Consider the following 115,343-nt stretch of genomic DNA (forward strand, 5'->3'; position numbering starts at 1 on the left):
GTCATATTTTCTTCACATTTAAAGAGTATACTTAATTTATCTTAAAATAACGAACAATTATTTTCTCAGTAATTTCATTTTTCATTATTCTCCCCCAAAGTATAATGAATCTACTTTCCACCTGTACCCCTACAGGTGGTTTTTTATGTTTTTAAATTAAATGATCTGCAAAAAAATTCGCTACTTGATCCATTACTTCGCCTCTAATTAAATGGCGTTCATTTTCAGCAGTAATAAATTGAGTGTTTTCAGCATAAGGTTCTGCTTTGATTCGTTGGTAAAAATCTGCTACTTCTTGATAAGGAATTTTTTCATCTTCTGTGCCGTGCCAAAATAAAACGGGTCGATTGTTTAGTTTTTCAGGATTTTTTGATAAGTCGTAATAATGAATCCAACTTAACAAGAACGGTAAATCTGCTGGAACAAAGATACTTCGTTCTTTAGCTACCTTTGAAACTAATGCAAGATAATCCATTGGAGCAGGCGTTCCCATCATAGAAGCCGCCACTTTAATTTCTGGATGCTGGGTCAGTAGCCCGCAAGTCGTAATGCCTCCCATCGAAACACCTCCAACGCCAATCTCTTCATTCATAATCAAGCCTTGTTTGCGGAAAAAATGAGTCAATTGAGAAAATTCGACTAAATTATATTGAATACTTGACCAAAAAGTAATAGATGGAATTGGAGAAATTGGACCCGTTTTACGTTCTCCATGATTCATAGCATCTGGTAAAATCACACGAATTCCTTTCATTGCTAATTTTCTTGCTTGTGTTAAGGTTAGCTCCTTTGAGGATTGCCATCCATGATAATAGATAACTAACGGTAACGGAAGTCGTTTAGATTCTTCTGGAACTACTTCTAAAACAGGAATTTTTTTTATAAAACGATGTCGAACACTAATTTTCATTGATTGGATTCCTTTCTGCTATCTTGCATTCTATTTGTTAGTAGTTTAACAAACTTATCAAACTATTTCATAGATAACGCCTAGCTCTCAGTTTTTTAAGAGAATCTGTTGATTTATCCAATTCCCTCTTTAGTTGCATCAAGACAATGCTTGATTTTCTTTAATTCTATATTGAACAATTTGACGAATTAATTCTAGTGGAAGTGGCTGACTATTTGGAAGTTGAATCGTTCCTTTTGAAGTTTTAAATTTTTGTAATTGATCTGAAAAAGCTCTTATACCGCTTGGTGTGGGGTAGAATCCAATATGTTTTTGATAAGCTGCAAAATGAACTAACGGTTTTTTTAATACAAATGTTGGAATTCCATAGCTCATTTTTTCTACTGCTTCGGGAGCTTCTTGATGAATCAGCTCTCTAATTTTTTCTAATCGTTCTTGAATTTCAATTGGATAATGTTGAATATAATCTGTTACTTCTTGACTTTTTTCTACCATTTTCAACCTCACTCCTTTTTCCTATTTTAATAGTTCTATTATCTCATTATTTTGTTATCAAGCGTTAATAAAAAGAAAAGTAGGTTAAAAATTTCCGAGTGTCTATCGAAAATCTTTAACCTACTTATTTTTTTAGTTGCTATTTAATTTCGCTCAACCATCCGATACCCAATTCCAATTTCAGTAATAATATAAATTGGATCTGCAGGATTTTTTTCTAGCTTTCTGCGAATATTCGACATATTTACTCTTAGCGTTTGATTGTCCATATGATAAGGTCCCCAGATACTTTTAGAAATTGTATCATGGGTCAACACTTTTCCTAAATGCCTAGCCAATAATTGAATAATTTTATATTCATTAGGTGTTAAATGAACTTCTTTTCCTTCCACTTTAACAAGTCGTTTTTCAAAATCAATAGCTAATTCTCCGTTTTCAAAGGTGCTTGCTTTAGACTCTGTGTGTATTCCATGACGTAATGCCGTCCGAATCCGAGCTAAAAGTTCTGATGTTCCAAAAGGCTTAGTAATATAATCATCTGCCCCTTCATCCAATGCCGCTACCTTTTCTTGTTCATGTCCTCTAGCAGAAACGATCATAATAGGCGTCTTAGACCAACTGCGAATCGTTTTTAATACTTCCAAACCATCCATATCTGGTAAGCCTAAATCGAGCATAATCAAATCAGGGTTCCATGTAGCTGCTAAACTAATGCCTTGTGAACCTTCCGTAGCAGAAATAATTTTATAGTCTTCTCCTTTTAAAATCGCCGACATAAAATTTAAAATACCTGGATCGTCTTCAATAATTAATATGGTTCGTGGACTCATCCATTTTCCTCCTCGTTTGGTTCTATTGGTAATGTAAAGCGAAAAACAGCACCATCCGTTTCATTATTCTCACCAGAAATCGTTCCGTTATGAGCAGCAATAATCGTCTTGCAAATTGATAACCCAATTCCTAATCCTCGTTTAGCGTCAATTGGGGCATTTCCTTGACTGACTTTTGAACCGTCAAACGGATTGAACAAATTATTTAAACGCTCTTTTTTTATCCCTATTCCTTGATCCCGTACCTCAAATACCACATCTTTATCTTTTCTTAGTACATTGACCATAATTGGTGTGATTTTTCCTGAATGTCGAATTGCATTTTCCATTAAATTAATCAATACTTGTTCAATCAACTTACCATCCATAGGAACTAAAAGCAATTCTTCTGGTACTGTTATTTGAATTTCCTGTTGAGGAAATCGTTTTCGAATTCGTCGAACCGCAGTTGCTGCAATTTCTTCTACTGCTTCAGGTACTTTGTTAACCTTCATAGTTCCCTCGTCGATTCGAGTCACTGAAAGTAAGTTTTCTACCATCCGAATCAACCACTCTGAATCTTCCTTAATATCTGTTAAAAGTTGTAATTTCAGTGGTTCTGTAAACTTATCTTTATTTTCAATTATTGCTGAACTAGCTCCTAAAATACCTGTTAAGGGCGTTCGTAAATCATGAGAAATCGCTCGCAACAAATTACCTCGCATCTTCTCTTTTTCACTTTCTAACAGAATTTCTTGTTGTTCATTAGCTAAATGCTGCCGTTCCAAAGCTAATGAAATTTGAGTACTAATTAATTTTAAAAAATTTAAATTTTCATGCGTCAGTGGGCGTTCGTTTAAACAATAAACACCAATTACCGCCACCGTATCTCCCTGTGAGAGAAGTGGAAAATAATAGGTACTCGCTCCCATCAAGGTATTGCTTCCAAAGCCTGCTTCTTTACGGTTATTAAATACCCAGTTTGCTACAGCTATTTCAGAATCAGATACTAAACTGGCTTGTGCTTCTTGATTGCCGTTATAAACTTCAACTTGATATGCTTGATTTTGTTCCGGTTTTTCAGTGTAAAAAATAACACTTCTCTCTAAGGTTTGAGCCAAATAACGATTTGTGATTGCAACAATTCCATTGATACTTTTCACCCGCAATAAATCTTTATTTAAATCGTAGATTACTTCCATCCGATGTTCTTTTTCAATCGAATCCCGCGCCTGACTTTTTACTCGAATCATCATATTACTTGTAAAAAGTGCCACTGCTAACATAATTAAAAGTGTGATCGGATACCCTGGCTTATAAACCGTTAATGAATAAAGCGGTTCGACAAAAAACCAGTTAAATAAAAGAACACTTAAAATAGAAGCAAAGACGCCATAGCTGTATCCATACGTTGCTCTTGCAATAATTAAGACAAACAGCAAGTAAACTACGATTACATTTTGCTCGCCAATCCCCAGATATGTGACGACTTCTGAACAAAGCGTTGCTACGACTAATAACAAAATCGTCTTTAAAAAATTACTGGTAGAGAATAGTTTTGGTTTCCATGAGTTTTTTATCTCTCTTGGTTTAGCTGAATCTGCTTTCTCGGCAAAGGGAATCATATGAATTTCAACATTATTCAATTCTTGAACTAATTGATCTTCCAATTCTGTTTTAAAAAGCTTACGGAAATTTTGTCCTCGTCGTTTTTTACCAATGATAATATCCGTAACTCCAGTTAATTTGGCATATTGAATAATGGTTTCGACTTTATCATGAGCATTTAACGTCACGGTTTCAGCACCTAATGTTTCAGCCAATTCAAAATTTTTCATCACCTGTTCATTTGTTGATTTTCCATCAGATTCATCATTTTCAACAAATAAAACAACCCACTCTGCTCGAAACGCAACTGCTAATCTCGCTGTCCAACGAATGCATTTTTCTGCCCCTACTTTAGAGGTATCGTCAATATAGGTTAAAAGTTTGCTCTGAACGCGCTTATTATTTAACAGCTGATCTGGACGATTTTCCATGCCAATGTAATCCGCTGCTTTTCGAATGGCAATTTCTCTTAATAATTTTAAATTTTCAAGTGTAAAAAAATGATTCATCGCTTTTTTGGCATTGTGAGGCTGATAAATTTTACCTTCTTTTAAACGATGAACGAGCTCTTCTGGCTCAACATCAATCAGCTTAATAAAAGCTTCATCAAAAAAGTGATCGGGTACTGTTTCGTTGACATGAATATTGGTTATTTCCTCTACAATATCATTTAAACTTTCTAAATGCTGAACATTCATCGTTGTGTAAACATCAATTCCAGCATTTAACAGTTCATCAATATCTTGGTACCTTTTTCGATTACGCGAACCTTCAACGTTCGTGTGAGCTAACTCATCTACTAAAATCAACTCTGGCTTAGCAAGTAACGCACTGTCTAAATCAAATTCTTCTAAGGACAATCCTCGGTAGTCAATCGTTTTAGTTGGCAACGTCGTTAAATTTTCCAATAAAGCAATGGTCTCAGGACGAGCATGTGGCTCTACATATCCAACCAAGACATTTTTCCCAGCCTCGCTTTGCTCAATCGCTGCTCGTAACATGCCATAGGTTTTCCCTACTCCCGCAGCATATCCAAAGAAGACTTTAAGTTTTCCTCGTTGATTACTAGATTTTGCGCCATACTTTAGTAATAATTGATCTGGATTTGGGCGGTTTTCTTCATCCATTAGCCCTGTCACCTCATTTTACTTGGTTTTTAATTCTTTTAGATGTAAATTTACACCAAGTACGTTTACTCTTGGTTCTCCTATTTTACCAAATAGATCCCCAGTTGTATTCTTTTCAATCGCTTTTTGAACAACTTCCTCTGAAATCCCTCTTGCTTTTGCAATTCTAGGAATTTGGTAGTGTGCTCCCGCTAAAGAAATTTCTGGATCAACACCACTTCCTGATCCTGTTACTAAATCTGCAGGAATCCTAGCTGTTTGATCTGGGTTTTCTTTTTTTAATTGTTCCACTCGTTTAGAGACAGCGTCTTTTTGTTCTGAACTCACGCCAGATAAATTACTAACACCACTTGGTCGTCCCTGTAAAAATTGAGCTTCAGTAAATTCCTGACCTAGTAGTTTAGAACCGATTACTTTTTCAGCACCATTATGGGTGACTTTAACAATACTGCCATTCGCTTTTTCTGGGAAAAACAACTGCCCAATCCCAGTTAAAGCAACCGTGTAAATCCCCCCACAAATTACACTCATTATTAGTAACATTTTAAAAGCTGGCATCACATTTTTCATATTTTTTCCCCTCTTTAATTAAATTAACCCCATCACGGTCAATAACATATCTAATAACTTGATAGCGACAAAAGGTGCAATTAAACCACCTAAACCATAAACAAATAAATTATGTCGTAAAATTTTGCTTGCTGGCAATTCTTTATATTGTACTCCTTTTAATGAAAGTGGAATCAATGCAACAATGATTAAAGCATTGTACAAAATCGCTGCTAAAATCGCACTTGTTGGACTTGTTAAATGCATTAAATTCAAACGATCCAGCTGTGGATAAATTCCAAAGAACAATACTGGAATAATCGCAAAATATTTGGCTACATCATTTGCAATACTAAAGGTTGTTAAGGCACCACGAGTCATCAACAACTGTTTACCAATTCTTACGACATCAATCAGTTTCGTTGGGCTTGAATCTAAATCAATCATATTCCCAGCTTCTTTAGCTGCTTGTGTCCCTGTGTTCATCGCCACTGCCACATCCGCTTGTGCTAAAGCAGGAGCATCATTCGTTCCATCCCCAGTCATCGCAACTAAATGGCCTGCTTCTTGATACGAACGAATCAATTCTAATTTTGCTTCTGGTGTTGCTTCTGCAAGAAAATCATCTACCCCTGCTTCTGCTGAAATCGCCGCTGCTGTCATAGGGTTATCCCCAGTAATCATAATTGTTTTAATGCCCATTCTTCTTAAATCTTCAAAACGCTCTTTAACACCTGACTTCACAATATCCTTTAAATAAATGACGCCTAATACTTGATTGTTTTTAGCAACAACTAACGGTGTGCCTCCTAAATTAGCAATTCTTTCAACAATTTCATCGCATTCAACTGGATACGTACTGCCTTTTTCTTGAACGTATTTTTTAATGGCATCAGCCGCACCTTTTCTGATTTCAACTTCTTGATAATCAATCCCGCTCATTCTTGTTTTAGCTGAAAAATCAATAAAGTTTGCTTCTAATTCTTTAAAGTTACGCGCTCGAATATCAAATTTTTCTTTTGCCAAGACAACAATGCTTCGTCCTTCGGCAGTTTCATCTGCTAAAGAAGACAATTGAGCAGCGTCAGCTAAGTCCCGTTCTGAAATACCTTCTACTGGTAAAAATTCACTTGCTTTACGATTTCCTAATGTGATTGTTCCGGTTTTATCTAGCATTAAAATATCCACATCGCCAGCTGCTTCAATCGCACGTCCACTCATCGCCAATACGTTGGCTTTATTTAAACGACTCATTCCAGCAATCCCAATTGAAGAGAGCAATGCGCCAATCGTCGTTGGTGCTAAACATACTAATAAAGCAATAATGGTGGTTAAAGACAACGCCGTTCCGTTTCCTGCTAATTGACTTGAAAAACTTGAATAAGGCAATAATGTCGCTGAAACGACTAGAAAAATTAGTGTCAATGTAATCAATAAAATCTGCAATGAAATTTCATTGGGTGTTTTCTTACGAGATGAGCCTTCTACCATGGCAATCATCTTATCTAAAAAGCTTTCGCCACTTTCAGCTGTTACCTTAATGACTAGCTCATCGGAAACAATCGTCGTGCCACCTGTAACAGCACTTCTATCCCCACCTGATTCTCTAATAACGGGAGCAGATTCACCTGTAATGGCACTTTCATCTACTGATGCTGCGCCATCTACCACATCCCCATCCATTGGAATTTGATCTCCTGCAACAACGTAAACTAAATCTCCACGTTTCAAATTCACCGAACTAACTTCTTCGTAATGAGTTGTATCTTTGATGGATTTGATTTTTTTAGCAAATACTTCTTTTCTCGCACTTTTCAGACTATCTGCTTGAGCTCGTCCACGCCCTTCTGCAATCGCTTCTGCAAAATTCGCAAATAAAATCGTTACCCATAAAATAAGCGCAATCGCTAAAATAAACCAAGATGCACTATCTTGTATGCCAAAGTAAGATAAAAAATAGAGAATAGTAGTGAGTACCGCCCCTAAATACACCACAAACATCACTGGATTTTGCAATTGAATTTTAGGCGATAATTTAACAAAAGATTGTTTAAACGCATCTTTTAGAATGTCTTTTTGAGATTGTTCTTCCTTCATTTTCAGATCCCTCTTTACTTATAGTTTTATCGTGTGGTAAAAAAGTCCGCAATTGGGCCTAATGCTAAGGCTGGCAAGAAACTTAATGCACCCACTAAGAAAATAACGCCTAATAACATCCCAACAAAGGTCCCATTAGTTGTTGATAGCGTTCCATCACTGACAGCAACCATTTTTTTCTTCGCTAAGTTTCCACCTAAGAAAATAATGGCTAACATCGGGATAAACCGAACAAGCAACATAATGATTCCGCCAATCGTATTTAAGAACGTTGTGTCTGCAGTTAACCCAGCAAAGGCACTCCCATTATTGTTTGCCAATGAAGAAAAGGCATAGAGAATTTCTGAAAAGCCGTGGGCTCCTGAATTGGTTAATTGACTCATGGCCGATGGCAATAAAACAAAGCTCATCGTACCTAACAATGTCAATAATGGTGGCGTTAAAATAACAAGACAGACCATTTTCATATCAAAGGGTTCAATTTTTTTCCCTAAATATTCTGGCGTCCTTCCTACTAATAAGCCTGCAATAAAAACAGTCAAAATGACAAAGGCGACCATACCGTATAGCCCACTGCCGACGCCACCAAACACAATTTCTCCCAACTGCATCAAGAACATCGGGATCATTCCTCCAAAGGGTGTGAAGCTATCTAGCATGCTGTTAACCGACCCATTGGATGCTGCGGTAGTACTGACAGCCCAAAGTGCAGACCAGCCAACGCCAAAGCGAGTTTCTTTTCCTTCCAAATTTCCACTTGCAACAACATCGGCAAATTGAGGACTTGTATAATATTCACTCAACATCACACCAATCAACGCTAAAACTAATAAAACCATCGATACAATAAAAATGGTGCGACCTTGCTTATGTTCTTTAACGAAATAACCAAAAGCAAAAATCAACGCTACTGGTATCAATAGGATGGCGATATTTTCAACCAAGTTACTAAAAATGGTTGGGTTTTCTAACGGAAATGCAGAGTTGGCTCCAAAGTAGCCTCCGCCATTTGTTCCTAATTGTTTAATTGCGATTTGACTGGCCGCTAGACCTAATGGAATGAACCCTTTACTTCCTGTTTCTAAAGAAAAATAATCGATTCCTCCACTAAATGTTTGAACGACTCCTTGAGAAATCAATAAAATCGCAATCACAGTTGAAAGTGGCACTAAAATATACAAGGTTGCTTTCGTTAAATCTTGCCAAAAATTACCAATCGTTTTTTGAGATTTCCCCATAAACCCTCTTAAAAGAACAAATAATACCGAGATACCAACAGCAGCCGATACAAAGTTTTGGGCAGTCAAGCCCATCATTTGTGTGAAAGGTGATAATGTTGTTTCTCCAGCATATGCTTGCCAGTTTGTATTTGTCACAAAACTTAACGCTGTGTTAAAAGCCAAACTTACTGTCGTTCCAGAAAATCCCTCTGGATTCATTGGCAATAACCCTTGCATTAACATGAGTAAAAATACGGCAATAAATCCTAAAACACTAAAACTAATAACTGATAGTGCGTAAGTTTTACCATTCATTTCTTTTTGACTACTTGGTCCAATAAAGCGATACACCATTTTTTCAATTGGCTGAATCAGCCGATCCATCCAAACCTTTTGTGAGGTCATCACTTTATAACAGTATTTTCCTAACGGTATTCCTAATCCAACTAAAACTACTAAAAATAGGAATTGATATACGAACTCGATTTTCATTGTTTGTCCCCCCAGAACAGCACATAAATTAAATAACCAAACAATAGTAATGCGCCAATACCACTTAATAAAATGACAGTTTCCATGATGTTAACTCCTTCTTTAAAAGTTACCATCAGCATACCAAGTATGAAATAAAGATAGTGTTAAGAAGCAGGGATGGGGTGTTAAGAAAGTATAAAGATATAAAAATAACACAACTATGTATATCATTGAGCAAATAAAAACGTACCTGATTGGAAACGATAACCAGGTACGTTTGATAGGTCCATATTTTTCTAAGTTTGAGGTACTAGAGAAAACAGCTCAGTTCTAGTGATCGTCACTAATAAAAGACGACAATTTTTCAACATTTATTTTTAAGGGCTTTTTTTGCTCCACAATTCCCATTATTTCTAGTAATTTTAAAGCTTCCGACGTCCTTGCTTTACCTGTTGAACTATACTCAGAAATAAATTTTTGAGTAACATAACTTGGCAATTCACACAATTTTATTTGAGTCTTAGGATGAAGTGTATAGATAATCGCAAACAAGGAATTCGCTACTTTAATGAGGGGTCTTTCGTTACTTACTGCAACCATACGCGTCTTGTTAATATACTTTATACCTAAACTTTCAAAAAATTCTTGGAAATCAAGTGGATTTAAATATAAATGATTTAAAAAATATTCTCTATTTACAATGTACATTTTACTCGTTTCTACAAATTTCACTCGATATATCAAATAACTAGGTACATAAACATTTGTCATCATATTTTCTAATGAAATAATATATTTTGGCGTTACTAAATCATGACTGATCCAGTCGGAATCTCTTCCTTGCGCTTGTATCAAAGCTGCTCCTTTATCTAGAAAAACAATTTTTTCCTCTTCACCATTATCATATTGGTAAATATCTCCTGGTTGATAGATTTTTACTTGATGATATTTGTAAGTCGCATCCTGCTCTAAATATAAGGCTTTTTTTATATCCATTTTTCCCCTCGCAATCCTTTAAAATACTTAAAGACCAGCTAATAAAATAGCTGATCTTTAAGTTTATTTCACTTCTAGCTTAATTCGGTGTCTGCGTTATTTCAGATACATCTATTGACTTGTACGAATATTGATTACTTGGTACTGTCCATTTTAACTTAAATGGAGAGAGCGCTGTTGGATCTCTGTGGAAATGTCTGATTTCAATTTTTATGACATCTCCTTTTTTGAAGTATTGATGTTGATTTTCAAACTCGCCACCAATTTTAGGATCAAAATTAATAATTTGCTTATCATTAATTCCAACATAAGCGGCATCATTTGAGCTTGTGTTTACTTCAACTTTAAAACCATATCTTCCATCTTCTTTAATTTTTACGTATCCTATTTTTGTAATTCTATAATGATCTGGTCCTAAACCGCGATACGGCTCAGATGCACCAAAATCATGATCGAATCCTGTATTTTCATATCCGTTACCTTTTGGAATAAAGGCTCCATTAGACATTGGATAATCTTCATAAAGTACATGGACTCCATTTTTAACTACTTCTTTTACAGTAACCTGAACTGTCACTAGTTTTCCATTTGAAGTGGTAACTGTGATGACTGTCGACCCTTCCTTCATTGCTGTCCAATTACCATTACTATCAATTGTCATGATACTTGGGTCATTACTAACAAAGTTCAAGCTCTTGTCGGTTGCATTGCTTGGTTGGAATGTGATTGCTAATTTCCCAGTGTCCCCTACAAGTTGGTTCAATTCTTTTGGTTCTACTGTGATACTTTCTACAGGAATTCCATTTGCTTTTACGGTTACAAAGACAAGGGCTGTCTTGCCATTTGATGTCGTAACGGTAATGACTGTTGTTCCTTCTTTCACTGCTGTCCAGTTACCATTATTATCAACCGTCATGATTTCTGGATTTCTACTTACAAAACTCAAGCTCTTATCGGTTGTATTGCTTGGTTGGAACGTGATTGCTAGTTTTCCTGTATCGCCAACAATTTGATTTAATTCTTTTGGTTCTGCTGTGATACTTTCTGCTGGAACATCTTTTGCTTTTACTGTTACAAAGACAAAGGCTGTCTTGCCATTTGATGTCGTAACGGTAATAACTGTTGTTCCTTCATTCACTGCTGTCCAATTACCATTACTATCAACCGTCATGATTTCTGGATTTCTACTTACAAAACTCAAGCTCTTATCGGTTGTATTGCTTGGTTGGAACGTAATTGCTAATTTTCCTGTATCCCCTACAAATTGATTTAATTCTTTTGGTTCTACTGTAATACTTTCTGCTGGAACATTTTTTGCTTTTACTGTTACAAACACATGGGTTAACTTGCCATTTGATGTAGTAACTGTGATTACTGTTGTTCCTTCTGCTCTCGCTACCCAATTTCCTTCTGAATCAATCGTCATGATTTCTGGATGTTGGCTCACAAAATTCAAGCTCTTATCGGTTGTATTGCTTGGTTGGAACGTAATGGCTAGTTTTCCTGTATCGCCAACGATTTGATTTAATTCTTTTGGTTCTGCTGTGATACTTTCTGCTGGAATTTCTTTTGCTTTTACGGTTACTTTAACCGTTGTTTTCTTGCCATTTGATGTTGTTACTATAATTGTTGTTGTGCCTACTCCTGTTGCAATCCAATTGCCAGCTTTATCAATTGTCATTACTTTTGGATCTTCACTAACGAAGTTTAAGCTCTTATCAGCGGTATTACTTGGTTGGAACGTGATTGTTAATTTTCCTGTGTCTCCAACAACTTGATTTAACTCTTTTGGTTCCGCTGTAATGCTTTCTGCTAGAACATCTTTTGTTTTTAAGGTTGCATTTTTTTCTACTAACTTGTTACTTCCATCAACAGTATAGAAACCACTGACTCCGTCTGATCCAAATGTATCAGATTGAGCGATTTCTTGTCCGTCAGGAACGGATAATACAATATAATATTCACTTGCTGGTAAGTTTGCAAATATATACTCACCTTTTGCATTTGTTGTTACTTCTCCAAATGCTTTTTGATCAGATGTATATAAGGTTAAAATAACTCCTGCTACACCTGCTCCTGTACTTTGTCTAGTGATAACTCCAGAAATACTAGACTCTTGTTTCGCTCTTACAGTCACAGCGACTGTCGTTGTTTTTCCATTCGATGTTGTTACTGTAATCGTTGTTGTGCCTACTCCTGTTGCAATCCAATTGCCGTCTTTATCAATTGTCATTACTGTTGGATCTTCACTTACAAAGTTTAAGCTCTTATCAGCGGTATTACTTGGTTGGAACGTGATTGTTAATTTTCCTGTGTCTCCAACAACTTGATTTAACTCTTTTGGTTCCGCTGTAATGCTTTCTGCTAGAACGTCTTTTGTTTTTAAGGTTGCATTTTTTTCTACTAACTTGTTACTTCCATCAATAGTATAGAAACCACTGACTCCGTCTGATCCAAATGTATCAGATTGAGCGATTTCTTGTCCGTCAGGAATTGATAATACAATATAATATTCACTTGCTGGTAAGTTTGTAAATATATACTCACCTTTTGCATTTGTTGTTACTTCTCCATAAGGTTTTGAATCAAATGTATACAGCGTTAATGTAACTCCGCCAATACCTGCTCCTGTACTCTGTCTTGTAACGATTCCAGAAATACTTGATTCTTGTTTTGCTTTTACAGTCACAGCGACTGTCGTTGTTTTTCCATTCGATGTTGTTACTATAATCGTTGTTGTGCCTACTCCTGTTGCAATCCAATTGCCATCTTTATCAATTGTCATTACTGTTGGATCTTCACTTACAAAGTTTAAACTCTTATCGGTTGTGTTTTCTGGTTGGAATGTAATGGCTAATTTACCCGTATCTCCAACGATTTGGTTTAATTCTTTTGGCTCTACAATGATACTTTCTGCTGGAATTTCTTTTGCTGTTACGGTTACTTTAACCGTTGCTGTTTTTCCATTCGATGTTGTTACTGTAATCGTTGTTGTCCCTAATCCTGTCGCAATCCAATTGCCGTCTTTATCAATTGTCATTACTGTTGGATCTTCACTTACAAAGTTTAAGCTCTTATCGGTTGTGCTTCCTGGTTGGAATGTTACCGCTAATTTACCTGTATCTCCAACAACTTGATTTAATTCTTTTGGTTCTACTGTAATTCCAATTGCAGGAATATCTTTTGATTTTAATGTTGCGTTTCTGTCGGTTACTTTATTGCTTCCATCAATCGCATAAAATCCACTGACGCCATCTGATCCAAATGTATTTGAATAGAACATTTCTTGCCCTTCAGGAACACTTAATACAATATAGTAATCACTTTTTGATAATTCGACAAATGAGTACTGTCCATCCATATCTGTAATGACTTCACTGGCTAATTTTCCATCAAAAGTATATAGTTTCAGCGTAATTTCGGATAACCCTAAACCTGTACTGTGATTGGTAATCACTCCAGAAATACTTGATTCTTGTTTAGATTTAACCGTTACTTTAACAGTTGCTTTTTTTCCATTTGATGTTGTTACTTCAATAGTCGTTGTGCCTACTCCTGTTGCAATCCAATTGCCGTCTTTGTCAATTGTCATGATTTCAGGTTTTCCACTGACAAAGTTTAAACTCTTATCGGTTGTACTTCCTGGCTGGAACGTAATGGCTAGTTTCCCTGTATCTCCAACGAATTGATTTAATTCTTTGGGTTCTACTGTAATTCCAATTGCAGGAATATCTTTTGATTTTAATGTTGCGTTTCTGTCGGTTACTTTATTGCTTCCATCAATCGCATAAAATCCACTGACGCCATCTGATCCAAATGTATTTGAATAGAACATTTCTTGCCCTTCAGGAACACTTAATACAATATAGTAATCACTTTTTGATAATTCGACAAATGAGTACTGTCCATCCATATCTGTAATGACTTCACTGGCTAATTTTCCATCAAAAGTATATAGTTTCAGCGTAATTTCGGATAGCCCTAAACCTGTACTGTGATTGGTAATCACTCCAGAAATACTTGATTCTTGTTTAGATTTAACCGTCACTTTAACCGTTTCTGTTTTTCCATTTGACGTTGTTACTGTAATAGTTGTTGTGCCTACTCCTGTTGCAATCCAGTTGCCATCTTTATCAATTGTTATTACATTAGGATTTTTACTAGTGAAATTCACGTTTTTATCTGTTGTATTACTTGGTTGGAAGGTTACCGTTAATTTACCTGTATCTCCAATGAGTTGATTTAATTCTTTTGGTTCTACTGTAATGCTTTCTGCTTCAATAGCAATTTTCTTAAGTGTCGCGTTTCGATCTGTCAACTGATTTGTTCCATCTAAAGCTAGATATCCTGATGTACCATCAGAACCAAAAATATTAGAATGGCTTAGTTGATAATCAACTGGGAATACTAATTTTACGTAATAGTCTCCTGGCGTTAGTCCAATAAAGTTATACGAGCCATCTGTAGCTGTCACAGCCGATCCTTTTTGACTATTATCTTGTGAATATAAATTTAATTGAACACCTGGGAATCCTAAGCCTGTTTCTTGATTAGTAATGACACCTTTAATTGAAGAATTATTTTTTGGTGTAATTACTTTTAGTGACGCATCAAAACCTGTTTGTTTTGCTACTCCATCAACTGCAATATAACCTGTCAATAAATCATAGTAAAATACATTTGAGCTTGCAAATTCGTAATTTACCGGTGCTATTATTTTCAAATAATAGTTTGACTTTTCTAAATTCGAAAAACTATAAGTTCCATTTGTATTCGTTATTGCTTTTGTTACTTGGCCTGTGTCGGCATTAACCAATTGAATTTCCACACCACTAAAGCCAATTCCATTATTTGTTTGATCGTAAATTGTTCCAGATAGTGAAGACTCTTTTGGGTTAGCTAATCTAATAACTGCATCCACATCACCAATTGAATTCATTCCATCAACATGTAAATAACCTGTTGAATTACCCCAAAAATAATTTTTATTAGACGAAACAAACTCATATTCTTTTGGAAATTTAAGCTGTAAGTAATAGTGCTTCGCTTCTAAGTTATCAAAACGATACGCCCCTGTTCCATCCGTTGTCTTTTGTCCTACAAGTTTTCCATCCCATGAGTAAATCAATAATTCTACTCCATTAACTGCTTTCCCATTAGGATCTACTATCTTACCACCAATATATGAATCAGTTAAACTTCTAACTGTTACTTCAACAATATCCTGAGCTCCACTTGCTGAAATGACAGTTATCGTAGTTTTCCCTGATTTTTTAGCTGTCCATTTTCCATTTGCATCTACCGAGATAATGTCCACGTTGCTAACCTTATATGTTAGGTCTTTATTCGTTGTATTTGTTGGAAAAAATTCCACTGTTAATTGACCTGTTTCATTCACTACAGTATCAATGACTTTTGGACTTACTTTTATTGATTCCGGCAAAACAGTTTTTGGCTCTAATTGAAGATTAACCCCTGTAATATTACTTTTGTTGGATTCCTCTAATTTAAAATACCCTGATGTGCCTGCCGTATCAAAAATACCATACCCAAACTTAACTTGGTAATCTTTAGGTATCATAACTTTAATATAATAATTAACGTTATTAGTTAATCCCGTAAATGAATAACTTCCATCTATTGATGATGTTGTTTGTTGGATCAACTTACCTGATCCGGGTTCTCTTAATTCAACAGAAATTCCTGAAAATCCTGATCCAGTTTCATTTTGGATTTGACCAGAAATGGTTGGATTGTATTTTTCTTTAACCGTAACAGTTACATACGCAAATTTACTTTTATCCTCGTTACTAGTAACTTTTATTGTAGTCGTTCCCGCTTTTTTAGCAACCCAATTTCCATTTGAATCAACGGTCATAACAGTTGTATCTCCGCTGCTATACGTTACAGATTTATCCGTGGCATCGATTGGGAGAACTGTGGTAACTAATATCCCACTCTCTCCTACAAATTTTTCTAGTACTGTTGGATTAACACTGATAGATCCAACCGGTACCGCCTTGTACAATCCTAAATTTACATTTTCTAGCATTTGTTCTTCACTTAAACTAATCGGTTCACTTTTTCCTGATCCAATGAAATAAGATTTTGAAGTTACTTCATAATCAGAAGGAAATTTAATTTCCACACTGTATGGTGTATTGGGCTCTAGTTTAGAAAAATGATACTCACCTTGTCCATCTGTTGTAGTGGTTTGAACAGGTGTTGACGATCCTACTTTAAAAATAGAGGTTTCTAGCCCTGCTATTCCTACTTCATCAGAATCTTTTTGTCCATTTTTATTTTTATCCGAATACGCAATCCCCTTCATTGAGGCTGTAGTTGGATACAATGTCATATAAGCCCCTGATTCAGTCTGTCCTTCCGCTAAGTTAAAATAACGGGTCGATCCACCACCAAAACCAAGTGGACCCTGACCAAACCATCTATAACCTTGCGGTATTTCCCCTATCTTTAAGTAATACTTTCCCGCAGGTAGATTACTAAACGTATATCTTCCACTACTATCAGTTGTAGTAGTGCCCAGTTTTTTGTTTGCTGTTGCATCGAACAATGTTAATTCGATTCCCCCAACACCGGGTTCTGACGGATCCTGTTGTTCATTATTATTTAAGTCTTCAAAAAAGACGGCTGAAATCGTTCCTGTTCCAGCTTTTGCTTGCTCATTTTTCGTTATCCCTGCTGCAGAAACTGTAGTTGCCAAACTTGGCAATACTGTATTTAACAGTAGCATAACTAATAGAAAAATTTGCATTAATTTATTCTTTTTCATTAACAGTTCTCCCCCATTCAAATCCTCAATCTAAAAAACAAGATACTTTATTTTTTTACAAGTTTACTTTTAACAACTAAAACAGCTCCAACGCCAATGGCTAATACAGCAGCTCCTATCACAACCCTCATTGGATAGCCCCCCATAATTAGTCCTACCGTCGTCATTCCACCACCTGTAAAAGGCAACAAAACACTTGAACTTGGTGAACTCATCTTTATCACTCCCCTATTCTTATTTTTCAGGTTTTTAAAGGGTGAACCTAAAAACCTAAAAAAGTTTAGTTTGCTTTTTGTTTTTGAATTGGGCGAACGTTATCTTTTAATACTTTTTTCAACTCTTTTAACTGATTTTTTTCTAACGTAATGGCATTCTTCATAACGAACCACTGAACGCCTTCCGTTGTTGGTGGCGCTGTGAATGAACCTTGGTATGCAACATAGTCTCTATTTTGTGGAATCAATGCTAGTGTGCTTATTGGCTCTTTTGTTTTTACTTTTTTATTATTTTTTAATTTATTAATTTCCTTGCTAACTTGGTCTAAAGCATAATTTTTTTCGCCTTCTTCAAGCATCACTGCCATAATTAAATTCTTTTTTTCTTTGCTTTCAAATTTTAGTTGCAACTCGCCATCGTATTGCTTTCCTTGTATTTTATGCTCGCTAGGAACATGTAGATTGATTGCCGTTAACAAATAATCTTCTTCGTTGAATGTAAGAATGTTTTCTTTTCCTTCAACAGGCATTGGCGTGAGTGTTAATTGCTGGTCTTGACGTAATAATTCAAAGTATCCTGGTTGAAATTTAATCGCTTCTGGTGCGAGTGTCTCTACTTTTGCCTCTTTTGAGATATCAATTGGTGATTGTTTCTTTTTTGATTTTAGTTCGTATTTTTTATTTAACTTTTCCCAATTATCCGGTCCTTTTTCACCTTTGTAAGACCAATCTAAAACACTTTCTTCTACGTTTTCTTTTGATTTAGCGGCTTCATTGGTTTTCCCACAACCTACTAAAACTAACAATGTTACGACAATCGATGTAAATAAAACTTTCTTCTTCATACTAAAATTCCCCCTATTATTCTCTTTCTGTTTTCAACCAGCTGTTTTCACCTAATAGATATCGTTTAAACGCAATCCAAACGCTAGGTATTGTAATAATGTTGTATACAGTCATTGCAAATCCTGCAAAAAAACATTCTATAAAGGTATTGCCTTTTTGTGCTCGAATATGATTTGTATTAAAGTAATGACGTATTGTAAATACAAATCCTGGTAGTGATGTGATTAAAATCAAAAGACCTAGATAAAGAAACAAACTGATCCAACTAGATGTTCCCTCAATACATAATTTAATTACTTGAATAAAGGATATAGTAATCCATACCCATGACATGAAAAATATAATACTTCCAATTAAATTGATAAATGGTTGAGCCAAAAAATAATATATATCTAACTTCGCCTCTTTTTTCAATCGTTTCGATTTTTTTACTTTTTTAAGATATTTCAAACATTGAATATTTCCTTGCACCCAACGACTCCGTTGATAGATCAGCTTTTTAACTGAAGAAAGACCTTGTTGATAGACCGTTCCATTCGATAAGTAACTAATTTTTCCATTTCGCAACAATAGCCTTAGGGTCATATCATAATCTTCTAATAGGCTATCTCCCCATGGTTCTTTTCCTAAGGCCTTTAAAGCTGTTAACCTTGTAAACTGTCCATTTCCTCCTAACCCAACGCTTTGGATATAACTTCTAACATTTTGAATATCTGAAATCATCGTGAAAAATTCAACGTCTTGTAAAAAAGGAAGAATGTGTTGAGTATTGATAATACGCACTCGACATTGTGCAGCACAAACTGCTTTATTAGAAAATGCTCGATTTGCTTCTCTAATTACATTCGTCCCTAATCTTCCGTCGCCATCAATAATAGCAATCACTACTTCTTTTTCCATATTTAAGGATTTGGCTTTCTTTAATACTCTCTTATAGGCATCATTTAATGCCGCGCCCTTCCCTTTTTGTGCATTTGGTTTTGTTCTTTTTAAAAGACGGACACGTTTGTCTTTTATGCCTTCAATTATTTTAGCTGTTCGGTCGTCTGAGGCATCATCGATAGGGATAATCATCATTCTTTTATATCGTAATTTTAACAAGTTATAAATAGTTCGTTTAATGACTTTTTCTTCATTTAAACATGGTATCAAGAAGACGTAGTAGAGTTGTTTAACTTTTTTCTTCTTTACAGGTTCTTTATGCACAGGCATGATTATCATTAAAATAATATAAAAGAAAAAAACACCTACTATAAATGATGATATTAAATGAATGATTAATTGCATATTTTCCTCCTTGTTACTCGAGCGTTACTAACGCTCGCTGTGTATAACTTTTGATTTTAGAATCGAAAGATCCTGTGCAAGAAATTAAGGTAATCATTCGTTTATTACTATTAATTTCAATTTTTGCATTCGGTTTTTTGTTTATATCTATAATTTCTTTATTTACTACTTTAAATTCCCTATGTTCTTCATTTTCATACTCAATTATTACTGTTTCTCCAATTCTTATATCTTCCAAGTATTTAAAAGCTCCTAGTTTGTTATTCCAGTCCCGATGAGCGGCAATCAAAGAATTTCCTACATTTCCAGGAATTGGGCTTGTCTTTAACCATCCGGCCACCTTAAGGCCTTGCGGCACAACCATTCGCTTGTTAACATCAATTGATGTTTCAGTGATGGGCAACCCAATTCCTTCCTCAATAAAAATAAGCTTATTGGGAGTGGAGTCAATCACATCCTCGTCTTTCTCTCCCCTAACAACTTTTTTAGTTGTTACCTCTTCTTTAAAATTGGCTTTCAAGCTATTTCCAATTTTTAAATAATAGCCAAAAATAAGTATGCTAATTAACACTCCTAATAAAATAATTTTTTTCATATATAGGAACCTACCCTCTATTTACTTCCTTATAATATAGGCAAATTAGCTTCCTATGAGTTTCTTAAAGAAAGAAAACGTGATTTCTTTTTGTTTTTTTTCGCTTTACCTTTAAGCTTAGATGATTTTAGCAAACTTCCTTTAGATGTTACTAACTTGTAAAGGTAAAAACAGCTAAATCCTGTTAAAGTAGTACTAACAAATAGTAAAGGTACATGGTATCTACCTTGTACTTCAATCAACAAAGACCCTAAAGTATAACCAAATTCTAAGACAATAAATAAATAGATTTTTTTTGTTTTACGAAGTAATAATGCAAGGGCGCATGCTAGAAAACTCATTATTAACAGAAAACTGTCTACAAAGTAGCTAAATCCCGTAAATTGACTTCTAGAATTAAGCGGAAAATTTTCAGGATCATTATAAATCGTCCAATTATAGCCATAACTATCGTCAGAAAATATCTTGAATTTAGTGACCAAATAAGAAATTAAACGACCTTCCTTGTAGATATTCACCCATCTATCGATACCTGCTTTCATCATGACTGAACTCACCTCATTAACAGGGAGATCATTATATAATTCCCAGAAATAGTCCTTATCTTCTTCAGTCCACGTTCCACTAGAACTTTCATTGGCACCAACATACACACCATAACCAGCAGATGTAGAGGCCGTTGGAAAAGGGTAAACAACTTTATTAATAATCGGTGTAGCAATTGAAAAAGCTAGAAAAATTAGCATACCTGGAATAATTTTTTTTAGTGAAAGAATAATTTTTTTGCTACATATCATCATACTAGCAACAAAAACAAGCGAAATTAAAAAACCACTAGGTCGAATCAAATTAGCCCCAACCATTGAAAATCCAACACCTATTGATAAAATCCAATTAGGTTCAGGACTTTTATAAAGTAAAACCCAAAAATAAATTGCTATTGCAATCAAACACATAAATAAAGGTTCCGTTACAATCAAGGTACTGTACATAAAGTAAGCTGGAGAAAATAAGAAAAACATGGTTGCTATTGATGCAACATATCTATTAGATAAAATAAAATTCGCTTTAAAAAAATAAATTGACCCTACTAAAGTAGCTAAAATATTAAAAAATTGGCCTGAAAAGACCGACTTCCCAAAAATCTGATACACCCAAGACAGAACTGTTGAAAAAGACAAAATATGAGTAAAAAAAGGAGAGTAGTTTAGTAAATCCTTGTCATAAAGAATAGACCATGAATTTTCATCTGCTCGATAACTTGCAATTAAATGATACAAATAAAAATCAGATGTTGGATGTGTCGGAAAAGCGATTATCCAAACAACTCTCGGAACAATTACTAAAATCACTAAGGCTAGATAAAAATAACTTTTCTTTAATTTATATAGTTTTGCTAACCCAATGCCCAAAGCAAGTAACAAAATAATATACAAACTGTATAGTAAGCTACTCGACCACGAAAGCAGATCCTCCCCCGCTACAATTCTTTTTAAATTATCATAAAATTTAATAAGAAAAAGAAAAAAAACTAATAAAACCGGCAATCTCAAAAATAGTTTTTGCATTATTAACCCATCCATTCTTTAAAGGTTTAAAAAATATAATTTAATCATTCTTTTTCATGTTATTATAAAAAAGAATAATAATATAAAAAAGAAGGTGTTAATTTGATAAATATTGTTGAAGCTTTAGACTTGAAATCCGATAAAAAAATGGACTACTATCGGTTAAAGAAATTTAAAAAAGGAACTAAATTTTATTATCATGGAGATACCAATGAACTTTTAATTATAAAATCAGGAACTGCCATCATTCAGGCATTAGATAAGCTAGGGAACTGGAGTAGCCGTGAACTTGCTACACCTAATTATTTATTGACCCCAGAAAATTTATTGGAATTTTTTTCTATTCCCGAGCAATTCGATTATCGTGTCGTCGCTATGGAGTCTGTTGAAGTTTATTTTGTCGATCGAGAGTATTTCTTAAACCATCTTCATTTAAATCCATTAAAATTCCAATATTTTTATGAAGCCATGATTATAAAATATGTTCACCAAAGTAAAAAATTGTTTATTATAAATGAACCACCTGTAGTAAAAACAGCTAATGCTCTCTATTCGATTATCTATACTCTTTATCCTGGATTGCAGGAAAATTATTATCCCTTACCTAAATTTATTAATCAAAAAACAGTTGCTGAGTATAGCGGAACAGGGCAAGCACGAACAAGTGAATCGTTTCAAAAATTGAGAGATCTCAATATCATTAATAATCAACAAGTCATTAACATGCCCTTGTTATTAAATTTCATCTTTACTCAATAAAAAAACATCTAATTAACCTTTCTATTGTCTATATAGAGTTATTTTTTCTCTACTACAAATAATTTAATTCATTTTTTTGATTGATGTACAGTTGTTTCTTCTATGAGATACAGATAGTATCTTCTAGCTAATAGTCTATTTATCAAAGTTATTGATACTCCTTTTTTTCTAATCCTTTAGTTTTTAAATTTAATCAATATCTTAAGCTTTTATACTTTTATCTTATCATTTAAAGAAACCTCTACTCTTTCTTAAAGAAACATTTGTTTTAGAAATGTGAACAGATTTTTGATTTTTAATCACGGTTCTTTAAATAAAAAAGACAACAATCGTATTTTTAATAAGACTCTTTGCGCTTGAAAAAAGTAGTAACCGTCAACACTTATTGTGATTCTTTTCACTTGATAACTTATCTACATAGTAGTAAAATGTTATTATATAATAAGAAAGAAGTGATATGTAAAATGAGTAAAACTACTAACAAAGTTGCATTTATTACGGGAGCTGGACAAGGAATCGGAAAAGCGATTGCAGAACGATTATCAAAAGATGGTTTTTCAGTAGCGATTGCCGATTTTAATATGGATACTGCTTCAGAAGTTGCCAAAGAAATAAATGAAAATAATGGTACAGCTGTCGCAATTAAAGTGGATGTCGCTAATCAAGAAGATGTTTTCAAAGCCGTTAATCAATGTGTTGAAAAACTCGGTGGACTTGATGTGATGGTTAATAATGCTGGTATTGGGCCAACTACACCACTTGAAAGCATTACACCTGAATTATTTGATAGAGTTTTTCATATCAATGTTGCAGGCACAATCTGGGGAACTCAAGCAGCCGTTAAAGCTTTCAAAAAATTAGGTCATGGTGGAAAAATCATTAATGCTTCTTCTCAAGCTGGACATGTGGGAAATCCTGAATTAACCGTCTATAGTGGTAGCAAATTTGCGATTCGTGGAATCACTCAAGTAACAGCTCGCGATCTTGCCCCTCTTGGCATTACGGTCAATGCTTTTTGCCCAGGGATTGTAAAAACACCAATGATGAACGATATCGCACAAGAAGTAGCAGACAATGCTGGAAAATCTTTTGAATGGGGAATGGAACAATTCGCTCAAAATATTACCTTAAAACGTCTATCTGAACCAGAAGATGTGGCGGCTTGCGTGTCTTATTTAGCAGGTCCTGACTCTAACTATATGACAGGTCAATCACTCTTGATTGATGGCGGTATGGTTTTTAATTAATAAAAAAGCATCTAGTTAAAATCTTCTATATAATATAGAAGGTTTTAGCCAAGATGCTTTTATTTTACATATTACTTTCTTTAAAATTTTTATCAAATTTAAAATCTAATTCAATTTCTTCTAATGTTTTTCCTTTCGTTTCCGGAGCAAATTTCGCTGCAAATAGGAAAGAAAGTACATTTAAGAAGACAAATACTAGGAAGGATTTTGATAATCCCAGTGAAGCTAACATGATTGGGAAAAAGAAGCCCACTCCAAAATTAGCAATCCATAAGAAAAACGTTGCCAAACCCATTCCCATTCCTCTTAAACGAACAGGGAATATTTCAGAAAGCAATAGCCATGTTAACGGCCCGATAGCACCTTGGAAGAATGCTAGAAAAATGACTGTTAAGCAAACTGTAACGTAAGGTAACATGGGGGAATTTGCTAAAAAGCTAGTGGCCAACGACATCAACAACATCGTAGCAGTCGTTCCACCTAAACCTGTCAGAAGCATCGTCCGCCGCTTTACTTTATTCATAATTGACATGGCAACGATAGTGGCTATTACTGAAATCGCACCATTAGCGATATTAGCAGTTAAAGCCGCATTTCGGCCGAATCCTGCTGTTTCTAAAATAGTGGTTCCGTAGTACATCATAATATTGATTCCTGCAATTTGTTGCATAATTCCTAATCCGACACCTAACAATACTAATTTACGAATCCATGGAATTTTTAAGTCTTTAAAAGAAGCGACTTTAATTTCCTTTTCAGCACGCAATGAAATTTGAATTTGTTCAAGCTCATTTTCTGCATCTGCAGATGATCTAATTTTACGTAACACTTCAAGTGCCTTACTCATTTTTCCATTAGCTGCCAACCATCTTGGTGATTCTGGGACAACCATCATGCCAAACCATAAAATCACTGCTGGAATCGTTGCTAAAACTAACATATAACGCCAGATATTAGAGACATGACCAAAACTTGTTCCTAAAATAGCATTAAAAGTGAAAGCTAAAAACTGACCCGATACAATCATAAATTCATTTTGGGTTACAATTTTCCCTCGTTTATCAGCGGGTGAAACTTCTGCTAAAAAGGTGGGCACAATTACTGACGCCCCGCCCACGGCTAATCCTAAGATTGTTCTAAATAAAATCAACACTTCAGCATTTGGGGTGAACGTACATCCTAATGTAGCAATAAAAAATAAAATAGCGAGATACATAATAACCTTGCGTCGACCATATTTATCGGACAGACGACCACCTGCTAGTGCACCGACAGCAGCTCCTAATGTTAATGAACTTGCCACTAACCCTTCAACCATTGGTGTAAAATTGAGTTCATCTGGTTTCGCCATAAAAGGCAACGCGCCATTAATTACTCCTGTATCATACCCAAATAGCAATCCACCAAAAGTTGAAATAAGCGCAATAACTTTCATATTTTTATTGACTTGCTTAGTCGTGATTTCTTCATTTCCGTGTTCCACTTTCCTTGCCATTGTAGTGCTCCTTTCGCATTAAAGAGAATTTTTTTAAAATTGGACTAGCTCTTAATCAGAGTCTAGTCCAATTTGGTCACAACCCACAGGTATTTTTTATATAAGTTCTTGCTTTAACTGCATATTCAAAAGGATTGGCAAGTGCAGGATCTTGCTCTGCTTCTACTACAATCCAGCCTTTGTATCCGCTATCATTTATAGCGTTCCAAATTGGTGAAAAGTCAATCATTCCATCTCCTGGAACGGTAAAGACACCCATTTTTACTGCATTTAAAAAACTGATGGGCGTATTTCTGACCTCATTTGCCACACTTTGACGGATATCTTTAAAATGAATGTGCTTAATGCGGCTTTGATATTTTTGATAAATTGTCAATGGATCTTCTCCTGAAAAAACTAAATGACCCGTATCGAATAGTAAAAAGACTTTTTGAGGATCAGTCATTTCCATCAACTGATCGATTTCCTCGGTTGTTTGAATTCCTGTCCCCATATGATGATGGTAGACAATCGACATGTCTTTTTCTTTGGCTAAATCAGCTAATCGTTCCAAACCTGTTGTGACATTCTCCCAATCTTCTGTTGTGAAGAGCGGTTTTTTTGAAAAAAGTGGCGTTGTCATTTCTCCTTGTATGCTGTTCCCTTGTTCTGAAACAACGATTACCTTTGCGCCCATTTCATGTAAAAAATCACGATGTTTGATAAACGCTTCCTTCGTTTCACTAAAAGGTTTTGTTGTTAAAAAGGAACTAAACCACGCACTTGCAACAGATAATCCTCGAATATCTAACATTTCCTTTAATTTATGGGGTTCTTTTGGGTATTTATTGCCAATTTCTGTACCCACAAATCCTGCCAATGCCATTTCACTAATACATTGCTCAAATGTATTTTCTTGACCTAGTTCAGGCATGTCATCATTTGTCCAAGCTATTGGCGCAATGCCTAATGTTATGTTTGAATCGTTCATTCATTGTTCCTCCTATTGGCTTATTTTTTCAATCCTTCAATATGTCGACTAGCTGATTTGTCTCGCAAGACTTTTTACAGGCTAGTGCAATACGTGTTGACTGTAGTCCATCAAATGCATTGACTTCTGGTTGTCTCTTTTCTTGAATGCATTGAATAAATTCTCTAGCTTCATTTATAAAGGCTTCTCTAAATCGTTCAGGAAAATTTTGTGAGCAAGGACGAACCACGCCCTCTTGATTCATAACCGTCACCAGATTTTTTTCTGGTGCTGCTGCAATTCGTAACATCCCCTTCGTTCCAATCAATTCTGTTTCTACGTGGTAACCATGTTGGCAATTTCGACCCGCGACTAAAAGCGCCATCGTGTTATCTTCTAGTTGCATCATCGCCGCCCCTGTTTCAAGTTCTCCTACTTTATCTAGTTCTGGGTATGCGGCATTCTTCCCAATCGCCCAAACTTTACTTACTTCTTTTTTTGTAAACCAACGAATCAAATCAATATCATGAATTGACATATCAACGAATAAGCCACCACTATCGCTTGCGCCTGCAAATTTAACAAAACTTTCCATCCCAGAACTAGGATCAATTCCGTAGCAACGAACTAATGTAATCTCTCCTAGTTCACCAGCTTCTACCAACTTTTTTGCATACTGATAGGACTCATCATAGCGACGCATAAAGCCCAACATAAACACTTGCGACGGATGTTCTGCGATGACATTGACGGTTTGTTGGATATCTGCAATGGATAAGCCAATAGGTTTTTCGCTAAATACATGCTTTCCATGAGCCATCGCTACCTGAATTTGCTCGCAGTGAAAACCAGAAGGTGAAACAATAAATACGGCGTCAATGAAAGGACTTTCTACCATTTTTTGATAGTCCGTAAACGTTTCTTGAACGCCTAATTCTTCAACTGCATACGTTAGTTCGGCTGGCACAACACTACATGCCGCTACCAGTTCACAGCCTTGAATCGCTTCAGATAAATTCTTAGCATGAATTTTTCCTAATCGCCCTAGTCCCACAATTCCTACTCTAACTTTTTCCATATCGGTTCTCCTCAATAACTTATTTTTTATTGACTAAGCTTGGTACAAGGTTGGACAGCTATCTAATGAAATAGCTACTCGCTCACCTGACTCACGAGCAACTCCACAAGCGACCATTGTAATAGAGGCAACATATCCATCCCAAGCAGTTGGACCTGTAATGGCATCTGCTTGAATCGAATGAATCCATAATTGAAATTCCTCATCATACGCATCCATAAATCGGCTTTGCCAATCTGGTGAAACCGTTGTGTAATCTTTTCCTTTCGCTTTTACGCGTGTATACGAGGGATCTTCTAATGAAATTTCACCCGTTTCACACACTACTACACACTTAATATCATATCCAAATTGACAATTTACAAATACTTCTAAATCGATATGAATACCTGATTTTGTTTCAAGAATTACCATTTGTGGATCGTGTAATTTTTCATGTGTGTAACTTGTTTGTTTAGGCAAAATCACTTGGACTGAAACATAATCTTCTTGTAATAACCATCGTAACGCATCAATTTCGTGAATAGCAGTATTGATAATTGCCATCGGAGTTTCATAGTTTTTGTCCACCGTTGGATTCCGATGTGCGCAATGCAACAACAGCGGTTCTCCTAGTTGTCGATTTTCAATCACTTCTTTAAGCTCCATGTATCCGCGATCGTAACGACGCATAAAACCAACCTGAACTAATTTTTTTCCATTAGCCACTTCCGCATCTACAATTCTACGACAACCCTCACTATCAGTTGCTAACGGTTTTTCACAAAATACATATTTATTGTGTTTAATAGCTTCCAAAACATATTGTTCATGTGTGGGATCCCATGAAGTCACTACAACAGCGTCTACTTCTGGATCCGCAATCAAGGCTTCCCCTGTTTCATAAAATTTTGCACCAATTTCCTTAGCAAGTAGCGTTGCTTTTTCTTTATTAATATCTGAGATGGCGACAACATGCGCCCCTTGTGTTTTATGATTTAAGCGCTGAATATGCTCTTGCCCAATTGCCCCTGTTCCAATAACTCCGATTCTTAAATCCATTTGTATTTCCTCCCTTGAATTTATCTAAACTTTAATGACTTAGTAGGTTTTAGCATTCTTTAACATTGCTTGACTTCGCTGATAGGCTTCTTCAATACTTGGATTTTCGGAATTTTCAGAAACCCCTACATGCCACCAGCTGTCATAACCATCTGACATCGTTTTAGGCAATACTTTCATCTCAATCAGCGTTGAGCGGGTTTGTTTTTTTGCATCTTCAATTGCTAAAACCAACTCTTCTTTAGTAGTTGCACGATATGCTTTTGCTCCATATCCTTCTGCCACTTTGGCGTAATCAATGTTCATAATTTGATTATCGCTAGTTCGAAACTCACAGTTGTAACTTTCACTGCCATTATCCATCTGTAAATTATTAATACATCCAAAACCTGAATTATCAAACAGCATTACATTGATTTTTTTGCCATATTGTAGAGAGGTTATAAGTTCTGAGTGAAGCATCAAAAAGCTACCATCACCTACCATTGCGTACACTTCTTGCTCTGGGTGGGCTAGTTTAGCACCTAATGCGCCACTGATTTCGTAGCCCATACAAGAATAACCGTATTCCAAGTGATAGGTATTTGGAACCGCTGCGTTCCATAAGCGATGCATGTCTCCAGGTAAGGAGCCCGCGGCTGCAAGAGCAATGCTATCTTTTGCAACAGTATCGTTGATAGCGATAAAGGCACTTGTTTGAGTAAGTTCTGTATTTAATGCTTTTGAATACTCGTTGAGGATTGTTTGATCGAATTGCCCTTTGATTTCAGGATCAAATTGCTCTTTGTTGAAACGAACCTCTCTTAACCGATTTCGTTCAATAAGCCACTCCGCTTTTAAATCAGAGATTGTGTTACCAAAAGCTGTTTGATAGCCATTTAACCGTGGAATTAGTTCTTGCAAGGTGGCTTTTGCGTCTCCCACCACTTGAAAAGCATCAAATTTGTACGCTTGCATGCGATTTATATTGATGTTTAAAAATGTTGTTTGCTGGTAGTTAAAAGCCGTCTTTGAAGAAGTGGTGAAATCTGTGTACCTTGTTCCAATTCCAATAATTAAATCTGCTTGTCGAACGGCTTTATTGGCTGCTATTGTTCCGAGTACACCTGTTCCACCTAAATTATTTTCAAATCCTACTTCCACAGTGGATTTTCCAGCATGTGTTTCAACTAAAGGAATATTGCACCGAATTGACAGTTCCATCAACTCTTCGCGTGCTTCTGAATACTTAGCACCTCCGCCAACAATAATAACTGGTTTTTTACTTTGACGAATTTTAGCTACTGCTTCTGTTAATTCTCTATCCGTTGGTACTTGGCGATTGAGATAATGAATGCGTTTGTTGAAAAATTCTTCGTCATAATCATAGGCTTCGCTTTCCGTATCTTGAGAAATACAAATCGTTGCAGGTCCTGCCGTTGCTGGGTTCGTCATCACTTCAAAGGCCCGTAATAAGCTACTCATTAACTGTTCAGGTCGTTGCACTCTATCCCAGTAGCGCGAGACAGCCTTAAATGCATCATTTGTTGTAGTCGCCCCACTGCTTTCTTGTTCTAATTGCTGTAAAACAGGATCTGGTTGTCGGCTAGCAAAGGTGTCTGCAGGTAGTACTAAAACAGGAATGTTGTTAGCAAATGCGGTAGCCGTTGCTGTAATCATATTTGCTGAACCAGGACCAGCAGAAGCAGTTACTGCATATATTTTTTGGCGTAATTTTTGCTTGCTATAAGCAACTGCTGCGTGAGTCATTCCTTGTTCATTTTTCCCTTGAATCACTTTGAGATGTCCGGAGTTTTCGGCAAGTGCCTCGCCGATGCCCAATACATTTCCATGTCCAAAAACATTGAAAATTCCTTCTACAAAAGGAAATTCTTTTCCATCGACATGTAAATATTGTTGATTTAAAAACTTGATTAAAGCTTGCGCTGTAGTCAATCTGATTTTTTTACTCATCGCGTTTCCACCTTTACTTAGGATTGTGCTTGAATTAATTCTTCAATTTCGGCAACTGTCGGCATAGCCTCAGATGAGCTATGTTTGCTTACGACAATAGCCGCCGAGGCACTTCCGTATTTCAATGCCGTTTCAATTTCTTTTCCTACGCTTATTGCATACAAGAATGCTGCTGCATAGGAGTCTCCTGCACCAAAGGTTTTCAGGACATTTGTTTTATAAGAACCAGCACGATAGGATTCCCCAGCTTTTGTATAGGCATAGGAACCTTCTACCCCATGCTTAATCACAATTAAGTTGGGTTGATGTTTAAACAGATTGGAAATAGTCGTTTGATTGTCTCCTTTCTCTAGTCCTTCCATTTGATTGTATTCATCTCTTGTACCAATCACGATATCCGACTGTTGAGCAACTAAGGAATAGTAAATTTCAACTTCGGTGGGATTGTTCCATGTATATGGACGGTAATCCAATTCAAACGTCACTTGAATGTTGTGTTTCCGAGCGATGGAAATCGCTTTCAAAGTTGCTTCTCGTGATGGACTCATAGCTAACGCGGTTCCTGACACTAGCAACATTTTGGTTTTTTTAATATAATCTTCACTAATTTCTTCTGGTTTTAAAAACAGATCTGCTACATTTTCACGGTACATCAAAATACTACACTCTGATGGACTTTTGATTTCAGTGAATGCTAAACCTGACTTGTGTCCTTCATGATCAGTCACCATCTCACTTGTATCAATCCCAGCTTCTGACATAAATTTTTTAATAAATCGACCGTGCTGGTCATCTGGAATTTTGCCGATAAAACCGGATTTCACTCCAAGTTTTGAACTTCCTATTGCAATATTTGCTGGAGAACCTCCAACATATTTTTTAAAAGTCATGCTCTCTTCCATTGGACGATTGTATTCTACTGCATTTAAATCAATACATGCTCGCCCTAAAGCAATAATGTCAAATTCTTTTGTTTGCGTCATGTTGTTTGCTCCTTTTAGTTTATTTTCGATCCAAAATCCATTCATGAAAAGGATCGTTATGAAATTGCCATTTTCTAGTTGGGCCTGCCATTACATTTAAATAGTAGGAATTGTATCCATCTGGGACAGATACCGGATGATAGCCTTTTGGAACCACGACTACTTCGCCACACTCCACCGTCATTGTTTCATCAATTGAACGATCATCTGTGTACACTCTTTGAAAAACAAACCCTTGTGGTGGGTCCATTTCATGATAATAAGTCTCTTCTAATAAAGATTCTGTAGGCAAATTATCTTGATCGTGTTTATGAGGTGGATAACTTGACCAATTTCCTCCATCTGTGTATACCTCAACGACTAATAAACTATTCGCTATCGGACTATCATCAGGTAAAATATTGTGAACAAGTCGTTTATTTTGATACTTGCCACGGTATTCAATTGTATTGTCCTTTGCCGCAATCAGCTTTGTAGGCAATTGTCTAGTTGAAGGCGAATATGCAATCAAGACTTTTGCTTTTGATTCAGCTGTTACTTTAAAAGTTTGGTTATTGGAAATATACACACTATCTGTTGGTATTTTTTCAAAAACAGATCCTCTTGTGCCTATTTTTTTAAATGTTTGTGTAAAATCAGTAATCGTTATTTTCCCCGTCAAGGCTACAATACACACTTCTTGCTTAGCTAACGACTCTTCGTAACTAGAATTCAATTCCATTTCTAAAATCTTTAATTGGACGTAATGTAAGGGTGAGTTTTTCGTATCAATCTTTTGAACGAGTTGAACACCTGAACTTAATGTTTCGCTTATCGGTTGGTACTTCAAGTTTGGCATCATCAGCATCTCCTTTTTTCTTAGATAGTAGCTTTAGGGTAACGAGCAGTGACTACTTTTTTTCTTGTATAAAAGTCCACACTGTCTTTGCCATTGGCATGAAGTGTTCCATAAAAAGAAGATTTCCAACCAGAGAATGGGAAGAATGCCATTGGGGCAGGGACACCTAGATTAATTCCTAACATGCCAGCGTCAATGGTTTCTCGGAAATAACGGATGGCAGCTGCGTTATTCGTGAATAGACATGCGCCATTCGCAAATTCAGATTTATTGGCTGTCTCTACCGCTTCTTTTAAGTCTTTAACACGGATAATTGACAATACTGGAGCAAAAATCTCGTCTCGCCAAATCGTCATTTCTGTTGTAACGCCATCAAAAATAGTTGGTCCAACAAAATACCCTGTCTCAGGAATGGATTGGCGTCCATCACTGACTAAAGTTGCTCCTTCTGCAAGTCCTTTTTCAATATAGTCTATGGTGCGTTTTTGATTTTCTTCTCGAATCACTGGACCTAAGAACACTCCATCGTCAAGTCCATTCCCTATTTTTATTGCTTCTGATTTTTCTTTTAATTTTGCGATAAAATCATCTGCAATTGACTCTTCAACCGTTACAACAGCACATGCCATACAACGTTCCCCAGCGGAACCAAAAGCGGCAGAAACAATGTTTGTAACGGTGTCATCTAAATCTGCATCTTTTAAAACAATGGAATGATTTTTTGCACCTGTTAGGGCTTGAACTCGTTTTAAATGATCACTTCCTGTTTTATATACATACTCACCCACAGGCTTAGAACCTACAAATGAAATCGCTTTAATTTCTGGGTGTTCCAAAATTCCATTAACAATATCATGTGCCCCGTAGACAACATTGAAAACTCCTGCTGGCAATCCTGCTTCTGAAAACAGTTCTACTAGTCGTTCCGTTAGTAATGGTGTTCGCTCTGAAGGTTTCAAAATAAACGTATTTCCACATGCAATCGCCATTGGAAACATCCAACAAGGAACCATCATTGGGAAATTAAACGGTGTAATGCCACCTACTACCCCAATTGGGTAACGATAATTAGCTACTTCTACATCGGTTGCAATAGAAGCTAATGAGTCTCCCATCATTAATGTCGGTGCTCCTGCTGCAAATTCAACATTTTCAATCCCTCGTTGAACCTCTCCACGCGCTTCAGATAAATTTTTCCCATTTTCTAACGTAATTAACCGTGCTAGTTCTTCTTTATGTTGTAGCAGCAATTGTTGAAACGTAAATAAAATTCTTGCTCTTCTTGGTACAGCTATATTTTTCCACTTCTCAAATGCTGTAGATGCTACTTGAGTTGCTTCTGCTAAATCTTCTTTCGTTGAAATCGGAACTTGGCAAATGATTTCACTCGTAGCTGGATTGTAAACGTCTTCATATTTAGCTGTTTTACTAGCAACCCATTGGCCATTGATATAATTTCTTAATTTTCTGATTTCTGTCATGTTATTTTCCTCCTATTCAATCTCTTTTATTAAAAAAGTGCGCTTATTCTTTACAAATAATGAAAAAACAAGACATAACCAAATTAAATTCACTTTATTGGTCAACTATTGATTACATGTTACAATTAAGTTGGTTAACAGTCAATGTTTTTTTAATTAAAATAAGATAAAACTAACTTAAAAATCGAAAAAACTGTTAAAAAAAGGGGTTAACGAACCAATTAACTAATAAAAACATTTTATTTATATAAAGTTCGCTAGAAAAAAATCAAAATGATTAACTATTGAACACATTTTGATTATATGTTATATTTTAATCAACTTATTCGTAAATCCTCTGAAAGGTTGTTATTTATATGAAATTAAAACGAATTCAACAAGTAGAAAACTACATACAGCAACAAGGAAGTATCTCCTTAGATGAACTCTGTTCAGTTTTCAATGTTTCAAAAAATACCATTCGCCGAGATGTTAACGAATTGGAGAAAAGAGGGACTCTACGAAAAGTCTACGGAGGAGTTGTTGCTGTTGAAAATACATTAGTTCCATATGAAAATCGGACAATTCAATATCAAGAAGAAAAAGAAAAAATTGCGGCCATTGCTAGCACTCTGATTAAAGAAAATGATTTAATTTTTATTGACTCAGGGACGACGACAAGCCAGCTTTTAAACGCTATTTCTCCAGACTTACACTTTACTGTACTCACGAATAGCTTAGATGTAGTGAATCTTGTTGCAAGTATGGAAAATATCCAATTGATTTTGATTGGAAATAGCTATAAAGCCAAGACACGCTCATTTGTTGGAGTGGAAGATGAGGAACTCATTACAAAATACAATATTGGCAAAGCTTTTATGGCAGCAACTGGTGTTTCTATTTCAAATGGGCTAACAAACTCTGATTTGCTAGAATACCGTATTAAAAAAATGATTGTTGAAAAAGCTAGCGATGTTTATCTACTTGCAGATGGTTCTAAGTTCAATAAATCGACTTTATTGACTTATGCGCCATTGGAAAAAGTCGATACGATTATTACCACACCAAACATCCCAGCTGAATATCAAATATTCTGCCAAGAACAGGGGATTAACCTTTTGACGACCACATAACAGTTAAGGAGGAGGAAGATTATGCCATTACTAAAGTTTGATTTATTAGAAGGAAAAACAGAAAACGAAATTATTAAAATGCTTGATGTCACACACCAAGTTGTTTTAGATGCTTTTCAAGTGCCACCTGGTGATCGCTATCAAGTGGTCACCCAACATAAGCCCTATGAAATGAGAATGGAAGATACTGGTCTAGGATTTAGCCGAACTAAAAATCAGATGATTCTTACTGTCATTAGCCGTAAACGAACAAAAAAACAAAAAGAACAATTTTATCATTCACTTGTAACCCGTTTGGAAAAAGAATGTCAGATTAGCCCAAGGGATATTTTAGTTTCATTCGTAATCAATGACGATGAAGATTGGAGCTTTGGTTTTGGAAAAGCTCAATTTTTAACAGGCGAATTATCTTAATTAAAGAAAGAGCATGCTTCCTATTTAATCTAGAAAGCATGCTCTTTCTTTTCATTCGTTGATTTTTTTATTCCTATCAATATTTCTCAGCAAAATGAATACTTAGTTTTATCTTTTTATTGACCACCGAGCTTTAATGCGACTTTTTCATAGTTATTTCTTCTATTAATTCACAAAAATCAGTATTTAATGAGTAAATGAAAAACTTCTTAAACAAATTTATCTTTGTTCACAAAGAAGAATCTTTTTCTTTCTTTAGGAAAACATTTTGATGATTAGAGCTGATAAACTGAAAGTATAAAAAGAAGGAGGCAACAAAAAAATGAAAAAGCAATTAAGTATCATTGGAATTCTTTTAGCAGCACTGCTGTTTCTATGTATTCCTACTAAGTCTGACCAAGCATTTGCTGCAGACAGCAACACAAGAGCTACAACAAAATTAGTACACGGGGTTCATACAACCTATCAAAAAAGAAATGTACAAACAAACCAGTGGGAAAATTTCATGTCATTATACGAATCAAAAACACTGGATTCTTCATACAGATCAACTGAACCTTATCCAGGATTAGGTTTAAGAAACTTTAAAATCATCAAAACTGCTTATATTTCAATTACTGAAACAGGCTATTATAGTTTTAAAACATCTGGAAATTTAGGAATGACGTTAATGATTAACGACTCACCTAATTATGGAACACCTATTTATCTAAATGCTGGACAAGTTGCCAAAATTAAGTTTGAATCTTGGGATATTGGTCAAATTATCGATCCTACATCTGGTTTATACAGCCACATCCAATGGATTACCCCGAGCATGCGTCCAACTACTAACTATGCATCTATCCCACTAGAAAAACTTTACACAACTCCTGATTTACAAGGTGTTGAGGTTGAAACACCAGAAAAATTAGTAAATGGCGTACATTCTGTTTACCAAAAAAGAAATACACAATCAGGCCAATGGGATAATTTTGTATCAGTGTATGAAGCGAAAACACTTGATTCTTCTTATAGATTAACAGAGCCTTACCCAAACTTAGGCTACCGTAACTTTAAAATTATCAAAACAGCTTACATTCCAATTACTGAATCTGGAACTTATAGCTTCTCAATGACTGGAAACCTAGGTTACAATCTAATGGTAAATGATTTACCTAATTACGGTACTCCACTTTACCTTAATGCTGGACAAGTTGCTAAAGTTAAATATGAAGTATGGGATATTGGACAAATCAACGATCCTACATTTGGTTTATACAGCCACATTAAATGGATTACGCCAAGCATGCGTCCTACTACTACCCCAGTATTTATTCCTCTAGAAAAACTTTACACAACTCCTGATTTACAAGGTGTTGCTTTATAAAAAAACAAAAAACAGTAACCCCGTAAGTTGGTTACTGTTTTTTACTTATAATTGATACTTGAAAGGAGATACTGATGTTAAGTAAAATAAATTCGCTTGATAAAATTGCACATAGAAAAGTTGAACTATTGAAATTACTAGCCAACCAAAATAAGCCTTGTTCTACTACTACTTTAAGCCAACAATTATCTGTAAGCAGTAAGACGTTGCTAAGCTACTTAAAAGAACTACAACATTATTTAGAAGCCTTTAAACAAGATATTCAATTAGTTAAAAATAATGATGGGTACTACCTCTCGAAAAAAAATTCATTTTCAATAGAGGCTGTTTACCATGAAATTATAAAAGATACTTTGTTTTATTACTTTTTTTTATACACATTTCATCAACAAAATGAAACAATCGATTCTTATGCTAAAGTAAATTTCTTTAGTTATAGCTATATATATCGCCAAATCCGCTTAATGAACCAACTGTTAAAGCCATTATGCTTATCGTTCGATCTCTCACCTTTAAAGATGAATGGGTCTGAACTCAGGATTCGCTATTTATTCTTTTATTATTATTTTTACACTTGTAATGGAGTGGAATGGCCTTTTCAAGTTGTCACTTCAGCTGAACTAGATGACGATATTCAAGCTATTGAAGCATTAACTTCTATTAAACTCTCATTCATTCAAAAAGAACAGCTTAAATATTGGTTTGCGCTTTGCCAAACAAGATATCGTTTAGATGAATTTATTGATCCAAAGGTGACTTTTTATCAAACTATTGCTCAAAATAGCCCATTTTATATTAGCTTGCTTCCTTTTATTAAAAATTTCAGTAAAAATAATGGTCTTTCTGAACAAAAAAATGAGGAATATTTTATCTTTTTTGTAATTCATCAGATATTAAATCTTCCGATTGAGTCCTTTTTACATCTAACAGAAGATCCTCTAATAAAGAAAACAGCACATCTATTAGAAGACACTGTTAAACTTTTCCCAAAAGCAAAACTATCAACTTTTTTTGAAAATGAACTATTTTACTTAGTTTATTTAAGTTCTCATTTAGGTGACTCTTATCTTGAATTATTAGAAAACACCTACCAACAGTCACCTATTAGTAATTCTTACCAGACAGAACTAGCTACTCTTCTTGATGAAAATAAAATAGATTCTGATAAAATGCCTTTTTTTAAAAAAAATATAACGCACTTAATTCATCGCCATTTAATTGCCAATTATTATCAACCGATGATTCGTCTATTAGTTGTAACAAAATTAGATGAATCAAAAAAACAAGCTTTATATGATAAAATCTACACTCTGCCTTTCTACCTAACAATTACAGATCAAGAAACAGATTGTATTGACCTTATTTTATCGGATTATTATTTACAACCGACACGTGAACCCATTTTTTACTGGCATATGTTTCCGCTAAAAGTTGAATGGGATCAATTAGAAGCTCGTATAAGAACTATCGAACAATTAAAGTTTTCAACACAAGCCCCTCACGTTATAAGCGTATAGCTCACCTATATGTTTATAGCGTCTTATTATATAAAAAAAGAAATAACCCCATTAATGAGAAAGTTATTTCATCTATGCTTTATTTTACTTTTCATTTAACAGTTATTGATGCTCTTCCATCCAATCACTTCATTCGCAAACCTTCGTCAAACAAATCAATATACAGAATTTCGCCAACATTACTAAATTTGTCATTCACATGTTTTATTGCTTCATTTTTAGTAACCTCTTCATCAAAAACAAGGCATCTAGATAGTCTTCTTTCTTTTTCTGTCCCCTGATTTACAATAAATTCTGTAACATAGATTGTAACATCTTTCCAATAATCTTCAATTTTCATAACATTGCCCCCTCTATATTTATCTGCCAAATAAGATTGTTCCTGATAATTGAATGTAAACTTCAGAAAGATAAAGATCATCTTCTTTGCCTTCGCCTGGCTCAATTCCATCTGGAAAAATAGTTTCTACGTTGAATTGTTGAGGTAAGTGGTTGTAACTATTTTCTTGTTTTTCTCTTTTCTTTTTAGATGGTTTAACAATTTTTATTGGCTTTTTCCCATCTGGTAAACTAATTAACGATTCTTCTGATAATTCTTGCTCGTTTTTTCTTTTTTGAGCCTGTCTTGGTGGAAATACCGGTTCTGCTTTTTTTGATGGATCTAATGGATCTACAATATTTTCTTGATCCGATGCCTGAACTGTGCATAAGTCGATAAATCCATAAAAGGACAATACCGTTAAGGATACAATCAGTTTTTGTATTAGTTTCTTTTTATTTATCATCTCTTCATTTCTTTCTTCTTTTTTATCTTCACCAACAATTCTCCCAAATTTCCCCAATCTTGGGTGGTTGGTGGAGTGTTCCATATTATATAATCGCAGGTTAATTCGTTCTTCATTAGGCTGTCCGTTAATAATAAATCCGTTTTGAGGTCTAAATTTTCTTGAATTTCGATATTTAAAAATTCAAATGTCTTAATATTCTTAATAATCATTTCATTGTAATTTTTTCCCAATAGAAAATCAACACAAACATTGATTTCTTTCATAAAAAAACTAGCAGGCATACTATTGATAATCAAATAAATGTATTCATTTAAGAGAAATTCTTTGTTTAAGTATACAATTTTCAAGCTCGGTGTTCGTCTGCAACTTTCTACAAACTCGTCACAAAATTGCAAAATTTCCCCATATTGTTCTTTAATAAAAGGAAATACAATAAATTCATCTCGAAAATATTTAGTTCGATTAATCAGACTTACTTTAAAATGGGCATGATTCAGCCCTTCTTCTATTTTTCTTTTTAATCTAAAATCTTCAAATTTACCAAAGCGCTCAACAAAACGGCTGAGAAATAATTCTGTTGTGTTGATACTTTGTTGATTATATTTTATAACATTTTCATCACTATTGATAATATTTTCTGAAATTAAAAATGCAATAAAAAAATTAATCTCCTTATCATCAATTTCTATGAACTTGCTTCTAAAAAAAAGACTGTACATTTGGTAATCTTCTTCTCTTAAATAATCACGAACTGTCATTTCAGAATCAATATACTCACCATTTTTTTGACGAATCAAAATAATACTAAACAAATAAAGTAATTTATTTGTCTGAATAATAGATAATCTTGGATAGCACTCCATTTTAAACTGCGCGGTCAGCAATTCCGCTTCTTCTGAAATATTTCTGTGAAAGGGTGTATCGATATTACCAAATATAGAATAATAAAAATTAAACATAAACATTCGTTGGTCCATTTCGTTGCCAACTAATTCAAATTTTGCATTTATTTTGATTCTTGTTCTTATAAACAATTTTTTTATTTCTTTAATGTAACTATATGCTTTGGGCATATTAACATAATTTTCTTCTGAAAAAATACTAACCCCTGAAAATTCTTTTTTTAAGATGCAATCAATCATTTTGAATTTAGGGGAATTGATTACTAGTTTATGAAGCAATATCTCTGAATTCACATCCAATTTTTCTTCTAATTGAACATATTTTTTGTATTTAATAATGTTAAATGATTCCGTCAAATCAAACTTTTGGAGATCATCTTCTAAATCATTTAAAATCCTCATCAACACAAACTCTGAAACATTTAAGGCTTCCATCAATTCAGAATAAGTTAATCTATTCCGATAACTTTCTTCTAGTGCTTTAAAGAGAAAAAATTTTCTATTATCAATCTTATCAAGAAATTCTTCCATGTAAATCCCCCTAATCTGCATGATTTATCTACTTCATTTCTACATTCGTTTTGTTGTTTTTCATTAAAAGGAATGATTAATAAGAAGGACTAACCATTGTTAGTCCTTTTACTTTCATTTAGCAGAGGGGGAGGAACTGCTCTTTTTTTGATTGATTCTAGTTTGTTTGTATGGATATTTTTTTGTGTGTTCAACTGACTTCATTTTAAAACCGGTTAAAAAAGATTCGTTATTTATGTTCACTAGTTGTCCTTCCATTTCCTTTATCCCTTAATTATCCTTCTTTTGATTTGATTGTTGTTGTGCTAACTTTTTCTTTTTTCTTTTGATCCGGTTTCTTTTTTTACGCTCTTCCTCTTCTTTTTTTCGTTTGCGTTTTAAAATAAGAATAATTAGTAAAATTGATACTAAAATTAAAATAATGCCAACCACTATATAAATCCATGTATAATCTTTCTTTATAGTAACATCTTTAGCATTCAATTTTTTTGCTTCATCGGCCTTGATTGTGAAATTCTTTTTCCAATGCCAGCGATCAGCTTTGGTTGTTGCAGTCAATTCAAGTGTATAGTCTCCGGCCTCTAATTTTTTCCCTGATAATGAAATTGGAAAATCAAAATTAGAATTTGGGGCCATCTGCATAGCCTTTTTGGTTGTCTCATATAGCACTGTTGACTTATCTTTTTCAGTTATTTTAGCTGAAACATTTAGTTGATTTATATAGTTTGGTGTACTATTTTGTAAATTTGCATTAATTACATTGCGGGCATTTACTTGATCTGGATACACTTTATTTAGCTTCAACTCTGGTTTAACAGGATTATTATTTTCATTTAGTACTAAAGCCACAACATATGCATATTGATTTTGAATCGATAAACCTTTTGTTTCTGTATTTTCGCTTTTTTTTGTGTCTTTTTCTTGTAGCGTAATACCGCCTGCTAGAATACCATCAAACGCTTCTTTAGGCATCTTGATTTTTAAAGGAACTTTGATTGAGCTATGAGCCGGTATTTTCACTTCATTTTCAACCTGTACAATTTCATTTAAATCGTACTTTAACGTAGAATCTTTTTTACTATCCACTGGCCCATATTCAACAACACCATTTAAATTAGTCGTTGCAGAATGGACTTTTGGTTCAACAATCACTTCATTTTCAGTGTCATTTCGTAAATTAATTTCTATTGTTTGTTCGATATCTGGCTTCACTAATAAATCAAAATAGGTCTTTGTTTTATCTCGTTGATTTTCTGGAATTACAGGCTCTACTGCAAAATTTAATTCTGATGCTGAAACAAATGATCCTTTGAAAAAAGGAATTGTCAAAGCGACTATTAGTAGGGTAAATAAATGTTTACGTTTTATCATAGTGGTCTCCTTCGTTACGCATTTCAATAATTGAACAGCATCAATTTCCATTGATGCTGTTCCGTTTTTTCTATTCTTCTGGTGTTTCACCATTATCCGGTACATCAGTTAATGTCCATGTTAATTTTGTTGAATAAGTGTCTGCCATTTTTGTTGTTTTACCTGGAACAGATAAAGTCACACTATCTGCTTTAGTTGTATCATCACCAAAACGGTATACCCACGTTCCAGCGCCTTCGCCTTCTTTAGCAGCCATGATATCTTCAACTGCTCCAGTTCCATTTGTTGTTAAATCAAAAGATTCTTTTACAACTGAAGGGATTGGTGAAGTTGATTCTGATGCTGATTGACCATTTTTAAATGACATCATCGCGCCTGTTAATTCTTCGTCTTTAGCTGTTTTAAATTGACCATTTTGTTTTACTTGTAATTTCCAGCCTTTCGCTCCACCACGATTATCGGTTACTTGTGCATAGTTTGGACGAGTTGAACCATCTTTTAATTCTTGAGGTGCTGCGTTGTAAACCATATCTTTACTTGTAATTTTATTTTCGCCAAAGAAGAATGAAGAGGCAAAATCAATACTTAGTGGGCCACTTGTTCCAGGATTTGGACCTTCTGGATCTGTTGGGTCAATTGGTTCTACTGGGTTTGTTGGATCTGTTGGATCCACTGGTGGTGTGATATTGTCATCTGGGACAAATTTTACAACAGCGTTTGAATCATAATTTGCTGGAATTTTACCTGGTGCTGCTAAGGCTGTTGCTGATGTTCCTACTAATGTTGCTAATGCTAGTGCTGACGTTGTGATTAAAGTTGCTTTTTTCATCTTTTTATTTCCTCCAATTGTTTAGTTGCTTTAATTTATTTTGTTGTTTCTTCTGGTGTTTCAGATCCATTATCAGGAATATCTGCTAATGTCCATGTTAATTTAGTGTTGTATTTAACTGCATCTTTTGGAGTTGAGCCTGGAATATCTAACGTGATTGCTTTATTTTTTTGAACAGCTTCACCGTTGATTGTCATTTCTTCATTTGTTCCAAAACGATCTATCCATGTTCCAGCTCCTGTTTTAGCTGCTGCATTCATTACTGGTGATGCAGCTCCTGTAGGGTCTAATGTAATTGCTGAAGTGATAGGTGCAGTGACATCTGTTACATTACTAACCGCTACGCCATCTACTAATTTTAAAACTGAACCAGTCAATACTTTATTTTGTGTTGTTTGGTTAGAAAATTGTCCTTCTTGTTTAACAGTTAATGTCCAACCACCATTAGTTCCACGATTATCTGAAACTTGCACATAGTTTGGTCTAAATGTTCCATCTTTTAATTTTTGAGCATCAGCAAAATACGTTTCATCTTTATTGGTGATTTTATTTTTTCCAAAGGTTAAACTTGAAGCGTAATCAATACTTAACGGTCCGCTTGTTCCAGGATTTGGGCCTTCTGGATCTGTTGGGTCAATTGGATCAACTGGGTTTGTTGGATCTGTTGGATCGACTGGATTTGTTGGCTCGTCATTTGGAATAAATTCCACAAGTCCGTTAGATTCATATACGCCACCGTGATCGCCATCTGCTGCTAAGGCCGTTGTTCCACCGATTGTTGCTAATAGTAAAGCTGATGTTGTCATTAATGTTGTTAGTTTCATTTTTTATTTTCCTCCAAATTTTAATTAATTATTTTCCTAATTTTTTTATTCCTAAAAAACTACTTAATATCAAGATACCGCCTAACACAATAGGTAGTTGTGGATTGTTTTCACCAGTTTGCGGCAAACGATTACCAGAGCCTGTTTCACCTTGATTCGTTGGTGGACTAGTATTAGGCAAGATTCCAGATGGTTTTTCTTCACCTGGATATTCGTACTCTCCATAAAAACTAATGTCACCATTAGATGTGTAAGGTTGTTGATTAGAGGGCTCTGCGAATGCAACTTCAATAGAGCAGAAACTAGTGAACAAAACAATAAATAACAATATAAATCGAGCTTGCTTTTTCATCTAATTCCTCCTATTGATTTGCTGGTGTATTTTGCAATGTCCAATTAATCGTGCCATTATAGGCTTCAGAATAAGCTTCTCCTGGATTGATTTTCAATGATAAGCCATCTCCATTTGGAAACCAATTATCAGAGACGTCAACGGCCTCGTCATTTGGGCTAACTGTTTCAAAAATAACAGTCGCGGCTGAATTGATAATCGAAGTTTGTCCTTGTCTGGTATACTGAACTGCGTTTGGAAGTACTTGATTCCCCGTGCTTGTTAAGACTTTTTTCATTTTAGCTGTAACCGTCCAGCTTTTTTTATCAGCTCTAGTATCTTGAACTGTTAACTTTCCATCCATTGCTGTTAGTGGATATGTTTTAGGTTTTGATGTGATTGTTAAGTCTTCACCAAAATCAATCTTGCTCGGTGCAGAAATAAATTCTAATGCTCTCATTTTGTATTTATAGATAACATTTGTAATTTCTCCATCGCGATAAATACCCTTTTCATTTTCTGGAATGTCTACCAACAAATAGTCTGGAAATTCTTTTCGTTCTGCTTGATACTCTTCGCCACTATAACCTTTTAGATGAATATCATTTATAATTGGTTTATTTTCTTCATCTAAATACTGTACAATTACTTCACCCGTTGGTTGTTCTAAAAGATGAACGATAACAGAATTTCCTTCTGCAATATAATTATCCCCTTTTGCCTTAAATGTAGAAGTTAAATCTTGAGGTCCTTTCAAATTCTTATCTACTTGAACCTTAAAAACAATTTCTTGGTGCCGTTGTGTTTTAGTAAAATTCATTTTTGGAAATAATATATTTGAACCATTAATCGTTATAGAACTGTCTGCAATTGGTTTTCCATCAATCGTAGCAGAACCCGGTTGATACGTTAATCCATCTGGCAAGGTAGCTATTGAAACGACATTCGTCCAATCTGCAATCCATTCTTCTTCTGATAGATAACTATTTTTAATATGATATTCAATCACATCTCCAGCATTCGCTTCTTGCTCTGTTGCTAAGACTGTATTAGATGTGCTATTTTTGATGGTCACTTCTTGATTTGCATCAATTTCTTGTGGCAATTCTGAAATAGCAATAGCATTTTGTGCATAAGAGCCACCTGTCGATGACGTAAATCCCCAATAAACAGAGTCTCCGCCAAATTCAGTCTGCGGATTAATGCCAAAAGTAACTTTGTCTAAACCTTCTAATTGATAACTTAATTGATTCGTTGCGCTATCCCATGTCACAACAAAAGATCGCCATGTTCCATTTGATAAATAATCTGAAGGGTATTGAATGTGTGAATGTTCTCCTGAGTAGTTATTATTATTGCTCTTAGGTTTTACCACAGCAACATGCCCACGCCCGCCATTTTTATCAACTTCTCGGTCCATTCTATTAGAAGAACCATTATTATAGTAGGTATCAAATTCAACCGATAATCCTCGATGAACATAAGGTTTTCCTGATGCCGAGCTATAAGAACCTAATCCCATTCCGCCACTTCCAATTACACTATTTGGGTTGGTTTCCATTCGTTCGTCATTTTGCAAGGTAAATGTAATTCCATCTGCGGCACTGGCTTTTGAATCTCCTAGATAGACATAAGACTTGAGTGCAAAGTTTTTCTTTAAGTCCAATTTGTTTTTTGACCAAATACTTCCTAATTGAGATTTTGCATCACTCATTTGTAGAATCGTTGGATCAATAAATTTAGCTCCCGAACCAATTGGGTCACGGAATTTTTCTTTAATAATTAAACGATCTTCTGGTTTGTTGGTCTCAATTGACCTAGCATTGTATAAAGAGCGTGTGTTTAAGTTCAAGTCTAATTGATTATCCAAATCTTCTGTCGCATCTTTTTCTGCTGTTTCAGTATCGGGTGGAGTTGGAGCTTCACCTTCTTGATTATCAGCTTCCTTTTCCGAGTTAGACTCGTCTTGAGCAGGTTCATTGGCTTCAACTGTCAACTGTAAGCTATTTGAAACAATTGTTGTTTGCTCATCGCTAGTCACAGCCTGTAAAGAATAATTTGTTGCTGCTGTCGCTTTGAAATCAAGAGCAATCGTTTGAGAACTTTCTTGAGTCGCTTCATTTTCCCTCGTTGGAACAATCGTCACTTCTCTCGTTGTATAATCAAAGTTTACTATATAATTGGAATCGTCTTGTTTCTCAGGTAATGGTTGATATTCTAAGCCGTCAGGAACTTTTAACTTTATTTCTTCTGTAAGCTTTCTTGAATAGATTAATTGAATTTGAAAAGTCTGATTAACTTGCTGAAGAGGGAGCGATTCTAGTTGAAGTAACAGATTTTCTGATTTCTGTTGCTCTGCTTGAACTCCTTTTTCACCATCAACGTTATTTAAATTAAGTCCAATAATTATAAAAATACTAAAAATAATGAACAAAATACTTAACCATTGACTTTTTTTAGGTGTCATATTTTTCTCCTTTCCTTATTAATTTCCAAAATATCTGTTATTGGATACCTTGAATATACCATAGCCATCTTCATTATTTTTTAGAAAAAATAATGAAAAACGGCTAATTTTTAAAAAAATGGTTTAATAGTCGCTATCACAAGCAGACATCGTAGCCTTCATTTTGTGATTACTAACTTCATTTGACGAAAAAATTCCTTAATCCTTTGTTTTCAATTAGAAAAAAGCTTGTTTCCCTCTATTTTTTTTAGTCTTATTATAGAATCGATAGACATTCTTAAATCACATGATATAATAACACCATCTAAATATAAAAGGAGCGTATTGACTTTTAATGTTGAATAAATATGAACCATTAAACTTGTACACCAATTTTGAAAAAGCTGCAGAAAAATTCCCTACCAAAGCGATTTACTTTGATGAGCCTTTAATTGCTTTCCCTGAATTAAATTTGGAAACCACCTATCTAGGCTGTAAGGAGTCCATCGTGAATCGAGCAGCACAATTACATCAATTAGGTGTTAAAAAAGCAGACAAAATTATTATCTATAAATCAGCAAAGTTTGATACTTATCTATTAGCAGTCGCTGCTTCTTATCTTGGCGCTGTACCCGTTATGGTCTCACCTCATTTGCCAGCAAAAACAATTGATATCTTTGTCAATCGTTTAGATCAGCCTTGGCTTCTATTCGATAGTGAAACTCATCACAAAAGTACTAGCTTAAAAAATCTACCTGATACTAAATTAATTGAAGTTGAAAAGTTGATTCTTAGCGAAAATGCATCTCAATGCCCTCAAGAAGAACTCGAAAAAGATACCATTTCTTACATGACTCACACCTCTGGTACAACAGGTGTTCCAAAGCTTATTGCACACTCAGCCAATTCAATGGGATGGCGCACCAAGTGGCAAAAAAATATTTTCAGTATGATTCGTAAAAAAGAATTGGTGGCTTTCCATATTTCACCTGTTCATTCACGCTTTAACATTGGAATTTCATCTCTAATGGCGAAAGGTTTTCCGTTATTCCCAATTGCAAATCCAGCTAAAGAAAATATCCGCCGTATTTTAACAACTTATCAACCAAGAATTTTAGAAACACATCCAAATCATTTTGTACAATGGGCTTCTTTAGCTAGAGAACAACCAGAAGTATTTTCTAGTATCAAATTTTATCATTCCACTTTTGATGCTATCAACAAAGAAACCATGGCCGTTTTCTTACGTTGTTCAAAGGAAAAGTCCCCTGTTTTCTTACAAGTCTACGGACAAAGTGAATGTGGCCCAATGATTATGCGAGCAAATACAAAAAAATCTCTTAAAAAAACAGATGCACGGGATATGGGAATTGGCATGCCTGGCTTAACAAAAGTTCGAATTGTCGATCAAGAAGGAAATCCAGTTGGTGCTAATGTCAGTGGCAATATTCAAATGTTTTCAAAAGGGCGTGCATTGACCTATTATAAAGAAGATGCGCGCTTTCAAGAAAATGTTTATGGCAAATGGTGGGACAGTGGCGATTATGGTGCTAAAGATCATTTAGGACGTTTGTCACTTCACGATCGTCAAGTTGACTTGATTGCAAATATTGAAAGTTCATTGGCAATTGAAGACAAATTATTAGATGCCATGCCGTTCTTAGATGAAGTCGTTTTAATTCGCGGCGTTGACGGCAGTCCTCAACCGATTTTAGCTGTTAATGAAAATAAGGAAATGGATTGGGAGCAATGGTGGAAGAATGTTTCTGATCTGCCACATATTAATGAACCCATCGTCATGAACTATGAAGACCTACCAAGAACGGCAACAATGAAAATTCAACGTCTTGAAATGGAGCGTTCTTTAAAAAATAACTAAAAAAAAAACGTGTTTGGTTGTTTAAGCAACCAAACACGTTTTTCTATTTAATTGTATTCACAAATGCTGCTGATTGTTCGCCAGCTTGACGTCCAAAAATAATGATTTCAGCAACTGAATTTCCACCAATTCGATTTTGACCATGTAAACCGCCAACTAATTCACCAGCTGCATATAAGCCCTTGATTGGTGTGCCTTCTTTCGTTAAGACTTCTGTATTAGAATTAATTTTAACGCCACCCATTGTATAGTGGATACCTGGTGCAATTTTAATTGCGTAGTAAGGACCTTTTGTAAGATCGTGATCCATTCCTGTTGTTCGCCCAAAATCTGAATCGGATTTTGAGTTCACATTGTCGTTCCATTTTGTCATTGTCGCTTCCAACTCTTCACTAGGAACATTGATTTCTTTTGCCAAGTCTGCAATCGTTTTACCTTCTTTAACGAATCCTTGCTGTTTATATTGTTCAACTGCTTTTGCTCGTTCAGCAACCCCTGAATCAAAAACCAAGTATGCATATTTATCAGCTGTTTGATTGATTGATTGTGATACTTTATCACGTGTATCCAGTTCATTGACAAATCGTTGACCATCTGATGAAACTAAAATACCACCTTCGCCACGAACTACTTCACCAATTAAATAGGATTTCTCTTGTTGAACTGTCGGGTGAATTTGAATCTCGTTCATATCGACTGTTACGCCACCCAATTTTTGAATCATCTTGATTCCGTCACCAGTACTGCCCTTTTGATTTGTTGTAACGTAATCTTTCAATTCTGGGTTAGTTTCTGAAATCATTTCCATGTTTGCTCCAAAACCACCTGTTGTCACAACAACAGCATCTGCTTTGATGGTTTTCTTTTCTTTTCCATCAAATGTTACTTCCACACCGTTTACTTTTCCATCTTTTTCAGTAATGTTTGTAACATCTGCATTTACAAATAATGGAATTTCTTGTTTTTGCACATTTTTAACAAGACCGTTCACTAAATATTGACCAACTGCAGAACCATCTTCTGGTCGATGAGTACGTTTTTCTTTCATTCCACCTGTAATCGTAATGTTGTTTAAACGAATTCCAATTGAATCTAACCAATCAATTGCTTCACCAGAATGATCAACAAAGTAGCGCAATAATTCTTTATCGTTTGTGCCATGTCCACCAGCTAATGTTTCTTCATAGAAAAGGTCATTATTGTCTTCAATACCTTGTTCTTTTTGGAATTTTGTTTCAGATGCATTCATACCTGATGATGATTTCATTGTATTTCCACCAGCAATAGGCATTTTTTCAAGAATAACAGGATTCAGTCCTTTTTCTTTTGCTTCTAATGCTGCAGACATTCCCGCTCCACCAGAACCGACAATCACAATATCATAACTGTCTTTTAGTTTATCTAGTGCCGTATAACTTGTTTCAGATGCACCGGTTGTTGCCTCTGAAGTTTCTGTTTTTTCTTTTGAAGAATCTTTCTTACTAACATCCTTTTCTTTTCCTCCACAGCCAGCTAAAACAATAACTAGACCACACATAACAAACAACAACGTAACCAATTTCTTTTTCATACTTTACCTCCAAATTTTGTTTATATTTTGTGTCGTTACTCCAAAAAAAGATTGTAAATTAACGAACAAAACGTTCGCTATTATCATAACAGGTTCAGTCCCTCAATTCAATAACAAATAGATTTAAAAGCTAATTTTATACTATTTTTTTAACAGATAGTTTGTGCAATAAATTACTTTTAACTAAAAAAACTACTCTGAGGATAAGAACTCAGAGTAGTTTTTTTAAAGATATACCTTTTTTGAAGCACCTAGACCGACATAAAGTAGAACGACCGATAGTGCTAACAAAACAAGTAATGAACTGATCCATGAATGGCTTAAATCATGTAATAAACCAAATAATAACGGTCCACTTGCAGCAAGCAAATAACCCACGGATTGAGCCATTCCAGATATTTGAGAAGCTTCGGCTGAGCTTTTAGAGCGTAAACTGAAAAACATCATCGATAAACTGAAACAGCATCCTCCGCCGATACCTAATAAAATAACAGAAATGACAATAATTGGTAGGCTTGTTGTCAACATAATTCCTAATAAACCAATAAAAATAGTGCCTGCACCAAGCCAAACAAGAATCGTTTGTTCTGCTAACCTACCGGCTATAATTGAGACTAAAAAAGTAGCTGGTACTAGAAATAATTGCAACAAGGTTAAAAGCCATCCTGTTAACTCGCCGTCTATATTTTTTTGCAAAAACAGCTGTGGCATCCATGCAATTAGCGTATAAAAAATCAAGGACTGAATGCCCATAAATAAACTGATTTTCCAAGCCAATGAAGATTTTATAAGGCTTTTTTGTTTGGGAGTAGATACAGATAAATCCATCTTCGTGGTCGAACGAACTTGCGGCAACCAAAAAACTAGGGCTAACATACTTAAAACAAGCCAGACTCTCAAAGAACCTTGCCAACCTAAATGCAGTTTTGTTGCAAGTGGCAAACTGATTCCTGACGCTAGTGCACCACAAACATTCATAGTGACAGAATAAATTCCTGTTATTAAACCAACTTTTTCAGGAAAATCTCTTTTAATTAAACTTGGAATTAACACATTGCAATGTGCAATAGAAATGCCAATCAAAATGGTTCCAAAGTATAAGAAGAAAGAACCTGAAAATGAACGAAGAAAAATGCCAATTGATAAGCCAATCAGCGCTAAAAATAGCACTTTTTCAATGCCTATTTTTCGCTCACTAATTGGTGCTAAGATAGAACACAGAGCAAAAGCTAGTAATGGAGTGGTTGAAATCATCCCTGCTGCAGCTGAATTCAGACCTAAATCACTACTGATTGTTCCGATTAATGGTGCTACTGACGTAATTGGTGCTCTTAAAATTGTTGCAATGAATAAAATTCCAAGGCCTAAGAAAAAACCTTTTCGAGTTATAGTTCTATTCTTCATAAAATACCCCTTTTTAAATGTCGGACATTTGAACAATATGACATTAACACGAACTGAATAACTTTGTCAATAGAACGACAAAAAAAAGCTGTTGAATTTAAGAGATAGTTTATTCAACAACTTCAAGCTTTGATTATTAAAAATGATTAATACAAGAGGCAACTTTTTCAGCTTCAATTGGATCTTGCTTTTTAATTGCCAGAAAGAGATCCTGATGTAATTTTTCTGAATCCGGTGAATCTTTTTCTAAATCTTGATACATTTTTTCTAAAATAAGCTCATAAATGTAATTAGACATATAGCGATACAATTCATACATCACGCTATTATGGGCAGCCTTGGCAATTTCCACATGAAATTCAATATCACTTTTAGCCTCTTCTTCAAGAGTCGCTTTTTTTTCATTACGCTTCTTTAATGCTAATGCTATTTTTTCAATATCTGTTTCATTACGATTTTTAGCAGCTAAAATTGCTAAGTCTTTTTCTAAAAAAAGCCTTGCTTCAGCAATTTCTTTCGTTTCTGCTTTTTCTAAACGGGTATACATATTGGCTTCAAACTTGCCAGCGGTCATTACATAGGTTCCATCTCCAGGCTTTGATGCAAGTACTCCTGATTGAGTTAAGGATTGTAACGCTTCCCGCATTGTATTGCGGCTTACACCAAATTGCTCTGCCAAATGAGATTCTGGAGGGATTTTTGACCCAACAGGCCAACGTCCGCTCTCAATTTGACTCTCAATTTCAGTTGTAATTTGTTTAGCTAAAGAGATACGTGTGGGTTTTTTCAACGTCCGTTCCCCCTTTTATAAAATGTGTTTAAGCGCGATATCTCATGGTTAAGCCTTTTAAGAAATTACGTGCATAACGGTCGCCGCATTCTTTATAGTTGCGATGTCCTTCTTTTCTAAGCACCGCACTCAATTCACTATTTGAAAGATAAACGCCTGCTTCATCTAAAATATCAAGGATATCATCACTCGTTAGAGAAAGTGCGATTTTTAATTTTTTAAAGAGCACATTATTTACACTACGTTGATCTTTAATCATAAATTCTTGTTTTTTAGGCGCTCCGGGTTTTGGTTCTTGTTTCCCTCTTTTTAAAACAATCAGACCATTTAAAAAGGATTCTAATGTTTGATTATCGCAAGCTAGTTCGTATTCATTATCAGCAAATTCTTCAGTTTCTTCGTTGTTTGTTGCTGCCGTTTTTATTTTTGCTAGCATTTTTTGGACTGTTTCTTTCGTAACATCCAAGTCCCCCAGCTTAAAAATGTCGACCATCTCTTGATCTTTAAGATCTAAAGCGTATCTTAATCGTACTAGTATATCGTTTTTATTCATAATTTCCTCCACTGCATTTAGTCTACTCTCTTGATTATAAGCTTTTCTGTCCGTTATTGCATTAATTAATTCTATTCACTACTTTATGCTTCACAATAGTAAGTTAAATGGATTAAATATTGAAGTAATTTCCTAATTATTTTTTCTTTTTTATGAAGATAAAAAAGCTCTTGTAGTTTAGACATTTTTCTTTGCTTTATCAAATTCAACTTAACTATATCATAATAAAATTTACATCACATTCAAAAAAGTTCCGATTAGTCCTCCTTCTATTCCCTCTGTAATAAAAAATGCGACACAATTAATTGTGTCGCATTTAAACTATTTTAGTATCAAAATTCAACTGTCCATCTATCTAAAATTGTAAATGTAATAAACTAAATCAACGATTATTTAAGATTTATTTTTTTAGTCTAATTCCTTCTTCAAATTTGTCGATATTTAAAATGTCTACTAAATTATATAGTTTTTCTTGCATGATTTGTTTTACCTTAGTTTCATCCACATCTGGATCTAATATTAAAAATTTTTGGAATTTTTTTATTACTTCGTTGTTGTTACTTAAACATTTAGCAGTAAAGACAACATAATAAATTGCATTATCCTCCCAATATTTGTCTAAAGTTTCCATATAAAAGTCTCCTTAATGTAGAGGTTATCGTTTAATCTTGCATATTATTATGGCGCATCTTTTAACGACCATTGTATACTGCCAGTATACTTCCCAATTTTCCCCTGTCCTGCTAACAAGCCTAAATATAATCCTGATGATCCATTTTTATTAAGATTTATAGTAGTTTCTTTATACGTTGATGTTGCGGATTGATTTAACAGTGTTGTTTCATCACTGTTTAAATAAAATTTTGCATTTTTATCATCTACATAGTATAAACTTTCTCTGAGGTCACCATCTTGAGAGGTTAATTTTTTAGATATTTTTGCAGTTAATTCCCAATTAGTTGATTCCTCTCCTCTAGTATCTTCAATTTTAATAATGGATTCATTAATCAAATTATAGTTTTTTTCGATAGTCGATAAAGTAATTTTTCCAAAATCCAAATCGTTTTCTATTTTTGTAAATTCAAGAAACCCATCTGTTACAGTTATGTTTATACTCTTTTCTAGTATTTTAGCATTTGAATCTTGCGCCCTTATTGTAGCAGTATAGCTTCCTTTAGAAAAATCTAAATTATTTTGTACAACGCTAATCGTTTCAATTTCTTTACCTGTTAAAATATCCCATGCCTTAGAACCAGATTTCTCTAAAATTAAATGGTTTAGGTTTGAATTGCTTACTCCTGTTTTCAAATCTTCTATCGTTATTTCAAAATCATTACCTGTTAAAATACTATTTCCTACAATCGGAGTCGTTTCATCATAGACTGTTACAGGAATCTCAATTACACTTTGATTGTTTGATTGATCACTTAACGTAACTTCAGCAGAAAAATACCCCACTTTATTCATTGATGGAATTTTTGTTATTGAGTAGGTAACACTATCTGAGCCACCGTTATCAGCTACATTCGTAATTAAAGACGATGCATCCGAAGTAAAAACCGAATTTTTTTGAATTTTTTGTGGCACTGCTGTTGCAGTTGGTTTTACTGTATCAATAATTTCAAACTCAACCGTTATTGTAGCTGTACTTTTTCCATTAGTAACCTCAATACCGATATTTTTTTTTCCAATTTTTTTATTATCTGGAATATTTACAAATTTATTTACTTTAACATCGTTTCCTGCACTGTCTTTTAAATCTGTTATAAAATCTGAAGGATTCAACTCATTAAAATCAGTTCCGGCTTCCACCTTTTTATTGGTTGTGTTTCCTGTCATCACTGAATAATCAACAGTAAAACTCTGGCTATTATCATAAGAGTCTAAAAAACCTGTATTGGCAGAAACTTCAATAGAATAACTTTCTCCTTCTTGAAATTTATCATTAGTTAAAGGAACTACAACATCAAATATTGCTTTTCCATTTGTATAAGTAACATCCATATCTTTAATTGAATAAACATTATTACCTATGTTTATTGTAAGTTTTGATGTATCCACTCCAGATACATTTAATGATCCAGTGATATGAATATCTGAATTTATATATTTTTTGCCTACAACACTATCGACTTTTAGATTTAACATATTTGTAGTAGTGTAAAGTTGACCAAAACTTATTAGCCATCTTCCATCAGAAGTACTATTCGAGTTAGTTGGCAAGTATTTCAAATAATTATTATTAAACATATCATAACCTATTGAATAATCAAAATTAGCACTCGTTGATACTAAAAAAGAATATCGATTTGATACAATTCCTACATACTTGGTATAAAATCTAGAATTAGCAGGGATTTTTGTCTCATCTGTATAAATTTCTTGTGTATACTGTTTCACAGACATTGAGTTATCAGAATTTACTGTTAATAACTTATTTGGAGCTCTCATCGAAGTGAAAATAAATTGTCCATTTGATAATTCTTTTGAATTCCAATAATTATCAATGATTATATTTGAATTTCCATATCTGTAGCCAAATGCTAAACCATTACTATCAATATCTAACCAATATGCCTGTCCAACTGTTAGAATTGGTATCGTTCCAGTAGGTGTCTTAAATGGACTATATGCATTAGCATAATGGGGTCTAGTAAACAGTAATAAGCCTAATAAAGTACAACTAAATACCAAAAGAAAAAAAATTTTTTTATGTGATTTTTTTCTTGTTTCTTTCACTATTTTTTGCCTTCCTTCTTTTTTTTATTCTGGCAGCTTTTATTTTTTTCTCTCTATCAATTTTCTTTTTATGTCTAATCGTTAACCCAACAATTGTAATTCCGCAGATTATTAACAGTATAGAAATTGTCAGTGCGACTATGTTCCAATTTATTTCTTTTTTATCAATGTTTACAGCCTCATCATTTAATTTTTTTGTATCTTCTTTACCAATCGAAAAATTTTTATCAAAGCTCCATTCCTTTTCACCTGTATTAATTTTTAAATGGAGAGTATAATCACCTGCTTCTAACGGCTCATTATCCCAACTAATAGGAAAATCAAAGTTTGAATTAGGTGCCATAGACATTCCCTGCTTGTTTGTTTCATGAATTACTTTAGATTCACCTTCTTTTGTTACTTTTGCATCTATAATCAAATTATTAATGATTGTTGGTTTACTATTTTGAATATTTGCAGTAACAACTGTATGGTAATTTTGTAACGCTGGTTTAATTTTATTAAGGCTTAATTTAGGATCAACTTTAATAGTATTTTGTGATAATTGAATTCCAATGACATACGAATATGAATTTTTTATTTGTAAGTTTTCATTTGTATTTTTAGTTTCATTATCCTCTCTATATATATAAAACCCGCCTAAAATAATTCCTTGTAACTCTTCATTAGGCATTTTAATACTAAATGTTACATCTTTAGTTTCACCTGGATTTAGTTTAATTTTTTGCTTGCTCGATATAATATCTGTTAGTGAGTATTTAAGAGACTTATCTTTTTCTAAATTTTCGTCACTGTAGTCTATTACACCATTTTGATTTGTTTTTGAATTATTAGGTACAATGTTTAATATAATTTCTTCTTCTGAACTGTTTTTTACAGTTAACGAAATTTCTTCTTTTTGATTTGGGTCCATTTTTAAATCAAAATATGTTTTATTTTTATCAATTTGATTTTCAGGTAAATTGGCTTTAACTGAATATCCCATAGAAGCAGCCTCAACGTTGGTAAATAAATTTAGATTGCTTATCATGCAAAAAAACAGTAATAGTATTGCTTTTTTCAATTAAAAAACTCCCAACTTATAATAGGCAACAAGAAAAAGAATACCTTTTTCTTGTTGCCGTATAAAATTTTATTTTGGAGCGTCAGAAAGAGACCAATTCAACTCTGCAGTGTATTCAGTGTTAGCTTTTGCAGATCCAGATAGTACCTTTAACTGTACGTTCTCATTTACTTCAGAATTTGCAGTCCATGTGCTTAGCCATGTCCCACTTCCTTGATTCTCATCGGCATTCATTATTGTTTGTGCATCGCTGTTTATTAAAGTGACATCGCTACTTGTGGGGGGCTGAGATACGTTGCCTTTACTAGCAGATTTTACAGCTGCGTTTTTGAAGGTAAGTTCCGCGCCCTTCAGCACGTCTTTAGGATTTTCTGTTGACGTAAATTCACTCGCTGCAACTTTCAGCTCCCAGCCTGCTTCTGTCCCTCTTACATCCGTAACCTGAACATATGGTGATTTGTTCAGAGCACTATATACAGTATCTTTACCATTAATTTTATTATTCCCAAATTGGATATTGGAAATAAAATCAATTGATAGTGGTCCTGGATTATTTGTTCCTGGATTATTAGGATCAACAGGATCTACTTCAACAGGAAGATCAGGATCTATTGGATTTACTGGATTGGTTGATTCACTACCACCTTCTAAAAATTTGATACTATTAAGACTCTTTGCTTGGCTAGTAGTTTCTGCATGAGCTTCTGATACGTCCAATAAAATATACGAATTAACTAAAAATAGTGATATCAATAATAATTTTTTTTTCATGTTTTTTCTCCTTAATAAAGATGATTGATTTATTTTTTTATGTTGGTGCATCTTGTAAAGACCAGTTAATAATTGCGCTGTATGAATCAATATAGCTGTCTGTTGGAATAACAAGATTAACTTTCTGGCTATTTCCTTCAAATGAATTTGACCATGTCCCCATACCTGAATCCTTTTGTGCATATAATATTTTAGAAGGTGATTCATTCAAAGTTGCCCCTGCTGCAACTGCGGGGTTTAGAAGATTAGATGAATTACTTTTGACTTTCCCAACAGGAATTGTTAACTCTGCCTTTAATTTTTTTGTACTGTCTGCATTCGAAAAATCACTAATGCTAGCTGTTAAACTCCAGCCTCCTCCTGTACCTCTAGTATCAGATACCTGCACTCCCAAAGTTTCACCATTTTCTAACAAAGCATTATTATTTGATATACCCAGCTTTATCTTCCCAAAATTAAAATTTGATACTGCATCTATAACTAATGGACCCTTATGATTTGTTTCTGGTTTAATGCCATCAATAATAGGATTAACTTCTTCACCACCTGGCTCAATCTCAACTACTGTTGTACTTTGTTGTGTATCACTATTTTCAGCAACAACTTCTACGTTTGTATACTCCATTCCTGTTAAAATTAGAGCAACACTCAATAATCCAATATTTAGTTTTTTCATTATATCCCCCTGATTATACTTTCGTTATTTTGGAACGTCTTGTAAAGACCATAAAATCTCAGCTGAATAGCTATCTGCATAGTTTCCATCTGGAACAGTTATGGTTACGTGTTCCCCTTTACCTTCAAAGTTGCTTGACCATGTTCCCATCCCTGCATCTTTACTTGCACTAAAAACAGTTTGTTCATTTGAGTTGAGTATCACAGAATTAGAAATGGCAGCATTTTCTTTAGAAACACTGGTTGTTGTAACATCACCTTCTGGTAGAAAGACTTCTGCTCCTTTTAATGTTTTTGTTTTAGTAGCGTTTTCAAAATTTGAAATTTTTGCTGTTAAATTCCAACCTGCACCAGTTCCTCGCGTATCTGTAACTTGAAGTCCAAGAGTTTTACCTGATGGAATTACCGCATTATAGGATACTGATTTACTCTCAATTTTCCCATCTGAAAACTTGAAATCTGAAATAGCATCAATTACTAGGTTCCCCGTATGATTAGTTGGTGGATCAATTGGAATTATTGGTTCTGTTGGTTTATTATCTTCGGTTCCTCCTACAAGGATAAAATCTGCATTCGTTTTAGATGTGTCAACTTCTTCTGCATATATTTTATTAGAAAAACTAAATAACATTACTGCTCCTAAACTAGTACATCCCACTTTAATTAATTTTTTCATTTATACATTCTCCAATCATTTTATTCCCAACTTAAAAAGGATGTTACGTTCTATCCTTTTTGAGTGGCTCACTTCTTTGAGTTAACCCCTTTAACATAATACTCAACAAAATAAGTACTAAACTTAATAAATTATGGTATTTATATTTTGCTTCCATCGTTGAAGGTAAGTTTAGATTTTTTTTATTTTCCGCTTTTTTTATTTGATTATGTGTCGTTTTTTCTAATATTTCTTTATTACTATTCCCGTTGTCTACTTCTACCTCAGAAAAACTAATCCCTACTTTACTTTTATTATCATCAGAAGCATACCCCGTATTTGAGAAAAATAATCCTATTAAAATACTACTCATCACTAGGGAAATATATACCACAATCTTCAAAAAACCACCCCCTTCCCGTTTTATATTGATTAGTGGCCCTAAATAATTTTTTACATTATATTTATTTCACAAATTCAAAGTAGCATTCATTAAGATAAACAATAAAATTTAGATGCGCTTTCTATGCCTCAAAACAATTATAGCAACTCAATTAATAATTTACTTTTCCAAATATGTTCATTTCTAAACATTTAAAAGTTAATAAAAAAACAGTAATATTAACATTTTTAAATTTTTTTGTACTTAAATTGACTATTAACTATTTAAAATCCAACTGATTTTTGTTTTTTTTAACTTATTTTTGTTATGAACGTGGTTAATATTAAAATTTTCTCACTGCATTTACATCGTTAAAATGGACTATACAAATTTTAAATCAAAAAAAATATCAATTTTCAGGTGACATGAACCACCTTATAATTGATATACTTTTTAGTGCTATTTTAAATTTAATTTCTCAAGTGTTTTTTTTTAGAATAAGATTCTTTAAAAAATTGATTATTGTCATTTTTGATTTTTGCGTTGGATACACTTCCCATAATAACGTTTCAACATTAGAATCTTTTATACTATCATATATCCTATCTGTTATTATTACATCTACTATTTCATCTAAAGAAATTGTTACATTTACCATTTCATCTAAATTATTATTTTTCAGCAAATCTATAAAATCCTTAATAACTTCTCCACCATAAATAGATAATATACAAACATTAACAGGATTGTTTAAACTTTTATTTCTTATGTGCCTACTTATTAACAGTTGATATTTATTAATCAAGTACTTTTCATTCTTTACAAAACTTTCATTATAGTTCATTTTTTTCACTAATTGGTTATAAAAGTTAATGATCTCCGACTTAATTGGTTTACTCATTTCAGGAATATCTTCAGTGATACTCTCTATACCTTTATATAGTAGTATTCTTGAATGAACATGTATTAAGTTAGCATATAGAAGACTGTACTCTTTTGCATTCAGATTGACATCAAAACTTAATAGGAATTCCTTCATCCAAAGATTTGTGTATTCTACTACATTTACTTGATGGGTTTGTACATAAAACATCATTTCTGAAACTATTGAATTATCTTCCACATGATATTCAAGTCCAAAAACTGTTAGATATAGGAAAGCAACTTCTGATTCTACTTCTTCATTTGTTAATTTTGGAAACATATTTTGATAAGCTGGTATTGTATCTTTTTTTATTAGGTCAAAATGTTTACTGTCAATAAGTAAATCATTCTCTAAGATTGATTTGTCACAAATTTCATTATTTTCTATCCTATAAAAAATAATAGCAAAATAGTGTCTTAATATTTCTTTTTCAGAGAGTCCTATACTTTGTTTTCTTATTTTTTCTATATATGAGAAAAGAAAATCAAAGCTTTCTTTCTTTATTGTTTCAAAGGGCCACTTTATTCCACTGTATGAATACCAAAAAAATTCAAAATAGAATAGTCTTTTTTGAACTTCGCTTCCAACTATATTTGATTTTACATTAGCATGAAACTCTAATTCATATCTACTAAGTACCTTTTCGCTAACTAATTTCATATTTTTATACATAGTAGTATATGAAACATAATTGTTTATTGCGTATTTATTCAATTCAAAACTGTTATCAAAAAAAAGTGTTTTTAAAGCATTAAATGTTATATTTCTTTCTAAGTAGTACAGATACATTTCATGTATTGATACTAAAGAGGGAATAAATAAATCTATACTGTTACTCTGTTGATCTATTTTTAATTTTAGGTATGCTTGGCTGTTCCAATCTTTAATTTCACTAGATAATTCATTAATTAAGCTTTTGGTAGTTCTTATATTGCACTCCAAATAATTGCTAATATCATTTAAATTTGATTTACTTTGATTATTTACAATATAATACAGAATAGTTATCTTTCTTAAAGTCCTTTTGTCAAAAATATTATTCACTAAATCTACCCCTATCATGGCATCTAAATAAGCATTTAGAAAAATTAACATATAGGATTCCAAATGTCAACATAGATTACTTAATTATCAATCAGCTAGTTTATATAAATGAGTTACTATAACGAAAAATAATAGTCTCCATAATTGAATGCATCGTCAAGAAAAATGAATATAAAAATACAATGATCGCTTAACCAATCATTGTATTCCTAAATTCTATTTAACTACAGGACTATTGAGCAAATTTTTGATCGTATTCTTTAATCTCATTACTAATAATACCGATATTTTTTGGTTTTTCATGACGGGTTTCTTCTGTTCGGCCATGAGCCTTTTTAAAAGCTTCTGATTTCACCCATTCTTTTTGATCTGCTTCAGATTCCCAACGACTTAATACAACAAGTTCATCAAATTCTTCAGTTGTTCTAGTTTGTAATAGTTCTAAGCCTAAGAAGCCATTTACGCCTTCCGTACTTACTTTTCCATGTCCCATGAATTTTTCAATGACTTTATCGGTTGCAGCTTTTTCAGTTTGAATTGTATTCGTCACAATAAACATCTCGTTACCTCTTTCTAATTGAGAACTTTTCTCAATTATACAAAATGTCAGTAAAGGTGTCAATGTCCTTTGGCTACGATTTTTTTTACTGCTAAGATCTTCTATTTTACTTCTTATTTAACCAAATTTATTTCCTTATTTCATCATCATTTCTTCACAATTGCGAAGTATACTTAAAGAGTAATAAGAACACCACCCTACAAACAAACTTTTCATTTTTTCATTACTACTCCTCCAAAGTATAATGAAAGCTATCCTTAAAATTAGTTCTTTGAACTGATTTTAATTCGTATCATGAGGATAGGATATAACAACCTACACCCATGATACGCCCTTTTTCCACCTGATTCTCCATCAGGTGGTTTTTTTTCGACTTTTTTATTTTTAGCCTAACCTAAATATTTTGTTATCGTAACTTTAAAAATGTATTGCTATTAAAATTAATATTTGTTAGACTATTTTTAGGTAAGCCTAAAAATTAAAAAGGAGTGTATTCATTATGGCATCCTCTAGTAGTATCAAGATTCAACAATTAACCGTGCGTTATCAAGGAAACACCGCACTTCAAAATATTGCGTTACACATAAATTCAGGAAAGATTACAGGCATCATTGGACCGAATGGTGCAGGGAAATCAACTTTGATTAAAGGCATGATGGGCTTAATCCAAACAGATCAGCGCTGTGTTTTAGTAGGTGAGCGTTCAATTGATACTAAAAAAAAGGAGATCGCCTACGTTGAACAACGCAATGCCTTAGACTTAACTTTTCCCATCAATGTGGAAGAAACGGTACTGCTTGGAACTTATCCTAAACTGGGATTATTTAAGAAACCCACTGCAAAGGAGAGAGAAAAAGCGCGACTTGCGTTGGAAAAGGTTCAATTAACCGAGTTTAGTAAACGCCAAATTGGCGAGCTTTCCGGTGGGCAATTGCAACGAGTATTTATTGCACGGGTTTTAGCACAAGATGCGGATATTATCTTTTTAGATGAGCCCTTTGTCGGTATTGATATGTTAAGCGAAAAAGTCGTTGTGGGTATTTTAAAGGAATTAAAACAACAAGGAAAAACGATTATTATTGTTCACCATGATCTTCACAAAGTACTGGATTACTTTGATGACGTGATTCTTCTAAAAAAAGAATTGATTGCTTTTGGAGACGTAACGAATACGTTTACGAATAAAAACATTCAAAAGGCGTATGGAGAAAGCATGGGAGATATTCAAATTAAGGGGGTTAAGGACGAATGATTGAAAATTTTATTAACGGACTGGTTCACTACCAATTTTTACAAAATGCTTTGATTACTTCGATTATGGTTGGAATTGTATCTGGCGTGATTGGCTCGTTTATTGTTTTACGAGGAATGTCCTTGATGGGAGATGCAATTTCTCATGCTGTTCTTCCTGGCGTGGCAATGTCTTATATGTTAGGAATCAATTATATTATTGGGGCTTCCTTGTTTGGAATTCTGGCAGCTATTTTAATTGGTTTTATTACTCAAAAAAGTCAATTAAAGAATGATACCGCAATTGGTGTGGTCTTTAGTTCCTTCTTTGCTTTAGGAATTATCTTGATTTCATTTGCTAAAAGTTCCACTGATTTATATCATATTTTATTTGGAAATGTATTGGCTGTTCGAGATTCTGATATTCTGATTACTTTGATTGTCGGCATTGTGGTGTTACTGTTTGTCTTTCTTTTCTATAAGGAGCTTGTAGTCTCATCTTTTGATCCAACGATGGCTAAGGCTTACGGTTTAAAAACAACCTTGCTTCATTATGCATTGATGTTTCTACTAACGTTAGTTGCTGTCTCTGCGTTGCAAACGGTTGGTACAATTCTAGTCATTGCAATGTTGATTACTCCTGCTGCTACAGCTTATCAATTAACCAATCACTTACCTACGATGATTGTTCTTTCCACCATTTTTGGTGTCTTAAGTTCGATTATTGGATTGTTCTTCAGTTATTCATATAATCTAGCTTCTGGTGCAACGATTGTTTTAACTGCAGCATTATTTTTTATACTTGCTTTTCTATTTTCACCAAAAAAAGGGTTGTTTTTTATCAATAAAAAAAAGGAGGAACAAGAACTATGAAAAGAATAGGATTAATCGTCTCTGCGTTGCTACTCGTTGTTGTTTTAGGAGCCTGTGGGAATGCTAAAACGTCACAAAATAAGACTGATAAACTGAAGGTAGTAGCTACAAATTCAATTATTGCCGATATGACTAAAAATGTTGGAGGTAATTTAATTGAGCTTCATAGTATCGTGCCAGTTGGAACAGACCCTCATGAATACGAGCCCCTTCCAGTTGACGTCGCTAAAGCTTCTGAGGCTGACATTATTTTCTACAACGGATTAAATTTGGAGACAGGTGGGAATGGTTGGTTTACTAAATTAATGGAAACTGCTCACCGTAAAGAAAATACAGATTATTTCGTTGTTAGCAAAGGTGTTGAACCACTCTTTTTAACAAGTGCTGGACAAGAAAGCGAACAAGACCCTCACGCTTGGCTGGATATCCAAAATGGGATTCATTATGTTCAAACAATTGCCAATACTTTAGAAAAAAAGGATCCAAAAAACAAAGCAACTTATCAAGAAAATGCTAAAACCTATATTGAAAAATTAACGAAGTTAGATTCGGAAGCAAAAGAAAAATTCAAAGACATTCCAGAAAGTAAAAAGCTATTGGTTACTAGTGAAGGAGCTTTTAAATATTTTTCTAAAGCATATGGCTTAAAAGCTGCTTATATTTGGGAAATTAATACGGAAAGCCAAGGCACCCCAGATCAAATGAAACAAATTATTGATACAATTAATAGCTCTGAGGTTCCTTCACTATTTGTTGAAACAAGTGTTGATCCTCGTAGTATGGAACGCGTATCAAAAGAAACGGGTTTACCAATTGCTAGTAATATTTTCACAGATTCTATTGCTAAAAAAGGACAAGCTGGTGATAGCTATTACGCGATGATTAAATGGAATTTAGATCATATTCATGAGGGGTTAATTAAATAAAATTAAACCTAAGCAAAAGAGTAGTCGAGGCTACTCTTTTTTTCGTTACAATAGACACTCTTATACAATATTGTCTTTTATTCTTCTTAAAAAGCCTAATTTCCAACTAAATACTTCTTTTAATTTATGATTTCATGTCGTTTGGCCCTCACCTTTTGAGGAATATGATAAAGTGGATACGCTTCAAAAGAAAATTTCATTCATTAAGGAGAGCAAACAAGTGAACACTAAATTTTTCAAAAAAACCATTCAATTAGTAGGTATATCTGTTGGTATTTTTATAGGAGCATGGCTGCCATTTGATAGTAGTAGTGCCGCAACAGCTCCAGAACAAACGACCTTTTTATTAGAGCAATCTTCAGAAAACTCCCCTTTTCTACCTTCTAGTGACTCAACACTCCAACAGCTTTATACCCATAGCTCTGCACTAGAATTGGCAAATATGGTTCGTACAAAACAAGTGAGTAGCGCTGAACTAGTGGCTGTTGCACTTCAACAGGTAAGACAAGAGAATCCACAATTGAATGCAGTCATCACGCTTCGAGAAACAGCGGCCTTAAAAGAGGCAAATGAATTGGAGGATCATGGACAACCTTTTCTTGGTGTTCCTTTACTTTTAAAAGGCTTAGGCCAAACTTTAAAAGGGGAATCCAATACAAATGGACTGATTTTTTCAAAAGATCAGCTTGCAGGTGGAACAAGTAGCTTTGTGAAAGGGTTGCAAGAAGCTGGCTTTATTCTTATTGGACAAACTAATTTCCCAGAATTGGGCTATAAGAATATCACCGACTCGCCTCTATATGGTCCAACACATAATCCTTGGAATCATGCTTATCAAGCAGGGGGCTCATCAGGTGGAGCTGGAGCAAGTGTCGCTGCTGGTATGGTTCCAATTGCTTCTGGAAGTGACGCTGGTGGCTCCATTAGAATTCCTGCTTCATGGACTGGAACAATTGGATTAAAGCCCTCACGTGGCGTCCTAATAGGCAATAGTGCGGCAGAACGTGGACAAGCGGTTCATTTCGCCTTAACTAAAACAATGCAAGATACTGAAACTCTCTTTCATGCCCTAAAAATTCCAGAGAGACTACAAACTGATCCTACGCCTTTAAAAAATCTAAAAATTGGCTATTCGACAAAATCACCTGTGGGAACACCCGTCAGTTCGGAGGCCATTCAAGCTGTTGAAAACGCGGTAACGTTTCTAAGAACACAAGGATTTGAAGTTGAAGAAGTGAACAATCCCATTGACGGCGTCGCATTAATGAAAAATTATTATACAATTGCTTCCAGTTCAGCGAGTATTGCCAATTTTTTAGCAAATCAAAAATTAAAAAGAAATTTAATAATAGAAGATGTCGATTTATTGACTTGGGCTCTTTACCAAACAGGAACAACGATTACTAAAGAACAAGTCAATGCTGCTTGGGAAGAAAATGGCCGGATGGCTGCTCTAATGGGCGAATTCCATCAAACTTATCCGCTTTTTTTAACTCCTACCACGGCATGGCCTGCTCCAAAAGTGGGCGATTCTCTGCTAACAGCTGAGCATGTGGAAAAAATGAATCATATTACTGACCTTTCTGCCGAAGAACGTCAACAATTAATTTATGATCAATGGTTACCAGCCTTAACTTTATCGCCGTTTACGCAACAAATGAATTTAACGGGTGAAGCAGCAATTAGTCTTCCTACTCATTTAACTGCTGAAGGCTTGCCATTAGGTATTCAATTTAATGCTGCCAAAGGACAAGACGAACGTTTAATTCAAATGGGGAAATTATTTGAAGAAGAGGGGCAATTTAAACAAACTGTCTCACCAGATAATTCTAAAGAAGATCATGAGGAATCCCAAACAACGACGACGACGCCTGCAATAGAGTTACCTGTTGACCCACCTGTAGAAGAGGTGCCTGCTGCTAATTTAGCTCCTATTGCACCCCTTGAAGCATTACCCGCTGGATCAAATCCAGAATCAACTGAACGAGTAAGCATCAAAACAAAAGACACTCCTCTTTCTACTGAAACGCGACTGCCTAAGACCCATGAAAAAGAGTTTCTATTTGATCCTATCCTACTTGGTTTGCTCTTTATTTTCAGTAGTTTATATTGTTTAAAAAAAGAACCAGAACTGAATTAACCTTTCAGTTTTGGTTCTTTTAGTTTAGTTGAAAAATTGTTCCATGTGTAACTTATCGTTCTTTTATTAAGAGGCCTTCATCCCATAAATCTACGTTTAACAAGGTTACTTCAGGGCCAAAGGTCTGTTTGATGAAGTCTTTCATTTCAGAAAAATCCAATTCTTTTTTAAGCACAATTGTTCGATTCGTAAACCATTTCTTCCGATAAGAACTAGCCGGAATTTCTAAGCTTATTGCATAAACAAAGCAATCGTCCCAATTTTTTTCGATTCTCATGGTTTTATCCTCCTCTTTAATCTATTATGCAAAATAACGTTTTAATTGTTGTCTTCTTCTAAGTTCACTTTTTTAGCGCGTTTTTTTCGGTTGGCTTTTCTTCTTTTTTGCGCTTCTTTCTTTTCCTTTTCTTTCTTTTTCTTTCGAATAATAAACCAAATTAATAGCAACGCTAGTAAAATTAGTAAAATGCCAACTAAAATGTAAATCCAAGTGTAATCTTTTTTAACAGTGACATCTTTTTCGTTGAAGGCTTTCGCAACATCTGCTTTGATTGTAAAGTCTTTTTTAAACTTCCATGTTTCTCCCATTGATTTTGCAGTCATTGATAGGGTATAGTCTCCTGCTTTGAGCTTTTCACCATTCAACGAAACTGGATAGGCAAATGATGTATTTGGAGCCATTTGCATTTCTTCTTTTTTAGAAGAATACAGAACATCGCTTTCTCCTTTTTTAGTAATTTTGGTATCTACTGACAGTTGGTTCATATATTTAGCTTGTGTATTTTGTAAGGTTGCATTGATAACGTTACGGGCATTGACTTGGTTAGGCTCAACCTTGTTTAATTTTAATTCTGAGTCAATTTTAACGTCTGTTTCTTGTAATACGACGGCTACTACATAGGCATATTTATTTTCAATCGCTAAGCCTTGTTGTGTTTTTTCTTTTTTAGTTTCTGCTGTGTCTTCTTTTTCTTTTAGAGTAATGCCGCCTGCTAGAATTCCATCAAATCCGTCTTTTGGCATTTCAACCATTAATTCTAAATCCGTAGAGCCATTTGCAGGAATTTTTACTTCGTTTACTGCCGGTTTGACAATTTCTTCTATATTGTACTTGCTTGTTTTATCTAATTTTGTATTGGATTCGCCATATTCGACTACTCCGTTGATATTGGTTGTTGCTGCATGTACACTAGGCAATACTGTCACTTCATTGTCTGTGTCATTACGCATGTGAACTTTTAATGTTTGTTTTTCTGATGGCTTCATTGTTAAATCAAAGTAACTATGAGACGTGTCTTTTTGATTTTCTGGAATAACAGGCTCCACGCTAAATTTTAATTGCGAGGCATTTGCTTGTGGGATTATACTTACTAAACTTAGAAGAAAGATTAACCCAATCACTAATTTTTTTTTGACGTTCAACATATTTTTCTTCCTCCTACTATAAATGAAAAAATAGGCATAGGAATACACCAGATAGATGTATTCCTATACATAAAAACTTTTTTATTATTCTTTTGAGTTAGCTGGTGTATCTGTTAATGTCCAAGTTAATGTTGTTTTATATGTGTCTGCATCTTTAACACTTGATCCTGGAACGCTTAATTCAATACTTTCAGCCATACTTGCAGCATCTCCGGCACGGTATACCCAAGTACCAAAACCTTCACCTGCAGCTGCTGACATAATGTTTTCAGCTACACCTGTACCATCGTTTTTCAATGAGAACGAAGTTTTGACAACGCTAGGTGCTTTTGAATTTGAAACAGAGGCAACTTGACCATTTTTAAAGGTTACTTCTGCTCCGACTAACTCTTTGCCTTCTTTAGCTGATTTGAATTGACCATTTTGTTTAACACTTAATGACCAGCCTTTTTCACCACCACGTTTATCTGTTACTTGAGCGTAGTTTGGAACTGGATTTTTTAAATCTGCTTTGCCATCCTCACCTCTTAGGTATTGAGGTTTTGCAAAATACGTTTGGTTTTTAGTTGAAATTAATTGCTCACCGAAGTCTAGGCTTGATGCATAGTCTAAACTTAATGGTCCGTTTGTACCTGGATCAACTGGTTTTTCTGGATCCGTTGGATCAACCGGGTCAACTGGTTTTTCTGGATCAGGATCTGTTGGGTCTGTTGGATCTGTTGGTGATTCGTCTTCAACAAATTTTACTTGTGCATTTGTGTCACGATTTGCTGGAATAGGGCCTGGTGCTGCTGAAACATGACCAACTCCACTTAATAATAATGTACTGAATAAGACAGTTCCTACGGTTGCTAATTTTAATGATTTCATTTTTTCATTTCTCCTCTAATTTGTTTTTTTTAGTTTAGTTAATTTTATTCATTTCCTGGAACATCTGTTAATGTCCAAGTTAATTTTGTATCGTATTTTACTGCATCTTTAGCTGTTGTTCCTGGCACGTCTAATGTGATGGCTTTGTTTTTCTTAACTGTTTTTCCTTCGACTTCCATATCTTCAAGCGTACCGAAGCGATCTACCCAAGTACCAGCACCGGCACCTTTAACAGCTGTCATTACTTTAGTAGAAGTATTTGGCGTTAATGCCATATCAAATGTTTTTGGTGCGATTACATTTTCGATATTTGAAGCTGATACACCTTCTGTAAAGGTAATTTGTGAACCTGTTAATTCTTTGTTTAATGTTTTATCGTTTTTAAATTGTCCTTCTTGTTTAACACTTAGTGACCAACCGCCATTATTTCCGCGTTTGTCTGTAATTTGTACGTAGTTTGGTCTTGCTGTTGCTGGATCAAAATCTGACATATCTTCATTCCATAAATATTGTGGATTTGCATAGTACGTTTCGTCTTTATTGGTAATTTTATTTTTACCAAAATCGATACTTGATGCGAAATCAATACTTAGCGGTCCATCTGTTCCTGGATTTGGCTTGTGATCTGGTGTTGTTGGATCCCATGGATTTACTGGCTTGTTTGGATCTGGATCAACTGGATCGACTGGGTCCGTTGGGTCTTCATCTGGTACGAATTCAACAATCCCTCCACTTTGATACGTTCTTACGTAATCGTCTTCTGCTGCAAAAGCCTGCACTCCAGTTGCTGCAATACTTGCTAATACCATTGCTGCTGTAGTTCCATATTTAATTAATTTCATTATAAATTTCCTCCTGTTTTTTGTTTTTATTTATTAAGATTAATAAGACTGCACTTGAGAAACTAAACAGCCCTATTAAGTTTAAATAACTTGTATTTGTTGTACCTGTTTGTGGCAAGCGACCTTGATTTGTTGGTGGTACGCTCGGTTTTCCTGCTGGAGGAATTTGATTAGGAATTTCTGGCTCTGGATATTCATATGTCCCATAAAAACCGATTCCACTATTTGATTCATAGCTTTGTTTTTCAGCTGCTTCTACAATTGTCCAAGATGTTGAGAGACAACCTAAAAGTAACAAAACCAAGACGATTCTTTTTTTCATTTTGTCTCCCCCTTATTCATTTCCTGGAACAGATTGCAGTGTCCATTGGATGGCACCTGTATATTTTTCACTATAAGGTTGACCCGCCTTCACTTTTAAAACAGGCCCTTCTTGAATATCTTGCCAATCATTTGAAATTTCGACAGGTTGATTGTCTAGTGTTTTTTGATCTCTAATTGGAATCGAATCTCCTATTGTAAAGGCAAGTTCTTTTCCTTGATTGTAATAATGTAAACTGTTCATTAATTGATGCCCAGACTCACCAGTCAACTCTTTTAGAAGAGTCGCTCTCATTGACCATTGATTTCCTTTGCCACGGCTATCTTGAACAATCAATCCATCGTCTTTATTTTGAATTGGGTAAGATTTGTCTTTAGTTGAATTTTTTAAATTATCTCCGAAATTTAGTTCATTTGGTGCAGAAACAAATTCTAGTACTCCTTTGATGATTGTTTGCACGGTATTCGATGTCACTCCAACTGCTTTAAAACCATCGGAAAAGTTCATATTGGCTACTGCTGAATTTTTAAAAAGTGTTCCATCAGATACTTTTTCAGCATCTACCGTCACATCAAACTCGACAACAATCGTTTCGTTAGCAGCTATTGTACCGGAACTATCATTTAAGGAAAGGGTATTTCCTGTTATCGTCGGAGTCGCTAAAGACTTACCTGACTCTGTATGAGCTACTAAGTTGCTACTATTTTTTGTATAACTTGTTATTTCAGTAATGTCTGAATTGATTGAAATGGTACTGTATTTAACGTCCGCTTTTTTATATGGTGTGCGATAAATTATTTTGTAATGAAGAACATCATTGACTTGCGCATAATCAGAAGCAGAGCCATCTTGATGTGTGACACTTTCTTCTAGTACACCGTAATCTTCAATCAACGTGCTCACTTCATTTGAAACACTTAACGGAATTTCGACACCATTGCTGTATTTCCCTTCAACGGCAGTCTTTGCTTTCACAAGGGTACCTGTTGGGACACCTTTTTTAACTGTTCCGTTGTATTCTAGATAAACAGCCTGTTTTCTACTTACTGGCTTAGTTAGTGAAGCCGTAATTTGCTTCGTGCTTGCATCATATGACCCTGTTCCAACCACTTGACCCGACTCATCTTTTAAGGTGATATTCGTAATAGCTTCAAGCTGTGAATCAACGGTTGTGGTAAAGGTTAATGAAGCATAGTTGTTTATTTCAGTTTCAGATTGATAGGAACTCAAGGCGGTTCCTCGATACTTCAACTGCTCTCCTGGTGTGGCAATATCTGCTACGGAACCATCAAGGTGAAATACCTCTTCTTTGACTTCAAGTCGCTCATCTTTTAATTTTGCAAATGCTTCATTACTTTTCACGATTTTATCTGAGGCATCTGAATTGGTTACAATGATTTGACTGGTATTCGGCAGCAACCGGTGGCCTTTTTCATAAGGGTATTTTGACAAATCTGCCCCTTCTCTAACGGTTGCTTTCACTTCTAATGCGTACATTTTATTGTAAAAATCAGCTTTCTTTAAGGAGGTTTCTTTAGCTTCAGCCCGAATCTTGTTTCCTTGCTTGGAAAGGGTAAACAGACTATTTACATTTTGTCCTGTTAACGTATCTACGATATCAAAGGATTGAATGTTCAACTCATCGATTACAGGATCTTCAATAATTAATTGTGGTTCAAAATTCTTTATTTGTCTGTAAGGTACGCTGACATAAGTTGTATAGTTGATTTGTTTCGTTGCTTGATTTTCTACTGTTCCAATTTTAGAAGGATCAGGAAAGGCAATTGGAACCAAACTTTTTACATCATATCCATTCCAACTTTTTGAGGAATAGTAATCGAAAGTTAATTCATCGGTTTCTCCATAGGCAACACTAACCCAGCGTGTTTCATCTGTTTCGCTAACATTGCTATTACGTGGAGATTCAACTGTTAGTTTGTCACTCTTACGTTCGCCTAAAACATCTGAATCTTCTCTTACATAGACTTCTTGAATGCTGTCTGAATACATAATTGCAGATTCATCATAATCGATATCGGTTAAATTCCATACCCCTTTTACTTTGATCTTCTCTCCTGTTTCAGAATCATAAAATTCAACTCTGATTGTCGCAGGATTGTATTTTGAACCACCACCAACACGTGCTGATAGCATATTTTTGGTTCCACCTGGAGTTGGTGTCGCTGTTCCAAATGAAGAACCGCCACTTGCTGTGTTCACAATGACCTCTTTAACATCAATCACTCGCCCTTTATAGATCCCTGTTTTTGTATAATAAATATAGGTATCTTCGCCTGACTGTGCTCTTGTGATACGTTGCTCTGCATTTGGTTTCCCTTTATTAACACCATGAATAAAGTAGTTAACCGTACTTTCTTTAAATCGTGTTAATACCAGTCCGTATTCTCCTGAAATCATTTGAGGTGGATTTGTTTTTGGAATTTTGATAACGTCTGGTTCATCTACTAAGAGGGAACCTTTTGGTAATAAATTCAATCTAGGTTGAATGGCCCTTAGTTGATTAGACATTTCAGCATTGTCTAATTCTGTATTTGCAATCGGATTTTCTGTAGCTGGTGGTGCAGGTTTTTCAGTCATTTCTGGTTGTTCTGTTGGAACTTCTGGAACAGTCGGTTCCGCTTCGTTGTTCTCTTTTGGTTCATTTAGCGTTTCTATCGACGGATGCGCTTTGACTGTGATAGGAAATTGTTTTTCTGCCCCCGCTTCATCTGCTACTGTTACCTTGAACTCTCCTGTTTTTGTAAGATTCCCTTCTATGTTTAACTTAATTGGGGAACTTGTCTCACTTGCCAATGTAATTTTTTGTCTTGATCCTACTGGTTCAATTTTTTCAATTACACCTTGATTGGCTTGGAGAATTTGATCTATATCTAATTCAAATTCTGTTGGTACTTCTAAATAAATGAGTGGATTGCTTAACGGATCGTCAATCGTTATGTCAAATTGAAACTCTTCATTCTCATAAAACTCTTGTTGGCTTGAGGCAATTGTTAAATTTAACTCCTCAGCTTTAATTCCAGATTCTTTAACCTTAGTTACATAGTGAATTCCGGATAAAATCAATCCTGAAACAAATAATGCAACAATCCACATGCTTAGTTGCTTTTTGCTCATCCTAACTTGCATTCTTTCACCCCTTAAATGAGTATCGTAAACAAATGTTTACGACACGCTATGAAAAAGACCGCTATAAACGGATGAAAGTCAGCCTTGATACCAATTTAGATTGGTAAAAAGTTTAAAAAAAAAGTGTCGCGTAAACATTTGTTTACGCGACACTTTTATGTGTTGTTCCTATCTGCAATTACTATATCATTTACTATTTTCACTGTCATTTTAAAAAATTTTATTTTTTTGAAAATTTTTTAGAATCCTTATTTGAATGGGTTTAAATAAGGTCATTTTTAAAATAAAATAGCATTAAATATATGTCTCTGTTATTCTATAATTGTTTGAACTCAATCGGGATAATAAAATTAGTTCTAGACTTGATAATTATATTCCTATAAAGTATAGACTAGATTAAATAAAATAATGTGTAAGGAGGATCCTCATGAATTTTTTACTAAATAAAGAATATCAACATAGAATGGCCATCTTAAATCATTTAGAATTAACTCCTTTACAAACTACATCGATTCAAGAAGTCAGTGATTCCCTCTCTTTTTCAAATTTTATTGTCAAAAAATCAATTAAACAAATTATCGAAGATTTAACCGATCATCATATTACAGGTATTCAAATCAAATTAGATTCAAAAAAAATTACCTTTCAATCTGATGGAACTGACTCGATTCTTTCGTTACAGTGGATTTATTTAAAGGATTCTAACCTATTTCTCTTGTTAGATGGCATGTTTAAAGATAAGAACTTCTCGCTAGAACAATTTTCAGCCAATCAATTTTTAAGTCTTTCTGCTGCGTATCTATTAAGAAGTGAATTAGAAACTATTTTAAAAAAATATCATATTACAATTGACTCTGATTTGCAGCTTGCAGGACTCGAATCCGACATTCGTCTCTTTCTTTTTGAAGTTTACTTTCATTCTTTTAACAGCTTAGAGTATCCATTTTCTAAAGAACTCGTTGAGCTATCTGAGCTATTTCTTAAAGAACTCTCTATGTTTTTAAATACAACCTTCTCTTCTACACAGAAGGTTAAAATTACTTTCTTTTTATGTGTTACCTTTCAACGACTCTTTTTTGGAAACACATTGAAGAAACAAGTAACAAGCGTTCCATTTAACAATATTGAGTTGGCTATCAAGCAGGTGATTGTTCAGTTTTTTTTAGAAACAACTACACTGAAGAAAACTCAATTAAAGCTGGAAACTAGTTTTTTATGCTCCTTTCTATTTGCTGGAAACTTGATTCCAAAAATCTCTACTCAAGCTTCTCTAAAATTTATTGAAACGAGTTGTAAGCCCGCATTAGATTTAACGGATATTTTCTTGAAACAGTTAAATAAACGTTTTGATATTCAATCAGATGCGTCTTACTACAACTTATTGAAACGAGAATTAAATCGGATTCATTATAAGTTTTTAACATTTAATCCTTCAGATTTAATGATGTATTTCCAAGCTAATCCTGAATTTTTAAAAGAGAATTATCCTGATTTTTTCTTATTTTCTGAATCCTTTATTCATAATAATTTCAATAAAAAAGAAGAAACAACTATTTTGTTTTATCATTATTTATTTTCCTTGATTCGATACTTACCCGCCTCTCTTTTAAACAACCCAATATACGTTTGTGTCGACTTTTCTCATGGAAAATCATATAATCATTTCATTAGCACTTCGATCAAGTCTTTTAAATTTCTGAATATCGTGATTGAGTCTACTCTATCCAATCAAACCAATTTATACCTTTCTGACTTTAAACCCGCTCATTCCCATTGCGATTATATTATTTGGAAAAATCCGCCTTTGCCAACTGATTGGGAATACTTCGGAAATAAAATTATTGAATTGAAACATAAAGAAAGGTGAATTTTATGAATCATAAACTCTTACATTTTACTCAATCTTCCATCATCTGTGGCTTGTTATTTTCGGGACTCTTTTTCCCGATGTCTATTAAAGCTGCCCCACATGATCCGGATATTGTTTTATTAGCAGATAGCTCACCTGTTAATCCACTCAATCCAGCAGTTACGGTAGATCCAGTTGAAGCCCCACCTGAATCTTCAGATGCTGTAGAACACAACAGACAACATAAAGAACTTGAAAATGTTCATCAAACTACTCGTAAAAAAACAAAATCTGTAAAAAAGAAAACAAAAGTTAAGAAAGAACCTTCAAAAAAGCAGTCTGCTTTAAAAATTTCCAACCTAACGCCCTACTCGATTCAAACAGATGCTGTTTTGCCTCCAGATCCTAGTAGCGGCGGGAATAACAATGATTTTAGTCAAACAACTACTGGTCAGTTACTTGCTAATTTATCTGGCTGTATTCTCTATGGAACTAAAAAATAACGTTTATTTTTCAGTTTTAATTATTTTCTTTTTATAACGTATAAAATTTCTAAAAAAAACACCTCCTTTTTTCTTTAAATAATGAACTAACTCGATTATGATAAGATTAGTTCATTAGTTTTAGGAGGAATTTTTTTGGCTATACTAGGTTATGCTCGCGTCAGCACACATTATCAACAACTTGATTCTCAGTTGGCTGCACTGAAACATTACGGATGTGACCGTATCTATACCGAAACAGAGAGTGGTAGAAATGAAAAAAGGGTGGAGCTGAACAAAGTACTTAATGAATTACAACCAGGAGATACATTCGTTATTTTTAAATTAGATCGACTTTCCCGTGGTACAAAACATCTTTTGATTTTAATGGAAGAATTTAAACAACGAAACATTCATTTTATTAGTATTCAAAATAACATTGACACTACTACGTCAATGGGACGTTTCTTTTTTACTATTATGAGCGCTTTTGCTGAAATGGAAGCAGAATTAATCAGCGAAAGAGTCATTTCTGGCCTAAATGCAGCTCGTAACAATGGCAAACAACTCGGCCGTCCACCAGTGAATAAAAATATTGAATTGGTCTTAGATTTATATCAAAATACGGATATGTCAATTGCCAAAATTGCTCGAACAACGCAAGTCTCTAGATCAACTGTTTATCGATATCTTGAGAAAAATAACATCCCATTAAAAACCAAGTAATACGTATTTAATCATTATTTAAAACCCCCATCCTACATGATGCAGGATGGGGGTTTGTTAATTTATCGATTTAATTTATCGATTTAATTTTCCGATCTTTCCGTGCTCTAAGCGCAGAGAAGATTGATACAACGTCAACAACTTCTTGTAAAGCAGCTCCAAGCAATGCTGGGATAATTCCTGTACTTGCAACTAGCATTAAAATTGTACAAATTAAAATACCTAATAAGACGGATTCTTTCGCAATTTTCATTGTATCTTTTGACAATTGGATCACGGTGCTGACTTTGCTCAAGTCATCTTTTAGAATCACTACATCAGCTGATTCACTTGCAGCAGTTGAACCATGTGCTCCCATTGCAATTCCAATATCTGCAATGGTCAGTGAAGGCGCGTCATTGACTCCGTCTCCCACCATTATAATTGGACGCTCTGAATCAGGTATTTCTTTTAATGCTGCAATTTTATCACCTGGCAGACATTCTGCATTAACGTCTGTAATGCCCACTTCTTTTGCAATGGTAGTAGCAACATCCTTTTGATCACCCGTTAGCATCATCACTTTGGTCAAACCTTCTGCTTTTAATTGACTAATTGTTTCTTTAGCCTCACTTCTAATAGTATCTGTAAAAGTAATAAAACCCGCATATTGGTTGTTAACTGAAATAAATAAAGCTGTTTGTTTGATACCTTCTGGCGTTTGATTTGGTGCAACAAAAGCTAACTTTCCAACTTTGATTTCTTGACCTTCTACTTCTGCTGCAACCCCATTTCCAATGGATTCTTCAATCTTACTTGCTTTTAATAGATTCTGATTTCCAACATAGGACATCAATGATTTTGCAAGGATATGGCCCGATTGTTGCTCCGCGCTCGCTGCAAGTAAGACCATTTTTTCATTTGTTATCGTCCCAGTTGTTTGAATTTGGTCAACAGATAAGACACCATTCGTAAGCGTTCCTGTTTTATCAAACGCAATCGAATTCGCTGTTGCCAATTTTTCAATCGTTGTACCTGTCTTAATAATGATCCCATTTCTACTAGAACGGCTCATTCCAGAAACCATCGCAATTGGAGCTGCCAAAATCAATGGACATGGTGACGCTACGACTAAAACTTCAGCAAAACGTTTCGGATCTTTTGAAATATACCACGCAATTCCAGCAATTAAATACGCAATAATTGTAAATGGAACGGCGTATCGGTCTGCTAATCGAACAAAATGAGCAGGTTGTTGCTCTGATTCTTTTACGAGTCGAACAATGTGTTGGAATTGGCTATCTGCTGCTAACTTATCCACTGCCATCGTAATGGCTCCGTCGCCATTTACTGACCCAGACATTAACGAGTCCCCTACTTGCTTATTCACAGGTTTTGACTCACCCGTTAATGAGGCTTCATCAAATAACGATTGTCCAGATAGTACCGTACCATCAACTGGAACGACTTCCCCAGGTTTAACTACTAAAACATCTTTTACCTTCACTTTTTCAACAGGAAGTTCGACAAGTTGATCTCCTTCGTATTTATGCGCAATTTGCGGAGAATTATCTAATAACGATTTCAGCTCACTCCGCGCTTTTTTAGCTGCATAATCTTCAAGTGAATCCCCACCGGTCAGCATAATGAGGATAATCAAGCTTGCCCAGTATTCTCCAACTGCTAGTGTAGCTATAATAGCTGTGATCGCTAAAATATCTACTCCATAGCTCCCAGAACGAAGCGTTTTAACCATCCCTATAAACATTACCCCTGACATAATCACACCAGCGATTGTTATTAATCCTTGCGCGAGATTATTCTGCTGAAACAAAAATTCTAAAATTAAAGCGATAATTCCTACACTTATTACTAAATACAATTTTTTATCATTTCTCATAGGCGCATTCTTCCTTTAACAAATTAATTTAACTTAAATCAAAACTCGTTCTATTTCCTAGTGAAAGCATACCATCGAAAAATAAGAAAAGCGAAAACAAACCCCTAAATGAAAACGATTCTTAGTCTCATACAATGAGCAATTTTAGATTAAATAAAAAACCATCTATTCAAAATAGATGGTTTTTGTTTTACCAGATTTTAATGCCAAATAATTCTTTTAATCCTGATAAAATGAACGTCGGAATTGCAGGAACAACTAGCAATAAAAGATAAACATTTAATGATAATGGGGCTGTGCCCATCACTGTATTGAAAAATGGAATAATCGTTACAAGATACGAACTAATTCCAGCAAATAAAACGGCTGCGACTAAAGGTTTATTTTGGAATGGATTTCTTCTAAATAATGTTTTAGAGCTACGGGCATCAAAAACGTGCCATAATTGCCCGTAAACAAGCGTTAAAAAGGCTACTGTTTGGGCTTGATTGCTACTCATTCCATTTTTTGCTGCCAAGATAAAGGCTGCGTATACCATTAATCCCATTACCGTTCCTCGAATCAACACACGAGACCAGGTGTAATTTGCTAAGACTGACTCTTTTGGATTACGTGGTTTCTCACTCATAATATCTGATTCTGCCACATCATATCCTAGTGAAAATGATGGAACAGCGTCACTGACCATATTTACCCAAAGAATCATTAAAGCTGTTAAGGTCGGTGTTGACGCTGGAACTTGTCCCATCCCTTTTGTGAAGAAAAGCAGTCCAATTAATAAAGATAAGACTTCTGCTACATTTGTTGTCAGCTCATGACGCATAAAGTTTTTAATATTGGCATAAATGGTTCGTCCACTTTCAACTGTTTTTTGGATCGTCGTAAACTTATCGTCTAGTAAAATCAAATCAGCAGAGTCCTTCGTCACTTCTGTTCCTGCTATTCCCATTGCAATGCCAATATCTGCGGCTCTTAGTGCAGGCGCATCATTCACTCCATCTCCCGTCATCGCCACGATTTCACCATGTTTTTGTAGCTGTTCGACAATCCGTTGTTTATGCTCTGGTGAAACACGAGCATAAACTTGTGTCTCTTTGACAACTTCAAATAACTCTTCATCAGTCATTTTTTCAATTGCTGACCCTTTGATTGAAGGCGCGTCCAACGAGTCAATAATGGTTAAATCATAGGCAATCGCTTTAGCAGTTGCTTCATGGTCCCCAGTAATCATCACAACTTTAACTGAAGCTTCCTTCAATTGCTGAACAGATTCTCTGACTTCTTCTCTTGGTGGATCAATAATTCCGGCTATTCCGGTCACAGTAAAGCCTACTTCTAATTCTTCCACCGTTCCATTGGTTGCTTCTTCTTTGGTTAAAACTTTTTCCGCTACGGCAAGAGTTCTTAATGCCTCTTTAGCAAAATTCAAGGTTGTTTCTTCTAATTTTTTAATTAAAAGAGAGGTTTCAACGCGTTCATTTTCATGCAAAATATAGGCGCTTTTTTCAACCAATACATCCGGTGCTCCTTTAGTATAAAGCTTATACTGGTCGTCTTCTTTTACAATAATACTCATCATTTTCCGACTACTTGTAAAAGGTAAAACTCGGTAAATTTCACTGCCCTTTTCAAGGATGTCCTTTTTGGTAATTCCGGCTTTCTCTCCTAAAACAACTAAAGCTACCTCTGTTGGATTTCCAAAAGGCTTGTATTGTTGCTCTACCAATTTTACTTCGGCTTCATTACATAGAACAGCACCTTTCATAAATGATTGGTAGGCATTCGTATCTGGATTGTCACTGATAATTTTACCTTCTGGTGAATACCCTTTGCCTGTAACAAAGTATGCGTCACCGTTGGCAAAGAATTGCGTCACGGTCATTTCATTTTTCGTTAACGTTCCTGTTTTATCGGAACAAACATAAGAAGTTGCGCCTAGCGTCTCAACACTGTTTAGTGATTTAATTAACCCTTTGTTTTTAGCCATCTTACTTGCACCGATGGTTAAAACGATGGATAACACTGCTGGCAATGCATCTGGAATAGAGGCTACGGCTAAAGCAATTGAAGTAGACAACACCCCGCCAATTGCGGAAAAAGTTAATGCCCCTGTTGCTTGATAGGATTGAATCATTCCAACAATTAAGGTAAACACAACGACTAAACCAGAAATCAACATTAGCGATTTAGTCAATTTTCCAACTGTGTGTTGTAATGGTGAAGGTTTTGACTCAACCTTTTGAAGCAGCTCAGCAATTTTTCCTAATTCGGTTTTTTGACCGGTTGCAACAACAATCCCAATTCCACTACCATTTGAAACTGTTGATCCTGAGAACCCCATGTTTCGTTGATCACCAACGCCAATCTCTCCTTCAAGCGCTTGACTGTCCTTTTGAATGGCATCTGCTTCGCCTGTCAAATGCGATTCAATCACCTGTAATTCTGACGTATCAACCCATCTGATATCTGCTTCAATAAAATCACCAACGTTTACTTTTACGATATCTCCCGGCACAAGGTCGACTGAATCATAGCGTCCCCAATTGCCATTTCGTAAAAGAGCGACTTGACGATTGGAAAGTTGTTTCAACGCATCTAAACTTTTCTTAGCGCTAATTTCTTGCCAAAATGACAGGGTCGCATTAATAATAATCAAAATTAAAATTGCCGTTCCTTCATAAAGAGCTTCTGTTCCGTGCTTTACATCGCCTTTAATTTGAAAATCGTAATAGGCACTGAAAAAAGATAATAAAATTGCACCCATTAAAACAATCACGATTGGCTCTTTAAAACTGCGTAAATAGATTTTCCAATACGGATCTGATTTTTCTTCGTTTAATTTATTTGCTCCGAAACGCTCTCTATTTGATTCCACAACAGTATCTGTTAATCCTTCTGTCATAGACACATTAAATTCATTTAGTACCTCTTGGCTCTCCTTGTTGTAAAATTTCATTCAACCATTCCCTTCTGCTTCTGTTAATTTTCAAAATAAATACAAAAAAGAGCGCACGCCTTCAAGATGTTCTCCTCACCCTTGGAGAACTAGATCTTGAAAGCTTGCGCCCAACCTAATTTGTATTTAACTGTTTAATCAGTATATCATTTTTTTCTATGGTTATCTATAAGTTCTATCGGATTCTCATTTTTTGTTCATAATTTAAAATAAGTTATTCAAGTACGCTTTATTTTGTAAGAACAATGTTATAAAAACCAAAGTTTGAACCACTATCAGTCAATAATATCTTTAAGCTCTTAGCATTGTTCACTGGAATTTCAAAATGGGTATCAGCTAATTCAGCAGATATTTTATGCTCTTCGCTCAACTCATTATCTAGAAATATTTTCATTTTAGCATCTTCAATATAACTTGAATTTGAATCATCTACTTTTCCAACATCAAATTCAATTTTGGAATACTTTCTGTCTAAATTAAACAGTCCATAACTTCCTTCTCGACTGTATTTGGAGTTTGTAAGCACAAATCCATGTTTTTGTTCTTTTCCAGCTACTAAAAAAGAATCATTTTCTTCCTCTTCATAATTGATTTCATTTTTCCCACTGTATAATAACTTTTTAACATCTTCGAATTTAATTTTGTTTATCTTATTGATTTCTTGATTGCCTATAAAGATTTTATTTTGGTCATCATCATACTGAATCTCTTTACCAGTTACATTTTTAAGAATATTCTCATGATAGTAATGATCTCCATCAACATTAGCAACTAAATTATTTTTAGCTTTTACCATTAAACCATCGACTACTAATTCAGTATCACTAATTTCAGCGTATTTCTTTTCACCTAAAAGCTTATTCTTATTTTTCATTTTAGTACTTTCTTTTTGTAAATTCACAATATTTTCCGAAAGCTCTTTATTTTCTTTCTCTAGATCATCAGCACGATTGATATATTTTTCTACATCAGGAAAAGCAACTTCTATTGCTTTTTCAGTTGGAAGAATCGTTAATAGAATTGGCGCTAAAGCAACAAACATCGGTAAAAATATCTCTACTGTTTTTGAAAAATTTCTATCTTCACTTTTGTAAAATTTATACCCTAACATTCCTACAACAATCACTACTAATCCATAATATCCAAATCTTATAGCATTTCCCACTATCATTCTCCTTAAATATTTTTTAGTTTAAACAAATAGTACAAGAAATAAATAATTTCTCAGTCTATAAATTATATCATAAAAATAACCTTCGTTCTATGTAAAGATGATACATCTTTTTTCAACTAAAAAGAACCATTCTTTTAAAGAATGGTTCTCCTTTATCTAATTAAAAAATCCTGTTACCCAGCTGACAAAACGATCCCAACTATTGCTTACTTTTTGTAAAAAGTTCTGTGCTTCTTCTGAGTTTAACGAATTGCGGGCTTCTCCAAGCCAGTTTTTCGCATTATCCATAACGTCTTTTCCGAAGTTATTGAGTTGGCTAATCAATTCTTTGTTATTAATCGCTGGCGAATTTTGGAAGCGAATCATGAAATTAGTAATTTGTGTAGTTTGTTCAGGTGTCACAACTTTATCTAAATTGTTGTTTTTCAATGCTTCGTTGACAATTTTTTCAACATCTTCTTTTGTCGCAAGTTGATCTTGTTTTTCATGAATTTTTGCAAGTTCCGCTTTAATTTCAGCAAAGGCAACATTTAGATTCGCGTCACTAAAATCTGCATTGTCTTTATTCGCTTCTGAAATTCCTGAAATAACTCCCAGCTCTTCTTGCCCAACTGCAATTGACTCTTTGTCTAACGCTTGACCATTCTCATCAAAAGCCATAAATACGCCGGCTAAAGCTCCTTCTCCTGTTACAGGAACTGCTGAAGCTACTTTGATGGTCGCATCCGTTACACCTGCTGTAATGCTTGCATTTCGATACTGTTCAGTAGTAATCAATGTGATATTTTCGGGCGTTACGATTTCGACTTTTACACCATCACCTGCTGATGTCCGTTGAATCAGTGAACTGGAATAAACTTGGGCACCTGGATTATTGCTGTTTTGTAAATATTTTGAAATAACATTGCCATCTACGACAAACTCATCGACAGCATCGTCTGATTGAATCCCTAATAACTTGCGTGTTTCTGCAATTTGGCTTTGATTTAATGTTACGCCTCTTGTAAAAGCTGGTTTTCCCCATGTTTCATTGATTGACGTACGGGCTTGAGCTGGATGAGCACTTGCTAATCCACCCAGTGTTAACAGACCAACAAAGCTAGCAGTAAGTATTTTTTTTAGTTTCATCTAATTGTTGCCTCCTATTTTATAACGATTGTGGACTAATTTCATTTAAATGCTCGTTCATTGGTATTCTACTTAGCATAATTTTAATCGTTTCGCCTTCTTTTAGCAACGGTTAAGTACTTAAGTTTTATTAAGGTTATTCTAAAAATTTACTTAATGAAAAAACTGCACCTATCCTAAATACAGTCATTGGGCTCTAGCTTCCAACAAAAAAAGAATCACTCTCTATTAGAATGACTCTTGGTTAAATAGATGTTTAGTTAGTTTTCTTTTTCCCCATTGATTTAAATGCTCGTTTAATCACATCAAAGAAGCTCAATGATTGAACCATATGACTTGGATCTACATATTCTCGCATGGCTCTAAGAACTTTTTTAGGGTTTTTTGACGAAAATGTGAAAGTCCCATTTCTCTTTGTTTTAATCGCATAACGCGGAATCCATTTCCCCTTAAACATGACTGAAGCAATCACTTGGTCAACTTCTTCCCACGGAATTTGAATAAATTTATGAGCATCCCGAGCATTGTAAAATTCAAAACCGTTATTTCCAATCATAATTTTCCCGTAATCTGTTAGACCTGTAAAAGCGGTGGCATCTATCACCAAATCTACCTTTGTGTTAATTGACTCTACCATTCTATCCGCTCCATTTCGTTTAACTTGTTTCATTCATTATACGTTTTTTTTTTTAGTTTCGCCAATAAAAAAAGTGGCTGAGACAATTATCTGCAGCCACTTTTTAGATAAGCACTAATTGGTTATCGGCTTATAAAAGACCGATTACGTGACCAAGCACACCAACTACGAATAAACCAAGAATGATAATGATTGGGCTAACTTTTTTCTTCAATAACCACATGCAGAAGAATGTTAATAATAATGCAGCTAAACCAGGAATCAATTGATCTAAGTTGTTTTGTAACGTTGTTACTTTAGTAGATGAAAGGGCTAATCCTGAGTTCACTTGTTCGAAAGCATTGCGAATTCCTTCGCCGCCTCCTGGAAGTTTATCCCATTCAATATACGCACCTTTGTCTAGCTTAACTTCAGAGACAACTGGTAAGAATTTAATGGATACCCACCGCTGTACTAAGGCTGCCAGAACGAACATCCCAAGAATTGACGCTCCTTTTGTCACGTCTTGTAATACGCCACCAGAAAGATCTTCTGTAATTTTAGAACCGGCTTTATAACCGAATTCTTGTGTGTACCACATAAAGCCCCAACGAATTAAGTTCCATGCTACGAAGAAAATAATTGGACCAAGAATGTTTCCACCCATTGCTAATGATGCACCTAGTGCGCCTAACATTGGACGAACTGTAAACCAGAATACTGGATCACCAACACCAGCTAATGGACCCATCATCCCAACTTTAACCCCTTGGATTGCTACGTCATCAACTGGCGCGCCATTCGCACGTTCTTCTTCAAGTGCTAAGGTTACCCCAAGAATTGGTGAAGCAATATATGGGTGAGTATTAAAGAACTCTAAGTGACGTTTCAATGCTGCTGAACGATCTTCTTTTGTTTTATATAATTTTTTGATCGCTGGGATCATTGAGAATGCCCAACCACCATTTTGCATACGTTCATAGTTCCAAGAACCTTGAATAAATGTTGAACGCCATGCAACGGCTAAACGATCTTTTTTCGTTAAATGAATTTTTTCTGTTTCTGCCATTTTTCTTTTCCTCCTTTGTCATGCTCTCTTAGGGGTTGAAACCTTAGAGACACGATACAAATCGAACATTATAAGACTTTGCTAGCTACTTTTTAATTTAATAGTCGTTTAAGATATCCCCCAGTGGGTCGCCAGAATTGCTTCCGCCGCCACCGTTTGAAGAACCACCCATTTTAGAAAGGTTCAAGTAAATCAGTGCTAATGCAACACCAAGTGCTCCAAGAGCGATTAATGTTAATTGAGAAATTGCTGCTACAACGAAACCGATAATAAAGAATGGCCATACTTCTTTTGTTGCCATCATATTGATTACTAATGCGTAACCAACGGCAACGACCATTCCACCACCAATAGCCATACCTTCAGTTAACCATGCTGGCATTGATTCCAAGAATGATTGAACCGTTTCTGCTGGGATGAATAAAAGTGCTGCTGCAGGAATTGCAATACGAATCCCTTGCATACATACTGCAAGAATGTGTAACATTTCAATTTTTCTGATATTTCCATCTTCTGCCGCTGTATCCATCATGTGAACGATAGGTACTGCAAGCGTACGAACGATCATTGTTAAGAATAAACCTGCTACTGCAAGTGGAACCGCGATTGCGATTGCTGATGGAACGCCTTTAACGCCTTGTCCACCTAATACTAAAATAATTGCTGATGCAACGGATGCCAATGCAGCATCTGGTGCTACGGCTGCTCCAATATTTGCCCATCCAAGAGCGATCATTTGAAGTGTACCGCCAAGAACGATACCCGCTGTCAAGTTACCTGTTACTAATCCGATTAACGTACATGCTACTAGTGGTTGATGAAATTGGAATTCATCTAAAATTCCTTCCATACCAGCTAGAAAAGCAATTAATATTACTAAAACAATTGATATAATAGACATAATAGCCTCCTAATTAATTTATTTTTACTTTGCGTTAGCTAATTCAGCTTTTGCTTTTTTAAGAATGTCATCCATGTTGGCTTGAGAATCATTTGGTACTTTACGAACATCAAATTTAATGCCTTTTTCTTTCATTTCTTCAAAATGTTTAACATCTTCTGGTCCCATTGAAAGAACTTTGCTTACAACAACTTTCCCAACGGAATGAGCCATTGATCCAACATTTACTTCTTTGATATCTACGCCACCTTCAACTGCTCTAAGAACGTCTTCAGGGTTTTCAAATAATAGCAATGCTTTTGTATTTCCAAAGCGAGGATCTTTTGAGATTTCAATCATTTTACTAATTGGAATAACATTTGCTTTAACACCAGGTGGTGCAGCTTGTTCAATCAATTTTTTACGTAAATCGTCTTTTGCAACTGTATCTGAAACAACGATAATACGATTTGGTTGTGTTGATTTTGTCCATGCTGTTGCAACTTGACCGTGTAATAAACGAGAATCCACACGTGCCAATACAAATTTGATTTTGCCATCTCCAACAACCGTTCCTGGAGCAAGTGATCCTTTTGGTTGTGCATCTTCAGTAACGACAGCAGCTGTTTTATCTTTAGGCTCTAATTCTTCAGGTTGAATTCTAACCCCTTCTTTAGCTGTTCCAAGAATATGTGTTGCAATTTCTTGAGCTGACGTCATTGAAAAACGTGACGCATAAGCTTCAATTACCATTGGTAAATTCATACCGGCAACGATTGCCCATTTGTCTTTGTGTGCTTCAAACAAACTATTTGCTTGATTGAAGGGTGTTCCGCCCCATAGATCGACTAAGAATAATACTTCGTCTTGATTGTCAAAAGATGCAATTGCAGCTTCCATTTTTGCTTTTACATCGTCTGGACCTTCACTTGGCATCAACGTAATAGCCTTTACGTTTTCTTGCTCTCCAAAAATCATTGCGCCAGATTGCAAGATGCCTTCAGCGAATTCGCCATGACTTGCTAGGATAATTCCTACCATCTCTCTACCTCCTAAATAATGTCTCTAGATTTTGTTCAAATAGCTGCCAACCTGCACAGCTATTTTTTACACGTTTCGTTAGTCTTTGTCTATTAAAAACAGACTTTCCTAACAAAACCGCCCCCTTTCAAGGTTCCTTTTATTTGATCATTTTAAACCTTCGCTTTTTTTAATACATCCATCAGATTTTGTTTACTATCAGTAATGACTTTTCGAATTTCCAACTCGGTTCCTTGGGCATTTAAATAATGAAAAGCTTCTAAATCCGCATCATCAACAGCAATTGTGTTGGCAACCATTTTTTTTCCGGTGGTATAACCCATCGCACCAATGTTTACAGCTGGAAAATGAATACCTGACTTGACTACTTTTGAAACTTCAACTGGATTCGTAAATAATAGAATAACTTTCACACCATCAAATAATGGATTCGAGTAGACTTCAATCATCTTGGCAACGGTAATCACGTTTACTTTGATGCCTGGTGGAGCCGCTTGTTGAAGTAAGATTTTTCGGATATTGTCTTTCGTCACAGCGTCACTGACAACGATAATTCGCTGAATGTCGAGTCGTTTAGCCCAGACGATTGCAACTTGCCCGTGGATGAGTCGATCGTCGATTCTTACTAACCGGATATCGATTCCCAACAGAACCCCTTCTTTCTTGTTCATCCATTTGTTTGGCTTCTCTTATTATATAGCAATTTTCGTGCCAATTTTAGTGTATCGTTTAAAAAAACTATTATATCAGCATTTTTATCAAAAAAACAGACAAAAAACAAATACACTGATTAGTGTATCAGTTGCATTCGATACACTAATTTTGTCTTCCTTTTAGTGTATTGTCCAATTACAGCATAAATAAAAGGCGTATTATGTTATTTTATTATAAAGCTTACCTGTTAAATTTTTTTCGTTTATGATAGAATAATCTCAAGTAAAAGGGAGGCATTTTCATGATTCGTCGATTAAAATAATTAAAAAATGTCGCTACGGCATTCAGCTTCTAGGTTTATACGCAAGACTAACTTAGAAGAGAGGAAAATATTATGAAACAATTTAACAACTGGTCAGAAACCAAACTTTTGAAGGATATCGTAACGAATCCCCTGATTGAAGTCGGAAATGGTTCTTATTATTCTGGCTATTACGCCAATCAAGATTTTGAGGATGGCTGTGTTCGTTATCTTTGGGGCGATAAAAAAACAAAAAATTTATTTAATCCAATTGAAGAATTTGGTTGGACGCTGGATAAGCTTATCATTGGAAATTATGTCTGTATTGCTGCTGGTGTCACCATTTTAATGGGAGGAAATCACAATCATCATCCTGATTGGATTACCGTCTACCCATTTGAAAATCAGGTTATGGATTCTTACGCACCTAAAGGCAATACCATTATAAAAAGTGATGCTTGGATTGGGATGAATGCTATGATTATGCCTGGAGTAACTATTGGGGAAGGCGCTATTATCGCTGCTGGATCAATTGTTACGAAGGATATTCCTCCTTACACTATTGTAGGTGGGAATCCTGCACGCATTATTAAAGAAAGATTTTCTGAAAAGGAAGTCCAACAGTTATTAGAAATTAGATGGTTTGATTGGACATCTGAACAAATAAAAAAAGCAGAACCTCTTTTGATGAGTGCCTCTATTGAAGAACTTTATCTGTATTACCAAGAAGTGCTCTTAAAAGATACTCTTCTTTAAATCTAAAAAACCCAATAAGAAGTTCAAGGATTAATTGAACTTCTTATTGGGTTTCTTTATTTTACTTACTTATTTTCTTCTCTTTTTGATCTTCTGACCAAAATAATCCCACCTATTGATGCAACTACAATCAAAACACCAATAATTACTAGATAGTTACTTTTCTTTTCCCCAGTTTGTGGGAATTTGGTTTCTGATTGAGTTTGCTTAGGTTTAGAAATATTGACTTGATTCTTTTCGGTATTTCCTTGATTTCCAGAAGCGGGTTTTTCTGGTTCAATCGGCTTAATTGGTTCTTTTGGTTCTTCTGGTTTAACCGGCACTTCTTTTTCAAGAACTGTAATCGTAGCAACGTTTGTTAATTGCTTGTTTTTTACTTGAAGTACTCGTGCAAGGCTACTTTCCATTGGAAAATCTTCTGTGTCAATCGTGTAAGAAACTTCATATTTCCCTTTAACAGTTGGATCGGCTACGCCGGTTACTTTTACTTTATCAAAGGAAATCGGTTGTCCTTCACGATCAGTTGCTGAAATAAAATTATCCTCAGCTTTCCATGAATCGCCTACAAATAAAGTAGAATCTTTCACAACTACACTTGATTGATCCGCTTTTACAGTGATAGTAGCCGTTTTTGATTGGCTGCCGTGACTGTAAGTCACTTGATAAACTCCCGCTTTGCTTGTGTCTACAGATCCTGTAACTGTTAGATTGTTAATCCCAAGAGCGTTCCCAGCTTGATCGGTTGCTGAAATAAAGTTGTCCTCTGCTTGCCAATGATCGCCTACATATAAGGTAGAATTTTTTTTCACTTCAAGCGTTTCTTGTTTTTCTATTACTGTAATAGTCGCTTTATCTGTTGCAGATTGATTTTTATAAACTACATCATATTTACCAGCATTATTTGTATCAACTGTTCCTTCCACAGTTAGTTTATCGAAATCAACCGATTGTCCATCTACATCTGTTGCTGAAACAAAATTATCACCTGGCTGCCAATTATCTCCTACAAAAATAGTAGAATCCTTAGCTTTCACACTTGTTAAATCTACGTTAAATGGAATTTCAACTAGATTACTACCCTTCGTTAATTTAATTACTTTTCCTGTTAGATAATCTTCAGAAATAACATAGCCTTTCGGAACTTCGGTTACACGTAGCGTATACTCACCTGACATAATTGCATCAATATTGTATTCACCTTTGCTGTCTGTCACAAATTCACTTGTAGCTCCGCTAAGATTATCCACAAGTTCAAAATGAACCTTTGGAATATTAAGTGTTTTATCTGCTGCATCAAAGGTGTGGAATTGTGCTTTGCCAAGATAAACAATTCCTTCTGCTTCTCCATCTGAGAATTTCAACACAACTACATTGCTAGCAACTGTTTTGCGCTCTGTTTTCATTAAATCTAAACTATCAGAACTAATCGTTGTTTCTGAGTAAATACGTCCTGGGTTTGCTGAAACGGTGTTGTACTGAATCGTGATGTTTTCAGTCAGTGTGTAATCGTTAAAACTAATTTTCACACCTGTTGCCGTTTGTTTAACGGTATACGCATCTTTTGGTACCCCATCAATTACAATTGAATTTAAATCAATTCCGCCATTTGTGACTCCTTTAATTGCGATATCAAATACTGGATTGATAACTTTACGCGTTTTATCGTCAATATTTTTTGTCGTCATACTGTTGCTTGTCACATTTTTAAGCGTTGCATGCTCTGTCTGACTAGCGGATAAAATAGCTACTGCTTCATTGCTAACAGAAGCGGTAGCAGACATTTGTTGATTGCTATACAAAGGCTCTGCTGTTGTCCCTGTCACTCTGATTGGGCTTACATCGACCCAACCGTTTGCCAGCTTGTATTCAATAATGTAACGTTTCGATGTTTTTCCAAAATCAAATTGATAACTATTCGTTGCTTCGTCAAATGTAATGGTCGGGTAACCTACACTGCTTTTGTTCATTGGATTGTCAAAGTAATAGCCACGATCCCAATATTGAGGATAAATAGAGTCCACCATATCATTTGAAACATCGTAGATATCAAAAATTACATCTGCTCCTTGTGGCACCTTCGTTAAAACAACTAGTGAGTCAAACGAATCGTTTCGAGCGTTTACTAAAAATTGATTTTCACTTGCTTGTAATGTGCGCTCTGAACCTTGCTTACTTCCGGTTGTAACTGTTGTATCAATCTGGTCATACCCATCTGCACTCATCGTGATTGGAATGGTATCAACGGGAATGCTTTTGTTTTTTGCCAAACTATCTGGCACATAGTTAAACCCAATCGGGATTGTGATTGAATCGGTAATTGGTGTCGTGAATTTAATAACAGCACCATCTGCCGTATTGGTTACCGTGTAATCTTTATTTAATTTATAAGAAGAAACCGTCGTGACTTCTCTCAAGGTTAAATAATTCGGATTTTTCACATTGATGACTAAATTTTCAATTGGTGTTTCACGACTGCCTTCCACATTGACTACTGTACGATTAAAGTAAGCTCCATTTCGATCGTAATTCCCCCAAGCTGTTTCAGCATTGTTTGGATTAATCACTGAAATCGGCTGAATGTATTTATCAGAAATCAAAATAAAGGATTTATCTATTCCAATAATAGGCGTGCTTATTGCTAAATCAATATCTTTTTCTTCAAACTCCATTTTCAGATTGTCCATAGAAATTCTTAAGTCGCTATCTTTTGTTGCTGTTAAGATTACTTTACTTCCCTCTTTACTAACATCAAAATAATCTGTTAATGGAACATTTTGATTTTCTGAATTAAATGCTCTAAATTGGTAATCATTCATAGCTTGACCGTTTTTGCTCTCAACAATAATTTTTTGACCTTGGTCTGTATGTGCAATATTGCCATAAATTGTCAAATAATAATTCCCTTTGTTTTGAAAACTTGCTGAATGGATTGAGCCAAAGTTTCTTTGACTAATCATTTTTTGATTTTGACTTGTTTTAGCAGTAAATTCTAAGGCTTTGTTAGAGGCCGTAGTTTTATTTAGCCCTACCCAACCTAATTTTGTAGTAGGATAATTTTGCTGAAGACTATAGTCATATTTCGAGGCATTTTTCAAGGATAGTGAGCGATTAATGGATAGTGCATAGGCTTTTTGTTGATTCATTGCTGGAATGTTAATCGCCGTTCTGTTAACAGTATTTTCAGCTATTGTGTAATCCACGCCTTTGTTTAATACTTGTTTTGTTTCTGGAAGAATCGTCCCATTAACGTCAACATCGTAGGAGTTCACTTCAAACGTTTGGTCATTTTTGTTGAAGATTGCTTCTGGTGTTTCCGTCATCAACAATTCTAGTGTTTGATTTCCTGACAAAGTTCGATTTAAATTATAGAAAATATCTCCATTTATCCCAAAGTTAAATTTCGCTTCTGTGTATTTAATCGGCTCTATGTCTTCATACAAATCAAATTTGTATTGATTTTTCGTTTGTCCAGGTGTGTCTACGGTTACTAAAGGATTATTCTCCGTAGCAATATAGCTTTTCAAATTTAATGTAAATTCCGTATCTCTCACTCGTTGGTTAAATGTGATACTGACGGTTTTACTAGCTGCGTCTACTGACCAAGCCGCGCCAACTCCGCCGACCTCACCACTAGCGTCAGAATAACCAAGTTGTGCTGGCAAATTCATTGTGTATACAGACCCTGGTAAGTAATCTTTATCTTCCACTACAAATTTTAGTTTTGCAGTTACAGGGGATGAATTTAAGATACGATTAGCTGCTTGTTGGCTGTATTCAACACCATCCATATCTGTAATCGTCATAGTTGATAAAATTTCATCTGTAATAACTGCTTTTGTATTTGGCGTCTCTGCTTTAGTTGTCGGAACAGCTTCTTCCTTAATTGGCGTTTCTACTGTTTTTTCTTCACTTAAAGCAGGAACTTCTTGTGCCTTTTCGTCTTTTGGCGAAGTTGTTTCAGTTTGGTTATTTTCAGTTTTTGTACTGTCCTCTTTTTCACTACTAACCGATTCTTCAGTAGTCTCTTCGCTTGTTGTTACAGCGAAAGCGCTGACAGAAGAACTCAAGCTCTGTGTGATTAATAAGGCAAGCATGAACAAACCTATTTTTTTCTTTTTCATTTATAACCCTCTCCTTCTTTTCGTCCCTATTTTTGCTGCGTTGGCATTTTTAGTTATTCACTTAAACGGGTCAACAGGCGTTCGCTTTTTTTATGAAACCCCTCAGTTGTTGATTTGACTTTAAACTTAAAAAATAAATAACACGCTATATAGTTTTTATATGTTTAAAGTAAAATAAATGAATTTTTTCAACTCCCCATTTAGAACAATTTTACCATTTAAAAAAAGAAAATCAATGCACTTAAAGTATAAAAAGAGGATTTTAGACCATATAATAAAATAACAAAATGTTATTTGTTCACATTTACTAAAATTTTGATTTATAGCATGTTAAAGTAGCGTCTCTTCATTTTTTCATCACTGATTGCCCCCATTTATTTCGTCCTTTCGGCACACTTTCTTCATATTTTCTCAGTATACTAAGAGAGTAATAAGTTTACTGATACAGCAAACAACCGAACTAACTTTTTTATTTTCATTTTTTCATTACAACTCCTCCAAAGTGTAATGACATCATGTCTGTACGATTTTAAAATCTACAGCCATGATAACTCCTTTTTTTGCCACCTGACTCTCCATCAGGTGGTTTTTTTTAGTTAATTTATGACGCTTATTTAACTAATGATAGCACTCTAAGACTAGGCTCATTAAAAAAACAAAAAAACCATCTCAAATCCAAGATGGTTTTATTTCATCTATTGCATTATTTTGGTACCCTTTTCATTCTCATAAAGCGCTTTTTTTTGTCTTTAAATACGAAAATGTAGCACGTACATATATTTCACTAACTATTCATTATTCGTAGTCGTCACCTTTCTCAGTATCTTCTGTAATCCATATAGATAAACAACAAAAATAACCAATATACTATTTTTAGTGACATTTAAAACTGATAAAAAATCAAGGGATTCTTTTTGACTATGGTATGCCTTCAATACATTCAATACTGTTGTATTTGTATATAGAGCCGCTATATATAACGTAGTGAACATGATTAGTTGATTTATCACACTACCAATATTGGTTAATCGTGCTTTCGCAATTAATCTAAAATCTTTTGGTAAATCTACATGATTGTATACATATTCATCCAACTCGCTATTCAGCTCGCTTACAAATAGTGAAAGGCATAAAATCCCCACATAAAAAGTAGGCTGGAACAATAAGAAAATAAAACTAACAAACAAACCGGTCATAATCAACTGTTGTTCTGAAATACCATAAAAGATTTTTTTTAAGAATGAAATAAGAGCACCTTTTACTAACATGCCCACTAGGTAAATATAATAGATTACCATTAGTTCACTCTCACCGTTTTTGATAACTTGGTAAAATGTTAAAAAAGCCAAAATAAAATTAGTTAGCATTCCTTTGTAGATTATAATAGACGATAACTTGAAAGAGATCCTTCTTTCAGGATGCTTTTTATATCGATATATACTATAAAAAATCATAATTATAAAAATGGTACAAATTAATCCTGGTAATAGATTGGTTATCCCTTCCTTTTTGTCTTCTTTTAGCACAAAAACAGAGCCAAATATAACAATAAATAAAAACAAAGATTCAAAAATAGCATATTCAGGATAGTCATTTTTATTTTTAACATCAAAAACTAAATTTTCTGATTGATGCTGATATAACCAAATTAATGCGATACCTAATAGAATAAATACAATAGATGAATTTAATTGAATCAATTTAGCTAAAGAAATTAAGTAAAATATAGAGCATAAAATCCCTCCTATTTTCCATTTCAAAGAAGGGGACTTAATTGATTTTGGTCGACTAGTTCTTTTTAATGTTGCATAACTTGGTATCAATATACCACTACATATTCCCATAAGAATTCCTGCTATACTGTAAATAAAAATTGAATCGTTACTTATAAAAGCCGTCAAACAACCTATTATTCCTATAATCACACTATATTTAAATAGTTTAGTTACCTGTACTGGATTTGAACGAAAAATAAACAATACCGAAGATTTAATACTATAATAAAATATAAGAGGTAGTAAAAAAGATTTTGATCGATGGTTAATAAAAAGGTGAGTCAACATAATGATAACAAACGGATGAAAACTCTTTATAAGAATGCTCGTAAAAAAAGGGAGCCTTATGTTAAATTTTCTGATTGCCTTTATCATTGTAATTCCCTCCACATCAAAGATTCTTCAGTCTCATCTACTATATCTCTATTACTAAAATTTATCAAAGATTTACTCTATTTTGTATTTCAAAGACAGCTCTGTATGTTTCTTTGATACACTAAAAATTAAAAACCAGAGATCTTCGTATACCTCCTATATAGAAATGGCTCATTTATTATAAAATAAAAAATTGAGTTAGTTGATACTACGTTTCCATTTTTCACGATAGATTCAACTAGTTTTTGGAACACTCCTCTTTTGTTTAGTCGCTCTATTACATGCTCAGCATAGTATCTTGTCTATTGTATTAAAAATAGCTCTTAAAACCGGATAGGCTTTAAGAGCTATTTCCATATTTACTTCTTATATTTATCAAACTTCTTTACTCTTTTAAACATACTTTCTTCATAATTTATGAGTATACTAAAAGAGTAGTAAGGATGACAGTCATTCTTACCTAAAGCCAAACTACAAACTAACTTTTTTATTTTCATTTTTTCATTACAACTCCTCCAAAGTGTAATGAACAACTCCTTTTTTGCCACCTGACTCTCCATCAGGTGGTTTTTTTATTGGAATTTGAAGTTGAAAATATAAATGAATACCTTTAATCTTAAATGACCAATTTTTTGTAAGTTCTTTCAATAAATTTTTTGATAAAAAAAAGAATCGTCAAAATCCACAGACCAAACGTTAGTAAAATAGGATATAGTAAAAACTTATTTTCAAAATGAATGGCGACTTGGTTATTTACAATCATATCATTGGGAACGATTGGTGTTCCAATCTCGCTTAATGTGTACTTACTTCTATCAATTTTTTTGCCACCGGTACTCAATACTGTATCTGTATAAATCACTATAGGAAATTCAGTATTTTTTTTATTAAAGTGATCCACCGTAATAATTAGCTGTGAATTCTGAACTGACTTTCTAAACATTCCAGCTTTATCAATAATTTTTTCTTCATAAAGTTTGTATTTGTTTAATTTTGTTTTGTTATACAATGGAAGATAATCTGGCGTTGTTTTCTCAACAATTTTTAACGCTTTACTTTTATCTTTTAAGAAAAAGGATTCTTTTACAGTATTCGTACTATTGCTACTGTTTATTATCGTTTTGGATCCAGACTGAATATAATTATCGCTAGTATTCCATGGTTTTGTAATTACAAACATTAAAATAACTACTTGTATCACTCCTAAAATAACAAAAGAAGTGTTTAGCCATTTTAAGTTTGAACTATTCATAAAAAAATAGATCAATAAGATCGTCACCGGAACAAAAAATCTAAATGGAAATTGGATGATTTCGGCAATTGAACTATTATTTTCAATTAAATAATTCCAAGGTATGATACTTGACGATACTATTAAAAAAAAGACCATCGTTAAAAAAAGAATCTTTTTACTTGAATCATACGTTTTCCATTTTACAAATCCTAATCCTAATACACTTACTAACATTAATAGAAGTGATACTGGATTTATAAGCCAATAGGAGCTACCTTGATTAATCGTATTTGAACTCATCGTGTGGTTAATAAATGGCTTAATGAATTGATTTTCTCTAGTTATTGAAAAATAGGTTACCCATATATTTAGTGTTAATAAAAAAAAGAGCAAAACTTCTCTGATTAGATCAATAATAAATCTTTTTCTTTTCTTAGTTTTTACAAAAGCATAAAGAAAAATGGGTGTATACATTAAAACGAGAATTAAAGAAGACAGGATGTGTGTTTGGAAAATAAGCGCAGTTAGAAAGCCTAATTTGAACTTTGGAACTTCTTTTTTATCAAAAACAATAAAAATAATCGATAAACAACATGGTAACAGCGCTGCTCCCCAACTTGTAAACCCTTGCCTAGTTGGCCAATATAAAATTGAAAATGTACACATATACAAAATTGCTCCAGTACAACTTTTTCTGTAATTAAAGCTTCCAGCACGAAGAAATGTATACATTGAACAGCCGGATAGGACAAATAAAATAAAGTTGGATAGCACTTGATAAACATACCAATTTTTACTGAGGAGTACCAATAAACCATGTAAATACGCGATTATCGGACCATAAAATGCATTCACAATACGTCCCGATTGTTGAAAACCATAGAGAGAAATAAAATATTCAAAATTTTTATTTCTAATTTGTTCAGAGGCGTCATAAAAACGATTAAAATGAAAGATAGAATCTGATCCTATGACCATATTATGTGTAATTAGCTGTGGCGTTATACATAGAAAGGCAATTAAAACAATCAACAATAAGCATTTTTTATTGATTGTCAGATTTTCATTCCATCTTTTTTTCAAAAATATCATCACTATTGAACTCCCCTAAACTATTTTTGCTGTTCAATTTTACTGAGATTTCATTATTATCGTCTTGTAAGAATGATAATTTCAAATAATCTGAACTCGATTCGTTTAATTTAAAATCCATTGTAAATTCTGTCCTATCTTTCAAATTACTGATTGTTTTCATACTGGAATAGTCTTCAAGTAATTTTTTAGTAATGTATTCACTATGCTTATATTGTTTTTTCCAAACAAAATAAAGATTGGCTACTAATATTGTTGATAGTAATAGTATTTTCATTCCATCTCTCCTAGTCAGTCTTGTAGTTAATTAATTTTATCGAGCATTCTATCTGGTCCATCATCTTCTTTTACTTGATAGAGTGTTACGCTTCTTCTTTCATAAAAATAAAATGCTCGATAATTTTTTTTGTCGTTTTTTATTTCAAAATAAAAAGAGTACCCTCCACCTGCTATTTTGTAATCTCTAATTTTATTCGTTATTGTTATTTCATTTTTATAAATATTTTCCTTTTCTAATCTAGCGTATAGGGCATCTAATGCAATCGATTTACGATAAGGTTCGTACATTAGGATACTGCCAAATAAACATCCTACTAATAAAATACCCATAACTAGTTTAAATTTATTGCTCATCTGCTCACCTACTTATATAATGTTACACTTAAGAAAATAGCAATGCTAAGGACTCTCTATGTTTAAACCATTTTAGAAACTACCAAGACATTCATCTAAGTAAGGATTGACACTAAATTCTCTTCATATAAAAATCTTTTTATGCTACACTATAATTTTAACTTAGAAAGGTAGGTTAATCTATGAAAAATAAATTTATTATCTTCCTGTTTATTTGTTTTCTTCTAACTGCAGTGTTTTATGCCAATAAAATAATTAAACAATCAATTGCTACTAATCGTGTGCATCATTATATGGAGCAGAAAGGATTTCCTTTAAATAAAATTAAGGACGAAGAAATTCATTATTCTTATTCAACTGATCGATGGAACTTGCTCGTTATCATGAAAGATGATTTGAATTTTCAATATAGTTTCGATTACCGATTTAAAACAAATGACATCCAAGAAGATCTACTCTTCCTAAATATGAATTACACTAAAAAACCAGCTAAGTATAATCAATCACTTTACTATGAAAAAAAAGAATACTAGAAACAATAAAAAACCGTTCAAGTGAACGGTCTTAGTTTTAGACACATCATTAAATGTAATTTTTTTACTCTCTTAGTAAATTTACTTTTTCAAGTCCTCTTAAAATTCATCCAACATTTGTTTTTGTTGATCAAATACTTTTGTTATCTTTTTTCCAAACTGGCCTTTAACCGTTGACTGTAAACCAGTTGTTGTTTTTGATAAAGAGGCTTTCGCCAATTTGCTTTCTTGTTTCCCTAGTTTTTTTGTTTTAGCTTTTTTAGATTCTTTACTCTGACTCCCAGATCGCCCAATGGCTTTCACTTCGGTTTTCTGGACATTCTTTTTATACTCTTTCATCAATTCATCCAAAGCTTCCATCAGATCAATCCCCCTATTTTAACCGTTGTAAGTCTTTTCTATACTGGTATTCGGCTTCTTCTTGTTGCCGAACAATGTTCTTTTTTTCTTGATTCAATTCAACTAGTAAGTCTTCTTCTAAACGAGCTAATTCTACTCGAGCCTCATTTAAGGAATCATTGTTTTCAGAAATATCCGAAAGTAAATAGCGCAACTCTGAATAAGCTTCCTCTTCCATTCGCTGCCCTTTTCGTTGAAATTCTTTAATCGTGTCTTCTTGGTCTTCTAATTTTTGTCTTGTTTGTTGATAGTCTTTAAGTAATTGTTCTTCCTTATCCATCCAACTATTTCCCTTCTACTCTAATTGACGAGCTAGTTCTTGGTCTCTCTGAACCAACTCAGCTATTTTAGACTTAATTTCTGATACAAGACGCGTAAATTTTTCTCTCATTTGTTTCGCCTTCGCAATTTTTTCTCTAAATTCTTCATTTGGAAGAGTCACCATCTTGGACTCGGTACAATCTACTGAATTTAGCATCTCCATGATTTCTCCATGACTCAAATCTGATGCTCCATTTCGAGCCTTTGACACACATTTTTGCCACAATTTTTCTAAGTCTAACATACCCTCTTGATAAATTTTTATCGTATTGGTCATTGCCAATTCAAACTCTGATGAAGCTAATTGAACAACTGCCAAAGCTTGACTGTCTTCTAAGTATATTTTTTCATTTGTGGATAGCCCTCCACCACTTGCTTGAAATTTAGCTTTTAATTCTTGTAAAACAACCATTCCCATAACGAATTGTTGCATCAATTGACGTTCGCTTTCTTGTTGAATTGCTTTTTTATTATAGTCGTTCTTAGGAATAATCAAGCGTCCTTTGTCATCAAATTTCCATGTAGACAAATTATGAAACGCTCCTTTAAGAGGATTTAACCCCATCGCTAAACTGATTTTAATCTCTGCCCCAGTACCATTTCCCATAAGATTTCCAATGGCATCCCCACGGTTACGAAAATTCGTTAACCAACCTGGATTATTTTTTACCCATTCTTTTGCTTCGTTACTCAAAATTCCATACGGATCTGGACCATTAAACCCAACATTTAGCCATTTATTTTCAGCAGCTACCAGTAACGCCAGATATTCTCCTAAAGAATGACCAGTTGTAGAGATACTGGCGTTGGGGTATTTTTTTCTGATTTCATCCGCAAATTGGAGAGCGGTAACAGATTGAGCATCTACAATTTTTTTATGAGTCTCAGTCTTACTTGAATTAGAGGGCACTTCCACTGATGTAGTTAAAGTATCCTTGTTTAATCCTACCGTTTGCGTATCTGTAAGGATATCTAATCCATCATCAGCATTCGTTCCAGCAAATGCAATCACTACTTGAGAGGTGTCTGGTTTTCCATTTTTAATGGGGGCGACTGCCATGGCTTGCATTCCGTTTTCTACGTTGTCTTTTACTTTTAGAACCTCATAACTATTTATAATTTTATTATCTTTATCAGTAACCTCCAAAATAGAACCTTTTTTAACTGGAATACGAGCATTTTCTTTCTCTCTTTTAGAATCAACTGCGTAGGCTTTGTCAGCTAAATAATTATACTCATTATCTGTTGGCATGTTTTTCACCCCCATAATCTATTGAAATCTCATCTAGATTTAAAGAAGTTCCCGGCTGTTTTTTCTTTTCTAAAAAGAAAGTTTCTTTGTTGTATGAAATATTAAAATTTGAATTTTTAGTTAAATTATTTAAATCAAATTGAATTAGTGAATTTGAATTAACTGTTGTAACAATGTGCCAGGTTCCCGTATCTTTTGTTTGAGAAAAATTTCCAAAAGAAATGGTTTCAACATTTTCATAGTTTTGCGATATAAACACAGCCATCTTTTTTTTTATTGCTAATTCTTGATCTGATATTTTTTTTTCTTCTTTTTCTTTATTCAAGAAAGTTTCTCCTCCAATTCCAATTATTAAAATAGCTACTAAGCTAAATAGCCACCACCTCTTTTTGTTCACAACCAACACCTCTTCAATAATTTTTAAGTAACACTTGATCCAATACTTTTATTTTAATATAGATGATATTAGAAAGATACCGTTATTTAGTTTTTATATAATTTTATGAAAATGTAAGTTAGATTTTTTACCAACAAAATCCATATTAATTATGATTCGAAAATTTATGCACATGCTTTTGACTACCTTAAATCTTTGGTTTGTATATTTATTGTATCCATTAAAATTTAATTTTGTTGATATGTCTAAAGTATTCTTGTTTAATTCTACCGTTTGCGTATCTGTTAGAATATTTAATCCTTCGTCAGCATTCATTCCAGCAAATGCAATCACTACTTGAGAGGTGTCTGGTTTTCCATTTTTAATGGGGGCAACTGCCATGGCTTGCATTCCGTTTTCTACGTTGTCTACTGATGTACTGTAATCTCTATCAATAATCATTGTATACCTCCGTAATTAACGGTTATTTTATCTAAAGAGTTATAACTATCTAATTCTTTTTTTAAACTAAAATCATCTTGATTATATCTAGTTGAAATAATCCTAGTTTTATTTTTTTCGAGAATAAATTTAATCGATAACCAATCATCAGGATTTTGGTTAATTTCTAAATCAATAGACCAACTACCCGTTTTTTTTGAATATAAGGGGGTATCAAAATCAATTTGAGTAACATCTTTATAATTTTGTACTACATAGATAGCAATTTCATTTTGGGCTTTTAACAACTGTTGTTGCTGTTCTTTTTTTTCTTGATCCTTATTCATGTAATATCCGCCTCCAATTCCTAATATTAAAATAGCTACTAAGCTAAATAGCCAATACCTCTTTTTTTTCACAATCAACACCTCTTCAATACTCATATTTCTAATTAGTTGCTTTATCATTCTTCAAATCCATTTTCTCTGTAAATCTTACAAAAGAATACATCAACTTTTTCATCTCTTACTTTATTGATTCATACAAAACGAACGTTCTTCTATAAACAGAATAACATTTTATACAGTATCTTGTCTATTTTGTTTGTCACATGATACATTTTTTTATATTAAACAACTGCTATTAACGACTTTTAATCATTGAATACAAAAATACTCTCAAAAACCTTCTAGGCACCAAGAGCATTCTTTACTTCTTATAATTATCAAACTTCTTTACTATTTACAACATACTTTCTTCATAACTTATGAGTATACTAAAAGAGTAGTAAGGATGACAGTCATTCTTACCTAAAGCCAAACTACAAACTAACTTTTTTATTTTCATTTTTTCATTACAACTCCTCCAAAGTGTAATGACATCATGTCTGTACGACTTTAAAATCTACAGCCATGATAACTCCTTTTTTGCCACCTGACTCTCCATCAGGTGGTTTTTTCAATTGCTTTAATTAAATATTCCATTGCTCTTTGAATTTATTTTCTGACTCGTTCATCAAGGTTATAAATGCTTTATAACTATCAACTTGCTGTGGAATTTGAATAGACTGCTTAAATATCAAAGCTCCGTATCCTGATAATCTACCAATTTCGTTGTATTTTGTTTTCTCAACACTAGGATAGACTACACCAGCTGTTTTTGATTTTAATATATATGAATAACCTATAATTTGATACAAATCTTCACGACTAATTCCTTTTGAAGTAAATTCAAGTTTTTTATATTTTGCATCAATAACACTACCTAGTTCATTGTTATAGAAATCGGGATAAACGGTTCTTGTTCTATCAGAAAATATTGATATACCATCCTTCGATTTTTTATTTCTAGGATGAACGAAATAATCTTTAAGAATCGTATTTACATATTCTTCCCAAAGCCAGGAAACATCGAATAATATACCATGAATATTCTGGGCTCCTCCCCCTAAATCATGATGTCTATAAGTTAATATCAACAAGCATAACTGTTGAAGTAAGCGATATTCAGTATAGTAAGCATGTCTTAGCGGAGTATTTCTGTTGGCATTAATCACTTTTCTCTTGTTACCTAAATTAAACGATGGAGTTGCAAATATAATCGAGGAAATATTTTGTTTCATAAGCTCTGATGAATTTAAGATAAGTTGGCCATTTTTTGTTGATAGACGAATATATTCTATTGTATGCCGCACTAGTTGCATCAAGTCGTTATCCTGAGTATATTCTCGAGATGAATAAGCTACTTTACCTGTAAAAGGTATATTTCTTTTAATATGTCTAGCAATATCAATATTTCCTTTAACATTGATATTATTGTATTCTATTCTACAATATTGTTTAAAAATACCTTTTCTCATAGCTGTATTTAAATATTGAGGAAATGCATAAATTAAGAATTGATATATTTGCTCTTCCATAGATAAATTAGTATTTAAATCAACTACATTGATATTTAAAACTTTTTGTAACATATAGTGTAAAAAATAATCATCTTTATTTTGAGAAAATCGTGAATGTATTTCTAAATTTTCGCCCCCACAACCAATAAAACCTGCAATATTTTGAAATTTTAATTCCTCATTTATCGTTTCAATAATTTTTGAATTACTTTCTAAATCATCTATCACAGAAAAATCACTAGGAAAAATAAGAATATTACTCTCATTTGATAATACTGATAAAGTCTTATCTATTAGTTTAGCTGAAATTTTAGGATATGTCTTTTTAAATTCAGATTTTGAATAACTATTATTATCTTGGATCCTCATTATAATTTACCTCGTCTATCTTAGTTATCAAGTTATAAGCGTCTTTCATAGACTCAATTTTTTGTTTTTCTTCATAGCTACCTCGGATATATTCTTCTAATAACGGCTGAAGGTAATCCTGCCATAAAACTTCATAACTATAGTCTAATTCAGGTAACTTTAAAAAGTAACTTGGTCCTATATGATAGTTAGAATTTAAATCATCTATAACAGAAATTTTCTCATTTAAAGAAATTAAACGATCAGAAGCACTTTCTATTTTATCGTCATCTAACTGTCCTTGCCACATAGAAAGTGTTTCATTTGCTTTTATTTCTATAAATCTAAATCGACGACGCATAGCAAAATCAAAACTGTCTACTGAACGATCAATATCATTCATAGTACCAATAATATAAACATTTTCAGGAATATAGAAATTTTCATCATCTTGTCTAAGATTAGCATATTGCGTTTTTACCGAACCAGATTTTCCCCGATAACTTGGATCAATTGAAAAAAATAGTTCTCCTAATATCTTAGAAATTTCTCCGCGATTAATTTCATCGATCACAAAAACAAACTTCTTCCCCTCAACACTATTAGATTCAGATGGTGCTAGATAGGGTACCAAACCAAATTTTTTCTTCATTTTCTCAATAACAACCAACGCTTGTCCACGATAATAGAGTTGCTTTTTATAATCAGAATTTTTATACAACTCGTATACATAGCGTTTAGGTAATACCCCACCATTAACACCACTATCATAGGTTACATTAAAATTATTCACACTATTAACAGTAAGGTAAGCCGTTTTCGTCACATATTCTTTTTCATCGGCTGTATTTACATGTGCAAGATATTTCGCCCACGATTCCTCAAAATTATCTTTTCCTCCGATACGAAGTGCTTCTATCGCTTTTCCACAGAATGACTTAAAAATACCATCTTGTAGCTCAAATCCCATTTCACCATCATCAGGCGTTACAGGTCGTAAACCTTCTACAAAATCAGTATAATCATAACTTGGATGAAACTGGACGAATTCAAATTGTTCTGAATCTTTTAATTCCTCTTTAGAAATACCTATAATCTCGGCTGCTATTTCTTTAGCTAAGTAACTCTTTCCCGTTCCTGGAGCACCACGTAAAATAATATTCTTCGATTTTTCAAGCTTATATGCCAACTCATTTTTTTTATTCGTGAATTCCATACTTGATTCCTTCTTTCCTACATTTACAAAATCCTCATAAAAACGAATCAATGTTTTATTGGGCTTTTCTTTAGAAAATAAATCTAGTTCAGCTATCTTATAAGATATACCTAATTCTTTGTCTCTGTTCTTTTCTTTATTCCACTCTACTATTCTGAGCGAACTAATTTCAAAATTCTGGAAAGTTGTGCGGACATTTGCCCAATTTCCATTTGGTAAACTATAATCAAAATAAGGGATTTTACTACTGTTCTCACCACTAGTTGGACCGTATGAGCTATTGCTAAATAAATGAATATGGTAGTCAATGCCTGCAATATTTAGTACATCATAGTTTTTAACACGACTAAATTTATTATTTTCAAACCCATCAATTCCTATAGTTGTTTTTTTATTTTCGTTGCTTTTAATATTTATATTTGCTTGTTCAACAAAGCGCTTTAAGAGATATTTAAATTCTTTATATTCATTTCCAGTATCTTTGAAATCCATTTGTCTTAACCACCCTCAATTTTGTATCGTCTAAATACACTAAAACTAATATATTATATTTCCTAAAACCTCACTACTTATGATAGGGTTCTGCGTAACACAAGTGAATGATATTATTTTACATCTATTGAATTTTAATTATTAATTTATTCCTCTTTTAATATTATAGATTTATCAGTATCTAATTTTAAACGTTCTCGCTCTTCTCTTATAATACGTTTCACTATTGCAGTATCTGAAATATCCACTGATTGGGATGTTTGATTAGATATAAATGAATCTTTTGCAAAATTGTCAAAAACTTGCTGTTTTGAATCTAGCATTTCCATCATTGGTTCATCCACACTTTCTTCAGTCAAAAGTCTATACACAAATACGGGATTTGTTTGTCCCATCCTGTAAGCACGAGCGATAGCCTGAGTCTCAATTGATGGTTTAATTTGTGGTTCACAAAATATAATAATACTTGCGGCTTGGATATTTAATCCAAAACCTGCAGCTAATACTTGTGCTGGAAGAACTGCACCCGCAGGGGCCTGTTCAAAATCATCTAGTATTTTTTGACGACTACTAGTGCTAACACCTCCCATTATAGGAGGAAGTGCTCTATCACCTAAAATATCTATTACCGTATCTATTACGCTACGAAAAAAAGAAAAAACTATTATTTTCTCACCATTTTCTCGTGCTTCATCACAAATTTCTAACAACCGTATTTTTTTGGGTGAATATTCAATAGATTTGCCCATCCAACCACAACGTCTCATTAGCATAAATTTTCCATCCGCAACAGCCTGTCTATACAATTCTTTTTCTCCATTACCAAAAGATACCCATTCTTCTACTTGTGTCAACGGGGGTAATTCATTCAAAACATCCTCTTTCTTACGTCTTAAATACACTGGAGCAATAGCTTCTCGATATTTCAAAGGATTTGTATAGAAATCCTCACTAATTATATTTTCAGCAATATTTGGCTGCAGTACTTTTATCAAAGAAGTCATCTCTTCTACATTATTTTCAATCGGAGTTCCCGTCATATACATCACATACGGAGTTCTTTTTGCAATTGAATTAACTGTTTTAGATCGTTTAGCAAGGTGATTTTTCACATAATGAGCCTCATCTACGATTAATAATTTTAATTTTAATTCTTCAGGAAATTGAAGTCGCTGTAAGGTTTCAAAGGTCGTTATTCCTACTCCTCCCTTATCTATCCAAAGTTTAGTCCAGCTATCTCTCGATGCACCATGAAGTCTATAGGAATTTAATTCACTATGCTTTTTTATCTCTCGTTCCCAATTTACTATAATACTAGCAGGACAAACAACCAAAAATAATGAGCTATCTTTTATAGCAAGGTGGCTAATTACACCTATAGCTTCTAAGGTTTTCCCAAGACCCATTTCATCACCAATCAAAACTTTTTGTTGAACTAGAGTGTATCTGACAGCAAAATTTTGCCATCCACGTAATGATGCTTTTAGTTTGGAAAAATTAAGATCAATTTTAGTCATTTTATCTAAAATGTTTTTTGCTATTTCACTAGTTCCTGAATTATCAGGACTTATAATACCACCAAATTTTTCAAGTACAGCATAGGAACTAGCAGCATTTCCTTGGAACCAAGAAGTAACATTCTGATCCTCCAAGAAATTAATATCTATTTTAAACGGATAATATTTTTGCTTAATATGCTCAGCTAATTCATATCCATCAGAAACTTTTCTCTTGAAATCTTCAAAAAGGTCTAAGTTGGAATCTAAAGAGCACTTTATCCATAATAATAGGATTTGTTTTTTTGTAATTACTTTTTGTAGTGGGAGTTCATCAGTCACTTTTATAAATTTTTCTAACTGATTGAAAAGCTGCTGATTTTCAACAACAATATACAGTGATTTGATTAATCTATGTTGTATGTTAGTAATGTGATGAGGGTCTATTTTATATACTGGATTAGCCGCTAATTTCCTCCTAAATGAATCCAAAGCATTTTGAATCACTTCACTTTTTTTAGGTCCAACACCATCTAACACATCAAATCTTCCATCATAATGTTCTAATTCTTTCATATTATTAAAGGATTGAGTTAAAATTGTTACTGGTAGACCTGGGTATGCATCAATAAAATCCTTAAGCGGAAAATTTTCAAATCGTTGTACTAGAATTTCATTTGCAAATTCCGAACTTAAATTTTTAATATCATTAATTACTTTCTCATATTTAATACTTAACTTCTTTGTTTCCTCATTGAATAAGTATAAGTAATTTAATTGTTCTAACAGTTCCTCTAAAGGGGGAACCAATTTAGGATTAGCTAGAGAAAATCCACAAATACCTTGATAGATATCTTGTATTTTGTCAAAATCTTCATTAATTATAGCTTTTAGTTTTTCAAGTGGCACATGTACTATAATTTCATACTTATTTATGGAATTAGATAAGTCACTTTCTCGGAGAATCTTATTAATATCAATAAGATTATCTACTTGTTGTAAATACTCTTCTTTACCTTGTTTTGTGCTAAAAAATCCTCGTATTTTTCCTTTTGGTTCTTCAGGTATTGACCTTTCCAATTTCAAATTACCTATTTCTTCATCAAAGGTATTAAACTTATCTTGATTTTGGTACAAAGAGAATGCAATTTCTAAATTCTGTTTTAAGACTTTATCTTTTGCTATATCTTGTAAAACAAACATACCGTGCTGATATACTTCATGACTAAAATTCAACAAATTATTTTTCTGATCATAAAAAAAATTAGATTGTATTTTGCTTAGATTTTTTTGAGGGCTAGTCAACTCATAAAATGTATCGTTAAAAATATTTTTCAACTCATTAATTTGGTTTTGATACCTAGTAATTATAGTCATATGCTCACGATATTTAGCTAATTGATCAGCTACTGAATCCTTATCAGGCAAACTTACGCCCATTTATATTCCCGCCTTTCATTAAATTACATCTCCATTGTTAATCTTTTTCTTTTAAAATAGCACCTACTGCTAATATGCTTACCCCTGCAATACTAAACATCCCTTTCAAAAGTTGATTTTGTTTTTCCTTAGATTTCTTTTTACAATATTCACAAATTATGTCATCTGTATTGTCTGGAATTTCTCTATCACATTTCTTACACGTTTTATTTTCCATGTACAATAGTCCCCTGTCTATTTATTAGTTATAGTAATTTAGGAATCATCTACTCTGCAAGCAACTCTTCATGCTTATCAATAAACTTAAGTATTGACTCAGATGATTCAATGACTTCATTAGATAAAAACTTGAATGGATTAGTCGCTATAGATAAATATTGATCCAGTTCTAATGCGTCATTACCAGAAAAGTTTTGAAGAATAATCGCTTTAAAGTTATCTATAGTGTAATTCAACATTTCATACTCGCCTAGTTCATATTGAGTTGCAATTTGATAATAAAATGCATCTTTCATATAAGATAAATTTTCAAGTGCAGTTTGGGCTAGTTTGTCCCCAGCATCAGCCGATAAACCAGTAGTTATAAAAGGAATTTTATTCTTAGATTTAGAAGTAATTAAATGCTTTTTTGTTTCAAGTAGTTGATTTAATAGTAGATTCTTTGCATTGGTAGCTTGACTCATAGACTCTCGTAACAAAACTTTTTTAGTCTCGGCATCTTTTGCAAGAATAGCCATTTCAAATTTTTCTTTTGCAGATTGAACTTCTGCGTACCTATTCAGATCAAAATTTCTATTTACTTGATCTACTTTCTCTCCTAATACATCTAAAGTATCACTTATCTGTTGTAATTTCATTGCTAAACCCAAATCTGCAATTGAAGGACCTAAATTTGTTGGTAATTCCTTAATTGGAATATTTTTAACTATCTTTCCCGTATCAGAATTAACAAATTGAGCATACTTAAGGCCTGATTCTTGATACGTTCCAAAAGATATTGTACCTTTTGCAAGTTTCTCAGCCATATCTTGCGAAATATCAAGAACCATTTCCCCTTGCTTCATAATCTGCTCTACAAAAGAGGGGATAGTCATTAGTTGAGTAGCTATGGCATCAATAAATTTTGCTACATTTTTTTGTTTGTATCTCTCATAAATATTACTTCGGAGTGCCTCATTCTTATTTACTAATACAGTACTATCAATTTCACCATTTTGATTTATATATTTTGCATTTTTCATGAGCTACACTCCAAAATTCATATTTGATTTAATTTTATTAGTTGATTTTTTTAAATTCAGAAATTGCATTTCATAGTTTAGTTAGTTACCTCATCTCATCATCCAACGGTATAATAACTTCATCTAAAACTTCACGCCACTCACGTTTGATAGCTTGTGCATAGCTGAAAGGTTTTCCTTCTGGATGAATTTCTTTGTAACTCTCATACTTTTTACTTTCAATGATGGCTTTCATATTCGGAATCCGTTCTATACCAATCATAAATTTAATAGCAAATGAATAAAGCTCCAACTCCGAAACAAACCAACCTTTAGAAAAGTCACTTGTTCATTCATATTAATTCTTTCAAATTTCTTTCTTGATTCTGCACCGAATTGTTAACTCTTCAAGAGTTGTTTTTATTTTTACTCTTTTTAAAAGAATTCATTTCATAACAGACCATTGTAAAACAGTGAATGTATTATTAAATTTTTGCCAATCTCTAATTACTATTTCTTTTATTTTATTCCTTAATAAAATGCTACTCACTATTGTACATACCATTTTTCTGAAATTTTAGCACTGTTTCCATCAGTATTTGTCTTTTCCTCATCAAACAGAGTCAACTTCGGTATATTTATTCGTACGGATCTTAATCTTCACGTCTTTAAATTTGTTCGTTATATCATCTGAAAATTCTAGTGGTTGTAGCCTATGACTCCTAACATCTTAATTCTCATTAGAATTAATCATCGAATAAACCAATCTAATTCCTCAGAACCAATAGAAGAAAAAGGAACCTTACTTTGTTTCAATTCTTCTATTGGGTTAAATAAACTTATTTGAAATTTATTCTTTATTTGTGAATGCTGAATATCTTTCAGATGTCTTTGGCTAACTCCTACTAATTCAATATCATTGTTCTCTTCCTTTAAATATAACTTTTGAAATTCCATAGCATAATACTTGCTTTCAAAGAGGAAAAGTATATCATTAAACAAAACATTTTGTTCAAGAAAACCCTCTCCAGCTTTATTTATAAACATCCAGAATGGATCTCCAATGGTTCTATAGTTTGGAAAAAGGTATTTTTCGTTTTGGCTTAAAGAGAACGATCTAAAATCAGAATATCTAATAAATTTAATATCTTCATGTTCAGAGACCAACTTAGCTCCTCTTTGTAAATTTGATTCTGACAAGAATATTCCATTGATATTACCAACACTTTTTAGTTTATATGCAAAATCAGTTAATTGGCTCTTATTTATAGACTTATTCCAACTTTTGCATTCAATCGCAACTCTATATTGCAGACCAAAATGCTCATATTCATAAAGTACATCAAATTCATGTGTTGCTTTATCTGAACCAATTAAAGGAATTCTTTTAGAGATTTTTGCATCAATTCGTTCATCTTCAGCAATCTTTTTACATGTTTCCTCTATAATATCTTCAAGTACTCTTCCTCTATTTTTAAATTTACTAAACATAATTTTCTCCTCTAAAATATGATTTAAGAATATTTTTATTACCAGGAGCATATATTAGCGGTTCGTACTCATCACTCTTCAAGCTTCCGTATCGTGGAATCAACAATCCCAACTTATGACTAGTCGAACCAGTCATACCAGATAGCGTTCTTAAATGATTTTGACTTAATCCATATACTTCATATCCATGATTTCCGTCAGCAATTTCTTTTGCTTGTTTATATGATAAAAATAATGGAATCATATCCCCACATATATAATAGTTTCCCTTGTTCCCCACATCTGCATCCGTTTCCATTATTACCCAAAAAGGATCTCCTATAACGGTTTCGTCTGGTAACATCATCCCAAAACGTTTAATCATACTTTTAATTACTTCTTCTTGAAATACAAATTTACTAGTTTTCAATTTGTATTCGGCTACTGCTATTGCTTCCTCCGATATGCATAAATCATAATATAGGACACCTTTTGATTTAAATTCCAAATCATCTAAAGTGTTAGCTAGTTTTAATACATCTTGTGTATTAACCTCTCTACCAGAAACAACATTTATTACTGTTCTTTCAGTATTATTCATTTGAGTAAATTCCAAATAAATATCTACATGATTTTCCATTGCTTTACCTTTAATAATCTGATTAGTAACTAATCTAGGTTTGTAGACATTCTCAGAATCAAAATAGCTACTCAACATTCCAACAACAAGATTGACAAGAGCTTCGTGTTTTTTCATAATATCCTCCTACCTGATGATTATCACGATTTATTTATAGTTTTGTTAAACATAAAAGGATTGATTATATTTATTGAATAAAAAAACAAAAGCTGATTTAATAGCTTTTATTTTTTTATTTCACATAAATTTTGTGCTATTTTAATAATTTCACAGCTTCATTACCTCAACTCGTTATCCAACGGTATAATAACTTCATCTAAAACTTCACGCCATTCACGTTTAATAGCTTGTGCATAGCTGAAAGGTTTTCCTTCTGGATGAATTTCTTTGTAGCTCTCATACTTTTTACTCTCAATGATGGCTTTCATATTTGGAATCCTTTCAGTACCAACCATATATTGAATAGCCGACGAATGAAGCTCCGTATCTGAAACAAACCACTCTTTAGAAAAGTCTTCAATTGCTTGATCTCTTGCTTGTGTAAAGAAGTGTCTCTTAATTGCAAAAATATCTTCATTTTTATCTAACGTACCATTATCCATAGCATTTAAAATTTCACGATAGACTTGCTTAACTCCTTCAATCTTATTCAGTTTCTGTAAGGCCTTCTCGATTTCTTCTCGAATATCTGGACTGTTGGCTAAATACGTTCCTAATAGTTGATCGATATAAGTTGAATCAATATCATAGAGCTTGATACTATTATCTCCGTAAAATTCAATCCCAGAAAAATCAATGTTTTCTTCTGGATTTTCTTCATTTTGTTCAACTAACGAACCTTTGACAGTATGATAAACTCCAACCTGTTCTTCTAAAATCCCAACTTGGTTTTGAAGCGTTTTCGATTGTTCCATGTCATCATTATAGTCATCATAGGTCACTAGTGCTTCATAGGCATTATTCAATTCTTGGAAGGCTTTAACATATTCCACTCTAGTCTCTAATGGGGTATGTTCGTCTACTTCACCTGGTACGAGTACAAACTCATTCATTTTCTTATAGGCTTGTTTAAAGCGTTTTTTCGATTCATCGTAAGTTGGATAGACTAATCCTGACTCTTCTTTTGCTTCAGAATACAGTTTCGTTGCAGCTGCTACGTTTTTCTCCATTGTATGTGGTTTACGGAATGTTACAATCAACCCTTTTGTTTTTTCAGGATAGGTCCGATTGGTACGAGAAAAGGCTTGAATTAAGCCTGCATATTCTAAATTACGGTCCACAAACAGCGTTTGAATCGTCGGAGCATCAAAGCCAGTCAATAAACGATCTACAACAATCACTAAATCGACTTGTCGACCAAATTGTTTAAACTCAGCTCTTTTTCTAGCTAAGCGATTATTGATATCCCCATTGTAGCGATCAATGTCTGCTAACGTCCATGCAGTTCCATAGTATTCATTATATTCTTGAATAATCTCTTCCATTTCATCTTGTTGTTCTTTCGCATTCTCTGTATTTTCATCTAAAGAATAGGTAATCGCAATACGAGGAAAATCAGGATCATTCATCGTCCGTCCTTCTCGAATCGGATGATGTGAAAATTCATTTTGTAGCCAGTCTTCTTCTTTAGTCATTTCTTTTATCGCTTTATAGTAACGTTTTGCATTAGCAATGGAACTTGTTGTTAGGATAGCTGATTTCTGTGGACGACCATTGGCAAAATCAAACTTCATATAAGAATTATCTGGGCGGAATATCTTATGAATGACTTTTTGAATATGTTCATCCTTTTCATACACACCAGGATTAATGTATTCTTCCTTTTTACTTCCATCCATTGTATCAATTATTTGGTTGATTCTTTCTGGTGAAAAAGTCGCATATTTTTCCACTTCACGTAACTTGTGATGGATTTGATTGTTTAATGAAGTTGGCTCAATAGTATCTTCATGTTCAACTTGAAAACCTAATACGGCGCCATCTTCTAACGCATTTTTAATGGTGTAAGTATGTAAAACCTCACCGTACTGATCATGTGTTGTTCGTGCCAATTCCCCTTTGACTTGTTTCTTATTTTCATCAAAAATTGGCGTACCTGTAAAACCAAACCATGTTGAGTTTGGAAAAAATTCTTTGATTTCTTCCATATTTTCTGAACCCAAGGCACGGTGACATTCATCCACAATAAAGACAATGTGTTGTCCCAGTAGTTTTTGAAAACGTTTGGTTCCTTTTTTTTCTTCTTGTTTCTTAGCGGATTTTAAAGCAGCATCTAATTTTTGACGGGTAGTTACTATTACGACATTTGAATTGGCATCTGCTAAAAGTGTTTCTCTCAGTTCCTTTGCATTCCCAGTTCCCACAATTAAACTATTTGATTTGGCATTTCCTGAAGAAATTCCTGTATTAAATTCAGATGCGAACTTAGTAAATTCACTCGTTGTTTGGTTATCTAAGTCTTTTCTGTCTACTAACATAATTGTCCGGTCAATTCCCGATTTTCTGGCTAATAACTTAGTGGAAACAAAACTGGTTAATGTTTTCCCTGATCCTGTAGCATGCCACACATAACCCGATTGATGTTTATTGGCAGCTGTAAACAAGGCTTCAATAGCGTGAACTTGATAGGGATGCAATACCATTAACGTTTTATTGTCTTGGTCTTCACTAACAATCGTATAGTTGGCAATTAGTCTGTGGGCGTGAGGAATATTCAGCACTTGTTTGCAAAATTCATAGAGATTATCTACTTTACGATTTTCTTTCGTGCGCCAACTAAAAAGGAATTTCTGATGTAGCTCTTTAGGCATTCCATTGGCAAAGTAACGTGTGGTTTGTTCATTAGAAACAACAAACAGTTGCAAAGTAGAAAAAATATTATTGCGGAATACGCCTTCTTCAGCATACTTCTTTACTTGATTAAAAGCTTGATACACACCATCTTTTGCGGTTACTTGTTTTAATTCAATTTGAACGATTGGCAAGCCATTGATTAATAATGTGACATCAAAACGACGGTCTCGTCCCTCACTACTACTTTTTTGTTTGGCAATCTGATGAACTACCTCGTAAGAAAAGAATCCGCCACTATTGTATTGATTGGAATAGAGCACTAAAGACATAGAGCCTAAAGTAGGATCTTCCCTTTCAACAGTGATTCGAGCAATTCCATTTTCACCTTTAAGCCATTTAGCCGCATCAAAAGGTGTCTGAGTTCGCAATAGAAATTCTGTTTTAATGGCTTCAAATTCTTTGTCGGTTAATGAAACTTCACCGATTTCAGAAAGGTTATTATGGACAATTTTGTTACGCAGATTATCCCAAAGATCTTCTTCTGACTTTAATTCAGGGCGATAGGTCCATTGATTATGACCTTCTCCAAGAACTTGAATAAGCTGAGCTTCAACTTCCGCTTCATCACGATGTGGAATTTTATTCATTTAGCTGTACCTCCTATACAAACATCTTTTGTAAGAATGCTTTCTTAGTATTTTTTAGAATTTCTAACTCTCGTTGATGAAGAGCGATAGTATCGTCAAGTTGTTTGAAGAAGTCTCCGATTTTTCTTTGTTCATTAATATTTTTAGGGACTGATAAATTCATCTTTTGTAAATCTGGAATATTAATTGATTGTACCGTAGTTCCTGTTTTAACTATAGATTTTAAAATGAAATTTTCTTTGGACTGTATTTCTCCAACCAGAAAATTTGTGTCTAACTTATCGTTGTCGAAGATTAATGCTTTAATATCTTGATTTATTGCTACATCAACAGTTGGTATACTTATTGGGAATCTCTTAGCTAATATGCCGCTTCGACTTACTATTAAAGGTGTTCCTGCTGATACCATTTTAGTAGTATTATCGCTCACTGCTTTTTCTGTAATTTTAAACGTGCCCTTATTAACATATTTGGCCTTAATTTCTTGAGAAGACAGCCAAATAATATCTCCATTCCAATATGTTTCATTACCTTTAAATGGGGTTGCTCCACCAATCAATTTTATTTCATCCGAAAACTTACGCTGTTCCCAAGCGTCATTAAATCCTGGAAAACGTACTTCTGGAACTTTTTCTCCCTCTTTTGGAAACATCTTTTGCAAGAACCCTTTTTTAAGTTCTTTCAACAAATCTAACTTACCCTTATAAAGTACGATAGTGCTGTCCATGTTATTAAAAAAATTGGCAATCTTATCTTGTTCATTATCATTGGGGAGGTGAATAGCAATTTGATAGAACGAATCCAATTCAAGATTTCTTCGTACAAGACTTGCACCTTGAGATGAGGCATTTTTATACGCTTCCAACATTCTTTGTGTTCTTAACTGCGGACCAATAAATTTTGAGTTAGCTTTTGTAAACTTAAAAGTTTTATAGCTAGGTGATACTAACCCGACACCGATATTATTAATATTTATATTTCCTAACC

96 protein-coding genes and 1 other annotated feature (1 of these 97 cut by a window edge) are annotated in these 115,343 nt (G+C 34.0%); of the genes, 16 read left to right on the forward strand and 80 right to left on the reverse strand.

From position 1 onward, the window contains the following. Positions 1–151: 151 nt before the first annotated feature. The 15 genes from BR52_RS10235 to BR52_RS10300 all read right to left on the reverse strand — a co-directional run bounded on the left by BR52_RS10235 (position 152) and on the right by BR52_RS10300 (position 21,589). Positions 152–910, reverse strand: a complete 759-nt coding sequence (locus BR52_RS10235; protein WP_034572314.1) for a prolyl oligopeptidase family serine peptidase — start codon at positions 908–910, stop codon at positions 152–154. A 138-nt stretch (positions 911–1,048) separates the two neighbouring features. Then, the gene (locus tag BR52_RS10240; RefSeq protein WP_034572317.1) at positions 1,049–1,405 is read right to left on the reverse strand and encodes an iron chaperone; all 357 of its coding nucleotides are present in this window, start codon (positions 1,403–1,405) and stop codon (positions 1,049–1,051) included. 143 nt (positions 1,406–1,548) lie between these two features. Further along, a complete protein-coding gene (locus BR52_RS10245; RefSeq protein WP_034572320.1) occupies positions 1,549–2,235 on the reverse strand; it encodes a response regulator transcription factor in 687 nt (228 codons plus the stop codon). After that, on the reverse strand, positions 2,232–4,949 hold the full coding sequence (locus BR52_RS10250; protein ID WP_034572322.1) for a DUF4118 domain-containing protein: 2,718 nt from the start codon (positions 4,947–4,949) through the stop codon (positions 2,232–2,234). The genes BR52_RS10245 and BR52_RS10250 overlap by 4 nt, the downstream gene beginning before the upstream one ends. 18 nt (positions 4,950–4,967) lie before the next feature. Further along, entirely contained in the window at positions 4,968–5,519 is a 552-nt protein-coding gene (gene kdpC, locus BR52_RS10255) for a potassium-transporting ATPase subunit KdpC (RefSeq protein WP_034572324.1), read from the reverse strand. An 18-nt stretch (positions 5,520–5,537) separates the two neighbouring features. Then, the gene (gene kdpB / locus BR52_RS10260) at positions 5,538–7,595 is read right to left on the reverse strand and encodes a potassium-transporting ATPase subunit KdpB (RefSeq protein WP_034572327.1); all 2,058 of its coding nucleotides are present in this window, start codon (positions 7,593–7,595) and stop codon (positions 5,538–5,540) included. Positions 7,596–7,621: 26 nt separating this feature from the next. Beyond that, entirely contained in the window at positions 7,622–9,307 is a 1,686-nt protein-coding gene (gene kdpA, locus BR52_RS10265) for a potassium-transporting ATPase subunit KdpA (protein WP_034572330.1), read from the reverse strand. Next, complete coding sequence (locus BR52_RS12870) at positions 9,304–9,393, reverse strand: potassium-transporting ATPase subunit F (RefSeq protein ID WP_115588655.1); 90 nt, start codon at positions 9,391–9,393, stop codon at positions 9,304–9,306. Before BR52_RS12870 ends, kdpA begins: the two co-directional genes overlap by 4 nt. A 226-nt stretch (positions 9,394–9,619) precedes the next feature. After that, positions 9,620–10,285, reverse strand: coding sequence for a Crp/Fnr family transcriptional regulator (locus tag BR52_RS10270; RefSeq protein WP_034572333.1), 666 nt, complete (start codon positions 10,283–10,285; stop codon positions 9,620–9,622). A gap of 79 nt (positions 10,286–10,364) precedes the next feature. Further along, positions 10,365–17,078 carry an SdrD B-like domain-containing protein gene (locus BR52_RS13115; RefSeq protein WP_051915704.1) on the reverse strand — a complete coding sequence of 2,238 codons (6,714 nt, stop codon included), beginning with the start codon at positions 17,076–17,078 and terminating at the stop codon, positions 10,365–10,367. Positions 17,079–17,125: 47 nt separating this feature from the next. Next, a complete protein-coding gene (locus BR52_RS12880; protein ID WP_156099056.1) occupies positions 17,126–17,293 on the reverse strand; it encodes a hypothetical protein in 168 nt (55 codons plus the stop codon). A 65-nt stretch (positions 17,294–17,358) separates the two neighbouring features. Then, positions 17,359–18,138 (reverse strand): carbonic anhydrase family protein, encoded by a 780-nt coding sequence (locus tag BR52_RS10285; protein WP_034572335.1) that lies wholly within the window; start codon positions 18,136–18,138, stop codon positions 17,359–17,361. Positions 18,139–18,154: 16 nt separating this feature from the next. Continuing rightward, positions 18,155–19,426 carry a glycosyltransferase gene (locus BR52_RS10290; protein ID WP_034572338.1) on the reverse strand — a complete coding sequence of 424 codons (1,272 nt, stop codon included), beginning with the start codon at positions 19,424–19,426 and terminating at the stop codon, positions 18,155–18,157. 13 nt (positions 19,427–19,439) lie between these two features. After that, positions 19,440–20,021 carry a class F sortase gene (locus tag BR52_RS10295; RefSeq protein ID WP_034572341.1) on the reverse strand — a complete coding sequence of 194 codons (582 nt, stop codon included), beginning with the start codon at positions 20,019–20,021 and terminating at the stop codon, positions 19,440–19,442. Positions 20,022–20,074: 53 nt separating this feature from the next. Further along, complete coding sequence (locus BR52_RS10300) at positions 20,075–21,589, reverse strand: glycosyltransferase family 39 protein (RefSeq protein ID WP_034572345.1); 1,515 nt, start codon at positions 21,587–21,589, stop codon at positions 20,075–20,077. A gap of 102 nt (positions 21,590–21,691) precedes the next feature. Here BR52_RS10300 and BR52_RS10305 point away from each other — a divergent pair, with 102 nt between their 5' ends. Next, positions 21,692–22,348: a cyclic nucleotide-binding domain-containing protein gene (locus tag BR52_RS10305; RefSeq protein ID WP_034572349.1), complete on the forward strand. Its 657-nt coding sequence runs from the start codon at positions 21,692–21,694 to the stop codon at positions 22,346–22,348. Between the two features lie 464 nt (positions 22,349–22,812). Then, complete coding sequence (locus tag BR52_RS10310) at positions 22,813–23,595, forward strand: (S)-acetoin forming diacetyl reductase (RefSeq protein ID WP_034572352.1); 783 nt, start codon at positions 22,813–22,815, stop codon at positions 23,593–23,595. Positions 23,596–23,659: 64 nt separating this feature from the next. On the opposite strand, the gene BR52_RS10315 is transcribed toward BR52_RS10310, so the two are convergent. From BR52_RS10315 to iolA, 8 genes are all read right to left on the reverse strand, one after another. Beyond that, positions 23,660–25,090 (reverse strand): sugar porter family MFS transporter, encoded by a 1,431-nt coding sequence (locus BR52_RS10315; protein WP_051915705.1) that lies wholly within the window; start codon positions 25,088–25,090, stop codon positions 23,660–23,662. Positions 25,091–25,166: 76 nt separating this feature from the next. Next, complete coding sequence (gene iolE, locus BR52_RS10320) at positions 25,167–26,060, reverse strand: myo-inosose-2 dehydratase (RefSeq protein ID WP_034572355.1); 894 nt, start codon at positions 26,058–26,060, stop codon at positions 25,167–25,169. 28 nt (positions 26,061–26,088) lie between these two features. Next, on the reverse strand, positions 26,089–27,117 hold the full coding sequence (gene iolG, locus BR52_RS10325; protein ID WP_034572358.1) for an inositol 2-dehydrogenase: 1,029 nt from the start codon (positions 27,115–27,117) through the stop codon (positions 26,089–26,091). A 33-nt stretch (positions 27,118–27,150) separates the two neighbouring features. Beyond that, positions 27,151–28,158, reverse strand: a complete 1,008-nt coding sequence (locus BR52_RS10330) for a Gfo/Idh/MocA family protein (protein ID WP_034572361.1) — start codon at positions 28,156–28,158, stop codon at positions 27,151–27,153. A 39-nt stretch (positions 28,159–28,197) separates the two neighbouring features. After that, positions 28,198–30,111, reverse strand: a complete 1,914-nt coding sequence (gene iolD / locus BR52_RS10335) for a 3D-(3,5/4)-trihydroxycyclohexane-1,2-dione acylhydrolase (decyclizing) (protein ID WP_034572364.1) — start codon at positions 30,109–30,111, stop codon at positions 28,198–28,200. Positions 30,112–30,128: 17 nt separating this feature from the next. After that, a complete protein-coding gene (gene iolC / locus BR52_RS10340; protein ID WP_034572366.1) occupies positions 30,129–31,094 on the reverse strand; it encodes a 5-dehydro-2-deoxygluconokinase in 966 nt (321 codons plus the stop codon). A gap of 19 nt (positions 31,095–31,113) precedes the next feature. Beyond that, complete coding sequence (iolB, locus tag BR52_RS10345; protein ID WP_208854071.1) at positions 31,114–31,935, reverse strand: 5-deoxy-glucuronate isomerase; 822 nt, start codon at positions 31,933–31,935, stop codon at positions 31,114–31,116. Between the two features lie 17 nt (positions 31,936–31,952). Beyond that, complete coding sequence (gene iolA, locus BR52_RS10350) at positions 31,953–33,413, reverse strand: methylmalonate-semialdehyde dehydrogenase (protein ID WP_034572370.1); 1,461 nt, start codon at positions 33,411–33,413, stop codon at positions 31,953–31,955. 356 nt (positions 33,414–33,769) lie between these two features. On the opposite strand from iolA, the gene BR52_RS10355 reads away from it, so the two are divergent. The 4 genes from BR52_RS10355 (at position 33,770) to BR52_RS10370 (ending at position 37,825) form a co-directional block, all read left to right on the forward strand. Continuing rightward, on the forward strand, positions 33,770–34,525 hold the full coding sequence (locus tag BR52_RS10355; RefSeq protein ID WP_034572372.1) for a DeoR/GlpR family DNA-binding transcription regulator: 756 nt from the start codon (positions 33,770–33,772) through the stop codon (positions 34,523–34,525). Positions 34,526–34,546: 21 nt separating this feature from the next. Beyond that, positions 34,547–34,939, forward strand: a complete 393-nt coding sequence (locus BR52_RS10360; RefSeq protein ID WP_034572375.1) for a tautomerase family protein — start codon at positions 34,547–34,549, stop codon at positions 34,937–34,939. A gap of 322 nt (positions 34,940–35,261) precedes the next feature. Then, complete coding sequence (locus BR52_RS10365; protein ID WP_034572377.1) at positions 35,262–36,308, forward strand: PA14 domain-containing protein; 1,047 nt, start codon at positions 35,262–35,264, stop codon at positions 36,306–36,308. 74 nt (positions 36,309–36,382) lie between these two features. Next, positions 36,383–37,825 (forward strand): AcpB/EbpR/MafR family transcriptional regulator, encoded by a 1,443-nt coding sequence (locus BR52_RS10370; protein ID WP_034572379.1) that lies wholly within the window; start codon positions 36,383–36,385, stop codon positions 37,823–37,825. A gap of 124 nt (positions 37,826–37,949) precedes the next feature. Here BR52_RS10370 and BR52_RS10375 read toward each other — a convergent pair whose 3' ends face one another. The 8 genes from BR52_RS10375 to BR52_RS10410 form a co-directional block, all read right to left on the reverse strand. Then, complete coding sequence (locus tag BR52_RS10375) at positions 37,950–38,165, reverse strand: hypothetical protein (protein ID WP_034572381.1); 216 nt, start codon at positions 38,163–38,165, stop codon at positions 37,950–37,952. A gap of 19 nt (positions 38,166–38,184) precedes the next feature. Further along, positions 38,185–38,610 carry a hypothetical protein gene (locus BR52_RS10380; protein ID WP_057002218.1) on the reverse strand — a complete coding sequence of 142 codons (426 nt, stop codon included), beginning with the start codon at positions 38,608–38,610 and terminating at the stop codon, positions 38,185–38,187. Further along, positions 38,607–40,046: a helix-turn-helix domain-containing protein gene (locus BR52_RS10385; RefSeq protein WP_034572384.1), complete on the reverse strand. Its 1,440-nt coding sequence runs from the start codon at positions 40,044–40,046 to the stop codon at positions 38,607–38,609. Before BR52_RS10385 ends, BR52_RS10380 begins: the two co-directional genes overlap by 4 nt. 270 nt (positions 40,047–40,316) lie before the next feature. Further along, positions 40,317–41,417: a WxLIP family cell surface protein gene (locus tag BR52_RS10390; RefSeq protein ID WP_034572385.1), complete on the reverse strand. Its 1,101-nt coding sequence runs from the start codon at positions 41,415–41,417 to the stop codon at positions 40,317–40,319. 70 nt (positions 41,418–41,487) lie between these two features. After that, positions 41,488–42,246 carry a WxL domain-containing protein gene (locus BR52_RS10395; RefSeq protein WP_034572386.1) on the reverse strand — a complete coding sequence of 253 codons (759 nt, stop codon included), beginning with the start codon at positions 42,244–42,246 and terminating at the stop codon, positions 41,488–41,490. Positions 42,247–42,281: 35 nt separating this feature from the next. Beyond that, a complete protein-coding gene (locus BR52_RS10400; RefSeq protein WP_034572387.1) occupies positions 42,282–43,070 on the reverse strand; it encodes a WxL domain-containing protein in 789 nt (262 codons plus the stop codon). Positions 43,071–43,098: 28 nt separating this feature from the next. Then, complete coding sequence (locus tag BR52_RS10405; RefSeq protein WP_034572388.1) at positions 43,099–43,422, reverse strand: LPXTG cell wall anchor domain-containing protein; 324 nt, start codon at positions 43,420–43,422, stop codon at positions 43,099–43,101. Between the two features lie 10 nt (positions 43,423–43,432). Continuing rightward, positions 43,433–45,868, reverse strand: coding sequence for a lectin-like domain-containing protein (locus BR52_RS10410; RefSeq protein WP_034572391.1), 2,436 nt, complete (start codon positions 45,866–45,868; stop codon positions 43,433–43,435). A 334-nt stretch (positions 45,869–46,202) separates the two neighbouring features. Here BR52_RS10410 and BR52_RS10415 point away from each other — a divergent pair, with 334 nt between their 5' ends. Beyond that, positions 46,203–47,726: an AMP-binding protein gene (locus BR52_RS10415; RefSeq protein ID WP_034572394.1), complete on the forward strand. Its 1,524-nt coding sequence runs from the start codon at positions 46,203–46,205 to the stop codon at positions 47,724–47,726. A 43-nt stretch (positions 47,727–47,769) separates the two neighbouring features. On the opposite strand, the gene BR52_RS10420 is transcribed toward BR52_RS10415, so the two are convergent. From BR52_RS10420 to BR52_RS10480, 13 genes are all read right to left on the reverse strand, one after another. Then, a complete protein-coding gene (locus BR52_RS10420; RefSeq protein WP_034572396.1) occupies positions 47,770–49,296 on the reverse strand; it encodes a flavocytochrome c in 1,527 nt (508 codons plus the stop codon). A gap of 225 nt (positions 49,297–49,521) precedes the next feature. Beyond that, a complete protein-coding gene (locus tag BR52_RS10425; protein WP_034572399.1) occupies positions 49,522–50,700 on the reverse strand; it encodes a CynX/NimT family MFS transporter in 1,179 nt (392 codons plus the stop codon). A 136-nt stretch (positions 50,701–50,836) separates the two neighbouring features. Continuing rightward, a complete protein-coding gene (locus BR52_RS10430) occupies positions 50,837–51,490 on the reverse strand; it encodes a FadR/GntR family transcriptional regulator (RefSeq protein WP_034572401.1) in 654 nt (217 codons plus the stop codon). A 28-nt stretch (positions 51,491–51,518) separates the two neighbouring features. Further along, the gene (locus BR52_RS10435) at positions 51,519–52,043 is read right to left on the reverse strand and encodes a YehS family protein (protein WP_034572404.1); all 525 of its coding nucleotides are present in this window, start codon (positions 52,041–52,043) and stop codon (positions 51,519–51,521) included. 400 nt (positions 52,044–52,443) lie between these two features. Further along, positions 52,444–52,674, reverse strand: coding sequence for a hypothetical protein (locus tag BR52_RS10440; RefSeq protein WP_034572406.1), 231 nt, complete (start codon positions 52,672–52,674; stop codon positions 52,444–52,446). Positions 52,675–52,721: 47 nt separating this feature from the next. Then, a complete protein-coding gene (locus BR52_RS10445; protein WP_034572409.1) occupies positions 52,722–54,782 on the reverse strand; it encodes a hypothetical protein in 2,061 nt (686 codons plus the stop codon). Next, positions 54,754–55,845 carry a WxLIP family cell surface protein gene (locus BR52_RS10450; protein WP_034572411.1) on the reverse strand — a complete coding sequence of 364 codons (1,092 nt, stop codon included), beginning with the start codon at positions 55,843–55,845 and terminating at the stop codon, positions 54,754–54,756. The genes BR52_RS10445 and BR52_RS10450 overlap by 29 nt, the downstream gene beginning before the upstream one ends. A gap of 69 nt (positions 55,846–55,914) precedes the next feature. After that, positions 55,915–56,616 carry a WxL domain-containing protein gene (locus BR52_RS10455; protein WP_034572414.1) on the reverse strand — a complete coding sequence of 234 codons (702 nt, stop codon included), beginning with the start codon at positions 56,614–56,616 and terminating at the stop codon, positions 55,915–55,917. A 37-nt stretch (positions 56,617–56,653) separates the two neighbouring features. After that, positions 56,654–57,292, reverse strand: a complete 639-nt coding sequence (locus BR52_RS10460; protein WP_034572417.1) for a WxL domain-containing protein — start codon at positions 57,290–57,292, stop codon at positions 56,654–56,656. A gap of 24 nt (positions 57,293–57,316) precedes the next feature. Continuing rightward, positions 57,317–57,967, reverse strand: a complete 651-nt coding sequence (locus BR52_RS10465) for a WxL domain-containing protein (protein WP_051915706.1) — start codon at positions 57,965–57,967, stop codon at positions 57,317–57,319. Positions 57,968–58,010: 43 nt separating this feature from the next. Further along, positions 58,011–58,349, reverse strand: a complete 339-nt coding sequence (locus tag BR52_RS10470; RefSeq protein WP_034572418.1) for a hypothetical protein — start codon at positions 58,347–58,349, stop codon at positions 58,011–58,013. A gap of 457 nt (positions 58,350–58,806) precedes the next feature. Then, positions 58,807–60,297, reverse strand: coding sequence for a helix-turn-helix domain-containing protein (locus BR52_RS10475; protein WP_160113844.1), 1,491 nt, complete (start codon positions 60,295–60,297; stop codon positions 58,807–58,809). Between the two features lie 232 nt (positions 60,298–60,529). Next, the gene (locus BR52_RS10480) at positions 60,530–60,856 is read right to left on the reverse strand and encodes an antibiotic biosynthesis monooxygenase (protein WP_034572423.1); all 327 of its coding nucleotides are present in this window, start codon (positions 60,854–60,856) and stop codon (positions 60,530–60,532) included. 499 nt (positions 60,857–61,355) lie between these two features. Here BR52_RS10480 and BR52_RS10485 point away from each other — a divergent pair, with 499 nt between their 5' ends. The 4 genes from BR52_RS10485 (at position 61,356) to BR52_RS10500 (ending at position 66,025) form a co-directional block, all read left to right on the forward strand. Further along, positions 61,356–62,108 (forward strand): metal ABC transporter ATP-binding protein, encoded by a 753-nt coding sequence (locus BR52_RS10485; protein WP_034572425.1) that lies wholly within the window; start codon positions 61,356–61,358, stop codon positions 62,106–62,108. Beyond that, complete coding sequence (locus tag BR52_RS10490; protein ID WP_034572428.1) at positions 62,105–62,959, forward strand: metal ABC transporter permease; 855 nt, start codon at positions 62,105–62,107, stop codon at positions 62,957–62,959. Before BR52_RS10485 ends, BR52_RS10490 begins: the two co-directional genes overlap by 4 nt. Then, positions 62,956–63,885 carry an Mn/Fe ABC transporter substrate-binding lipoprotein EfaA gene (gene efaA / locus BR52_RS10495; protein ID WP_034572431.1) on the forward strand — a complete coding sequence of 310 codons (930 nt, stop codon included), beginning with the start codon at positions 62,956–62,958 and terminating at the stop codon, positions 63,883–63,885. The genes BR52_RS10490 and efaA overlap by 4 nt, the downstream gene beginning before the upstream one ends. Positions 63,886–64,105: 220 nt before the next feature. Next, positions 64,106–66,025, forward strand: a complete 1,920-nt coding sequence (locus BR52_RS10500) for an amidase family protein (protein ID WP_051915707.1) — start codon at positions 64,106–64,108, stop codon at positions 66,023–66,025. Positions 66,026–66,077: 52 nt separating this feature from the next. On the opposite strand, the gene BR52_RS10505 is transcribed toward BR52_RS10500, so the two are convergent. From BR52_RS10505 to BR52_RS10530, 6 genes are all read right to left on the reverse strand, one after another. Beyond that, positions 66,078–66,302, reverse strand: a complete 225-nt coding sequence (locus BR52_RS10505) for a hypothetical protein (RefSeq protein WP_034572433.1) — start codon at positions 66,300–66,302, stop codon at positions 66,078–66,080. Between the two features lie 41 nt (positions 66,303–66,343). Then, positions 66,344–67,450, reverse strand: a complete 1,107-nt coding sequence (locus BR52_RS10510; RefSeq protein ID WP_034572435.1) for a WxLIP family cell surface protein — start codon at positions 67,448–67,450, stop codon at positions 66,344–66,346. An 84-nt stretch (positions 67,451–67,534) separates the two neighbouring features. After that, positions 67,535–68,320, reverse strand: a complete 786-nt coding sequence (locus tag BR52_RS10515; protein WP_034572438.1) for a WxL domain-containing protein — start codon at positions 68,318–68,320, stop codon at positions 67,535–67,537. A 44-nt stretch (positions 68,321–68,364) separates the two neighbouring features. Continuing rightward, positions 68,365–69,162 (reverse strand): WxL domain-containing protein, encoded by a 798-nt coding sequence (locus BR52_RS10520; RefSeq protein ID WP_034572441.1) that lies wholly within the window; start codon positions 69,160–69,162, stop codon positions 68,365–68,367. Further along, complete coding sequence (locus BR52_RS10525; RefSeq protein WP_034572443.1) at positions 69,149–69,484, reverse strand: LPXTG cell wall anchor domain-containing protein; 336 nt, start codon at positions 69,482–69,484, stop codon at positions 69,149–69,151. The genes BR52_RS10520 and BR52_RS10525 overlap by 14 nt, the downstream gene beginning before the upstream one ends. 12 nt (positions 69,485–69,496) lie before the next feature. Further along, positions 69,497–72,631, reverse strand: a complete 3,135-nt coding sequence (locus BR52_RS10530; protein ID WP_034572445.1) for a hypothetical protein — start codon at positions 72,629–72,631, stop codon at positions 69,497–69,499. Between the two features lie 427 nt (positions 72,632–73,058). Between BR52_RS10530 and BR52_RS10535 the strand changes: the two genes are divergently transcribed. The 3 genes from BR52_RS10535 to BR52_RS10545 all read left to right on the forward strand — a co-directional run bounded on the left by BR52_RS10535 (position 73,059) and on the right by BR52_RS10545 (position 75,688). Further along, positions 73,059–74,498, forward strand: coding sequence for a helix-turn-helix domain-containing protein (locus tag BR52_RS10535; RefSeq protein WP_034572448.1), 1,440 nt, complete (start codon positions 73,059–73,061; stop codon positions 74,496–74,498). 5 nt (positions 74,499–74,503) lie between these two features. Beyond that, positions 74,504–74,983: a hypothetical protein gene (locus BR52_RS10540; protein ID WP_147291891.1), complete on the forward strand. Its 480-nt coding sequence runs from the start codon at positions 74,504–74,506 to the stop codon at positions 74,981–74,983. A 135-nt stretch (positions 74,984–75,118) separates the two neighbouring features. Further along, complete coding sequence (locus tag BR52_RS10545; protein WP_034572453.1) at positions 75,119–75,688, forward strand: recombinase family protein; 570 nt, start codon at positions 75,119–75,121, stop codon at positions 75,686–75,688. A 70-nt stretch (positions 75,689–75,758) separates the two neighbouring features. On the opposite strand, the gene BR52_RS10550 is transcribed toward BR52_RS10545, so the two are convergent. The 9 genes from BR52_RS10550 to BR52_RS10590 form a co-directional block, all read right to left on the reverse strand. Next, the gene (locus BR52_RS10550) at positions 75,759–77,567 is read right to left on the reverse strand and encodes a heavy metal translocating P-type ATPase (protein WP_034572456.1); all 1,809 of its coding nucleotides are present in this window, start codon (positions 77,565–77,567) and stop codon (positions 75,759–75,761) included. Between the two features lie 190 nt (positions 77,568–77,757). Continuing rightward, positions 77,758–80,523, reverse strand: coding sequence for a cation-translocating P-type ATPase (locus tag BR52_RS10555; protein WP_034572459.1), 2,766 nt, complete (start codon positions 80,521–80,523; stop codon positions 77,758–77,760). A gap of 69 nt (positions 80,524–80,592) precedes the next feature. Then, positions 80,593–80,639, reverse strand: a sequence feature (sodium ion sensor (DUF1646 type); this cis-regulatory element may regulate processes involved in with the transportation of sodium ions). A gap of 113 nt (positions 80,640–80,752) precedes the next feature. Further along, on the reverse strand, positions 80,753–81,688 hold the full coding sequence (locus BR52_RS10560; protein WP_034572462.1) for a hypothetical protein: 936 nt from the start codon (positions 81,686–81,688) through the stop codon (positions 80,753–80,755). Positions 81,689–81,853: 165 nt separating this feature from the next. Then, a complete protein-coding gene (locus tag BR52_RS10565; RefSeq protein ID WP_034572465.1) occupies positions 81,854–82,825 on the reverse strand; it encodes a DUF1002 domain-containing protein in 972 nt (323 codons plus the stop codon). Positions 82,826–83,081: 256 nt separating this feature from the next. After that, positions 83,082–83,462, reverse strand: a complete 381-nt coding sequence (locus tag BR52_RS10570; protein WP_034572467.1) for a DUF956 family protein — start codon at positions 83,460–83,462, stop codon at positions 83,082–83,084. A 130-nt stretch (positions 83,463–83,592) separates the two neighbouring features. After that, positions 83,593–84,510: a PTS system mannose/fructose/sorbose family transporter subunit IID gene (locus BR52_RS10575; RefSeq protein ID WP_034572470.1), complete on the reverse strand. Its 918-nt coding sequence runs from the start codon at positions 84,508–84,510 to the stop codon at positions 83,593–83,595. 97 nt (positions 84,511–84,607) lie between these two features. Further along, positions 84,608–85,411, reverse strand: coding sequence for a PTS mannose/fructose/sorbose transporter subunit IIC (locus tag BR52_RS10580; RefSeq protein ID WP_034572473.1), 804 nt, complete (start codon positions 85,409–85,411; stop codon positions 84,608–84,610). A 24-nt stretch (positions 85,412–85,435) separates the two neighbouring features. Continuing rightward, entirely contained in the window at positions 85,436–86,431 is a 996-nt protein-coding gene (locus BR52_RS10585; protein WP_034572476.1) for a mannose/fructose/sorbose PTS transporter subunit IIA, read from the reverse strand. Between the two features lie 152 nt (positions 86,432–86,583). Then, complete coding sequence (locus BR52_RS10590; protein WP_034572479.1) at positions 86,584–87,078, reverse strand: PTS sugar transporter subunit IIB; 495 nt, start codon at positions 87,076–87,078, stop codon at positions 86,584–86,586. A 401-nt stretch (positions 87,079–87,479) separates the two neighbouring features. Between BR52_RS10590 and BR52_RS10595 the strand changes: the two genes are divergently transcribed. Next, the gene (locus BR52_RS10595) at positions 87,480–88,142 is read left to right on the forward strand and encodes a CatB-related O-acetyltransferase (protein WP_034572482.1); all 663 of its coding nucleotides are present in this window, start codon (positions 87,480–87,482) and stop codon (positions 88,140–88,142) included. A 65-nt stretch (positions 88,143–88,207) separates the two neighbouring features. On the opposite strand, the gene BR52_RS10600 is transcribed toward BR52_RS10595, so the two are convergent. The 5 genes from BR52_RS10600 to BR52_RS10625 all read right to left on the reverse strand — a co-directional run bounded on the left by BR52_RS10600 (position 88,208) and on the right by BR52_RS10625 (position 97,372). Further along, the gene (locus BR52_RS10600) at positions 88,208–92,263 is read right to left on the reverse strand and encodes a bacterial Ig-like domain-containing protein (protein ID WP_034572485.1); all 4,056 of its coding nucleotides are present in this window, start codon (positions 92,261–92,263) and stop codon (positions 88,208–88,210) included. A gap of 788 nt (positions 92,264–93,051) precedes the next feature. Further along, positions 93,052–94,413: a hypothetical protein gene (locus BR52_RS10605; protein ID WP_034572488.1), complete on the reverse strand. Its 1,362-nt coding sequence runs from the start codon at positions 94,411–94,413 to the stop codon at positions 93,052–93,054. A 616-nt stretch (positions 94,414–95,029) separates the two neighbouring features. Then, positions 95,030–96,739, reverse strand: coding sequence for a putative glycosyltransferase family protein (locus BR52_RS10615; RefSeq protein WP_051915708.1), 1,710 nt, complete (start codon positions 96,737–96,739; stop codon positions 95,030–95,032). Continuing rightward, on the reverse strand, positions 96,711–97,016 hold the full coding sequence (locus tag BR52_RS10620) for a hypothetical protein (RefSeq protein WP_034572494.1): 306 nt from the start codon (positions 97,014–97,016) through the stop codon (positions 96,711–96,713). Before BR52_RS10620 ends, BR52_RS10615 begins: the two co-directional genes overlap by 29 nt. A gap of 26 nt (positions 97,017–97,042) precedes the next feature. Continuing rightward, on the reverse strand, positions 97,043–97,372 hold the full coding sequence (locus BR52_RS10625) for a hypothetical protein (protein WP_034572497.1): 330 nt from the start codon (positions 97,370–97,372) through the stop codon (positions 97,043–97,045). Positions 97,373–97,554: 182 nt separating this feature from the next. Here BR52_RS10625 and BR52_RS10630 point away from each other — a divergent pair, with 182 nt between their 5' ends. After that, positions 97,555–97,905: a DUF3139 domain-containing protein gene (locus tag BR52_RS10630; RefSeq protein ID WP_034572500.1), complete on the forward strand. Its 351-nt coding sequence runs from the start codon at positions 97,555–97,557 to the stop codon at positions 97,903–97,905. A 99-nt stretch (positions 97,906–98,004) separates the two neighbouring features. On the opposite strand, the gene BR52_RS10635 is transcribed toward BR52_RS10630, so the two are convergent. The 16 genes from BR52_RS10635 to BR52_RS10705 all read right to left on the reverse strand — a co-directional run. Beyond that, complete coding sequence (locus tag BR52_RS10635; protein ID WP_236707184.1) at positions 98,005–98,244, reverse strand: hypothetical protein; 240 nt, start codon at positions 98,242–98,244, stop codon at positions 98,005–98,007. Positions 98,245–98,278: 34 nt separating this feature from the next. After that, a complete protein-coding gene (locus BR52_RS10640) occupies positions 98,279–98,584 on the reverse strand; it encodes a hypothetical protein (RefSeq protein ID WP_034572505.1) in 306 nt (101 codons plus the stop codon). 15 nt (positions 98,585–98,599) lie between these two features. Continuing rightward, on the reverse strand, positions 98,600–99,877 hold the full coding sequence (locus tag BR52_RS10645) for a lipase family protein (RefSeq protein ID WP_034572508.1): 1,278 nt from the start codon (positions 99,875–99,877) through the stop codon (positions 98,600–98,602). Beyond that, a complete protein-coding gene (locus BR52_RS10650; RefSeq protein WP_147291890.1) occupies positions 99,864–100,202 on the reverse strand; it encodes a hypothetical protein in 339 nt (112 codons plus the stop codon). Before BR52_RS10650 ends, BR52_RS10645 begins: the two co-directional genes overlap by 14 nt. Positions 100,203–100,367: 165 nt before the next feature. Continuing rightward, the gene (locus BR52_RS10655) at positions 100,368–100,715 is read right to left on the reverse strand and encodes a hypothetical protein (protein ID WP_034572514.1); all 348 of its coding nucleotides are present in this window, start codon (positions 100,713–100,715) and stop codon (positions 100,368–100,370) included. Then, a complete protein-coding gene (locus tag BR52_RS10660; RefSeq protein ID WP_147291889.1) occupies positions 100,712–101,161 on the reverse strand; it encodes a hypothetical protein in 450 nt (149 codons plus the stop codon). Before BR52_RS10660 ends, BR52_RS10655 begins: the two co-directional genes overlap by 4 nt. Before the next feature lie 503 nt (positions 101,162–101,664). Next, positions 101,665–102,963: a 5-methylcytosine restriction system specificity protein McrC gene (locus BR52_RS10665; protein ID WP_034572519.1), complete on the reverse strand. Its 1,299-nt coding sequence runs from the start codon at positions 102,961–102,963 to the stop codon at positions 101,665–101,667. Beyond that, on the reverse strand, positions 102,947–104,650 hold the full coding sequence (locus BR52_RS10670) for an McrB family protein (RefSeq protein WP_034572522.1): 1,704 nt from the start codon (positions 104,648–104,650) through the stop codon (positions 102,947–102,949). The genes BR52_RS10665 and BR52_RS10670 overlap by 17 nt, the downstream gene beginning before the upstream one ends. Positions 104,651–104,796: 146 nt before the next feature. After that, positions 104,797–107,586, reverse strand: a complete 2,790-nt coding sequence (locus BR52_RS12630; protein ID WP_051915710.1) for a DEAD/DEAH box helicase — start codon at positions 107,584–107,586, stop codon at positions 104,797–104,799. A gap of 37 nt (positions 107,587–107,623) precedes the next feature. Further along, positions 107,624–107,803: a hypothetical protein gene (locus BR52_RS10680; protein WP_034572527.1), complete on the reverse strand. Its 180-nt coding sequence runs from the start codon at positions 107,801–107,803 to the stop codon at positions 107,624–107,626. Positions 107,804–107,852: 49 nt separating this feature from the next. Further along, positions 107,853–108,827: a hypothetical protein gene (locus BR52_RS10685; RefSeq protein ID WP_034573856.1), complete on the reverse strand. Its 975-nt coding sequence runs from the start codon at positions 108,825–108,827 to the stop codon at positions 107,853–107,855. An 85-nt stretch (positions 108,828–108,912) separates the two neighbouring features. After that, entirely contained in the window at positions 108,913–109,062 is a 150-nt protein-coding gene (locus tag BR52_RS12800) for a type I restriction endonuclease subunit S (protein WP_236707182.1), read from the reverse strand. Positions 109,063–109,556: 494 nt separating this feature from the next. After that, positions 109,557–110,297, reverse strand: a complete 741-nt coding sequence (locus tag BR52_RS12635) for a restriction endonuclease (protein ID WP_051915711.1) — start codon at positions 110,295–110,297, stop codon at positions 109,557–109,559. Continuing rightward, positions 110,290–111,033 carry a hypothetical protein gene (locus BR52_RS10695; protein WP_034572530.1) on the reverse strand — a complete coding sequence of 248 codons (744 nt, stop codon included), beginning with the start codon at positions 111,031–111,033 and terminating at the stop codon, positions 110,290–110,292. The genes BR52_RS12635 and BR52_RS10695 overlap by 8 nt, the downstream gene beginning before the upstream one ends. Positions 111,034–111,194: 161 nt before the next feature. Further along, positions 111,195–114,356 carry a type I restriction endonuclease subunit R gene (locus BR52_RS10700; RefSeq protein WP_034572533.1) on the reverse strand — a complete coding sequence of 1,054 codons (3,162 nt, stop codon included), beginning with the start codon at positions 114,354–114,356 and terminating at the stop codon, positions 111,195–111,197. Positions 114,357–114,369: 13 nt separating this feature from the next. Continuing rightward, positions 114,370–115,343, reverse strand: partial view of a restriction endonuclease subunit S gene (locus BR52_RS10705; protein ID WP_034572536.1) — the 3' portion only. 241 nt of this gene lie beyond the right edge of the window; only the last 974 of its 1,215 coding nucleotides appear in the window; the start codon falls outside the window, past its right edge; it ends in the stop codon at positions 114,370–114,372.

Origin of the sequence: Carnobacterium divergens DSM 20623 (assembly GCF_000744255.1) — a bacterium.
Taxonomy (GTDB): domain Bacteria; phylum Bacillota; class Bacilli; order Lactobacillales; family Carnobacteriaceae; genus Carnobacterium; species Carnobacterium divergens.

What these genes read in the sequence shown, in the direction of transcription:
- BR52_RS10235 (WP_034572314.1), bottom strand. Translation starts at nt 910, where the DNA reads ATGAAAATTAGTGTTCGACATCGTTTTATAAAAAAAATTCCTGTTTTA.
- BR52_RS10240 (WP_034572317.1), bottom strand. Translation starts at nt 1,405, where the DNA reads ATGGTAGAAAAAAGTCAAGAAGTAACAGATTATATTCAACATTATCCA.
- BR52_RS10245 (WP_034572320.1), bottom strand. Translation starts at nt 2,235, where the DNA reads ATGAGTCCACGAACCATATTAATTATTGAAGACGATCCAGGTATTTTA.
- BR52_RS10250 (WP_034572322.1), bottom strand. Translation starts at nt 4,949, where the DNA reads ATGGATGAAGAAAACCGCCCAAATCCAGATCAATTATTACTAAAGTAT.
- kdpC (WP_034572324.1), bottom strand. Translation starts at nt 5,519, where the DNA reads ATGAAAAATGTGATGCCAGCTTTTAAAATGTTACTAATAATGAGTGTA.
- kdpB (WP_034572327.1), bottom strand. Translation starts at nt 7,595, where the DNA reads ATGAAGGAAGAACAATCTCAAAAAGACATTCTAAAAGATGCGTTTAAA.
- kdpA (WP_034572330.1), bottom strand. Translation starts at nt 9,307, where the DNA reads ATGAAAATCGAGTTCGTATATCAATTCCTATTTTTAGTAGTTTTAGTT.
- BR52_RS12870 (WP_115588655.1), bottom strand. Translation starts at nt 9,393, where the DNA reads ATGGAAACTGTCATTTTATTAAGTGGTATTGGCGCATTACTATTGTTT.
- BR52_RS10270 (WP_034572333.1), bottom strand. Translation starts at nt 10,285, where the DNA reads ATGGATATAAAAAAAGCCTTATATTTAGAGCAGGATGCGACTTACAAA.
- BR52_RS13115 (WP_051915704.1), bottom strand. Translation starts at nt 17,078, where the DNA reads ATGAAAAAGAATAAATTAATGCAAATTTTTCTATTAGTTATGCTACTG.
- BR52_RS12880 (WP_156099056.1), bottom strand. Translation starts at nt 17,293, where the DNA reads ATGAGTTCACCAAGTTCAAGTGTTTTGTTGCCTTTTACAGGTGGTGGA.
- BR52_RS10285 (WP_034572335.1), bottom strand. Translation starts at nt 18,138, where the DNA reads ATGAAGAAGAAAGTTTTATTTACATCGATTGTCGTAACATTGTTAGTT.
- BR52_RS10290 (WP_034572338.1), bottom strand. Translation starts at nt 19,426, where the DNA reads ATGCAATTAATCATTCATTTAATATCATCATTTATAGTAGGTGTTTTT.
- BR52_RS10295 (WP_034572341.1), bottom strand. Translation starts at nt 20,021, where the DNA reads ATGAAAAAAATTATTTTATTAGGAGTGTTAATTAGCATACTTATTTTT.
- BR52_RS10300 (WP_034572345.1), bottom strand. Translation starts at nt 21,589, where the DNA reads ATGCAAAAACTATTTTTGAGATTGCCGGTTTTATTAGTTTTTTTTCTT.
- BR52_RS10310 (WP_034572352.1), top strand. Translation starts at nt 22,813, where the DNA reads ATGAGTAAAACTACTAACAAAGTTGCATTTATTACGGGAGCTGGACAA.
- BR52_RS10315 (WP_051915705.1), bottom strand. Translation starts at nt 25,090, where the DNA reads ATGGCAAGGAAAGTGGAACACGGAAATGAAGAAATCACGACTAAGCAA.
- iolE (WP_034572355.1), bottom strand. Translation starts at nt 26,060, where the DNA reads ATGAACGATTCAAACATAACATTAGGCATTGCGCCAATAGCTTGGACA.
- iolG (WP_034572358.1), bottom strand. Translation starts at nt 27,117, where the DNA reads ATGGAAAAAGTTAGAGTAGGAATTGTGGGACTAGGGCGATTAGGAAAA.
- BR52_RS10330 (WP_034572361.1), bottom strand. Translation starts at nt 28,158, where the DNA reads ATGGATTTAAGAATCGGAGTTATTGGAACAGGGGCAATTGGGCAAGAG.
- iolD (WP_034572364.1), bottom strand. Translation starts at nt 30,111, where the DNA reads ATGAGTAAAAAAATCAGATTGACTACAGCGCAAGCTTTAATCAAGTTT.
- iolC (WP_034572366.1), bottom strand. Translation starts at nt 31,094, where the DNA reads ATGACGCAAACAAAAGAATTTGACATTATTGCTTTAGGGCGAGCATGT.
- iolB (WP_208854071.1), bottom strand. Translation starts at nt 31,935, where the DNA reads ATGATGCCAAACTTGAAGTACCAACCGATAAGCGAAACATTAAGTTCA.
- iolA (WP_034572370.1), bottom strand. Translation starts at nt 33,413, where the DNA reads ATGACAGAAATCAGAAAATTAAGAAATTATATCAATGGCCAATGGGTT.
- BR52_RS10355 (WP_034572372.1), top strand. Translation starts at nt 33,770, where the DNA reads ATGAAATTAAAACGAATTCAACAAGTAGAAAACTACATACAGCAACAA.
- BR52_RS10360 (WP_034572375.1), top strand. Translation starts at nt 34,547, where the DNA reads ATGCCATTACTAAAGTTTGATTTATTAGAAGGAAAAACAGAAAACGAA.
- BR52_RS10365 (WP_034572377.1), top strand. Translation starts at nt 35,262, where the DNA reads ATGAAAAAGCAATTAAGTATCATTGGAATTCTTTTAGCAGCACTGCTG.
- BR52_RS10370 (WP_034572379.1), top strand. Translation starts at nt 36,383, where the DNA reads ATGTTAAGTAAAATAAATTCGCTTGATAAAATTGCACATAGAAAAGTT.
- BR52_RS10375 (WP_034572381.1), bottom strand. Translation starts at nt 38,165, where the DNA reads ATGAAAATTGAAGATTATTGGAAAGATGTTACAATCTATGTTACAGAA.
- BR52_RS10380 (WP_057002218.1), bottom strand. Translation starts at nt 38,610, where the DNA reads ATGATAAATAAAAAGAAACTAATACAAAAACTGATTGTATCCTTAACG.
- BR52_RS10385 (WP_034572384.1), bottom strand. Translation starts at nt 40,046, where the DNA reads ATGGAAGAATTTCTTGATAAGATTGATAATAGAAAATTTTTTCTCTTT.
- BR52_RS10390 (WP_034572385.1), bottom strand. Translation starts at nt 41,417, where the DNA reads ATGATAAAACGTAAACATTTATTTACCCTACTAATAGTCGCTTTGACA.
- BR52_RS10395 (WP_034572386.1), bottom strand. Translation starts at nt 42,246, where the DNA reads ATGAAAAAAGCAACTTTAATCACAACGTCAGCACTAGCATTAGCAACA.
- BR52_RS10400 (WP_034572387.1), bottom strand. Translation starts at nt 43,070, where the DNA reads ATGAAACTAACAACATTAATGACAACATCAGCTTTACTATTAGCAACA.
- BR52_RS10405 (WP_034572388.1), bottom strand. Translation starts at nt 43,422, where the DNA reads ATGAAAAAGCAAGCTCGATTTATATTGTTATTTATTGTTTTGTTCACT.
- BR52_RS10410 (WP_034572391.1), bottom strand. Translation starts at nt 45,868, where the DNA reads ATGACACCTAAAAAAAGTCAATGGTTAAGTATTTTGTTCATTATTTTT.
- BR52_RS10415 (WP_034572394.1), top strand. Translation starts at nt 46,203, where the DNA reads ATGTTGAATAAATATGAACCATTAAACTTGTACACCAATTTTGAAAAA.
- BR52_RS10420 (WP_034572396.1), bottom strand. Translation starts at nt 49,296, where the DNA reads ATGAAAAAGAAATTGGTTACGTTGTTGTTTGTTATGTGTGGTCTAGTT.
- BR52_RS10425 (WP_034572399.1), bottom strand. Translation starts at nt 50,700, where the DNA reads ATGAAGAATAGAACTATAACTCGAAAAGGTTTTTTCTTAGGCCTTGGA.
- BR52_RS10435 (WP_034572404.1), bottom strand. Translation starts at nt 52,043, where the DNA reads ATGAATAAAAACGATATACTAGTACGATTAAGATACGCTTTAGATCTT.
- BR52_RS10440 (WP_034572406.1), bottom strand. Translation starts at nt 52,674, where the DNA reads ATGGAAACTTTAGACAAATATTGGGAGGATAATGCAATTTATTATGTT.
- BR52_RS10455 (WP_034572414.1), bottom strand. Translation starts at nt 56,616, where the DNA reads ATGAAAAAAAAATTATTATTGATATCACTATTTTTAGTTAATTCGTAT.
- BR52_RS10460 (WP_034572417.1), bottom strand. Translation starts at nt 57,292, where the DNA reads ATGAAAAAACTAAATATTGGATTATTGAGTGTTGCTCTAATTTTAACA.
- BR52_RS10465 (WP_051915706.1), bottom strand. Translation starts at nt 57,967, where the DNA reads ATGAAAAAATTAATTAAAGTGGGATGTACTAGTTTAGGAGCAGTAATG.
- BR52_RS10480 (WP_034572423.1), bottom strand. Translation starts at nt 60,856, where the DNA reads ATGTTTATTGTGACGAATACAATTCAAACTGAAAAAGCTGCAACCGAT.
- BR52_RS10485 (WP_034572425.1), top strand. Translation starts at nt 61,356, where the DNA reads ATGGCATCCTCTAGTAGTATCAAGATTCAACAATTAACCGTGCGTTAT.
- BR52_RS10490 (WP_034572428.1), top strand. Translation starts at nt 62,105, where the DNA reads ATGATTGAAAATTTTATTAACGGACTGGTTCACTACCAATTTTTACAA.
- efaA (WP_034572431.1), top strand. Translation starts at nt 62,956, where the DNA reads ATGAAAAGAATAGGATTAATCGTCTCTGCGTTGCTACTCGTTGTTGTT.
- BR52_RS10505 (WP_034572433.1), bottom strand. Translation starts at nt 66,302, where the DNA reads ATGAGAATCGAAAAAAATTGGGACGATTGCTTTGTTTATGCAATAAGC.
- BR52_RS10510 (WP_034572435.1), bottom strand. Translation starts at nt 67,450, where the DNA reads ATGTTGAACGTCAAAAAAAAATTAGTGATTGGGTTAATCTTTCTTCTA.
- BR52_RS10515 (WP_034572438.1), bottom strand. Translation starts at nt 68,320, where the DNA reads ATGAAATCATTAAAATTAGCAACCGTAGGAACTGTCTTATTCAGTACA.
- BR52_RS10520 (WP_034572441.1), bottom strand. Translation starts at nt 69,162, where the DNA reads ATGAAATTAATTAAATATGGAACTACAGCAGCAATGGTATTAGCAAGT.
- BR52_RS10525 (WP_034572443.1), bottom strand. Translation starts at nt 69,484, where the DNA reads ATGAAAAAAAGAATCGTCTTGGTTTTGTTACTTTTAGGTTGTCTCTCA.
- BR52_RS10530 (WP_034572445.1), bottom strand. Translation starts at nt 72,631, where the DNA reads ATGCAAGTTAGGATGAGCAAAAAGCAACTAAGCATGTGGATTGTTGCA.
- BR52_RS10535 (WP_034572448.1), top strand. Translation starts at nt 73,059, where the DNA reads ATGAATTTTTTACTAAATAAAGAATATCAACATAGAATGGCCATCTTA.
- BR52_RS10540 (WP_147291891.1), top strand. Translation starts at nt 74,504, where the DNA reads ATGAATCATAAACTCTTACATTTTACTCAATCTTCCATCATCTGTGGC.
- BR52_RS10550 (WP_034572456.1), bottom strand. Translation starts at nt 77,567, where the DNA reads ATGAGAAATGATAAAAAATTGTATTTAGTAATAAGTGTAGGAATTATC.
- BR52_RS10555 (WP_034572459.1), bottom strand. Translation starts at nt 80,523, where the DNA reads ATGAAATTTTACAACAAGGAGAGCCAAGAGGTACTAAATGAATTTAAT.
- BR52_RS10565 (WP_034572465.1), bottom strand. Translation starts at nt 82,825, where the DNA reads ATGAAACTAAAAAAAATACTTACTGCTAGCTTTGTTGGTCTGTTAACA.
- BR52_RS10570 (WP_034572467.1), bottom strand. Translation starts at nt 83,462, where the DNA reads ATGGTAGAGTCAATTAACACAAAGGTAGATTTGGTGATAGATGCCACC.
- BR52_RS10575 (WP_034572470.1), bottom strand. Translation starts at nt 84,510, where the DNA reads ATGGCAGAAACAGAAAAAATTCATTTAACGAAAAAAGATCGTTTAGCC.
- BR52_RS10580 (WP_034572473.1), bottom strand. Translation starts at nt 85,411, where the DNA reads ATGTCTATTATATCAATTGTTTTAGTAATATTAATTGCTTTTCTAGCT.
- BR52_RS10585 (WP_034572476.1), bottom strand. Translation starts at nt 86,431, where the DNA reads ATGGTAGGAATTATCCTAGCAAGTCATGGCGAATTCGCTGAAGGCATC.
- BR52_RS10595 (WP_034572482.1), top strand. Translation starts at nt 87,480, where the DNA reads ATGAAACAATTTAACAACTGGTCAGAAACCAAACTTTTGAAGGATATC.
- BR52_RS10600 (WP_034572485.1), bottom strand. Translation starts at nt 92,263, where the DNA reads ATGAAAAAGAAAAAAATAGGTTTGTTCATGCTTGCCTTATTAATCACA.
- BR52_RS10605 (WP_034572488.1), bottom strand. Translation starts at nt 94,413, where the DNA reads ATGATAAAGGCAATCAGAAAATTTAACATAAGGCTCCCTTTTTTTACG.
- BR52_RS10615 (WP_051915708.1), bottom strand. Translation starts at nt 96,739, where the DNA reads ATGATATTTTTGAAAAAAAGATGGAATGAAAATCTGACAATCAATAAA.
- BR52_RS10620 (WP_034572494.1), bottom strand. Translation starts at nt 97,016, where the DNA reads ATGAAAATACTATTACTATCAACAATATTAGTAGCCAATCTTTATTTT.
- BR52_RS10625 (WP_034572497.1), bottom strand. Translation starts at nt 97,372, where the DNA reads ATGAGCAATAAATTTAAACTAGTTATGGGTATTTTATTAGTAGGATGT.
- BR52_RS10630 (WP_034572500.1), top strand. Translation starts at nt 97,555, where the DNA reads ATGAAAAATAAATTTATTATCTTCCTGTTTATTTGTTTTCTTCTAACT.
- BR52_RS10635 (WP_236707184.1), bottom strand. Translation starts at nt 98,244, where the DNA reads ATGAAAGAGTATAAAAAGAATGTCCAGAAAACCGAAGTGAAAGCCATT.
- BR52_RS10640 (WP_034572505.1), bottom strand. Translation starts at nt 98,584, where the DNA reads ATGGATAAGGAAGAACAATTACTTAAAGACTATCAACAAACAAGACAA.
- BR52_RS10645 (WP_034572508.1), bottom strand. Translation starts at nt 99,877, where the DNA reads ATGCCAACAGATAATGAGTATAATTATTTAGCTGACAAAGCCTACGCA.
- BR52_RS10655 (WP_034572514.1), bottom strand. Translation starts at nt 100,715, where the DNA reads ATGATTATTGATAGAGATTACAGTACATCAGTAGACAACGTAGAAAAC.
- BR52_RS10660 (WP_147291889.1), bottom strand. Translation starts at nt 101,161, where the DNA reads ATGATAAAGCAACTAATTAGAAATATGAGTATTGAAGAGGTGTTGATT.
- BR52_RS10665 (WP_034572519.1), bottom strand. Translation starts at nt 102,963, where the DNA reads ATGAGGATCCAAGATAATAATAGTTATTCAAAATCTGAATTTAAAAAG.
- BR52_RS10670 (WP_034572522.1), bottom strand. Translation starts at nt 104,650, where the DNA reads ATGGATTTCAAAGATACTGGAAATGAATATAAAGAATTTAAATATCTC.
- BR52_RS12630 (WP_051915710.1), bottom strand. Translation starts at nt 107,586, where the DNA reads ATGGGCGTAAGTTTGCCTGATAAGGATTCAGTAGCTGATCAATTAGCT.
- BR52_RS10680 (WP_034572527.1), bottom strand. Translation starts at nt 107,803, where the DNA reads ATGGAAAATAAAACGTGTAAGAAATGTGATAGAGAAATTCCAGACAAT.
- BR52_RS10685 (WP_034573856.1), bottom strand. Translation starts at nt 108,827, where the DNA reads ATGAAAAATGCAAAATATATAAATCAAAATGGTGAAATTGATAGTACT.
- BR52_RS12800 (WP_236707182.1), bottom strand. Translation starts at nt 109,062, where the DNA reads ATGAAAGCCATCATTGAAAGTAAAAAGTATGAGAGTTACAAAGAAATT.
- BR52_RS12635 (WP_051915711.1), bottom strand. Translation starts at nt 110,297, where the DNA reads ATGTTTAGTAAATTTAAAAATAGAGGAAGAGTACTTGAAGATATTATA.
- BR52_RS10695 (WP_034572530.1), bottom strand. Translation starts at nt 111,033, where the DNA reads ATGAAAAAACACGAAGCTCTTGTCAATCTTGTTGTTGGAATGTTGAGT.
- BR52_RS10700 (WP_034572533.1), bottom strand. Translation starts at nt 114,356, where the DNA reads ATGAATAAAATTCCACATCGTGATGAAGCGGAAGTTGAAGCTCAGCTT.